The organism is Streptomyces tatrensis (assembly GCF_049310065.1).
GTDB lineage: Bacteria > Actinomycetota > Actinomycetes > Streptomycetales > Streptomycetaceae > Streptomyces.
This window is the reverse complement of record NZ_JBMDLB010000011.1, coordinates 4,693,457-4,806,061: the sequence shown is the minus strand read 5'-3', so window position 1 is coordinate 4,806,061 and position 112,605 is coordinate 4,693,457. Positions and strand designations below refer to the sequence as shown.

General features: G+C 71.3%; 104 protein-coding genes, 4 tRNA genes and 3 pseudogenes (2 of these 111 only partly in view). 54 read left to right on the top strand and 57 right to left on the bottom strand.

The window, feature by feature from the left end:
- The 3 genes in view from ACODT5_RS37720 to ACODT5_RS37710 are tightly spaced (at most 53 nt apart) and all read right to left on the bottom strand, a layout consistent with a single transcriptional unit that may run on beyond the window.
- On the bottom strand, positions 1-185 hold the 5' end (the start) of the coding sequence (locus ACODT5_RS37720; protein ID WP_422523525.1) for a winged helix DNA-binding domain-containing protein. It extends 991 nt beyond the left edge of the window; only the first 185 of its 1,176 coding nucleotides appear in the window; it begins with the start codon at positions 183-185; its stop codon lies beyond the left edge, outside the window.
- Positions 186-238: 53 nt separating this feature from the next.
- A complete protein-coding gene (locus tag ACODT5_RS37715; protein WP_422523524.1) occupies positions 239-703 on the bottom strand; it encodes a GNAT family N-acetyltransferase in 465 nt (154 codons plus the stop codon).
- Between the two features lie 17 nt (positions 704-720).
- Positions 721-1,608 carry a GNAT family N-acetyltransferase gene (locus ACODT5_RS37710; protein ID WP_422523523.1) on the bottom strand — a complete coding sequence of 296 codons (888 nt, stop codon included), beginning with the start codon at positions 1,606-1,608 and terminating at the stop codon, positions 721-723.
- 135 nt (positions 1,609-1,743) lie between these two features.
- Between ACODT5_RS37710 and ACODT5_RS37705 the strand changes: the two genes are divergently transcribed.
- Both ACODT5_RS37705 and ACODT5_RS37700 read left to right on the top strand, forming a co-directional pair.
- Positions 1,744-2,394: an HAD family hydrolase gene (locus tag ACODT5_RS37705; RefSeq protein ID WP_422523522.1), complete on the top strand. Its 651-nt coding sequence runs from the start codon at positions 1,744-1,746 to the stop codon at positions 2,392-2,394.
- A gap of 58 nt (positions 2,395-2,452) precedes the next feature.
- On the top strand, positions 2,453-3,751 hold the full coding sequence (locus ACODT5_RS37700) for a globin domain-containing protein (RefSeq protein WP_422525155.1): 1,299 nt from the start codon (positions 2,453-2,455) through the stop codon (positions 3,749-3,751).
- A gap of 29 nt (positions 3,752-3,780) precedes the next feature.
- Here the strand turns inward: ACODT5_RS37700 and ACODT5_RS37695 are convergent, their stop codons facing one another.
- The 4 genes from ACODT5_RS37695 to ACODT5_RS37680 all read right to left on the bottom strand — a co-directional run bounded on the left by ACODT5_RS37695 (position 3,781) and on the right by ACODT5_RS37680 (position 6,425).
- Complete coding sequence (locus tag ACODT5_RS37695; protein ID WP_385368599.1) at positions 3,781-4,260, bottom strand: NUDIX domain-containing protein; 480 nt, start codon at positions 4,258-4,260, stop codon at positions 3,781-3,783.
- Positions 4,261-4,378: 118 nt separating this feature from the next.
- A complete protein-coding gene (locus tag ACODT5_RS37690) occupies positions 4,379-5,542 on the bottom strand; it encodes a cystathionine gamma-lyase (protein WP_422523521.1) in 1,164 nt (387 codons plus the stop codon).
- Entirely contained in the window at positions 5,539-6,030 is a 492-nt protein-coding gene (locus ACODT5_RS37685; RefSeq protein WP_422523520.1) for a low molecular weight protein-tyrosine-phosphatase, read from the bottom strand. Before ACODT5_RS37685 ends, ACODT5_RS37690 begins: the two co-directional genes overlap by 4 nt.
- Positions 6,031-6,041: 11 nt before the next feature.
- Positions 6,042-6,425 carry a phage holin family protein gene (locus ACODT5_RS37680; protein WP_422523519.1) on the bottom strand — a complete coding sequence of 128 codons (384 nt, stop codon included), beginning with the start codon at positions 6,423-6,425 and terminating at the stop codon, positions 6,042-6,044.
- Positions 6,426-6,515: 90 nt separating this feature from the next.
- Here ACODT5_RS37680 and ACODT5_RS37675 point away from each other — a divergent pair, with 90 nt between their 5' ends.
- From ACODT5_RS37675 to ACODT5_RS37660, 4 genes are all read left to right on the top strand, one after another.
- A complete protein-coding gene (locus ACODT5_RS37675) occupies positions 6,516-6,833 on the top strand; it encodes a cupin domain-containing protein (RefSeq protein ID WP_422523518.1) in 318 nt (105 codons plus the stop codon).
- Positions 6,834-6,997: 164 nt separating this feature from the next.
- Positions 6,998-7,216, top strand: a complete 219-nt coding sequence (locus ACODT5_RS37670) for a DUF5326 family protein (protein WP_243331368.1) — start codon at positions 6,998-7,000, stop codon at positions 7,214-7,216.
- A gap of 291 nt (positions 7,217-7,507) precedes the next feature.
- On the top strand, positions 7,508-8,245 hold the full coding sequence (locus ACODT5_RS37665) for an IclR family transcriptional regulator (protein ID WP_385368743.1): 738 nt from the start codon (positions 7,508-7,510) through the stop codon (positions 8,243-8,245).
- Between the two features lie 97 nt (positions 8,246-8,342).
- Entirely contained in the window at positions 8,343-8,792 is a 450-nt protein-coding gene (locus ACODT5_RS37660) for an SsgA family sporulation/cell division regulator (protein ID WP_243331178.1), read from the top strand.
- 187 nt (positions 8,793-8,979) lie between these two features.
- Here ACODT5_RS37660 and ACODT5_RS37655 read toward each other — a convergent pair whose 3' ends face one another.
- On the bottom strand, positions 8,980-10,386 hold the full coding sequence (locus ACODT5_RS37655) for a YibE/F family protein (protein ID WP_422523517.1): 1,407 nt from the start codon (positions 10,384-10,386) through the stop codon (positions 8,980-8,982).
- A 211-nt stretch (positions 10,387-10,597) separates the two neighbouring features.
- Between ACODT5_RS37655 and thiC the strand changes: the two genes are divergently transcribed.
- Positions 10,598-12,385 carry a phosphomethylpyrimidine synthase ThiC gene (gene thiC / locus ACODT5_RS37650; RefSeq protein WP_422523516.1) on the top strand — a complete coding sequence of 596 codons (1,788 nt, stop codon included), beginning with the start codon at positions 10,598-10,600 and terminating at the stop codon, positions 12,383-12,385.
- Between the two features lie 119 nt (positions 12,386-12,504).
- Here the strand turns inward: thiC and ACODT5_RS37645 are convergent, their stop codons facing one another.
- The gene (locus ACODT5_RS37645) at positions 12,505-13,617 is read right to left on the bottom strand and encodes a tetratricopeptide repeat-containing glycosyltransferase (RefSeq protein WP_422523515.1); all 1,113 of its coding nucleotides are present in this window, start codon (positions 13,615-13,617) and stop codon (positions 12,505-12,507) included.
- 1,325 nt (positions 13,618-14,942) lie between these two features.
- On the opposite strand from ACODT5_RS37645, the gene ACODT5_RS37640 reads away from it, so the two are divergent.
- The 3 genes from ACODT5_RS37640 to ACODT5_RS37630 all read left to right on the top strand — a co-directional run bounded on the left by ACODT5_RS37640 (position 14,943) and on the right by ACODT5_RS37630 (position 17,766).
- Positions 14,943-15,422 carry a hypothetical protein gene (locus tag ACODT5_RS37640; protein ID WP_422523514.1) on the top strand — a complete coding sequence of 160 codons (480 nt, stop codon included), beginning with the start codon at positions 14,943-14,945 and terminating at the stop codon, positions 15,420-15,422.
- A gap of 177 nt (positions 15,423-15,599) precedes the next feature.
- Positions 15,600-16,649 carry an aldo/keto reductase gene (locus ACODT5_RS37635; RefSeq protein WP_422525154.1) on the top strand — a complete coding sequence of 350 codons (1,050 nt, stop codon included), beginning with the start codon at positions 15,600-15,602 and terminating at the stop codon, positions 16,647-16,649.
- A gap of 250 nt (positions 16,650-16,899) precedes the next feature.
- On the top strand, positions 16,900-17,766 hold the full coding sequence (locus ACODT5_RS37630) for a collagen-like domain-containing protein (protein WP_422523513.1): 867 nt from the start codon (positions 16,900-16,902) through the stop codon (positions 17,764-17,766).
- A 3-nt stretch (positions 17,767-17,769) separates the two neighbouring features.
- Here the strand turns inward: ACODT5_RS37630 and ACODT5_RS37625 are convergent, their stop codons facing one another.
- The 3 genes from ACODT5_RS37625 to ACODT5_RS37615 form a co-directional block, all read right to left on the bottom strand.
- Positions 17,770-18,582 carry a hypothetical protein gene (locus ACODT5_RS37625; RefSeq protein ID WP_422523512.1) on the bottom strand — a complete coding sequence of 271 codons (813 nt, stop codon included), beginning with the start codon at positions 18,580-18,582 and terminating at the stop codon, positions 17,770-17,772.
- Positions 18,583-18,730: 148 nt separating this feature from the next.
- Positions 18,731-19,987 carry a metallophosphoesterase gene (locus ACODT5_RS37620; protein ID WP_422525153.1) on the bottom strand — a complete coding sequence of 419 codons (1,257 nt, stop codon included), beginning with the start codon at positions 19,985-19,987 and terminating at the stop codon, positions 18,731-18,733.
- A 215-nt stretch (positions 19,988-20,202) separates the two neighbouring features.
- The gene (locus ACODT5_RS37615) at positions 20,203-21,318 is read right to left on the bottom strand and encodes a LacI family DNA-binding transcriptional regulator (RefSeq protein WP_243331194.1); all 1,116 of its coding nucleotides are present in this window, start codon (positions 21,316-21,318) and stop codon (positions 20,203-20,205) included.
- Between the two features lie 362 nt (positions 21,319-21,680).
- Here ACODT5_RS37615 and hisC point away from each other — a divergent pair, with 362 nt between their 5' ends.
- The gene (hisC, locus tag ACODT5_RS37610) at positions 21,681-22,763 is read left to right on the top strand and encodes a histidinol-phosphate transaminase (protein WP_422523511.1); all 1,083 of its coding nucleotides are present in this window, start codon (positions 21,681-21,683) and stop codon (positions 22,761-22,763) included.
- A 91-nt stretch (positions 22,764-22,854) separates the two neighbouring features.
- On the opposite strand, the gene ACODT5_RS37605 is transcribed toward hisC, so the two are convergent.
- Positions 22,855-23,223 (bottom strand): cyclophilin-like fold protein, encoded by a 369-nt coding sequence (locus tag ACODT5_RS37605; RefSeq protein WP_422523510.1) that lies wholly within the window; start codon positions 23,221-23,223, stop codon positions 22,855-22,857.
- A gap of 189 nt (positions 23,224-23,412) precedes the next feature.
- Between ACODT5_RS37605 and ACODT5_RS37600 the strand changes: the two genes are divergently transcribed.
- The 4 genes from ACODT5_RS37600 to ACODT5_RS37585 all read left to right on the top strand — a co-directional run bounded on the left by ACODT5_RS37600 (position 23,413) and on the right by ACODT5_RS37585 (position 31,339).
- The gene (locus ACODT5_RS37600) at positions 23,413-24,918 is read left to right on the top strand and encodes a cytochrome ubiquinol oxidase subunit I (RefSeq protein ID WP_422523509.1); all 1,506 of its coding nucleotides are present in this window, start codon (positions 23,413-23,415) and stop codon (positions 24,916-24,918) included.
- A gap of 18 nt (positions 24,919-24,936) precedes the next feature.
- Positions 24,937-25,938: a cytochrome d ubiquinol oxidase subunit II gene (gene cydB / locus ACODT5_RS37595; RefSeq protein WP_422523508.1), complete on the top strand. Its 1,002-nt coding sequence runs from the start codon at positions 24,937-24,939 to the stop codon at positions 25,936-25,938.
- A gap of 60 nt (positions 25,939-25,998) precedes the next feature.
- Positions 25,999-29,580, top strand: coding sequence for a thiol reductant ABC exporter subunit CydD (gene cydD / locus ACODT5_RS37590; protein WP_422523507.1), 3,582 nt, complete (start codon positions 25,999-26,001; stop codon positions 29,578-29,580).
- A 79-nt stretch (positions 29,581-29,659) separates the two neighbouring features.
- On the top strand, positions 29,660-31,339 hold the full coding sequence (locus ACODT5_RS37585) for a sensor histidine kinase (protein WP_422525152.1): 1,680 nt from the start codon (positions 29,660-29,662) through the stop codon (positions 31,337-31,339).
- 64 nt (positions 31,340-31,403) lie between these two features.
- On the opposite strand, the gene ACODT5_RS37580 is transcribed toward ACODT5_RS37585, so the two are convergent.
- Positions 31,404-32,324, bottom strand: coding sequence for an HAD-IIB family hydrolase (locus ACODT5_RS37580; RefSeq protein WP_422523506.1), 921 nt, complete (start codon positions 32,322-32,324; stop codon positions 31,404-31,406).
- A gap of 174 nt (positions 32,325-32,498) precedes the next feature.
- On the opposite strand from ACODT5_RS37580, the gene ACODT5_RS37575 reads away from it, so the two are divergent.
- Positions 32,499-32,765, top strand: coding sequence for a hypothetical protein (locus ACODT5_RS37575; protein ID WP_422523505.1), 267 nt, complete (start codon positions 32,499-32,501; stop codon positions 32,763-32,765).
- A 100-nt stretch (positions 32,766-32,865) separates the two neighbouring features.
- Positions 32,866-33,090 (top strand): annotated as a pseudogene (locus tag ACODT5_RS37570) (LLM class flavin-dependent oxidoreductase); the annotation flags it as partial.
- A 404-nt stretch (positions 33,091-33,494) separates the two neighbouring features.
- On the opposite strand, the gene ACODT5_RS37565 reads toward ACODT5_RS37570, so the two are convergent.
- The 4 genes from ACODT5_RS37565 to ACODT5_RS37550 all read right to left on the bottom strand — a co-directional run bounded on the left by ACODT5_RS37565 (position 33,495) and on the right by ACODT5_RS37550 (position 35,997).
- The gene (locus ACODT5_RS37565; protein WP_422523504.1) at positions 33,495-33,887 is read right to left on the bottom strand and encodes a PIN domain-containing protein; all 393 of its coding nucleotides are present in this window, start codon (positions 33,885-33,887) and stop codon (positions 33,495-33,497) included.
- Positions 33,884-34,165 carry a hypothetical protein gene (locus tag ACODT5_RS37560; protein ID WP_422523503.1) on the bottom strand — a complete coding sequence of 94 codons (282 nt, stop codon included), beginning with the start codon at positions 34,163-34,165 and terminating at the stop codon, positions 33,884-33,886. Before ACODT5_RS37560 ends, ACODT5_RS37565 begins: the two co-directional genes overlap by 4 nt.
- Before the next feature lie 265 nt (positions 34,166-34,430).
- Positions 34,431-35,633 (bottom strand): hypothetical protein, encoded by a 1,203-nt coding sequence (locus ACODT5_RS37555; protein ID WP_422523502.1) that lies wholly within the window; start codon positions 35,631-35,633, stop codon positions 34,431-34,433.
- A 52-nt stretch (positions 35,634-35,685) separates the two neighbouring features.
- Positions 35,686-35,997, bottom strand: coding sequence for a hypothetical protein (locus tag ACODT5_RS37550; RefSeq protein WP_422523501.1), 312 nt, complete (start codon positions 35,995-35,997; stop codon positions 35,686-35,688).
- A gap of 101 nt (positions 35,998-36,098) precedes the next feature.
- Here ACODT5_RS37550 and ACODT5_RS37545 point away from each other — a divergent pair, with 101 nt between their 5' ends.
- Entirely contained in the window at positions 36,099-36,995 is an 897-nt protein-coding gene (locus tag ACODT5_RS37545; protein WP_422523500.1) for an LLM class flavin-dependent oxidoreductase, read from the top strand.
- 76 nt (positions 36,996-37,071) lie between these two features.
- Here the strand turns inward: ACODT5_RS37545 and ACODT5_RS37540 are convergent, their stop codons facing one another.
- The 3 genes from ACODT5_RS37540 to ACODT5_RS37530 all read right to left on the bottom strand — a co-directional run bounded on the left by ACODT5_RS37540 (position 37,072) and on the right by ACODT5_RS37530 (position 42,684).
- Entirely contained in the window at positions 37,072-40,110 is a 3,039-nt protein-coding gene (locus ACODT5_RS37540) for an ATP-binding protein (protein WP_422523499.1), read from the bottom strand.
- Complete coding sequence (locus ACODT5_RS37535; protein ID WP_422523498.1) at positions 40,107-41,993, bottom strand: HSP90 family protein; 1,887 nt, start codon at positions 41,991-41,993, stop codon at positions 40,107-40,109. Before ACODT5_RS37535 ends, ACODT5_RS37540 begins: the two co-directional genes overlap by 4 nt.
- Positions 41,994-42,144: 151 nt before the next feature.
- Positions 42,145-42,684 carry an RNA 2'-phosphotransferase gene (locus ACODT5_RS37530; protein ID WP_422523497.1) on the bottom strand — a complete coding sequence of 180 codons (540 nt, stop codon included), beginning with the start codon at positions 42,682-42,684 and terminating at the stop codon, positions 42,145-42,147.
- Positions 42,685-42,819: 135 nt separating this feature from the next.
- On the opposite strand from ACODT5_RS37530, the gene ACODT5_RS37525 reads away from it, so the two are divergent.
- Positions 42,820-43,620, top strand: coding sequence for an aquaporin (locus ACODT5_RS37525; RefSeq protein WP_422523496.1), 801 nt, complete (start codon positions 42,820-42,822; stop codon positions 43,618-43,620).
- A 105-nt stretch (positions 43,621-43,725) separates the two neighbouring features.
- Here ACODT5_RS37525 and ACODT5_RS37520 read toward each other — a convergent pair whose 3' ends face one another.
- The 4 genes from ACODT5_RS37520 to ACODT5_RS37505 are packed head-to-tail and all read right to left on the bottom strand — an operon-like array spanning position 43,726 to position 48,218.
- Positions 43,726-44,640: a MerR family transcriptional regulator gene (locus tag ACODT5_RS37520; protein WP_422523495.1), complete on the bottom strand. Its 915-nt coding sequence runs from the start codon at positions 44,638-44,640 to the stop codon at positions 43,726-43,728.
- Between the two features lie 10 nt (positions 44,641-44,650).
- Positions 44,651-45,574, bottom strand: a complete 924-nt coding sequence (locus ACODT5_RS37515) for a metal-dependent hydrolase (RefSeq protein ID WP_422523494.1) — start codon at positions 45,572-45,574, stop codon at positions 44,651-44,653.
- Positions 45,571-47,343 carry an SDR family oxidoreductase gene (locus ACODT5_RS37510; RefSeq protein WP_422525151.1) on the bottom strand — a complete coding sequence of 591 codons (1,773 nt, stop codon included), beginning with the start codon at positions 47,341-47,343 and terminating at the stop codon, positions 45,571-45,573. Before ACODT5_RS37510 ends, ACODT5_RS37515 begins: the two co-directional genes overlap by 4 nt.
- 5 nt (positions 47,344-47,348) lie before the next feature.
- Positions 47,349-48,218: a M24 family metallopeptidase gene (locus ACODT5_RS37505; protein WP_422523493.1), complete on the bottom strand. Its 870-nt coding sequence runs from the start codon at positions 48,216-48,218 to the stop codon at positions 47,349-47,351.
- A 227-nt stretch (positions 48,219-48,445) separates the two neighbouring features.
- Between ACODT5_RS37505 and ACODT5_RS37500 the strand changes: the two genes are divergently transcribed.
- The 5 genes from ACODT5_RS37500 to ACODT5_RS37480 all read left to right on the top strand — a co-directional run bounded on the left by ACODT5_RS37500 (position 48,446) and on the right by ACODT5_RS37480 (position 52,786).
- Positions 48,446-49,501, top strand: coding sequence for an ABC transporter ATP-binding protein (locus ACODT5_RS37500; protein WP_422523492.1), 1,056 nt, complete (start codon positions 48,446-48,448; stop codon positions 49,499-49,501).
- Positions 49,491-50,378, top strand: coding sequence for an ABC transporter permease subunit (locus ACODT5_RS37495; RefSeq protein WP_422523491.1), 888 nt, complete (start codon positions 49,491-49,493; stop codon positions 50,376-50,378). Before ACODT5_RS37500 ends, ACODT5_RS37495 begins: the two co-directional genes overlap by 11 nt.
- Entirely contained in the window at positions 50,375-51,286 is a 912-nt protein-coding gene (locus ACODT5_RS37490; protein ID WP_422523490.1) for an ABC transporter ATP-binding protein, read from the top strand. The genes ACODT5_RS37495 and ACODT5_RS37490 overlap by 4 nt, the downstream gene beginning before the upstream one ends.
- Positions 51,287-51,300: 14 nt before the next feature.
- Positions 51,301-52,020 (top strand): ABC transporter permease, encoded by a 720-nt coding sequence (locus tag ACODT5_RS37485; protein ID WP_422523489.1) that lies wholly within the window; start codon positions 51,301-51,303, stop codon positions 52,018-52,020.
- Positions 52,021-52,144: 124 nt separating this feature from the next.
- Positions 52,145-52,786 carry a rhomboid-like protein gene (locus ACODT5_RS37480; protein ID WP_422523488.1) on the top strand — a complete coding sequence of 214 codons (642 nt, stop codon included), beginning with the start codon at positions 52,145-52,147 and terminating at the stop codon, positions 52,784-52,786.
- A 141-nt stretch (positions 52,787-52,927) separates the two neighbouring features.
- Here the strand turns inward: ACODT5_RS37480 and ACODT5_RS37475 are convergent, their stop codons facing one another.
- From ACODT5_RS37475 to ACODT5_RS37435, 9 genes are all read right to left on the bottom strand, one after another.
- Entirely contained in the window at positions 52,928-53,740 is an 813-nt protein-coding gene (locus ACODT5_RS37475; RefSeq protein ID WP_422523487.1) for an HAD family hydrolase, read from the bottom strand.
- Positions 53,737-55,014, bottom strand: coding sequence for a serine--tRNA ligase (gene serS / locus ACODT5_RS37470; protein WP_422523486.1), 1,278 nt, complete (start codon positions 55,012-55,014; stop codon positions 53,737-53,739). The genes ACODT5_RS37475 and serS overlap by 4 nt, the downstream gene beginning before the upstream one ends.
- A 526-nt stretch (positions 55,015-55,540) precedes the next feature.
- Positions 55,541-56,476 carry a prephenate dehydratase gene (gene pheA, locus ACODT5_RS37465; RefSeq protein ID WP_422523485.1) on the bottom strand — a complete coding sequence of 312 codons (936 nt, stop codon included), beginning with the start codon at positions 56,474-56,476 and terminating at the stop codon, positions 55,541-55,543.
- Positions 56,477-56,518: 42 nt separating this feature from the next.
- Positions 56,519-57,760 (bottom strand): iron uptake transporter deferrochelatase/peroxidase subunit, encoded by a 1,242-nt coding sequence (gene efeB / locus ACODT5_RS37460; protein ID WP_422525150.1) that lies wholly within the window; start codon positions 57,758-57,760, stop codon positions 56,519-56,521.
- Between the two features lie 62 nt (positions 57,761-57,822).
- Positions 57,823-59,910 carry a copper resistance CopC/CopD family protein gene (locus tag ACODT5_RS37455; protein ID WP_422523484.1) on the bottom strand — a complete coding sequence of 696 codons (2,088 nt, stop codon included), beginning with the start codon at positions 59,908-59,910 and terminating at the stop codon, positions 57,823-57,825.
- Positions 59,911-59,932: 22 nt separating this feature from the next.
- The gene (locus ACODT5_RS37450) at positions 59,933-60,424 is read right to left on the bottom strand and encodes a copper chaperone PCu(A)C (RefSeq protein ID WP_422523483.1); all 492 of its coding nucleotides are present in this window, start codon (positions 60,422-60,424) and stop codon (positions 59,933-59,935) included.
- Positions 60,421-61,074, bottom strand: coding sequence for an SCO family protein (locus ACODT5_RS37445; RefSeq protein WP_422523482.1), 654 nt, complete (start codon positions 61,072-61,074; stop codon positions 60,421-60,423). The genes ACODT5_RS37450 and ACODT5_RS37445 overlap by 4 nt, the downstream gene beginning before the upstream one ends.
- A 131-nt stretch (positions 61,075-61,205) precedes the next feature.
- Complete coding sequence (locus tag ACODT5_RS37440) at positions 61,206-61,934, bottom strand: YcnI family copper-binding membrane protein (protein WP_422523481.1); 729 nt, start codon at positions 61,932-61,934, stop codon at positions 61,206-61,208.
- 110 nt (positions 61,935-62,044) lie between these two features.
- The gene (locus ACODT5_RS37435; protein ID WP_422523480.1) at positions 62,045-62,860 is read right to left on the bottom strand and encodes a hypothetical protein; all 816 of its coding nucleotides are present in this window, start codon (positions 62,858-62,860) and stop codon (positions 62,045-62,047) included.
- 275 nt (positions 62,861-63,135) lie between these two features.
- Here ACODT5_RS37435 and ACODT5_RS37430 point away from each other — a divergent pair, with 275 nt between their 5' ends.
- Positions 63,136-63,660 carry an ATP-binding protein gene (locus ACODT5_RS37430; protein WP_422523479.1) on the top strand — a complete coding sequence of 175 codons (525 nt, stop codon included), beginning with the start codon at positions 63,136-63,138 and terminating at the stop codon, positions 63,658-63,660.
- Positions 63,661-63,720: 60 nt separating this feature from the next.
- On the opposite strand, the gene ACODT5_RS37425 is transcribed toward ACODT5_RS37430, so the two are convergent.
- Positions 63,721-65,187, bottom strand: coding sequence for an aminopeptidase P family protein (locus ACODT5_RS37425; protein ID WP_422523478.1), 1,467 nt, complete (start codon positions 65,185-65,187; stop codon positions 63,721-63,723).
- Between the two features lie 164 nt (positions 65,188-65,351).
- On the bottom strand, positions 65,352-66,968 hold the full coding sequence (locus ACODT5_RS37420) for a PP2C family protein-serine/threonine phosphatase (RefSeq protein ID WP_422523477.1): 1,617 nt from the start codon (positions 66,966-66,968) through the stop codon (positions 65,352-65,354).
- 407 nt (positions 66,969-67,375) lie between these two features.
- Between ACODT5_RS37420 and ACODT5_RS37415 the strand changes: the two genes are divergently transcribed.
- Positions 67,376-68,074, top strand: coding sequence for a bifunctional DNA primase/polymerase (locus ACODT5_RS37415; RefSeq protein WP_422523476.1), 699 nt, complete (start codon positions 67,376-67,378; stop codon positions 68,072-68,074).
- A 153-nt stretch (positions 68,075-68,227) separates the two neighbouring features.
- Positions 68,228-68,878, top strand: a complete 651-nt coding sequence (locus ACODT5_RS37410) for a hypothetical protein (protein ID WP_422523475.1) — start codon at positions 68,228-68,230, stop codon at positions 68,876-68,878.
- Positions 68,879-69,142: 264 nt separating this feature from the next.
- Here ACODT5_RS37410 and ACODT5_RS37405 read toward each other — a convergent pair whose 3' ends face one another.
- The 3 genes from ACODT5_RS37405 to ACODT5_RS37395 form a co-directional block, all read right to left on the bottom strand.
- Positions 69,143-70,117 (bottom strand): DUF5926 family protein, encoded by a 975-nt coding sequence (locus tag ACODT5_RS37405; protein WP_422523474.1) that lies wholly within the window; start codon positions 70,115-70,117, stop codon positions 69,143-69,145.
- 192 nt (positions 70,118-70,309) lie between these two features.
- On the bottom strand, positions 70,310-70,816 hold the full coding sequence (locus tag ACODT5_RS37400; protein ID WP_422525149.1) for an ATP-binding protein: 507 nt from the start codon (positions 70,814-70,816) through the stop codon (positions 70,310-70,312).
- A 180-nt stretch (positions 70,817-70,996) separates the two neighbouring features.
- A complete protein-coding gene (locus ACODT5_RS37395) occupies positions 70,997-71,797 on the bottom strand; it encodes a glycerophosphodiester phosphodiesterase (protein ID WP_422523473.1) in 801 nt (266 codons plus the stop codon).
- Between the two features lie 236 nt (positions 71,798-72,033).
- Here ACODT5_RS37395 and ACODT5_RS37390 point away from each other — a divergent pair, with 236 nt between their 5' ends.
- The 6 genes from ACODT5_RS37390 to ACODT5_RS37365 all read left to right on the top strand — a co-directional run bounded on the left by ACODT5_RS37390 (position 72,034) and on the right by ACODT5_RS37365 (position 77,581).
- Positions 72,034-73,611 (top strand): S1C family serine protease, encoded by a 1,578-nt coding sequence (locus ACODT5_RS37390; RefSeq protein WP_422523472.1) that lies wholly within the window; start codon positions 72,034-72,036, stop codon positions 73,609-73,611.
- Between the two features lie 118 nt (positions 73,612-73,729).
- The gene (locus tag ACODT5_RS37385) at positions 73,730-74,635 is read left to right on the top strand and encodes a LysR family transcriptional regulator (RefSeq protein ID WP_266907002.1); all 906 of its coding nucleotides are present in this window, start codon (positions 73,730-73,732) and stop codon (positions 74,633-74,635) included.
- 109 nt (positions 74,636-74,744) lie between these two features.
- On the top strand, positions 74,745-75,299 hold the full coding sequence (locus ACODT5_RS37380; RefSeq protein WP_422523471.1) for a cysteine dioxygenase family protein: 555 nt from the start codon (positions 74,745-74,747) through the stop codon (positions 75,297-75,299).
- Positions 75,299-76,357 carry a YeiH family protein gene (locus tag ACODT5_RS37375; RefSeq protein WP_422523470.1) on the top strand — a complete coding sequence of 353 codons (1,059 nt, stop codon included), beginning with the start codon at positions 75,299-75,301 and terminating at the stop codon, positions 76,355-76,357. Before ACODT5_RS37380 ends, ACODT5_RS37375 begins: the two co-directional genes overlap by 1 nt.
- Before the next feature lie 134 nt (positions 76,358-76,491).
- Positions 76,492-77,439, top strand: coding sequence for a trypsin-like serine peptidase (locus ACODT5_RS37370; RefSeq protein ID WP_422523469.1), 948 nt, complete (start codon positions 76,492-76,494; stop codon positions 77,437-77,439).
- A gap of 57 nt (positions 77,440-77,496) precedes the next feature.
- Positions 77,497-77,581 (top strand) — tRNA-Ser (locus tag ACODT5_RS37365).
- Positions 77,582-77,681: 100 nt separating this feature from the next.
- Here ACODT5_RS37365 and ACODT5_RS37360 read toward each other — a convergent pair.
- The 3 genes from ACODT5_RS37360 to ACODT5_RS37350 form a co-directional block, all read right to left on the bottom strand.
- A complete protein-coding gene (locus ACODT5_RS37360; protein ID WP_422523468.1) occupies positions 77,682-78,302 on the bottom strand; it encodes a hypothetical protein in 621 nt (206 codons plus the stop codon).
- A 102-nt stretch (positions 78,303-78,404) separates the two neighbouring features.
- The gene (locus tag ACODT5_RS37355) at positions 78,405-79,364 is read right to left on the bottom strand and encodes an FAD-dependent monooxygenase (protein ID WP_422523467.1); all 960 of its coding nucleotides are present in this window, start codon (positions 79,362-79,364) and stop codon (positions 78,405-78,407) included.
- Positions 79,365-79,397: 33 nt separating this feature from the next.
- Positions 79,398-79,613 (bottom strand): NAD(P)-binding protein, encoded by a 216-nt coding sequence (locus tag ACODT5_RS37350; RefSeq protein WP_422523466.1) that lies wholly within the window; start codon positions 79,611-79,613, stop codon positions 79,398-79,400.
- 295 nt (positions 79,614-79,908) lie between these two features.
- Between ACODT5_RS37350 and ACODT5_RS37345 the strand changes: the two genes are divergently transcribed.
- The 9 genes from ACODT5_RS37345 (at position 79,909) to ACODT5_RS37305 (ending at position 88,936) form a co-directional block, all read left to right on the top strand.
- On the top strand, positions 79,909-80,331 hold the full coding sequence (locus ACODT5_RS37345) for a DUF6344 domain-containing protein (RefSeq protein ID WP_422523465.1): 423 nt from the start codon (positions 79,909-79,911) through the stop codon (positions 80,329-80,331).
- A gap of 816 nt (positions 80,332-81,147) precedes the next feature.
- Entirely contained in the window at positions 81,148-81,459 is a 312-nt protein-coding gene (locus ACODT5_RS37340; protein ID WP_243331303.1) for a hypothetical protein, read from the top strand.
- 204 nt (positions 81,460-81,663) lie between these two features.
- Entirely contained in the window at positions 81,664-82,821 is a 1,158-nt protein-coding gene (locus ACODT5_RS37335; RefSeq protein WP_422523464.1) for an acyl-CoA dehydrogenase family protein, read from the top strand.
- On the top strand, positions 82,818-83,783 hold the full coding sequence (locus ACODT5_RS37330; RefSeq protein ID WP_422523463.1) for a bifunctional MaoC family dehydratase N-terminal/OB-fold nucleic acid binding domain-containing protein: 966 nt from the start codon (positions 82,818-82,820) through the stop codon (positions 83,781-83,783). Before ACODT5_RS37335 ends, ACODT5_RS37330 begins: the two co-directional genes overlap by 4 nt.
- Complete coding sequence (locus tag ACODT5_RS37325; protein ID WP_422523462.1) at positions 83,783-84,829, top strand: acyl-CoA dehydrogenase family protein; 1,047 nt, start codon at positions 83,783-83,785, stop codon at positions 84,827-84,829. The genes ACODT5_RS37330 and ACODT5_RS37325 overlap by 1 nt, the downstream gene beginning before the upstream one ends.
- The gene (locus ACODT5_RS37320) at positions 84,826-85,245 is read left to right on the top strand and encodes a MaoC family dehydratase (protein ID WP_422523461.1); all 420 of its coding nucleotides are present in this window, start codon (positions 84,826-84,828) and stop codon (positions 85,243-85,245) included. The genes ACODT5_RS37325 and ACODT5_RS37320 overlap by 4 nt, the downstream gene beginning before the upstream one ends.
- Positions 85,242-86,408 carry a lipid-transfer protein gene (locus tag ACODT5_RS37315; protein WP_250738542.1) on the top strand — a complete coding sequence of 389 codons (1,167 nt, stop codon included), beginning with the start codon at positions 85,242-85,244 and terminating at the stop codon, positions 86,406-86,408. The genes ACODT5_RS37320 and ACODT5_RS37315 overlap by 4 nt, the downstream gene beginning before the upstream one ends.
- Positions 86,409-86,600: 192 nt before the next feature.
- Positions 86,601-87,134 carry a SigE family RNA polymerase sigma factor gene (locus ACODT5_RS37310; RefSeq protein ID WP_385368712.1) on the top strand — a complete coding sequence of 178 codons (534 nt, stop codon included), beginning with the start codon at positions 86,601-86,603 and terminating at the stop codon, positions 87,132-87,134.
- Positions 87,135-87,286: 152 nt separating this feature from the next.
- Positions 87,287-88,936, top strand: coding sequence for a long-chain fatty acid--CoA ligase (locus tag ACODT5_RS37305; RefSeq protein ID WP_422523460.1), 1,650 nt, complete (start codon positions 87,287-87,289; stop codon positions 88,934-88,936).
- Positions 88,937-88,964: 28 nt separating this feature from the next.
- Here the strand turns inward: ACODT5_RS37305 and ACODT5_RS37300 are convergent, their stop codons facing one another.
- From ACODT5_RS37300 to ACODT5_RS37290, 3 genes are all read right to left on the bottom strand, one after another.
- A complete protein-coding gene (locus tag ACODT5_RS37300; protein ID WP_422523459.1) occupies positions 88,965-89,543 on the bottom strand; it encodes an antibiotic biosynthesis monooxygenase in 579 nt (192 codons plus the stop codon).
- Positions 89,544-89,556: 13 nt separating this feature from the next.
- A complete protein-coding gene (locus tag ACODT5_RS37295) occupies positions 89,557-92,982 on the bottom strand; it encodes a response regulator (protein ID WP_422523458.1) in 3,426 nt (1,141 codons plus the stop codon).
- 119 nt (positions 92,983-93,101) lie between these two features.
- Entirely contained in the window at positions 93,102-93,542 is a 441-nt protein-coding gene (locus tag ACODT5_RS37290) for an SSI family serine proteinase inhibitor (protein WP_422523457.1), read from the bottom strand.
- A gap of 186 nt (positions 93,543-93,728) precedes the next feature.
- Here ACODT5_RS37290 and ACODT5_RS37285 point away from each other — a divergent pair.
- From ACODT5_RS37285 to ACODT5_RS37235, 11 genes and pseudogenes are all read left to right on the top strand, one after another.
- Positions 93,729-93,819 (top strand) — tRNA-Ser (locus ACODT5_RS37285).
- Positions 93,820-94,069: 250 nt separating this feature from the next.
- Positions 94,070-94,142: transfer RNA gene (locus ACODT5_RS37280), tRNA-Arg, on the top strand.
- Positions 94,143-94,349: 207 nt separating this feature from the next.
- Entirely contained in the window at positions 94,350-94,715 is a 366-nt protein-coding gene (locus ACODT5_RS37275; protein ID WP_422523456.1) for a PH domain-containing protein, read from the top strand.
- Positions 94,716-94,940: 225 nt separating this feature from the next.
- A complete protein-coding gene (locus ACODT5_RS37270) occupies positions 94,941-95,834 on the top strand; it encodes a DUF2797 domain-containing protein (protein ID WP_422523455.1) in 894 nt (297 codons plus the stop codon).
- 105 nt (positions 95,835-95,939) lie between these two features.
- The gene (locus tag ACODT5_RS37265; RefSeq protein WP_385368724.1) at positions 95,940-96,281 is read left to right on the top strand and encodes an antibiotic biosynthesis monooxygenase family protein; all 342 of its coding nucleotides are present in this window, start codon (positions 95,940-95,942) and stop codon (positions 96,279-96,281) included.
- The gene (locus tag ACODT5_RS37260) at positions 96,262-97,143 is read left to right on the top strand and encodes an amidohydrolase family protein (RefSeq protein WP_422523454.1); all 882 of its coding nucleotides are present in this window, start codon (positions 96,262-96,264) and stop codon (positions 97,141-97,143) included. The genes ACODT5_RS37265 and ACODT5_RS37260 overlap by 20 nt, the downstream gene beginning before the upstream one ends.
- A 76-nt stretch (positions 97,144-97,219) precedes the next feature.
- Positions 97,220-97,987 carry a response regulator transcription factor gene (locus ACODT5_RS37255; RefSeq protein WP_422523453.1) on the top strand — a complete coding sequence of 256 codons (768 nt, stop codon included), beginning with the start codon at positions 97,220-97,222 and terminating at the stop codon, positions 97,985-97,987.
- A 191-nt stretch (positions 97,988-98,178) separates the two neighbouring features.
- On the top strand, positions 98,179-99,732 hold the full coding sequence (locus ACODT5_RS37250) for a sensor histidine kinase (RefSeq protein ID WP_422523452.1): 1,554 nt from the start codon (positions 98,179-98,181) through the stop codon (positions 99,730-99,732).
- 25 nt (positions 99,733-99,757) lie between these two features.
- Positions 99,758-101,023 carry a bifunctional glycosyltransferase family 2/GtrA family protein gene (locus ACODT5_RS37245; RefSeq protein ID WP_422523451.1) on the top strand — a complete coding sequence of 422 codons (1,266 nt, stop codon included), beginning with the start codon at positions 99,758-99,760 and terminating at the stop codon, positions 101,021-101,023.
- Positions 101,023-103,239, top strand: a complete 2,217-nt coding sequence (locus ACODT5_RS37240; RefSeq protein WP_422523450.1) for an ArnT family glycosyltransferase — start codon at positions 101,023-101,025, stop codon at positions 103,237-103,239. Before ACODT5_RS37245 ends, ACODT5_RS37240 begins: the two co-directional genes overlap by 1 nt.
- Positions 103,240-103,336: 97 nt before the next feature.
- Positions 103,337-103,576, top strand: a pseudogene (locus ACODT5_RS37235) (TetR/AcrR family transcriptional regulator); the annotation flags it as partial.
- Here ACODT5_RS37235 and ACODT5_RS37230 read toward each other — a convergent pair.
- Together ACODT5_RS37230 and ACODT5_RS37225 are read right to left on the bottom strand one after the other, a co-directional pair.
- Positions 103,519-105,200 (bottom strand): annotated as a pseudogene (locus ACODT5_RS37230) (MDR family MFS transporter); the annotation flags it as partial. The pseudogenes ACODT5_RS37235 and ACODT5_RS37230 sit on opposite strands and share 58 nt — an antisense overlap.
- 83 nt (positions 105,201-105,283) lie before the next feature.
- Positions 105,284-105,769 (bottom strand): MarR family winged helix-turn-helix transcriptional regulator, encoded by a 486-nt coding sequence (locus ACODT5_RS37225; RefSeq protein WP_422523448.1) that lies wholly within the window; start codon positions 105,767-105,769, stop codon positions 105,284-105,286.
- A gap of 80 nt (positions 105,770-105,849) precedes the next feature.
- On the opposite strand from ACODT5_RS37225, the gene ACODT5_RS37220 reads away from it, so the two are divergent.
- Complete coding sequence (locus ACODT5_RS37220; RefSeq protein WP_385380886.1) at positions 105,850-106,089, top strand: hypothetical protein; 240 nt, start codon at positions 105,850-105,852, stop codon at positions 106,087-106,089.
- A gap of 28 nt (positions 106,090-106,117) precedes the next feature.
- Here ACODT5_RS37220 and ACODT5_RS37215 read toward each other — a convergent pair whose 3' ends face one another.
- From ACODT5_RS37215 to ACODT5_RS37170, 10 genes are all read right to left on the bottom strand, one after another.
- Positions 106,118-106,930 (bottom strand): hypothetical protein, encoded by an 813-nt coding sequence (locus ACODT5_RS37215; RefSeq protein ID WP_422523447.1) that lies wholly within the window; start codon positions 106,928-106,930, stop codon positions 106,118-106,120.
- A gap of 93 nt (positions 106,931-107,023) precedes the next feature.
- Positions 107,024-107,878, bottom strand: coding sequence for an RNA polymerase sigma factor SigF (locus tag ACODT5_RS37210; RefSeq protein WP_243341827.1), 855 nt, complete (start codon positions 107,876-107,878; stop codon positions 107,024-107,026).
- Positions 107,879-108,124: 246 nt separating this feature from the next.
- On the bottom strand, positions 108,125-109,177 hold the full coding sequence (locus ACODT5_RS37205; protein ID WP_422523446.1) for an RNA polymerase sigma factor SigF: 1,053 nt from the start codon (positions 109,175-109,177) through the stop codon (positions 108,125-108,127).
- A 211-nt stretch (positions 109,178-109,388) separates the two neighbouring features.
- The gene (locus tag ACODT5_RS37200) at positions 109,389-109,550 is read right to left on the bottom strand and encodes a hypothetical protein (RefSeq protein WP_422523445.1); all 162 of its coding nucleotides are present in this window, start codon (positions 109,548-109,550) and stop codon (positions 109,389-109,391) included.
- Positions 109,551-109,955: 405 nt separating this feature from the next.
- Positions 109,956-110,276, bottom strand: coding sequence for a hypothetical protein (locus tag ACODT5_RS37195; protein WP_250738522.1), 321 nt, complete (start codon positions 110,274-110,276; stop codon positions 109,956-109,958).
- A 104-nt stretch (positions 110,277-110,380) separates the two neighbouring features.
- Positions 110,381-110,467 (bottom strand) — tRNA-Ser (locus ACODT5_RS37190).
- Between the two features lie 56 nt (positions 110,468-110,523).
- Positions 110,524-110,952 (bottom strand): tRNA adenosine(34) deaminase TadA, encoded by a 429-nt coding sequence (tadA, locus tag ACODT5_RS37185; RefSeq protein WP_422525148.1) that lies wholly within the window; start codon positions 110,950-110,952, stop codon positions 110,524-110,526.
- 77 nt (positions 110,953-111,029) lie between these two features.
- Positions 111,030-111,635, bottom strand: coding sequence for a tRNA adenosine deaminase-associated protein (locus ACODT5_RS37180; protein WP_422523444.1), 606 nt, complete (start codon positions 111,633-111,635; stop codon positions 111,030-111,032).
- Positions 111,636-111,944: 309 nt separating this feature from the next.
- On the bottom strand, positions 111,945-112,118 hold the full coding sequence (locus tag ACODT5_RS37175; RefSeq protein ID WP_243341832.1) for a hypothetical protein: 174 nt from the start codon (positions 112,116-112,118) through the stop codon (positions 111,945-111,947).
- A 104-nt stretch (positions 112,119-112,222) separates the two neighbouring features.
- Positions 112,223-112,605 carry the end of a universal stress protein gene (locus tag ACODT5_RS37170; protein WP_422523443.1) on the bottom strand. It continues 577 nt past the right edge of the window, so 383 of the gene's 960 nt are visible here — the last part of the coding sequence; its start codon lies beyond the right edge, outside the window; the stop codon is at positions 112,223-112,225.

The window sequence follows — 112,605 nt, the reverse complement described above, 5'->3', positions numbered from 1 at the left end:
GGTGCGCCTTCGCTCAGCCTGGCGCGGGCGGACAGGAAGACGGTCGCGGCATCGGTGGCGTGCAGGGCGACGACGCAGTCCGCGGCCTCGGACACGGTGGCGGCGTGTGCCGACGGGGCCAGGCGGTGCCTGCGGCCGAGGCGCCTGCGGCGGTCCGCGGTGGTGATGAGGGGAAGGCTGCTCATCCTCCCGATCGTAGGCCGGGCGCCCGACAGCGGCCCGGCCCACGCACGGGGCCTCAGAGCTGGAGCTTGAATCCGACGTGGGAAGCGGTGAAGCCGAGCCGCTCGTAGAAGCGGTGGGCGTCGGTGCGGGTCACGTCCGAGGTGAGCTGGACGAGTTGGCAGTTCTCGGCACGGGACTGTTCGATCGCCCATTCGATGAACCGGGTGCCCAGCCCGCTGCCGCGCTCGTCGGCGTGGACCCGTACGCCCTCGATGATGGAACGGGTGCTCCCCTTGCGGGAAAGTCCGGGGACGATCGTCAGCTGGAGGGTACCGACGACGCGGCCCGCGCGGACGGCGACGACCACGTGTTGGTGGGGGTCGTCCGTCAGCCGCTTGAGGGCCGTCGCGTAGGGGGCGAGGTCTTCCGGGGACTCCCGGGTGGCGCCGAGCGGATCGTCCGCGAGCATCGCGACGATCTCGGGCAGGTCCTCCTCGGTGGCGGAACGGATGAGCAGGCCGGAGTCGCTGTCGGTCATGGTCTGGTGCTCCTCGCTCAGCCGGCTGCCACGGTGAGCGGCGCCCACCGGCGGGTCCAGTCGCCGGGCAGCCCGGAGGTGTCCCGGGTCATGACGGTGTTGAAGGCCACGGAGCCGAGGCCGCGGTCCTTGAGCCAGCCGAGCAGCTCTTCGTGACGGACGTCGACATCGGTACGCAGGGGCCGGTCCGTGGACGCCGCGAGGGCGGTCACGAGGGCCTGGGCCGCGCCGGTGTCACGGGCCACCAGGGGCCCGATCACATGGGTCTCCATGTTCGGCCAGATCGCTCCGTAGCCGATCAGCTCGCCGGACGGGTCCTCGGCGACGAGCAGCCGGTCCGTGAAGGCCGGCAGCCGGGTGACCAGGTGGGTCCGGTCGGCACCGAAGACCTCGGCGTCCAGCCGGAGGATCCGCGAGATGTCCTCGGCGCCTGCGGGCCTGACGCGGACGGTGTCCTGCGCGGGACCGGTGGCGTCCGGGCTGAAGGAGCCCCGGAGCATCTCGGCGCGGCCGGTGGTCTCGAAGCCGAGCTCCTCGTAGAGGGGCCGGCCGTACGGGGTGGAGTGCAGGGTGAGCGGAACGCCCTTGAGGACCTCGTCGCAGACGTACGTCATCAGGCGCCGGCCCAGACCCTGGCGGGCGTAGCGCTCGGCGACCAGGACCATGCCGATGGCGGCGAGTTCGGGATCGGCCAGCGGAGGTCCGTACCGGGTGACCACGCAGGCCGTGGCCAGTCCCCTACCGTCGGGGGCGTCGACGCCGTAGCCGTGTCCGGCGGCGAGCAGCAGACCCCACTTGTGGTCCTCGCGGGGCCAGCCGCGGTCTTCGGAGAGATCGGCGCAGTGGCGGAGGTCGTCCACGGTCAGTGCGCGGATCGGGAGGGAGGTGAGGTGTGGTGGTGTCACGGGCCCAGCCTGGTTCATCGAAGGCGACCCGGTCCAGAGGATTTGGGATGGATGTTTCACGTGAAACATCCACACGAGGTCCCGTGGGAGGCAACCACTGTTTCACGTGAAACGAAGGCACTAGCCTCGACGGTTATGACCCTCCTTCACCTGTTCGACCTCGACGGGACGCTGATGTACGGCTCGGCCTCGCCGGTCGAGATCTCGCGGCAGCTCGGGCTGTCCGACGAGATCGCCGAGTTGGAGCGGGCCTTCGCCGCACGGGAGCTCCAGCCGCACCAGTTCGCGCTGGCGGCGCAGACGCTCTGGGCGGAACTGACTCCGGCGCACGTCCGGGCCGCGTTCGACGGGGCTCCGTGGCTGTCGGGGATCCGGGAGGTCTGGCAGGAGATCCGGGGGCGCGGGGACTACTGCGCGGTCATCTCACTGTCGCCGTCGTTCTTCGTGGAGCTGCTGCTGGAGTGGGGCGCGCACGCCGCGCACGGCTCGGTCTTCCCGGAAGTGCCCTTCACCCGCCCGGTGGACGTGGCCGGGATCCTGACGCCGGAGGGGAAGGTGACGGTCGCCGACCGGCTGTGCGAGCGGTTCGGCGTGACCCGGGCCGACTGTGTCGCGTACGGGGACTCCAGCACCGACGTGGCGCTCTTCGCAGCGGTCCCGCTCTCGGTCGCGGTGAACGCCCGGCCCTACCTGGTGGAGCGTGCGACGCACGTGTACGAGGGCCGGGACCTGCGCGAGGCATACCAGCTGACAGGGGTGGCGCGCACGGGAGTTGAGGCATCTTAAGGGGAAAGTGGGTTCGAAACGCGGATTTCCCGTATTTCCCCGCAGGCTCTGGGGCGGACTGGCACGCTGTGAAACCCGGAACCACGGATTCGAAGGCCGTGGCGCGTGCAGACCTACCGAGATGCTCGAAGCGAGGCACCGCATGGACGCTCCGCCCACCAGATCGGCAAGACGGGGGTCATCCCGGATACCGTCCGGGGACGGGGCGACCGAGCCCTCCCCCGAACCTTCTCCCGAGCCCTCTCCCGATGCGGTGCTCATCCGCCGGACCCTCGCGGAGATCGCGCCCGTCGCCGACAAGGTGACCTCTTACTTCTACGCCGTGGTCTTCACGGGATACCCGGACCTGCGGGGGCTGTTCCCCGCCGCGATGGACGTGCAGCGCGACCGGCTGCTGAAGGCGCTGCTGACGGCCGCCGAGCACATCGACAACCCTGAGGTGCTCACCGCCTACCTGCGCCGGCTGGGCACGGGGCACCGCAAGTACGGAACCCTGCCCGAGCACTATCCGCCGGTGGGAGAGGCCCTGATCGGGGCGCTGTCCAAGTACGCGGAGGCCACCTGGGGGCCGGAGACCGAAGCCGCCTGGGTGCGGGCGTACACCGCGATCTCCCAGATCATGATCGACGCGGCGGCCGAGGACGAGCCCAAGGCGCCGCCGTGGTGGCACGCGGAGGTGGTCTCGCACGATCTGCGCACCTCCGACATCGCGGTGCTCACCGTCCGCCCCGACCAGCCCTACCCCTTCCTCGCGGGCCAGTACACGACCCTGGAGACCCCGTGGTGGCCGCGGATCTGGCGGCACTATTCCTTCGCCTCGGCGCCGCGCGCGGACGGACTGCTGTCCTTCCACATCAAGGCCGTTCCGGCGGGATGGGTCTCCAACGCGCTCGTCCGGCACGCCCGCCCCGGCGACGTGCTGCGGCTCGGGCCCCCGGCGGGATCGATGGTGGTGGACCACAGCACCGACAACGGGATGCTGTGCCTGGGCGGCGGGACGGGCATCGCCCCGATCAAAGCGCTGATCGAGGACGTGGCCGAGCACGGAGAGCGGCGCCCGGTGGAAGTGTTCTTCGGGGCGCGCAGCGACGACGACCTGTACGACAAGGACACGCTGCTGGGACTGCAGCGCTCGCACCCCTGGCTGTCGGTGCGCCCGGTGGTCTGCGACGAGGGCCTGGCCGGACAACTGCCCCAGGCCGTCGGCACCCACGGGCCCTGGAGCTCGTACGACGCGTTCGTCTCGGGGCCGGCCGCGATGATCCGCAGTGGGGTGGACGCGCTGAAGAGGATCGGGATCCCCAGGGAGCGGATCCGGCACGACGAGGTGGAGGAACTGGCGGGCGTCGCCGGCTGATTCCGGCGGCGGCGCCCGCGTGCGGTGGGTCAGCCCAGGTCGGGGGCGTGCATCGCGCGCACGCCCTCGATGTTGCCGTCGAGGTAGTGGCGCAGGGACAGCGGGACGAGATGTACCGCGGCGATGCCGACGCGGCTGAAGGGCACGCGGACGATCTCGTACTCGCCCTCCGGCTCGTCGATCTCGGGGCCGTGCCGCTGGCTGGGGTCCATGGATTCGAGATGGCAGACGAAGAAGTGCTGCACCTTGACGCCGGTCACTCCCCCGTCGGCGATGTGCTCGACGGTGTCGACGAAGCAGGGCACGACATCGGTGATCTTCGCGCCGAGTTCCTCGTGGAGTTCTCGGTGGAGGGCGTCGACGACGGTCAGGTCCGAGGGCTCCACGCCCCCGCCGGGAGTGAGCCAGTACGGGTCGACGCCGGGTTTGGTCCGCTTGATGAGGATCAGGTCGCCACCGTCGAGCAGGATCGCGCGGGCGGTGCGTTTGACCACTGGACGTTCGGTCATGGGAGAAGAGTGGCCCAGACTTCCGCTTCTGAAACGCGTGCCGGTGAAACCCGCCGGGCGGGGATCCGGGCGGTCCGAGCCGCAGAGCAGCGTTCTCGGACCGCCTTCGGACAGGCGGTCAGCTCTTCGCGGCCGCCAGGTCGAGTGCCCGCAGGACGTCCGTGACCAGGTCCTCGGTGTCTTCGGCCCCGGCGGAGAAGCGGATGAAGCCCTCCGGAACGTTGTCGCCGCCCCACCGCCGGCGGCGCTCCGCGGTGGACCTCACCCCACCGAAACTGGTGGCGTCCTCGACGAGCCGCAGGGCGGCCATGAACCGTTCCGCGTGCGCCCGGTCGGGCAGGGTGAAGGAGACCACGGAGCCGAAGCCCCGCATCTGCCGCGCGGCTGTCTTGTGGGACGGGTCCGACGGCAGTCCCGGGTAGCGCAGCCCGGTGACGTCGCCGCGGTCGGCGAGGGCCTCGGCCACGGCGAGGGCGTTGGCCCACTGGCGCTGGGCGCGCAGCTGGATCGTGGACAGGGACCGGTGGGCGAGCCAGGCCTCCATGGGGCCGGGGATCGCGCCGACCACCTTGCGCCAGCGGCGGATGCCCGCGGCGAGCTCGGCGTCGCGGCAGACGACGTACCCGAGGAGCAGGTCGCCGTGGCCGGTCAGGCCCTTGGTGCCGCTGGCCACCGAGAAGTCGGCGCCCAGTTCGAGGGGGCGCTGTCCGAGCGGGGTCGCGAGGGTGTTGTCGACGGCGACGAGGGTTCCGCCGGCGTGCGCCGCGTCCACGAGGCGCCGTACGTCGCAGACGTCGAGCCCCGGGTTGGACGGGGTCTCCAGCCATAGCAGCCGGGCCCCGTCGAGGACCGCGAGCTGGGCGTCCTCACCGGTGGGGGCGGTGCGCACGTGGACCCCGTAGGCCTCCAGCTGTTCCCGTACGAGGGGCAGCGCCTGGTAGCCGTCGTCGGGCAGGACGACGGTGTCGCCGGCGCGTGCCTGGGAGAGCAGGACGGCGGATACGGCGGCCATGCCGGAGGCGAAGACGACCGTGTCCACCCCGTCCAGGCCGGGCGCCTCCAGCTCCCCGATGGCCCGCTCGAGCAGCGTCCAGGTGGGGTTGGTGTCGCGGCCGTAGGCGTAGGGGCCCTCGACGTCGCCGGGGAGGTGGAAGTGGGCGGCGAAGACGGGGCCGGGCAGCGGCGGCTCGTTCTTGACGGGCTCCGGCAGACCGGCGCGGACGGCGACGGTGCCGTCGCCGAGCCGCTCGGACGCTGGTGGCACGGGGGCGGGGGCGTTCATCGGGTGTGCTCCTTCACGGCTTGGCTTACGGCGGCCAGCAGGCCGGGGCTCGCCGCCTCGACCAGGTGCAGGCACTCCTCGAATCCTTCGAGGGGGCCGTAGTAGGGGTCCGGTACGTCGGCCTGCGCGGACGGGGCCGCCGGATCGTAGGACCGCAGCAGCCGGACCTTGGCGGCGTCCTCCGGGGTGGGGGCGAGCGCTCTGAGGTCGCGCAGGTGACCGGTGTCGAGCGCGATGACGAGGTCTAGGCCGGCGAACCAGGAGGCCCGGAACTGCCGGGCCCGGTGGCCCGGCTCGTATCCGGCGGCCTCCAGGACGGCTGCGGTGCGCGGGTCGGCCCCGTCCCCCTCGTGCCAGCCGCCGGTGCCGGCGCTGTCGACCTCGACCACGTCCGAGAGCCCGGCGTCGGCCACGTGGGAGCGGAAGACCGACTCGGCCATGGGCGAGCGGCAGATGTTGCCGGTGCAGACGAAGCACACGCGGTACATGGGCCCCGGCTTCAGTTCTTGTCGGGCAGGACCATGTTGAGGGCCCAGGAGACGATGGAGATGATCAGGGCGCCGACGATCGCCGACCAGAAGAAGTCGTTCACGTGGAAGCTGAGGTCGAACTGCTCGGCCAGCCATGAGGTCAGCAGCAGCATCGCCGCGTTCACCACGATGGTGAAGAGTCCGAGGGTGAGGACGAACAGGGGCAGCGAGAGCAGCTTCACCACGGGCTTGACGATGAGGTTGACCAGGCCGAAGATCAGCGCGACCAGGATCAGGGAGAGCGCTTGGTGGGCCGTGCTGCTGTCGTCGGCCAGCGTGATGCCCGAGACGAGCCAGATGGCGACGCCCAGGGCTGCCGCGTTGGCGAGGGTCTTGACTACGAAATTCGTCATGTGTCTGATCGTTGCAGAGAAGGTCCCGGTGGAACATCAGCTGATCTGCGGATGCTTGCCGGACGAGAGAGCACAAGGGGTACAAAGACGATGAAGGCCTTCCGGCTGGACGAGCTCGAGGCCGAGCGGGCCGCGAACGAGGGTGCCTACCTGCAGTTCCTGCGCGAGCGGAACATGTCGGTCGGGCTGTACGCGCTGGACGCCGGGCAGAACGATCCTCAGCAGCCGCACGGCCAGGACGAGGTGTACTTCGTCGTCAGCGGCCGGGCCTCGATCACCGTCGGGGAGGAGACGACGACGGTCGCCAACGGGAGCGTGGTCTACGTGCCGGCCGGGGTGCCGCACAAGTTCCACCACATCACCGAGAACCTGAAAGTAATGGTCGTCTTCTCTCCGCCGGAAGGGTGAACGGACCCCTGGGCTGAGGGTTCGGGACCCCGTTCCCCTAGGGGTCGGATCAGGGGACTACGAGGGCTCGCGGGCCCCCGCCCGGGGCCGTGGCCTCCTAGCATCGAGAGCAGGAGTTCACCGGCTAGACGGACTAGGAAGAAGAGGTCGAGGACATGGAAGGCATCCGAGGGATATTCGAGGGCATGCCCTGGTGGGTCAAGTGGGTCGCCGTCCCGCTGCTGGTGCTGTTCGTCTTCGGTGGTGTGATCACCAGCATCATCGGTGCGCTGATCGGCTTCCTCTTCAAGGCGCTGCTCCTCGTGGCCCTCGTCGGAGGCCTGATCTTCGTCGTCAGGAAGTTCAAGGGCACCGAGTCGAAGTCCTCCGCCGGAGAGTGGTAGAACTGGCGCAAGCAGGGTCACAGTGGGATTAACCCAGCTGAGGGAACGTGAAGCGCTAAACCGCTCACAGCCCGGGAATCGGCGGATAGAGTGGCAATCTGTGCCGTTCCCTGGGCACCGAACGCCGGTACTGCCGCTCTGACCTGCGGTTCTTTGTTACAGCCACCGAGCACGACCCCCAGGAGTCACGGCACACGCGGGGGCGGCCCCCGCAGGGCGGGCCCCCCCAAGGCCCGCCGCCACGCCTGGGGGTGAGCTTTGTCTTCGGTTCACAATGCCGGTGTGCCGACTCTGATCGGTTCGGTGCAGCGGGCACTGAGGCTGCTCGAAGCGGTGGGTTCCCATAGCGAGGGAGCCCCGGCGAAACAACTGGCGCGCGAGGCCGGGCTCCCGCTTCCCACCGCGTACCACCTGCTGCGCACCCTGACGCACGAGGGCTATCTGCGACGGGAGAGCGGGGTCTTCGTCCTGGGGGACGCCGCGGGCCGTCTGGCCGGTGGCGGGCTTCAGCAGAAACGTCGCAGCATGATCCTCGACTCACTCGCGCACTTCCGCGACGCGGTCGGTGCCCCCGTCTACTTCGCGGTCTACCGCGAGGGTGAAATCGAGGTCGTGGGTGTCTCGGACACCCCGGCGAACCCGGCCTGTGAAGAGTGGGCCGACTTCCGCGAGACCGGCCACGCGCACGCCATCGGGCAGTGCCTGCTCGGCCAGCTCGACGAGAAGGCGCGCAAGGACTACTACGACCGTCACCCGGTCGAGGCCATCACCCCTTACACCGTGCGGGATTTGAGGGCTCTGGAGCTGCGGATCGGCTCCATGGAGCGGATGCAGCCGGTGACCGAGCGCCAGGAATACGCCCTGGGCACGGTGTGCGCGGCCATCCCCATCACGGCCGGCGACACCGCCGCGACCATGGCGATTTCTCTCCCTCTGCACCAAGAAAATCGATTGCTGTATGCGGTCGATCGGCTACGGAGTGAAGTAGGCGCGCTGTTGAGCACCCTCTCGTTCTCTATCAGTATCTGAAAACTCACTCCTTGTGATCTGCAAGCGCTTACACCACTCTTGTCAAGAGGGCCTTGGGGGATCATTCCTGGCCACTTCCACTACAGCGGGGTAGGCAATGCGCGAGTCGGTACAGGCAGAGGTCATGATGAGTTTCCTCGTTTCCGAGGAGCTCTCGTTCCGGATCCCGGTGGAGCTCCGGTACGACGCTCGTGACCCCTACGCAGTTCGCCTGACCTTCCACCTTCCCGGAGACGCGCCCGTGACCTGGGCGTTCGGCCGGGAGCTCCTTCTGGACGGCATCAACAAGCCGTGCGGTGACGGCGATGTCCACATCGCCCCGACCGATCCGGAGGAACTGTCCGATGTCCACATCCGGCTGCAAGTAGGCGCAGACCGGGCACTCTTCCGCGCGAGCGCGGCGCCACTCGTGGCGTTCCTCGACCGCACCGACCGGATCGTTCCGCTCGGCCAGGAGCGCAACCTCGGCGACTTCGAGGAGAACCTCGACGAGGCGCTCGACAAGATCCTCGCGGAGTCGCAGCAGAACGAGCAGAACGCGGGCTGAGCGAAGCCCGGCCGGACGTCCGCTGACCAGGGCGTGCCGGCACCCATCACCGCACGATCTGCACCACCTGCATCACCGGATCCATGCACCACGGCTCAGCGTGCCGACGCGCTGAGCGCTCCACCTTGCCGTTCCTCACGACCGGCCGTGTGCGCGAACTGACCGGTCGCGCCCGCCGGTCCGCCTTTCAGCGCTTGCGTCGCCGACCCCGGCCGCCGCGGAGCGGCCCCGCGGCCGCTGTGGCCGCCGGGGATTCCGCGCGGTCGGCGGACACCACCAGCGCGGCCAGCGCCGTCGTCACGGGTACCGAGGCGACCAGTCCGATCGAGCCCACGAGAGTTCGTACGATCTCTTCCGCGACCAGCTCGCTGTTGGCCACCGAACCCATGCTGCTGTTCGCGATCGAGAACAAGAGGAGCAGCGGCAACGCCGCTCCCGCGTAGGCCAGTACGAGGGTGTTCACCACTGAGGCGATGTGGTCGCGGCCGATGCGGATGCCCGCCCGGTAGAGCCCGCGCGGGCCCATCGACGGGTCTGCCTGGTGGAGTTCCCAGACCGCCGAGGTCTGAGTGACGGTCACGTCGTCAAGTACGCCGAGCGATCCGATGATGACACCCGCAAGCAGCAAACCGCTCATGTCGATGTTCGGGTACAGCCCGTGGATCAGACCGGTGTTGTCGTCGGTGTTGCCGCTGAGGAAGGCCCAGTCGATGAACAGCGAGCCCAGCAGGCCGATCAGCAGCAGCGAGATGATGGTGCCGAGGACCGCGACCGAGGTGCGGGCCGTCAGCCCGTGGCACATGTAGAGCGCGATCAGCATGATCGCGCTGGCTCCGACCACGGCCACGACCAGCGGATTCGACCCCTGCAGGATCGCGGGGAGGATGAAGAGGGTCAGCACCGCGAAGCTGACGGCAAGGGCGATGAGCGCGAACAGTCCGCGCATCCGCCCGACGAGGACCACCGCGAGGGCGAAGATGCCCGCGAGCAGGGCCATCGGCAGCTTGCGGTTCACGTCGATCACCGAGTACTGGAGGTCCTGGGGCGCGTCCGGCGCGTAGGCGACCACCACGTCCTGGCCGTCCGCCAACTGTCTGGGCGCGCCCGGCTGGACGATCTCGACGAACTCGCGGCCCTTGTCCGGGCCGCTGCCGACCCTGACGGTGGCCTTCTTGCACTCGCCGGTCTGCGCGGCGAGGGCCTCGCGCCCCTCGGGGGTGGAGGTGTCGCCGGTGGCCGGCACCTGCGCGGCGTTCACGGATTTGCAGTCGACGTTTTGCAGCGCGACGACCGTGGCCTGCTGGGTCTGCCGGTCGAAGCCGACCCCGGTGCGTTCGTGGCCCGGCGCGCCACCGGGCCAGAGCACCGCCATGCCGATCACGACGGCGGCCGCGAAGGGGATCAGAACGGCCGCGATCACCTTGCGCAGGTGCTTCGAGACGGGAGCCGCCGGGCCATGGCTGTGCGCATGGCCGTGGGAGTGTCCGGGAGACCGGTCCGGCGAGTGACCGGGGTCCGCGTGCGCGTGGCCCGCGTGGTCGGCGTGACCAGCGGGATCCGTGGGTTCGGTGGGGGGCTGCGGCGAGGACGTCACTGACTGATCATCGCAACAGATGAGGGGGCCCACTGTTCAGCACGCCACACATGACGCTAGCGTGGGGGCTACTTTGCACAACGCGGGAGCTCGGAGCACCGGGCTGAGAGGGCGCTGATCACCGTTCGCATTCGAATATGCGTACGGGAGGAGGCTGCGTCGACCGCCGAACCTGTTACCGGGTAATGCCGGCGTAGGGAGATTAGGTCTCATGACCATTCAGGACGCACGCACGCCTGCCGTCAGCCAGGACGCCGACGGCCAGACCGAGCGCCAGCCCGGCTGGCACAAGGGATACGTGGCGGGCTCCCGCCCCGACATCCGGGTGCCGGTTCGCCAGGTCCACCTCACCAACGGCAAGGACGTCACGCTCTACGACACGTCCGGTCCGTACACCGACCCGCAGGTCGAGACCGACGTCCGCCGCGGCCTGCCGCCGCTGCGCGAGAACTGGATCATCAGCCGCGGTGACACCGAGGAGTACGCGGGCCGCCCCGTGCGCCCCGAGGACGACGGCATCAAGCACACCTCGCCGCGCGGTGGCCTCAAGAACCTCGACGCGGTCTTCCCGGGCCGTCCGCGCCAGCCCCGCCGCGGCCGTGGCGGCGTCGCGGTCACGCAGCTCGCGTACGCCCGCCGGGGCGAGATCACCCCGGAGATGGAGTACGTCGCGATCCGCGAGAACGTCTCCCCCGAGGTCGTCCGCGAGGAGATCGCCGCAGGTCGCGCGGTCATGCCGGTCAACGTGAACCACCCCGAGATCGAGCCGATGATCATCGGCAAGCGGTTCCTGGTGAAGGTCAACGCCAACATCGGCAACTCCGCCGTCACCTCCTCGATCGAGGAGGAGGTGGACAAGATGACCTGGGCGACCAAGTGGGGCGCCGACACGGTCATGGACCTCTCGACCGGCCGCAACATCCACACCACCCGCGAGTGGGTGCTGCGCAACTCTCCCGTGCCGATCGGCACCGTGCCGCTGTACCAGGCGCTGGAGAAGGTCGACGGCCGCGCCGAGGACCTGACCTGGGAGATCTACAAGGACACGGTCATCGAGCAGGCCGAGCAGGGCGTCGACTACATGACGGTCCACGCCGGCGTGCTGCTGTCGTACGTGCCGCTGACCGCGCGCCGCAAGACCGGCATCGTCTCGCGCGGCGGTTCGATCATGGCCGCCTGGTGCCTGGCGCACCACAAGGAGAACTTCCTCTACACGAACTTCGAGGAGCTCTGCGAGATCCTCGCGGCGTACGACGTCACGTACTCCCTGGGTGACGGTCTGCGCCCCGGTTCCATCGCGGACGCCAACGACGCGGCGCAGTTCGCGGAGCTGAAGACGCTGGGCGAGCTGAACACGATCGCCAAGCGCCACAACGTGCAGACGATGATCGAGGGCCCCGGGCACGTCCCGATGCACAAGATCAAGGAGAACATCGACCTCCAGCAGGAGATCTGCGAGGAGGCGCCGTTCTACACGCTCGGCCCGCTGACCACGGACGTCGCGCCCGCGTACGACCACATCACCTCGGGCATCGGCGCCGCGATGATCGCCTGGTGGGGTACCGCGATGCTCTGCTACGTCACGCCCAAGGAGCACCTGGGCCTGCCGAACCGCGACGACGTGAAGACCGGTGTCATCACGTACAAGATCGCGGCCCACGCGGCGGACCTGGCCAAGGGCCACCCGGGCGCCCAGGAATGGGACGACGCCCTGTCGGACGCGCGGTTCGAGTTCCGCTGGGAGGACCAGTTCAACCTGGCCCTCGACCCGGACACGGCCCGTGAGTTCCACGACGAGACCCTCCCGGCCGAGCCGGCCAAGACCGCGCACTTCTGCTCCATGTGCGGTCCGAAGTTCTGCTCGATGAAGATCTCCCAGGACATCCGCCGCCAGCACGGTGGCGACCTGGGCGCCGAGGAGATCGAGGCGGGCATGGCGGAGAAGTCCGCCGAGTTCGCGGCCGCGGGCAACCGCGTGTACCTGCCGCTGGCCGACTGACCCCGGCCCAGGCACACACACGGACGGCCCGCGACACCTAGGGGGGAGTCGCGGGCCGCCGTTGCGTACGTCGTGTCGGACCGGGCGGGGGTGGGCAGGTACCGGTCCGGGGCGCAAGGTCAGGCGAACGCCCGGGAGCCCACGCCCAGCTTGCGCCGCGCGAACTCGAGGTTCGCGAGGATCCGGTCCTGCTGGTCGTCCGGCAGCTTGCCGTCCTGGAGCAGGCGTTCGCAGCAGTCCGATGACTCCTGGTACTCCCCGGTCCAGTAGGCGGCCACCGCGAGTTCGTCGAGAGCTCGCCAGTCGTGCCATGCGAACTCGACGAAGAGGATGTCGTCCGGATACGGCACCCGTACCGCCTGCCGGGCGAACATGTAGGCGAGGGGCCAGCGGCTTTCGAGGCGGCAGAGGCGGGCGAGGTCGCCGAGTGCCTCGGCGCGTGAGGGACGGCTCTCGTGTGCGCGGAGGTAGCGGTCCATCACCTCGGCCGGCGGCCTTTCGAGGGTGACCGCGAGCCGTGCGGCGTAGAGCTGCGCGCAGTAGGTCTCCTCGGCCCAGCCGCCCATGGCCACGCGGTGGTCGTAGGCGGCGAGGGACTTCTCCGGCTCGCCCGCGTCGCGCCAGCTCTGGGCCAGGTAGAACGCGTAGCGGGTGTTGTCGGGTTCCTTCGCGAGACCTTCGGTGAGGACTTCCGCATCGCGCAGGTACTTCGCCCGCTGGCCTTCTTCCCGGAGGCGGCCTCCACCGCCGACGGAGAGGATGTTGAAGCCCTCGATCACGTCGCGGTCGTGCTCGGTGCCACATTCGATGTACTCGTGGAGCACGCCCACGTACCGCCAGGGCAGCCGGGTGGAGACCAGCGCCGGCCGCCAGTGGACGATCGGGCCGTCGTGCAGCGCGACCTGGTACGCGTCGTGCGTCAGCTCCGGCAGGCGGAACCCGGGCTGGATCTGCATCTCGTCGTCGCCGTCGATGAACAGCAGGTAGTCGGCGCTGGCGCGGGCGAGTTCGATCGCCTCGGTGCGGCTGCCGTCGAATCCCTTCCACGGCCGCTCGTGGAGCGCGCCGGGCAGGTCACGGAAGCAGTCCCGGATGACGTCCTGGGTGCCGTCCGTGGAGCCCGTGTCCACGATCACCCAGGTGTCGATCAGGGGGCGCACCGACTCCAGGCACTTCCTGATCGTCGGCGCCTCGTTCTTGACGATCATGTTCAGACAGATGGTCGGCCTCACCGCAGCACCCTCTCGTCGGACGGATCGCGGGCGACGTTAGGGAGTGCAGCTGCCGATGGGTCGGCGGCACGCCGGTGGCGCTGCCACCCGGTGGGCGGCGGCGCATCCGTTCGGGGGTGTCTGATAAGCCGTTCTGCTGATTAAGGTCCCGGGCATCTCAAGATCCCGACGGCTCCGTCCGTAAGTCCCAAGGACGTTCGAACTCGCAGCCGGGGCGCCAACCGTTCCGGCTCGCATTCCGTTCCGAAGGAGCGCTGCAGATGAGTCGTGAGCACCAGACCAAGCTCCGCCTTGGTCCTGTCCCCCGCAACCGTGCCTGGATCGCGGGAGGTGCCCTGGCCTCGCTTTCTCTCGTACTCGTGGGCATGGCCACCCCCGTCATCGCGGCGGTCAATCCGACGGTCACGGCCGTGAGAGCCACTGCCCCGTCGGGCGGCGGCGGCGGAGGCGAGGACTGCGAGCCGCACGGCGGGCCGCCGGAGGACAGGTACCGGGGCGGCGGGGACGACGACGGGCACGGCGGCTGGGGGGACCACGACGGGAACGGCGGCTGGGGGGACCACGACGGGCGCGACCACCACGACGGGCACGACCACGGGTGCCCGCCCGTCGGCCCGACGGGCCCGACGGGGCCGACCGGTCCCGCCGGCGCTACGGGCGCTACGGGTGAGACCGGTCCGGCGGGTGCGACGGGCGCTACGGGTGAGACCGGTCAGGCCGGTGCTACGGGTCCGACGGGTCCGACGGGTCCGACTGGTCCGACGGGTGTCGATGGTGCGACCGGTGCGACCGGTGCGACCGGCGCTACGGGTGAGACGGGTCCGACGGGTCCGACGGGTCCGACGGGTCCGACTGGTCCGACGGGTGTCGATGGTGCGACCGGCGCTACGGGTGAGACCGGTCCGACGGGTCCGACTGGTCCGACGGGTGTCGATGGTGCGACCGGTGCGACCGGCGCTACGGGTGAGACCGGTCCGACGGGTCCGACTGGACCGACGGGTGTCGATGGTGCGACCGGTGCGACCGGCGCTACGGGTGAGACCGGTCCGACGGGTCCGACTGGACCGACGGGTGTCGATGGTGCGACCGGTGCCACGGGTGAGACGGGTCCGACTGGTCCGACGGGTGTCGATGGTGCGACCGGTGCGACCGGCGCTACGGGTGAGACCGGTCCGACGGGTCCGACTGGACCGACGGGTGTCGATGGTGCGACTGGTGCGACCGGTGCGACGGGTGAGACCGGTCCGACTGGTCCGACGGGTGTCGACGGTGCGACCGGTGCCACGGGTGCGACTGGTGCGACTGGTGCGACCGGCGCGACGGGCGTGACGGGCGCGACCGGCGGGTGCACGGGCGTCTCCGTGTACAAGCCCAACGCCAACGACGAGGTCAAGGGGGTCATCGTAGACGGCCAGGCGTGGGCCGGAATCCGCACACTGACCCCGAACCCGACCCCCTTCGAGTGGAACGACCTGTCCGACAACACCGGCTATCCCGCCGGGGCGTGCGGCATCGCGGTCAGCAACCACAACAATCAGACCCACGTCGAGATCGTGGCTCCCGACCCGATGACGGGCCTCACGACGGTCTGGGAGACCGACTGCACCGTGGTCCAGGGCAATCCGGCGTCTCTCACGTGCACCGCTGCCTGGACCTCAGTGAACCCGCTGGTCGACAACCCGCCGCTGCAGCGCCAGTCCGCGCTCAAGATGCCGCCGGTCAAGAAGCCGGCCGCCAAGCACTCGGCTGCCAAGAAGCCGGCTGTCAAGCACGTGGCGGACAAGGGCAACAAGTTCCGCCCCTGACACCCCGACGGGTAACCCCGGCGAAAGCAACAGCATGACCCAGCAGTGAACCCAAGCGGCCCGGAGTGCCGTCGGACATCAGTCCGGCTGGTGCTCCGGGCCGTTCCACGTCGTGCCCCGTCGACTCGGGAGCTTGTGTTCGAGTGCGCTCCAGCTTTTACAGTGCGGCCCATGAGCATGCGATACCGAATTCTGGGCGGGACCGGCATCGAGGTCAGCGCGCACTGCCTCGGCACGATGATGTTCGGCGCGGTGGGCAATCCGGATCACGAGGAGTGCGTGCGGATCATCCACGCCGCGCTCGATCACGGGATCAACTTCGTGGACACCGCGGACATGTACTCCGCAGGGGAGTCCGAGACGATCGTGGGCAAGGCCCTCAAGGGCCGGCGGGACGACGTCGTGCTCGCGACCAAAGTGCACTTCCAGATGGGCGAGGGCCGCAACCGCAGCGGCAACTCCCGGCGCTGGATCGTGCGTGCCGTCGAGGACAGCCTGCGCCGACTCGACACGGACTGGATCGACCTCTACCAGGTGCACCGCCCGGATCACGGCACGGACGTCGAGGAGACCCTGTCCGTCCTCGGCGATCTGGGCCGGGCCGGCAAGATACGGGCCTTCGGCTGCTCCACCTTCCCGGCCGAGGACATCGTCGAGGCGCACCACGTCGCCGAACGCCGGGCTCTGCCGAGGTTCCGGACCGAGCAGCCGCCGTACTCGATCCTCGCGCGCGGGATCGAGAGCAGTGTGCTCCCGGTCGCCCGGAGATACGGGATGGGCGTCCTGACCTGGAGCCCGCTCGCGTCGGGATTCCTGAGCGGGAAGTACCGGCTCGGCAGCGCGATCGACATGACCTCGGGGCGTGCGGCTCTGACTCCGGCCCGCTTCGACCCCGCGCTTCCGGGCAACGTCGCGAAACTGGAGGCGGTGGAGCAGCTGGTGGAGCTCGCCGACTCCATCGGCTGCACGCTGCCCGAGCTGGCCGTGGCCTTCCCTCTGGCGCATCCCGCCGTCACCTCGGTGATCATTGGGCCGCGGACCATGGAGCAGCTGGAAGCCCTGGTGAAGGGCGCGGCACTGGTCCTCGATGACGCAACCCTCGACCGGATCGACGAGATCGTGGAGCCGGGCCGGAATCTGTACCACCCGGACGGCGCTTGGCGCTCCCCGGCGCTGGCGGACGTCACGCAGCGCAGGCGGCTTCCGGGAGACCGGTCCGCCGGCTGATCGGGCAGACGCTCCGATGTTTCACGTGAAACAGCGACGGGTGTTTCACGTGAAACAGGGCGCATGCGACGCGGCCCCGTGTGGCCGTGCGGCAGACCGCCAAGTGGCGGTGTGCGCTGCGCCGTTCCGCTGACGGATGGGCGCGCCGGTCGGACTCGCGGCGTCGGGGTCCTCATGATGGCCCGCGGAGACCGGTCGTACGTCCGGGCTTCGCAGGTCGATTCGATCCGGTGTGTGCGAGGAGCGGTACATGAGTTCTGAGAACAAGGCCCGTGTCTACCTGGGGCCGCTGCCCCGACGAGCCGGCTGGCTGACGGGAGGCACGCTCGCCACGGTGGCGCTCGTGCTGGCCGGTCTGGCGACCCCGGCGGTCGCGCTGGCCGAGGCGCCTGGGAGTCCGGACCACTGCAAGTCCCAGCACAAGAGAGCGGGTGCGCCGGCGGCGGCTCACGGCGACGACTGCAAGGTGGGCCCGCGGGGCCCGCGCGGACCCAAGGGGCCCAAGGGTGCGACGGGCCCGACCGGGCCGCGAGGCTATCCCGGTGCGACGGGCGCCACCGGTCCCACGGGCGCCACCGGTTCCACCGGTGCGACGGGCCCGACCGGGCCGCGAGGCTACCCCGGTGCGACGGGCGCCACCGGCCCCACCGGTTCGACGGGTGCGACCGGGCCTACCGGTCCCACCGGTGCGACGGGTGCCACCGGTCTGACGGGCGCTACCGGGCCGTGCAGTGACATCGACAGCTACTCGCCCTCGAACACCGAGGACTTCCACGCGGCCCTCACGGGCGGGGTCGCGTATGCGGGACGGGCGTCCGTGCCGGGCGGCGTGCCGGTCTGGCAGAACATCAGCGACGCCGACGACAACCCGGGCTTCCCCGTTGGACTTGCCTGCGGCATCTCCATCGCGGCTCAGGGCAATGACGCGTACATCAAGGTGCTGACCACGACCGGCCAGGTGTTCCAGACGCACGGTGACACCATGGGCGGCACCTTCGTCTGGGACGAGGCCTGGACCCAGCTCCTGCCGGCTCCGAACCCGGCGCTCGGACTTCGCAGCAAGGGCATTGAGTGGAAGGGCGACCTGGCCTACTCGGGCTCGCCGAACGGCCAGTAGCCGTCACTCCGGGTCGGTCTCCGGGCCGCCGAAGTCCGGGCTGGTGAAGTCCGGAGACGAGTAGCCGGGACGGGGCCCCTCCGCAGGGGCCCCCGGACTGGTGAAATCGGGCCGGGTGTATCCCAGGTTGGGGATGCGCCCGGCTCCTGGCTTTCGGGGGGCCGGCAAGCCGGCCCCCGCGCTGGGATCGGCCAGCGCGTCCCGGAGGAACGGCACGATGCCCCGCTCCAGCAGGGCGTTGCGCCAGGCCTCCCGGGCCCGCGCCACCTCGTCGGGTACCGCCTCGGTCTCGTCCGCCACCACCTCGGTGGAACTGTTGCGGACGGCCGTCACGAGCAGCCCGATCACGGCGAAGAGCAGTGCGGCGGCGGTGAGCCCGCCGAAGAGCCAGCCCGCCGTCAGCATCGTGTCGGCGAAGGCCGGTTCGGGTTCGATCATCTTCAGGATGTAGCCCACCAGCAGGAAGATCAGCATGGCGGTGCCGGCCAGGACCGGTGCGAGGACCGCGACCACGGCGCTGACGCCCGCGCCACCGCCCTGCCCGTCGTCTTCCTCCCCCGTCGTCCCCGGGGTGGACAGGATCTCGTCCTGCCGTTCTTTGCGGACCTTCACGTAATGGTCGTACTCGGCTGCGGCCGCGGCCGTCAGCAGCGAGGTGGCCCCCATGGCCATGGTGCGCAGCTGTTCGGCGTTCAGCCGCTCGCCGAGGGCGGCGAGCTCGGGCCGGGCGTTCGCCGTGCGCAGCGCCTCGTCGAGGAGCCGATCGAACTCCGGTCGGTCTTCGGTGAGCAGGTGCGGAGCGCTGGTCATGTGCATCCCCCGATGCTCCGTAAGGACCGGTATCCCCGCGTAGAACGGGGCGCCGGCACAAACGGAGGAGAGCCTGCTACGGATAGAGCGATGGTAGAGCGCCCACACCGTGCGTCGACAGGGGCTTTCCGGAAATACCCAGCTCCGGGAAGCCTCAGTCGTTCAGCGGGAGTTGCACGACGAGCAGTTTGCCCGCCATCGTCACGCCACCGTCCATGGCGATGGCCAGGCCTTCCGCGTAGACGTGGGGGCCGACGACGGCCTCGGGACCGTGCGCTCCGTCGCCGTCCTCGGTGCCCACCTCGCCCAGCAGGTACGGGATGGGGCTGTGGCCGTGCACGACGCGACTGCCGCCGTAGGTGCCGATGAGCTCGCGTACGGCCTGGGGGCCGGTCTCCTCGTCGCGGAAGGCGAAGCGCTTGGTGAACTTGCGGAACAGGTCCCAGGTGATGTCGGCGTCGTTGCGGTTGAGCAGCTCGTGAATGGTGTCGTTGACGTCCTCGACCGAGTCGCCGTAGTCGAGGTAGGCGGTGGTGTCGGAGTGGAGGAGCAGGTGGTCCTCCACGAGGACCGCCGCGTCCAGCCGGGACATCCACTGGAGGTGGACGTCCTGCAGCCGGTCCATGTCGGTGCGCTGGCCGCCGTTGAGGAGCCAGGCGGCCTGGAAGGTGGCGGTGCCGGCGCCGGAGACGATGGGGGTGTCCCCGAACCGCTTGGCGCCGATGAGCAGGAGCTCGTGGTTGCCCATGAGGGCTTTGCAGTAGCCGCCCGCGGCGGCGGCTTCGGCGGAGAGCCGCATGACGAGGTCGATGACCCCGATGCCGTCGGGGCCGCGGTCGGTGAAGTCGCCGAGGAACCAGAGCCGGGCGTTGCCGGCGGACCAGTTGCGGTCGGCGTCGATGAGCCCCTGGAGCTGCAGTTCGGCGACGAGTTCGTCGATGTAGCCGTGGACGTCGCCGACGACGTAGAGCGGGCCGGGGCCCTCGCCGGGGGTCTCCTGGGGGACGTACTGGATCTGGACGGTGTCGCCGGGGCCGCCGAGGGCACCGCGTCCGATGACGGGGAGGTCGCGCTGCGTCGGGGTGTACCCCTCGGGGTCGTCGTCCTCGGTGGCGTGGCCCATCGGGCGGCCGGGCTCGCCGAGGGCGTGGGCGGCGCCGTACGGGGCTTCGTGGCCGTACCCGTGCTGCGCGGGGACGGGAGCCGGGCCGGCGTCGTAGTACGCGGGGTACTCGCCGTAGACGGGGGCGTCCGCCCCGAGCCCCGCGGGTCCGCCCGATCCGGCGGCTACGGCCCCCTGGGGGACGGTATGCGAGGCGGGTTCGGCGACCGGCAACCGGAAGTCCCGCTCGGTGTCCGTCCGCACCGCGGGTCCCTGACCGGCCCCCTGAGTCATCGACCCCTCCACCACCGTCGCGCTGCCGTACACCTGCGGACCCTTCCGCCTCTGGGGCGGAGGGTCCGTGATGTCGTGCGCCCATCATAGGAATGCAGCTCGCGCTCTGTGACGCACCAGGGGTGGTGAATCCTGAGCGGAGCCGGTCCTTCCTGCCGTTTTCTCCCGATATCGGTGTTGCTGAAATCCTCGGCGGGGCCGGAAGCCCCGCCGTTGGGCCGACGTGGTGGTCAGTCCTGTGCCGGGGATCGGGGCGGGCTGACGGTCGTACGGGGCTGCCTGCGCTGGGACGAGGTACGGATGATCAGCTCGGTCGGGATGACCTGTTCGACGGGTCCGCCCGTGTCGACGCCCTCGATGGCGTCGATGAGCAGCTGGACGACGGCGGTGCCGATGCGGCGGGGTTTGAGGGACAGGGTGGTGATGGGCGGTTCGGTGTTGGCGTACACGGTGGATTCGCTGCAACACACGAGCAGCAGATCCTCGGGAACGCGCAGGCCGTAGCGGCGGGCGGCGGCGAGCAGGTCGGTGCCGTTGGGGTCGAACAGACCGTAGACGGCGTCGGGCCGGTCGGGCCGGGCGAGCAGTCGGTCGGCGGCTACGGCGCCGGCGCACGGATCGTGGGCGGGGTAGGACTCGTAGACGGGGTCCTGGCCCACGCGCTCGCACCAGCGCAGGTAGGCCGTGGTGGAGAGCCGGGTGTAGGTGTCGGTGGTGGTGCCGGTCAGCAGCCCGATGCGACGGGCTCCGGCGGCGGCGAGGTGGTCGAGGAGGCCCAGTACGGCGGCCTCGTGGTCGTTGTCGACCCAGGCGGTGACGGGGAGTGAGCCGGCGGGGCGTCCGTCGGAGACGACGGGCAGACCCTGGCGGACCAGTTCGGTGACGACGGGATCGTGGTCGGAGGGGTCGATGACGACGGTGCCGTCGAGGGCCACGTTGGACCAGACGTCATGTCGGGAGGTGGCGGGGAGGATGACGAGGGCGTAGCCGCGAGCGAGCGCGGCGGAGGTGGCGGCCCTGGCCATTTCGGCGAAGTACGCGAATTCGGTGAAGGTGAAAGGTTCATCCCCGTACGTCGTCACGGTCAGGCCGATGAGGCCCGACTTGCCGGTACGGAGGGTGCGGGCCGCCGCGGAAGGGCGGTAGCCCAGCCGGTCTGCGACCTCGCGAACGTGGCGGCGGGTGGCGTCCGGCAGCCGTCCCTTCCCGTTGAGGGCGTCGGAGACGGTCGTGATCGAGACGCCCGCCGCGGCGGCCACGTCCCTGATGCCGGCCCGGCTTTGTCGGCCGGCGGCCCGCCGGGTGGTCTCGGTCCGGCTCACCTGATGCTTCCCTGCTGCTGTCATGGCGAGCCGATAGTAGGGCTCGGTGGGCAGGGCGGTCCGGATGCATATGCACGCGTTGACAGGCACGATTCTGCACGGTTCGCCACCCCCAATGACCTTGGAAACGAAGGTGTTTGGTCCCGAAGTGTGTCTGGTGCCCTTGTCGACGGGACCGTGCATGCCAAAACGGTGCGCCTTCGGGCTCTGCTCAACTCACCTGTACGAGGGACGCGCGCCACGGCGCAGGCCACCGGCGCACGCATATATGCGTGCGCTCTCCCGCATTCCAGGCGCCTGCCGTTCTCGGATGGACGGAATCCTCATAAGGTGAGGAGTATTGAGTCGACGGCGACGTCGTACGGGATGGTCGAGGAGGACCTGCGGTGAGCGAGAAGAGCCCGAAGCTGCGCGCCGAGCTGGACGGCATCCCCACCTACAAGCCCGGAAAGCCCGCGGCAGCGGGCGGCCCGGTCGCTTTCAAGCTGTCCTCGAACGAGAACCCGTACCCGCCCCTGCCTGGGGTGCTGGAGAGTGTGGTCGCAGCGGCCGGCCACTTCAACCGGTACCCGGACATGGCGTGCACGGGGCTGGTGAACGAGCTCGCGGAGCGGTTCGGGGTCCCGGTCGAGCACATCGCCACCGGCACCGGTTCGGTCGGTGTCGCCCAGTCGCTGATCCAGTCGACGGCGGGGCCGGGCGACGAGGTCATCTACGCCTGGCGGTCTTTCGAGGCTTATCCGATCATCGTTCAGATCTCGGGTGCGACCTCGGTCAAGGTCCCGCTCGGCGAGGGGGACGTGCACGACCTGGACGCGATGTTCGAGGCGATCACCGAGCGGACCCGCCTGATCTTCGTCTGCAACCCCAACAACCCCACCGGCACCGCGGTGCGCCGTGCGGAGCTGGAGCGGTTCCTGGACCGGGTGCCCTCCGACATCCTCATCGTCCTCGACGAGGCGTACAAGGAGTTCGTGCGCGACGTCGAGGTCCCGGACGGCATCGAGCTCTACCGCAGCCGCCCCAACGTCGCCGTGCTGCGTACGTTCTCCAAGGCGTACGGGCTCGCCGGCCTGCGCGTCGGCTTCGCAGTGGCACACGAGCCGGTGGCCGCGGCGCTGCGCAAGACCGCGGTGCCCTTCGGCGTCAGCCAGCTCGCCCAGGACGCGGCGGTCGCCTCGCTGCGCGCCGAGGACGAGCTGATGGGCCGCGTCGGCTCGCTGGTGAGTGAGCGCACCCGGGTCTACGGGACGCTGCTGGCCCAGGGCTGGACCGTGGTGCCCGAGACGCAGGCCAACTTCGTGTGGATGCGGCTCGGGGAGCGGACCGCCGACTTCGCGGCGGCCTGCGAGAAGGCCGGTGTGGTGGTCCGGCCCTTCGCGGGCGAGGGCCTGCGGGTCACGATCGGAGAGCCCGAGGCGAACGACCTCTTCCTGCACACGGCGGAGGCTTTCTTCAAGGAGCTCTAGAGCTCCCGGGAGCCGGCCGGGCCGGGGCTGGTCGGGCCGACACTGGTCGGGCCGGTTCCTGTCGGGCCGGCTCCGGTCAGGCCAGTTCCGGTCAGGCCAGTTCCACGCGGATGGGGTCGCCGTCGCGGACGGTGGCCAGCAGGCGGGGGTCGCCGTCGAACGAGCCGAGGACGTTGCACGGGCTCGCCAGGCGGCTCTCGCCGCCGCGCGAGATCGGGGTGGGGCCGTAGGGCAGCGCGAGTGCGTCGCCCTCGGTCCAGAACGCGACCGTGCCGGGCTCGACGACCTGCTGGGCGTCGTGCTCCAGCGCCACGGAGACGCCGGTGTCGAAGTAGACCTCCTCGCCCCAGGTGTTGGCGGCGGCGGAAATGGGGAGCGCGTCGGCGAGCGCCTTGGCGGTGGGGGTCTCGTCGAGCGTTGCGATGAGCTGGCCGGCGGGCCAGAGGAATCGAATCTTCATGGGTCGCATTCAACAATCTGTTGAATCTATTCGCTAGGGGGGACCCCCCTGAAAGATGCCGACAGCAGTACGACATAATGCTTGTGAATGTGAACGCGTTCACAAGCGTGTCCTGCTTCCTCCCGGATTGAGTGGGATACAAGAGGCAAACTGCGGCTGTGACCACGGCGAAACGAAGGAGACGACGACGTGGACCTAGCTTTGGCGCCAGAGACCCTGGCGCGATGGCAGTTCGGTATTACCACCGTCTATCACTTCCTCTTCGTTCCCTTGACGATCTCGCTGGCTGCGCTCGTCGCGATCTTGCAGACCGCCTGGGTGCGTTCGGAAAAGGAGAAGTACCTCAAGGCCACCAAGTTCTGGGGCAAGCTCTTCCTGATCAACATCGCGATGGGCGTCGTCACGGGCATCGTCCAGGAGTTCCAGTTCGGCATGAACTGGTCCGACTACTCGCGGTTCGTCGGTGACATCTTCGGAGCTCCGCTGGCCTTCGAGGCGCTCATCGCCTTCTTCTTCGAATCCACCTTCATCGGCCTGTGGATCTTCGGCTGGGACAAGCTGCCGAAGAAGATCCACCTGGCCTGCATCTGGATGGTCTCGATCGGCACCATCCTGTCCGCGTACTTCATCCTCGCGGCGAACTCCTGGATGCAGCACCCGGTCGGCTACCGGATGAATCCCGAGCGCGGCCGGGCCGAGCTCACCGACTTCTGGCTGGTGCTCACGCAGAACACCGCGCTGACCCAGTTCTTCCACACCATGACGGCAGCCTTCCTGGTCGGCGGCGCGTTCATGGTCGGCATCGCGGCCTTCCACCTCGCCCGCAAGCGGCACATCCCCGTCATGCGGACCTCGCTGCGACTCGGCCTGGTCGTCATGATCATCGCCGGTCTGGGAACCGCCATCAGCGGAGACCTGCTCGGCAAGGTCATGTTCAAGCAGCAGCCGATGAAGATGGCCGCCGCCGAGGCGCTCTGGGACGGCGAGGCGCCGGCGCCCTTCTCCCTCTTCGCCTACGGCGACGTGGAAAAGGGCCACAACACGGTGGCCATAGAGATCCCGGGCCTGCTGTCCTTCCTGGCCAACGACGACTTCACCTCGTTCGTCCCGGGCATCAACGACGTCAACAAGGCCGAGCAGGAGAAGTTCGGGCCCGGTGACTACCGGCCCAACATCCCCGTCGCCTACTGGGGCTTCCGCTGGATGATCGGCTTCGGCATGGCCTCGCTCGGCGTCGGCATGCTGGGGCTCTGGCTGACCCGCAAGAAGTTCATGCTGCCGCCGGGGCTGCGCACCGGTGAGGAAGAGGTCCCGCACCTGGTCCTCTTCAAGAAGGCGCTGAGCCCCAAGTTCACGAACTGGTACTGGATCATCGCGCTCTGGACCATGGGCTTCCCGCTGATCGCCAACTCCTGGGGCTGGATCTTCACTGAGATGGGCCGCCAGCCCTGGGTGGTCTACGGGGTCCTGCGCACCAGGGACGCGGTCTCGCCGAACGTCTCCCAGGGTGAGGTGCTCACCTCGATGATCGGCTTCACGCTGCTCTACGCCGTGCTCGCCGTGATCGAGGTCAAGCTCCTCGTGAAGTACGTGAAGGCCGGCCCGCCCGAGCTCACCGAGGCCGACCTCAACCCGCCGACCAAGATCGGCGGGGACGACAAGAACCCCGACCGGCCGATGGCCTTCTCGTACTGAGGCTGAGGAGACCACACCATGCAACTCCACGACGTCTGGTTCGTGCTCATCGCCGTTCTGTGGATCGGCTACTTCTTCCTGGAGGGCTTCGACTTCGGAGTCGGCGTCCTGACCAAGCTGCTGGCCCGCAACCGCACGGAGAAGCGGGTCCTGATCAACACGATCGGACCCGTGTGGGACGGCAACGAGGTCTGGCTGCTCACGGCCGGCGGCGCGACCTTCGCCGCCTTCCCGGAGTGGTACGCCACCCTCTTCTCCGGCTTCTACCTGCCGCTCCTGATCATCCTGGTCTGCCTCATCATCCGCGGGGTCGCCTTCGAGTACCGGCACAAGCGGCCCGAGGACAGGTGGCAGACCAACTGGGAACACGCGATCTTCTGGACCTCGCTGATCCCCGCGTTCCTGTGGGGCGTGGCCTTCGCCAACATCGTGCGCGGAGTGAAGATCGACCAGGACATGGAGTACGTCGGAACCTTCTTCGACCTGCTCAGCGTCTACTCGATCCTCGGCGGCCTGGTCACCCTGACCCTGTTCACCTTCCACGGCGCGGTGTTCACCTCGCTCAAGACGGTCGGTGACATCCGGGACCGCTCGCGCAAGCTGGCCATGCAGCTCGGGGTGGTGACCGCCGTCCTGGCGCTCGCCTTCCTGATCTGGACCCAGGTCTCGCGCGGTGACGGCTGGAGCCTGATCGCCATGATCGTGGCGGTACTGGCCCTGGTCGGAGCCCTCGGCTTCAACTTCGCGGGCCGGGAGGGATGGGCCTTCGGCCTGTCGGGGGTCACCATCGCGGCGGCCGTCGCGATGCTCTTCCTGACGCTGTTCCCGAACGTCATGCCGTCCTCGCTGAACGACGCCTGGAACCTCACGGTCACCAACGCCTCGTCCAGCCCGTACACCCTGAAGATCATGACCTGGTGCGCGGCGGTGGCGACCCCGGTCGTCCTGCTCTACCAGGCGTGGACGTACTGGGTGTTCCGCAAGCGCATCGGCACGCAGCACATCGTCGACGTGCACTGAGTCGGCCCCGCCCACTTCGCCTGCTCCGCTCCGCCTGCTCCTGCCTGGGGGATGTTTCACGTGAAACCGATCGACCCGCGCCTGCTTCGGTACGCCCGGTCCACCCGCCTCTTCCTGGGAGCGGTCGTGGCCCTCGGGCTCGCCGGGGCGGGGCTGGTCGTCGGCCAGGCCATGCTGATCGCCGAGATCGTGGTCGGCGCCTTCGAGGACGGACTGGACGGCGGAGCCCTGCGGACGCCCCTGCTGCTGCTCGCGGCGGTGGCGCTCGGCCGGGGTCTGGTCGCCTGGCTCACCGAACTGGCCGCGCACCGGGCGAGCGCGGCGGTCAAGTCGGAACTGCGCGGCCGGCTGCTGGAGCGGGCGGCGGACCTCGGACCCGGCTGGCTGAGCGGACAGCGGACGGGCTCCCTGGTGGCCCTGGCCACCCGGGGAGTGGACGCACTCGACGACTACTTCTCGCGGTACCTGCCCCAGCTGGGGCTCGCGATCGTCGTCCCCGTGGCGGTGCTCGCGAGGATCGTCACCGAGGACTGGGTGTCGGCGGCGATCATCGTGGTCACGCTCCCGCTGATCCCCCTGTTCATGATCCTGATCGGCATGGCCACCCAGTCCCGGATGGACCGCCAGTGGCGGCTGCTGTCCCGGCTCTCGGGGCACTTCCTGGACGTGGTGGAGGGACTGCCGACCCTGAAGGTCTTCGGCCGCGCGAAGGCGCAGGCGGAGTCCATCCGCAAGATCACCGATGACTACCGGCAGGCCACGATGCGCACCCTGCGCATCGCGTTCCTGTCCTCGTTCGCGCTCGAACTGCTGGCGACCCTGTCGGTGGCGCTGGTCGCCGTGACGATCGGCATGCGGCTCGTCCACGGAGAGCTCGACCTCTACACCGGGCTGGTCATCCTGGTCCTGGCGCCCGAGGCGTACCTGCCGCTGCGTCAGGTCGGCGCGCAGTACCACGCGGCGGCGGAGGGGCTGGCCGCGGCGGAAGAGATCTTCGAGGTGCTGGAGACCCCGGTCGCCGCTTCGCGGGGAACCGGCGCCGTTCCGGTCTCGGGACTGCGGATCGAGCTCGACGGGGTGGCCGTCCGGTACGAGGGGCGTGGCGAGGACTCCCCCGGACCCGTCTCGCTGACCGTGGAACCGGGCGAATGCGTGGCCCTCACCGGGCCGAGCGGCGCGGGCAAGTCCACACTGCTGCAGGTGCTGCTGGGCTTCGTGACGCCGAGTGCGGGCCGGGTCCGGGTCGGGGACGCGGACCTGGCCGGACTGGCGCCCGAGCAGTGGCGGGAGCGGATCGCGTGGGTACCTCAGCGGCCGCACCTGTTCGCCGGGACGATCGCGGAGAACGTACGGCTGGCGCGGCCCGGCGCCGCCGATGCCGAGGTCACCGCCGCCCTCGTGGACGCCGGGGCGTGGGAGTTCGTACGGGCCCTGCCGCGCGGGGCGGACACGCTCCTCGGCGAGGGCGGGGTCGGTCTGTCCGCCGGGCAGCGCCAGCGTCTCGCGCTGGCGCGGGCGTTCCTGGCGGACCGGCCGGTGCTCCTGCTCGACGAGCCGACGGCGGCGCTGGACGGCGAGACCGAGGCGGCCGTGGTGGAGGCGGTACGCCGCCTCGCGGTCGGGCGGACCGTCCTGCTGGTGGTGCACCGGCCGGCGCTGCTGGCACTGGCCGACCGGGTGGTGCGGGTCGGTGCCGGCCCTGCCGGAGCCTCCCCCGCCGCTCCCCTGCCCGCCGTGCGGGCGGCACGGACGGGGGCGGGACCGGCGCCGCGCGATCCCGGCGAATGGATCCTTGGGGACGCTCCGGAGCGGTCGGGCGGTACGGGCGGCGGCGACGCCGGCGCCAGCGATACCGGCGGGGGCGATCCGCTCAGGCGGGTGCGGGGGGTGGCCAAGGCCTGGCAGGGACGGTTCAGGCTCGGGCTGTTCCTCGGGGCGCTGGCCGTCGGGTGCAGCGTCGGGCTGATGGCCGTCTCCGGATGGCTGATCTCGCGCGCCTCCGAACAGCCCCCCGTGCTGTACCTGATGGTGGCCGTCACCGCGACCCGGGCCTTCGGCATGGGCCGGGCCGTCTTCCGCTACGCGGAGCGGCTCGTGTCCCACGACGCGGTCCTGCGGATGCTCGCCGACCTGCGCGTTTCGGTGTTCCAGCGGCTGGAGCGCATCGCGCCCGCCGGGCTGCGCACCCAGCGGCGCGGGGATCTGCTGACCCGGCTGGTGGCCGACGCCGACGCCCTGCAGGACTACTGGCTGCGCTGGCTGCTGCCCGTCGGCACCGCGGTGCTCGTGGGCACCGGCTCGGTGGCGTTCACCGCCTGGCTGCTGCCCGGGGCCGGGGCGGTGCTCGCCGTCGGGCTGCTGGCCGCCGGTGTCGGGGTACCGCTCGTCAGCGCGGTCTGCGCACGCCGGACGGAGCGCCGGCTCGCGCCCGCCCGGGGCGAGCTCGCCACCCGTGTGGCGGATCTGCTCACCGGAACCGCGGAGCTCACCGTCGCCGGAGCACTCGGCGGGCGCAAGGCCGCCGCGAAGGACAGCGACCGCACACTGACCGGGATCGCGGCCCGCGCGGCCGCCGTCACCGGGCTCGGGAGCGGGCTGTCCGCCTTGGTGAGCGGGCTGACCGTGGTGTGCTCGGCCGCCGTCGGGGCGAACGCCGTCGCCGGGGGCCGGCTGTCCGGGGTGGCCATGGCGGTGGTCGTCCTGACCCCGCTGGCCGCCTTCGAGGCCGTCAGCGGGCTTCCCCAGGCCGTTCAGTACCGCCAGCGGGTCCGGCGCAGCGCCGAGCGGGTCTACGAAGTCATCGATACGCCCGCCCCGGTCACCGAGCCGGAGCGGCCCGAAGCCCTGCCCGCCTCGCCCTTCCCGCTGCGGCTGACGGGGCTCGCCGCCCGCCACCCCGGGCAGGAGAAGGATGCGCTGAGCGGGCTCGACCTGACGCTGGAGGCGGGCCGCCGGATCGCGGTCGTCGGGCCCTCGGGAGCCGGCAAGACCACGCTGGCGCAGGTCCTGCTGCGCTTCCTGGACCAGCACGAAGGCTCGTACACCCTGGGCGGGACCGATGCGCGCGCCCTCGACGGGGACGACGTGCGCCGGGTCGTGGGCCTGTGTGCCCAGGACGCGCACATCTTCGACAGCTCGGTGCGCGAGAACCTGCGCCTGGCCGACCCGGGGGCGAGCGAGGGTCGGCTGCGGGAGGCCCTTGCCGCGGCCCGGCTGCTGGAGTGGGCCGAGGGGCTCCCGGACGGGCTGGACACCCTGGTCGGCGAACACGGTGAGCGGATCTCCGGTGGTCAGCGCCAGCGTCTCGCCCTGGCAAGGGCGTTGCTCGCGGACTTCCCGGTCCTCGTCCTGGACGAGCCGGCCGAGCACCTGGACCTGGCCACCGCCGACGCGCTGACCGCGGACCTGCTGGCCGCGACCGAGGGCCGCACCACCGTGCTGATCACGCACCGGCTGGCCGGCCTGGAAGAGGTCGACGAGGTGCTCGTCCTGGACGGCGGCGCCGTGGTCCAGCGTGGTGCGTACGCGGAGCTGGCGGCGGCTCCCGGCCCGCTGCGCGGGCTGCTGGAACGGGAGCGGGAAGCGGACCTGACGTGCGGCTCCGGGCAGGCTCGACTTTCCTCGCTAAAGGGGACTAACTAGGCTCAAGGGCATGTCAGCGCAGGAGTCGCAGGAATCGCCCGAGTACCCGCCGGAGCCCTCGCCGGAATCGCCCGACCCGATGGAGGCCGCGACCGCCGCCACCCGGAGTCTCCAGGGCCTGTCCACCGAGCTCACGGCCCGGGTGCCGCAGCTGCTGGAGGCCATGCGGTCGGTCGGTACCGGCCTCGAGCTCCACTCCACGCTGGACCGGATCTGCGAAACGGCCGCCGAGCTCGCGGACGCCCGCTACGCGGCCATCGGCGTGGTCGACACCGAGGGTCCGGGGCTCTCGGACTTCGTCACCTTCGGCATCAGCGACGCGCTGGCGAAGAAGATCGGGCACCGCCCGGACGGGAAGCGCGGCCTGCTCGGCGCGTTGATCTCGAACCCCGACCCGGTCCGCCTCGCCGACCTGAGCAAGGACCGGCGCTCGGCGGGCTTCCCCGCCCATCACCCGCCGATGAAGACCTTCCTCGGCGTTCCGATCCGCGTCCAGGGAGAGATCTTCGGGAACCTCTACCTGGCGGAGAAGAACGGGGGCGGCGAGTTCAACGACTACGACGTCCACATGGTCCGGGTCCTGGCGACCGAGGCGGGCATCGCCATCGGCAACGCCCGGCTCTACGAGGCCGCCACCCAGCGCGAGCGCTGGATCGACGGCTCGGTCGCCGTCACCACGGCCCTGCTGTCGGGCGGGGACGCGGACGACGCGCTCGCGGTCGTCGCCGAACAGGCCCGCAGGCTCGCCGATTCGGCCGCCGGGATCGTGATGCTGCCGGCCGAGGAGGGCGGGATGGAGATCGTCGCCGTCTCCGCGGAGAACCCGGCGACCTCCCTCGGCGTCGTCATCCCGGCCGAGAGCCCCGTGGTGGCCCGGCTGCTGGAGGGCGAGCCGGTCTTCGTGGACGACGCCGCCTCGGACCCGCGCATGATCAGCCGCCTGACCAGCCAGTACGGGGCCTGCATGATGCTTCCGCTGCAGAGCGGGGGTCGGGTGCTGGGGGCCCTCGTCACGCCGCGGGCGCGCGGGAAGCGCCCGTTCACCGAGGCTGAGCGGACCCTGGCCACGCAGTTCGCCTCACAGGCGGCCCTGGCGCTGATGATGGCGGAGGCACAGCGGGACCGGGAGCGCCTCGCGGTGTTCGAGGACCGTGACCGCATCGCCCGCGACCTGCACGACCTGGTCATCCAGCGGCTCTTCGCCACCGGGATGATGCTGGAGGGCGCCCAGCGCCGCTCCATCGTCCCGGAGGTCCGCGAAGGCGTCGGCAAGGCCGTGGACGAGCTGGACGTGACGATCCAGGAGATCCGCACCGCGATCTTCGCGCTGCAGCAGGGGCCGGCGGAGGCCCCCTCGGGGCTGCGCACCCGGGTGCTGCGGGAGATCAACATGGCTGCCGTGCCGCTGGGCTTCAAGCCCGCGCACCGCTTCCTCGGACCGATCGACGCGGTCGTCGGCGAGCTCGTCGGGAAGAACCTGATCGCGGCCCTGCGCGAGGCGTTGTCGAACGCCTTCCGGCACTCGGAGGCGTCCCGGATCGAGGTGGTGCTGGACTCCACGGTCAGCCTGGCCGACGGGCGTCCCGGGGTCCGGCTGGAGGTGGCCGACGACGGGGTGGGCATCCCGGAGGGCGGGCGGCGGAGCGGGCTGCGGAACCTGCGCCGACGGGCCGAATCGCTCGGCGGATCCAGCTCGTACGGCCCCGGTCTCGGCGAGGAGGGCGGCGGGACCACCCTGGTGTGGGAGGCCCCGCTCTAACCGCGCTCCGATGTGGATGCGTCGCGATGTGGCTGCGCCGCGCTGTAGGTGCGCCCCGCCGTGGCTAAGCCTGGGTCCGGGCGCTCCGCTCGGCCAGGATGCGCTCGATGACCAGGGCGACGCCGTCCTCGTTGTTGGCGACCGTACGGCCCGACGCGGCCGCGATCACATCCGGATGGGCATTGCCCATCGCGTACGAGGTGCCGGCCCAGCCGAGCATCTCCACGTCGTTCGGCATGTCGCCGAAGGCGACCACCTCGGCCGGGGAGATGCCGCGCTCCTCGCAGCACAGTGCCAGGGTGCTCGCCTTGGAGACCCCCGGGCCGCTGATCTCCAGTAGGGAGGTCGGGCTGGAGCGGGTGATCGAGGCGAACGCGCCGGCGACGGAGCGGGCCAGAGCCAGGAACTCGTCCGGAGCCAGCTCTGAGTGGTGCGCGAGCACCTTGAGCACGGGTGCCGAATCGTCGTCCGTGGCCTCGTGGAGCAGCTCCTCGGCGGTGGCGACATTGGCGCCAGGGTCCTGGAAGAACGGCGGGTACTGCGGCTCGTAGTTGATGCCGGTGGTCAGCTCGACGGCGAAGGAGGTACCGGGGGCGGCGCCTCGCAGGGCCTCCACCACCTTGAGTGCCGTGATCCGGGGCAGCGGCCTGACCTGGACGAACTCCCGGCCCGTGGGCGGCTGGTCGGTGGTGTGCCGGTCGATGGCATGCAGGTCGACGACGGCGGCGCCGTTCGCGCAGATGGCCAGGCCGTGGCCCTGGACGTGGTCGCTGACCACACCCATCCAGCGGGCCGGGCGTCCGGTCACGAAGAACACCGCGATGCCGGCCTCCTCGGCGGCGGCGAGGGCGGCGACGGTGCGCTCCGAGACGGATTTGTCGTCGCGCAGCAGGGTGCCGTCGAGGTCGGTGGCGATGAGCCGGGTCGCGGGGGTTGGCCCGTCCGGGCGCTGGGGAGCCGAGGTCACGGCTCCATCTTCGCCCATGCCAAGGGCCGGCGATGTTTCACGTGAAACATCGCGACCGTGGCCCGGGCGATGTTTCACGTGAAACATCGCGACATGGTTGTCAGTGGGCGGTGGAAGGATCCCCTCGCCGGTTCCGCTGCTGTTCGCGCTGCCGGCTCGGTGCCGGTTCCGACGACGTCACACGGGGGCGACGTGCTCATCCCTTCAGTCCGCGCGGTGGATTGCGACGCCTGCGGCGGCCCGCGTGCCAGGTGGGTCGCGAGCCTGGCCATGGCCCTGTGCACGGCGTGCGAACGGGCGGACACCTACCACCCGGAGCGCGAACCGGTGCTCGTGGGCGAGGTCCTGGCAGACGCGGCCGACGCCCTGGCCCACGCCGGCAGCATCGCGGCTCCGGCCCGCCCCTACTCTGCCGTCCTGCTGGCCCTATGGCGGAGCAAGGCCCAGAGCGGGACGTGACGGTGTCCGGTCCTCCGGCGAGCCGTGCGGTGTCGGATCGATCCGGCCGTGTCGCCGGGGATGCCGACACCCCGCTGCTGGGCGGACGTAGGCTCGGGGCATGAGTCTGCGCCTGAGCACCGTGATCCTGCCCGTCGACCGTTGGCACGAGGGAGGTCGCGCCAAGTGGCAGCGGGCCGAGGAACTGGGGTTCCACGCGGCCTACACCTACGACCACCTGTCCTGGCGGACCTTCCGGAACGGGCCGTGGTTCGGCGCTCTGCCGACACTCACGGCCGCCGCGACGGCCACGGAGCGGCTGCGCCTCGGCACGCTCGTCACCTCAGTCAAGCCTCGTTCGTGCATCATGGCCTGACCTGCGACAACCTGGCGAGGATCCGAGGAGGGAGTGCCGAAGGGTGCCAGATCGGCTTGGGTCATCGTGCTGCAGTGATGCAGCTGGCGTGGGTATCGCTGTCACGACGGCGACGTTGCCACGCTCCGGATGGCGGTTGTCGAGGTGGCGGGTTCTGCCGCAATGCTCCTGGAGCAACGCCACCGGCTCCCCGCGGGACCACCTGAGCTATATCCCGCATCAGTCCGAAGAATCCAGGTAGTCCGGTCGGTGCGCGGGCCATCCGGGAGGCCGAGGCCTTGGCGATCCGCCTGGGCGGGCTTCCGCTGGCGCTCCGTCTGGCCCGCTGGCCTGCGGAAACGCGGCAAGGGTGCAGCAAGGGCCGACGTGGGCGCTCAGATCGGCTCGACGGCGATGCGAGGGTGGCACAGTCGGCGCAGGTCATCGGTGTCGCTCGTGATGACAGTGACGGCGCCGTGCTCCAAGTGAGCCGTAGCCGCGAGCATCGCATCGATGGCGTACTTGTGGCCGTGCAGGCTTTCGGCGGCGAGCAGTCTGCTGGCCGCACGTGCGATCTCCTCCGTGACGGGGCGCACCTTGGTCAGGGAAACGGCATGGTCGAACGCCGCCTGCGGCACCTTCGGGTCGCGTGCCTCCACCAGCGTGGCCGCGCTCGTCACGACGAGCAGGTCCAGGCTGCGGGCGACGTCCAGCCACACGGTCATGTCGCGGTGCCGGCGGGAGAGCTTGGAGAGGGCCTCGCTGTCGAGAACGAGAGTCCCGCTCATGCAGCGTCCGCTGGAGCGGAGTCGTCGCGCTGGGCAGCGTGGTGGGCGCGGATGCGCTCGGCCTTGGCCGACACCTCGGCCGGGTCGACAGGGCCGTGCTCCGCTTCGGCGGCGGTGATGTACTCGTCGATGGCTTCGCGCTGGAGCTGCCGCTGTACGGCCTCCTCGATATAAGAGGAGACGCCCTGTTTGCCGGCGCGTGCGCGAATTGCCTCCAAGGTCTCGGCGTGCAGGGAGACGCTGGTGACTCGGGTCTTGCCAGGGCGGGGCGTGTTCATACCAGAAGTGTAGTACATTGCCTATTAACTCGCTGCCGCTCCGAGTGCGGGCGCCTGGTCGCTGGCTTGAGAGCCGCCCCGAGGGTGGGGTCGAGCTTGGCCCTGGCTGCTTCGAGGACCGCGGCAGCCCGCGATGGCCGCGATCGGACCGCAAGTGAGTGGGTCGGCCCTTCAACTGCCCCGCGAGCCACCTCTCCGGGCCCGTTGGTTCATCCAACGGGTGGTCGGGCTTGCGTGGCAGCCGCCGAGCCCCCGTGAACGGTGGCTACCGGCGGGCGGCGGCGAGCCCACTGAGGCGGTCGCCGATCACGGAGACGCCCGGACGGGGCTCGCTCTCGTAGTACCAGGGCTTGCGTCGGCGCAGCAGCGCCTCGCCGTGCTCGCTCCAGCTGAATCCGGGCTTCCGCAGGAGCTTCCGGAACACCGCGTCGGCTGTCTCCGGGTGAGCGGCGGCCAGTCGGCGGATCGGCAGTGGTGCGATCGACTCCTCGCGCAGGTACGTGCGCAGTAGGTCCTGGTGCTGCTTGCGGCCCGCTAGGGCGGGGTCCGCGAAGAGGTCCCGCAGCATCCCGTAGTCCGCGTAGAAGTTGAGCCCGTCTACTTGGTCGTAGATGACACCGATGGTGTCCGAGTTCGCCAATTCCCGCGGCAGTTCGAAGAAGGGCAGGTCCAGGCCGGGGAGCCGCCTGCCCCGGGCACAGTCGGGCTGTCCGGCGACGGCGGCCTCTTGGCGGTGGCGGTAGTAGGCGTTGAGGCGGTCCTCGGCTTCGGCAGGCGGAAGGACCAGTTCGTCGCCGCCGCAGAATTCGACGAACGCGGCTCGGTCCTCCCGCATCCGCTGCCATCCTTGCTCGATCTTCTCGGGGTTGCGGAAGACGAGTTCTGGTTGGTTGGTGGCCAGTTCGAGCGCCGCCTGGGCGATCTCGGTAGCGCTGGACTTGGGGTAGTACGACATCGCCCCGGATACCAGCCACGCCCCGCCGGCCGAGTGAACAGATACCAGACAGGTGTGGAGGAATCCTCCCCTGGACACTCCACCGAACGCCGCCCGCCCGACATTCGAGTACGTGCGGTACTCCAGGTCATCGACCAGGTTCAGCAGGACGACGGCATCCCCTTCCTTACGTTGGATCTCGAAGATGCCCTCGACCGGGTCACGCCAGCCGAGCAGCATCTCCCGGTCGACCGCGGTCAAGTCCTTCCGTCCGGCGACGAAGCGGTCCACCACGGTCGAACCGTCCGGCAGGCGGTACCTCAGGATGAAGCGGTCGGTGATCCGGATCGCGTCGCCCTCGTCCAGCTGCCGTGCGGGCCCAGCGGCCTCCAGCAGGAGGGGGGTCAACCACCGGTCGAAGCGTGCGCTCTGAGCGAAGGCGACCAGTTTCCCTTTCAACTCGGCACTGCGCTCGATGAGATCGGTCAGCGAAGGTTCACCGCGCTGATGTGCGCCCTGTACGGCGTTAGCCACGTTCAACCCTTCCATGCAAGCCGGTTCCGCGTGAAGTGGGAGGTGTCCGGCCTCAACCGGCCCAGTGGCGGTACGCCTCGATCCACTCCGCGCCCTCGGGCGCCGGGCTGGGCAATGGCAGCTCCAGGATTCCGATCGACTGCCGGACGCGGCCGCGAGAGCACAGCGCGACGATCCTGCCGTCCGGCGTGAGGTCGATGCCCCGCACCCTTACTTCGATGCCGAGAACCGTGGTCGTGAAAGGCACGTTGACGTGCTCCTCAAGCATGGTGAACAGGCCGGTCAGCTGTTCGTCCTCGCCGTACGCGTCGACCGTCGCCTCATCGACCATGGCCGCGAGTTCAGCCTTACTCCACGTGCTCATGAGGCCACGGTAGCGGCCCCCATCGCGACGTCGGCGTGGCTTCCCGAATCTGCTCCGTCGGCGTATCCGTGGCAGCGGGAAGCCCGCGTATCGTCGGAGTCATGCGTCTGAGCACAGTGATCCTTCCCATCCACCTGTGGGGCGAAGGACAGAAGATCTGGCGGCGGGCCGAAGAACTCGGGTTCCACGCCGCATACACGTACGACCACCTCTCCTGGCGGACCTTCCGGGACGGGCCGTGGTTCGGTGCCATTCCCACGCTCACGGCCGCAGCGGTGGTGACGCAAAGTATTCGCTTGGGTACCCTCGTCACCTCGCCGAACTTCCGCCACCCGGTGACGCTCGCCAAGGAACTGATCTCCCTCGACGACGTCTCCGGCGGACGGATCACGCTCGGCATCGGCGCCGGCGGCAACGGCTTCGACGCCACGGTGCTCGGCCAGGAGCAGCCGTGGACCCCCAAGGAGCGCGCCGACCGGTTCGGGGAGTTCCTGCCGCTGCTCGACCGGCTGCTCACCGAGGATTCCGTCTCGCAGCGGGGCACGTTCTACTCGGCGGAGGAGGCCTTCAACATCCCCGGGTGCGTCCAGCGGCCCCGGCTGCCCTTCGCCGTCGCCGCGACCGGCCCGCGCGGCCTGAAGCTCGCCGCGCGGTACGGGCAGGCATGGGTGACCACCGGTGACCCGAAGATCTTCGACGAGGGCACCCCGGAGCAGTCGGTGCAGGCTCTGCGCGGACAGGTCGAGAAGCTCGGCAAGGCGTGTGCGGAGACCGGCCGGGAGCCGGCAGAGCTGGACAAGATCCTGCTCACGGGCTTCACCCCGGACCGGGGACGGCCGCTGGAGTCCGTGGCGGCCTTCGTCGACTTCGTCGGTCGCCACCAGGAGCTCGGCTTCACCGAGCTCGTGATCCACTGGCCGATCCCCGATTCCGACTTCGCCGCCGACCAGGGAGTCTTCGAGCGGATCGCCACCGAGGGGCTCGCCCAGCTGGGCTGAGGCGGGTTGAGCTGAACCGCTGCCGCTGCCGCTGCTGCCGTCGCCCCGGGGTTCGGGGCGACGGCAGCGCGCACCCTCAGGACGAGGTGCGCAGCAGGTGCTCCGTGGTCCGCTCGGCGCTCTCCAGGAGCCACTCCGGGGCCACGCCGTCGGGCAGTGCGCGCACCTCGGCGGCCAGCGCCGAGACCCGGGCGGCGCCGGCTTCGGGCCGGCCCAGCTCGTGCTCGGTCCAGGCGGCGTTGTTCACGCACTGGAACCGGGCCTGCAGATGGTCCGGGCCGAGCTCCGCGTGGAGGGCGGCGGCCCGCTCCCACAGCAGGATCTCCTCCAGCCGCAGCGCCTCGAGCTCCGCCGCGCCCAGCGGTCGGGCGGGCCCTGAACCCGGGCCTTCTTCTCCTTGACCGCCCCCCTCGTGGGCCTCCTCCTGGGCCTCCTCGTCCGCGCGGACCCGGCGGTCGAGTACCTGGGCGAGCTGGTTCCAGGTCTCGGCCAGTTCGGCCCGTGCGTCGCGGTCCCCGGGGGCCTGTGCCAGCGCGGCGGTCAGGACCTCGGCCGCCTCGTCCATCCGGGCCCGGGCCTCCGCCACCCCGGCGTCGGTGACCTCTTCGCGCAGCCCCAGCCAGGCCAGCGACCGCAGGATCCGTACCTCGGCGACCGGTGCGTCCTTCGAGCGCCGGCGCAGTTCGAGGGCCCGCTCGTACGCGGCGACCGCCTCCGGCACCAGCTGCGCCTCGGAGAGCTGATCGGCGGCGGCCTGGGCGAAGCCGGCCTGCGGCCGCGCGTCCTCCCAGTCCTCGGCAAGCCCCGCCGCCAGCAGGTACTGCTCGGCCGCGCCCCGGGGATCGTGCAGCTCGCGCAGCAGGTCGCCCAGGAACTCCCGTACGGAAACGGCCTGGCCCTCACCGTGCTCCAGCAGGTCCGGCAGCGTCGACTGCAACACCTCGACCGCCTCGGCGGTGTTGCCCTCACGGGCGTGGCACCGGGCGAGCAGCAGCCGGGCCTGGGCCCCGCCGTCGGCGGTGAGCCCGGCCTGGTCGAACCAGTACGCCGCTTCCAGAGCGTGCCGCGCGGCCTCCGCGTCGGCCTCGCCGCGCCCCATCAGGATGTCGGCGAGGGTGAGCCGTACGACGCCCTGCGCCTCGGCGTCGGTCACCTCCGCGGCATGTGTCAGCCCGGCCCGGGCCGACTCCTCGGCCTCTGCCGCCCGGTCCAGCGACATCAGCACGCCTGCCCTCAGTACGAGCGGGTCCACGGCGAGCCACGGCCGGCCCGCCGCCACCGAACGGTCGGCGGATCCGGCGAGCAGTGTCACGGCACGCTCCGGGTCGCCCTGGGAGAGGGCGAGGCGGCCCAGCATCTCCTCGGCCTCCGCCACCACATCGGGCACGGCCGCGGCGTAGGCATCGGCGAAGGCGGCGAGTTCGGCGACCAGCTCGCCGTGGCCGTGCTCCCCGTCGTGGCCGGAGCCCTGCCCGTGGCCGTGGCCGTGCTCAGGGTCCGCAGTCGCCTCGACCGAGCGCAGGTACGACTCCACCCGGATCCCCGTCAGTTCCGCGAGCGCGATCCGCCGGGTCCGCAGCGGCTCGTCCGCGTCCAGCGCCTCGGCGGCACGCAGGGCGACGGCCAGCAGCGCGCGCAGCTCCCCCGCCTCCGTGCCCGACTGCGCGGCCACCGTCGCCAGCCGCAGCTCGGCCAGGGCGGCGCGCTCCGCGAGGCCCAGCTCCCGGTAGCGCTCGCGTACGCCGGCCAGCAGTTCCGCGGCGTCGCCGGCGCCGGCCCGAGCGGCCGCCAGGGCCCGGTGGTCCGCCACATCGGCAGCGGCCAGCGGATCGGACCCGGCAGCCGCCTCGGGGCGCAGGGCCACCTGCTCCCAGAGGGCGTCGGCGCCGGGGTGCCCGAGTTCGCGTGCCTCCCGGGCCCGTGCCACGAGTTCCGCGAAGCCCTCGGCCGGGGCCGCCGCCCTGAGTACCGGGGCGGGGCCCGGCTGTGGGAGCGCCGCGAGCCCGGAGCTTCGTACGCCCAGCGGCAGGGCCTCGGCCAGCGGGGCTGCTCCGATGCGCGCGAGGAACCGCTCCGAGACCCGGCTGGAGCCGTTGCGCGCGTCGAACCGCCGGGCGATGTCGAGCGAGCCCGCGCGCAGTACCTCGTACAGCTCGGACACGGTGCGGGGACTGCCCTCGTAGGGGACGGCGGGGCTCTGGCCGTGGCCCAGCTCCGTCAGCCGGCGCAGCAGGACGAGGACTCCCCCGTGGAAGGCCAGCTGGTCGGAGAGGTTGGCGAGCGGGGCCACGTGCGCCGCGTGCTCGGCGAGGATCTCCAGACCGCGGGACTCGTTTCCGGTGAGCGCGCAGAACTCGATGTGCCGCCCCACCGAAGGCAGGAGGCTCTCCTTGCCCCGGGCCAGCCGGTATCCGCGCAGGTGGGCCGAGCGTGCCTCGTCGAGGCGGCCGAGGCGCACCAGCGGCAGCAGCGAGGCGGCCAGGACCCGGTGGGGTTCCTCGGCGCAGGTCTGCTCGCCTGACAGCACCGGCTGCCAGAGCGCCAGGGCCTCGGTGTCGTCACCGCGCAGCACGGCGTACTGGCCCTGGCTATTGAGTTCGCAGGCGTGGCAGTCGCTCATGTCGTCGCGGTCGGCGGCCAGCCAGCGCTTGTACGCGCGTCCGGCCCGCTCGTCGTCACCGGTCGCGTCGGCGAGCCACAGCTCGGCCTCGCGCACGGGACGCTCGCTGTAGCCGGCGATCCGGTAGCGGCGCTCCATCTCGTCCAGCCAGCCGGCGGCCGACTCCAGCGGGATCTCCGGGGAGTTGCCGATGGCGCTGGCGATCCACTTGAACTGCCAGAACAGCGAGTGGGCGTCCCACTCGTCGAAGGCGCCCTGGTCCTTGTCGTACTCCTGGAGCAGCCGGGCGAAGGGGACGAGCATCTTCGGCGACTCGGAGCTGTACAGGTAGGCGTTGATCAGGTTGTCCAGTGCCGCTCGGAACAGCGGGCGGTCCCCGGTCGCTTCGGCGGCGGCGGACAGCGCCTCGGCGTGCGCATTGCGGGCGGACCCGCCCGGGGCCTGGCGGTTCTCGGCCAGTCCGCGCTCGATCTCCTCGCGGGTCAGCGTGCTCATTTCTGCTCCTCCTGGGGGTCTGTGCCGGCCGTGCCGTCTGTGCCGTCCGTGGTGCCGATGGGGTGCGTCGCCCATTCCAGGAGCCCGAGGAAGGCCCGGTTGAGCAGCGTGGTGTCGGCCGCGCGCAGCGGCCGCTGCGACCTCAGCAGGGCCTGGCCGTACAGCGATTCGACGGCGGTGGCGGTCAGGGCCTCGTCGGGGAGGGCGGCGATCCGGCGGATGAGCGGGTTGTTGTGGTTGAGCACGAGGCGGGCGCGCGGAGCGGAGCCGCGCAGCGAACCGAGGATGCCGCTCCACAGCGAGTCGGCGCTCTCCAGAGCGGCGGAGCGGTCGCGCTCCTGACGGGCCTGGCGGTCGTCGAGGTAGAGCGCGGGGACGGCGGCGGGCTGGAAGGCGCGCAGGACCACGTCGCAGCTCTGGGGTTCCAGGCGGGTGCGGGCGGTGGCCAGGAAGGGGGCCAGGGCCAGTTCGGCGGAGGTCGGGACCGGATCGAGCCGCTCGGTGACGGCTCCCGCGTCGAGCTCGCTGACCTTGAGTTCAGGGCGTACGGAGGGCAGCAGGGCCAGCAGGTCGGCGTCGTAGGTGTAGCCGGCGTTGATGACTCCGAGGCCGTGGGCCGCGGCGATCGGTGCGATCTGGCGGAACTCCTCCACGGTGCGGGTGAAGTGGATCTCGGTGTGCGCGGCGGCGAATTCCTCCAGGCTCATCGAGCCGTCGCTGGTCTCGAACGGCAGCCAGGGCAGCATCAGGCCGAGCAGCTCGGCGTCGTGCCGGGCCAGCGATTTCACCCCGAGGTGGTGGACGCTCAGGAAGGCGGCCAGCCGCTCGGGTTCGCTGGTGGCGAGCTCGGCGAGCCAGGCGCGGACGCGGGCGCCGAGGGCCTCGCGCACGGCGGCCAGGGTCTCGTCGTCGTACAGGTTCTCGCGGGAGGCGGTGGGCCGCAGGGTGTCGGTGTCCAGGACGGCGCGGACGAAGAACGCCCAGTCGGGCAGCAGGTTGTCGGCCTTGTCGGTGAGCAGCATGCCCTTGAGGTGGACGCGGTGTCCGGACCGGTGGGCGGGGCTGGTCGGCTCGGGCAGGACGTACGCGACTCCGCGCACTCCCGCCACGGGCAGGTCGAGGTCGATGCTGTCGAGCGGGGTGAAGCCGAAGAGCTGCGTGCAGTGCGCGGCGAGCGCGACGCGGCGGGCCGCGGGGGTGGGGAAGGGCCGGTCCCAGACGGCGGGCCGGTCGGTGACCGGGCGGGGTCCGGCGGCGGAGCCGTCGTCGAAGGTGATGTCGTAGGGCAGCAGGGAGCCGTAGTCGCGGGCCAGTTGCTCGACCTTGGCCGGGACGGTCCACTCCTCGGCGCCGGGGCGGGCCTCCAGGACGACGGTGGTGCCGGGCTCCGGGCGGGCGTCGGAGGGCAGTTCGCGGACGGTGTACGAGCCGTCGTCCATGGCCAGCCATTCGACGGGCGCGGCCAGCGGGTCGCGGGCGGAGCGGGTGACCACGCGGATCTGGCGGGCCACGACGAAACAGGCGAGCAGGCCGATGCCGAACTGGCCGAGGAACTCCTGGCGGGTGGTCTCCAGGCCGTGCGGGCCCCCGCGCTTGGAGCTGCGTCCGATGGTGGCGAGGAGGGAGTGGGCCTCGTCGGCGGTCAGGCCGATGCCGCTGTCCTCGATGGTCACGCGGTTGCCGGTCGCCGACAGGCGGATGGCGATCTCGGCTTCGGGGTCCAGGGCGTGGCGGGCGGTGACGGCGTCGACGGCGTTCTGGAGGAGCTCGCGGACATACACGCGGGGGCTGGAGTAGAGGTGGTGGGAGAGCAGGTCGACCAGGCCGCGCAGGTCGACCTGGAAGGTGTTCGGATGGGCTTCTCGGGTTTCTTCGGACGTCATGGGGCGTCACCTCGCGTGCTGGTACGGGTTGTTCGGCGACCGCGAGGTACCCCCCTCACAGATCCCGGAGTGAGGAACAGCGTAGGGGGATGATCTGACAATCCTTCGGTGAATTCCGGGGCCTGTGGGGCTTCTCCCTGGCATCTCCTGGTTATTGGAACCGCAGGAATTGCGGCGGAACGGAGTCCGCCAGCCACACCCCATTGGCGCTGATCCGAAAGACGTGCCCCGCGGCGCGCATCGCCCCCGCGTCCACGGCGAGGACGACCGGCCGGCCGCGGCGTGCGCCGACGCGGGTCGCGGTCTCCCGGTCCGGGGAGAGGTGGACGTGGTGGCGGGCCATCGGGCGCAGTCCCTCGGCGCGGATCGCGTCCAGGGCGGCCGCGACGGTGCCGTGGTAGAGGTACGCGGGCGGTTCGGCCTCCGGCAGGCCCAGGTCCACGGGGACGGTGTGCCCCTGGCTGGCGCGGATCCGGCTGCCGTCGACGGCGAACCGCTGCTTGTCGTTGGCGGCGACCACGTGGTCGAGCTCGGCACGGCTGATGGGGAAGCCGTGGGCGGCCGTGGCGCTCAGAAGATCGTCGATCTCCACCCAGCCTTGCGGGTCGAGCACCAGTCCGATGCGTTCCGGCTGATGGCGGAGGTGTTTCGAGACGTATTTGGACACCTTGACGGTGCGCTTGTCATCCATTCGCCCAGCGTGACGGCTCGGCCGGGTCCGGCGCAGCGATTTTTCGCCGTTCTCTCGAACCTGGACTCCCCCTATCGCGTTTCCAAGATACGGAATACATTTTCCGCTGAACTGCCACTCAAGGGGAAGAAAAGTATGACAAACAGTGCGTCTCTGTCGCGGCGTGCGACCGCCGAGCTCGTCGGCACCGCCGCCCTCCTCGTGGTCGTCATCGGATCGGGAATCCAGGCCGCCTCGCTCACCTCGGACACGGGCGTGGCCCTGGTCGCCAACTCGCTCGCCTCGGCCATCGGGCTCGGGCTGATCATCACCCTCTTCGGGCCGCTCTCGGGCGCCCACCTCAACCCGGTGGTCACCCTCACGGCCTGGTGGGGGCGTCGCACCGGCGGCGAAGGACTCGAAGGCCGGGAGGCCTTGGTCTACGTGGCGGCGCAGACCGCCGGGGCCATAGGCGGGGCCGTCCTCGCGGAAACGATGTTCGGGCGCGTCCCCGGAGCCTTCTCCACCCAGGTCCGCGACGGCGGACACCTGCTCGTCGGGGAGGTCGTGGCCACCGCCGGACTGGTCCTGGTGATCCAGGGCCTCGGCCGCATCGGCCGGCCGAAGCTGATCCCGGCCGCGGTCGCCGCCTACATCGCCGCCGCGATCTGGTTCACCTCCTCCGGGTCCTTCGCGAACCCGGCCGGCACCATCGGGCGCAGCTTCAGCGACTCCTTCACCGGCATCGCCCCGCAGTCGCTGCCGGGGTTCGTCGCCGCCCAGCTCGTCGGCGGGATCCTCGGCCTGGTCCTCGCGGGCCTGCTCTACGGGAGCACCCGCCGGGCAGCCGCCTCCCCCGCCGCCGGGGCCTCCACCACCGACACCGCGGGTACCGCCACTGTCGTTCCGGTGGCCGAAACCAACGTGCCCGGACCGGCGTTCCAGGCCGTCGTCTGACCCTCCGGGGACGGTTCCCCACAGGTCGGTCGGACTTGTCCACAGCCCTTTGCGCCGGTTTCGGCGACAAAAGCGTGATCCGGCCTGTGGACTACTGAGCGAGCACTACCGGCCGCCGCGACTGGCCAGATCGTTCATCGTCCGGGCCTGCAACTCCCGCTCCGTGGCGGCCCGGACGAACTCCGCCACATGGTCGGGCCCCACCAGTTCCTGCACCGCCCGCACGGTCTCCGCGGGCAGCGCCACCGGGGCCGGCCCGGAGGGCTGGGGGGTCCCGACGGCCCCGAGGTGCCGCTGGAGGTGCCGGGTCGCGAAGAGGCGCATCGCCCGCGCCAGTTCCGCGTCCACCGTCTGCTGGGCCAGTGGCCGCAGTCTCCGTACCATCGTCGCCGCCTCGGCCGCGTCCGAGTCCGTCGGGGGGACGGCTCCCAGGTACCGGGCGAAGACGTGCTCCGTGGTGAACTCCAGGAAGCGCGAGGCGATGAGCTCCACCTGGCCGCGCAGTTCCCGCAGATGACCGGTGATCGCGGGCAGCGGGACCCCGGCGGCGTACAGCTCGGCCGCCACGGACAGCTCCTGCGGGGACGGTACGAGGAAGTGGTCCGGGCGCCCCGGGATCCGCTCCAGCACGCCCAGCTCGCACGCCTCGCCGACCGCTTCGTCGTCGGGCTTGCCGCCGAACCGCTCGTTCAGCTCGTCCCGGCTTATCCGGGCCGCTTCCTCGTCCGTCCACGGCCCGTGCACCTCGGCCACCAGCCCCAGGACGCCGCCGAGACCACGGCCCGCGTCCCAGGCCTCCAGCAGTTCCTTGATGGAGGCCAGGGTGTAGCCGCGGTCCAGCAGGTCGGCGATCTGGCGCAGCCGCGCCAGATGCGTGTCCCGGTAGACATTGGAACGGCCCCGCCGCTCCGGCTTCGGCAGCAGACCGCGGTCCTGGTACGCCCGGATCGTGCGGACGGTCGCACCGCTGTGGTGCGCCAGATCCTCGATCCGGTACTCGGCTACTGCCTGCTCGGACAATCCCGGCTCCCTACGACATGGCGGCTCGGCCGACCGCGCCCGCAGCGGACCGGGCGGCAGGTGAGGCCGCGAGGTACTCGACCGCCCTGCGCAGCGAGCCCTCCTGCGAGGGATGGTACGACCGCCGCAGGTAGCGGGGTATGGCCATGCCGAGCTCTCTCCAAGTGGGCAGCAGCCCCTTGGCCACGGACCGGTTGTGCTCGCGCAGCGAATAGCGGGTCCGTCCGCGCAGCTCCGGGTCGTTGCGCAGGAGGTACGAGGCCCCCGTGAGCCACAGCCAGCCCATGACGGGCGCGACCACGGCCATGCCCTCGATGCGCCGGGCGTAGCGCGGCAGGCCCGAGCCGCCGCAGTGCTGGTACATGTCGAAGGCGACGGAGCGGTGCTCCACCTCCTCCGCGCCGTGCCAGCGCAGCAGATCGATCATGACCTCGTCCGCACCGGCCGCGTCCAGCCCCTCGGCGCCGAGCACCCAGTCCCCGAGGACCGCCGTGAACTGCTCGATCGCGGCGACCAGCGAGAGCCGGAAGCGCAGCCACTCCTGCGCCGTGATCGGGGCACCGAACGGCGGGGTCTCCCCGAGCAGCTTCTCGAAGAGGAAGTCCACGTACTTCGTGTACGCCTCGGTGGGCAGCCGCTGTTCGGCGAGGTGGTCCAGGACGTAGGAGTGCTGCACGCTGTGCGTGGCCTCCTGGCCCATGAAACCCTTCACCTCGCTGCGCAGCTTCGGGTCTGTGACCAGGGGCAGGCCCTCTTTGAAGACCTTCACGAACCACCGCTCACCGGCCGGCAGCAGCAGGTGCAGCACGTTGATGACGTGGGTGGCGGTGGGCTCGCCCGGTATCCAGTGCAGCGGGGTGGCCTTCCAGTCGAAGGCCACCCGGCGCGGTGCGATCGCGTACGGGGCAGCCCTGCCCCGGGCCGCCCCGCTCACAGCTTGGGCTCCAGTTTCGCGAACCGCCGCAGGGTCCCCGGCGCGAACCGGGACATCCACAGGGCGCCCTTGGACTCGGGGGTCACCGGGACCACGGCCTGGTTCTTCACGACCGCGAGCAGGATCGCGTCCGCGACCTTCTCCGGCGGGAAGTTGCGCAGCCCGTAGAGCCGGGAGGACTTCTGCTGGCGCCGCTTCTCCTCGGCCTCGTCCACTCCCGCGAACCGGGAGGTGGCGGTGATGTTGGTGTTGACGATGCCGGGGCAGATGGCCGACACCCCGATCGACTTCGAGGCCAGCTCGGCCCGCAGGCACTCGCTGAGCATCAGCACCGCCGCCTTGGACGTGCTGTACGCGGGCAGGGTCTTGGACGGCAGGTAGGCGGCGGCGGAAGCGGTGTTGACGATGTGCCCGCCCTGGCCGCGCTCGGCCATCTGCTTGCCGAAGAGCCGGCAGCCGTGGATGACGCCCCACAGATTGACGTCGAGGACCTTCTTCCAGTCCTCGGTGCTCGTGTCCAGGAACGGCCCCGACAGGCCGATCCCGGCGTTGTTGACCAGGACGTCCACGATCCCGTACTCGGAGGCGACCTTCGCGGCGAGCTTCTCCATGGCCTGCTCGTCGCTGACGTCGACGCACTCGCCCCAGGCCTGCGGCGAGCCGACCAGGCGCGCCATGTCGGCGGTGCGGGCGGCGCCGTCGGCGTCCCGGTCCACGCACACCACCCGGGCGCCGGCCTCGGCGAACGCGAAGGCGGTCGCCCGGCCGATGCCGCTGGCGGCTCCGGTCACCAGGACCAGCTGGCCGCCGAAGCGGTCCGCGTACCGGCCCGGGGCCCTCTGCTCCGGCGCCCGCGTGGCGGGCTCCTCCCGCGAGGTGACGAACTCGGTGATCCACGCGGCCAGCTGGTCGGGCCGGGTCCGCGGCACCCAGTGCTTGGCCGGCAGGGTGCGCCGCACCAGGTCCGGTGCCCACAGCTCCAGCTCGTCGTAGAGCCGCTCGGAGAGGAAGGCGTCCCCGGTGGGGGTGATCAGCTGCACCGGTACGTGGGCGTACGCGTCGGCGCGCGGCCGGCGCAGCCGGGCCCGGACGTTGTCCCGGTAGAGCCAGGCGCCGTGCGCGGCGTCGGAAGGCAGCGAGGCCGTCGGGTAGTCCCCGGCCGGGACCTTCTCCATCCGCTGGAGGAGCTTGGGCCACTGCTTTCCGAGCGGACCGCGCCAGGCGAGCTCCGGCAGCACGGGGGTGTGCAGCATGTACACGTACCAGGACTTGGCGCCCTGGTTCAGCAGCTGGGCCGCCCGGCGGGGAGTGGGCCGGGCCATCCGCTTCTTGATCCAGTGTCCGAAGTGGTCGAGGGAGGGCCCCGACATCGAGGTGAAGGACGCGATCCGGCCCTCGGTACGGGCGACCGTCGCGAACTCCCAGCCCTGTACGGAGCCCCAGTCGTGGCCGACCAGGTGCACCGGGCGGTCCGGGCTGACCGCGTCCACGACCGCGAGGAAGTCGTCCGTCAGCTTCTCCAGGGTGAACCCCCCGCGCAGCGGCTGCGGGGCGGTGGAGCGCCCGTGGCCCCGCACGTCGTAGAGCACGACGTGGAACCGGGAGGCCAGCCGCTCGGCGACCTGCGACCAGACCTCCTTGCTGTCCGGGTACCCGTGCACCAGCACCACGGTCGGCCGGTCCGCGTCGCCGAGTTCGACGACGCACAGCTCGACCCCGCCGGTGCTCACCCAGCGCTCGCGCGCGCCCGCCAGGCCCGCGTCCGTCATTGCGCTCATGCCGTCTTCTCCTCAGCCCAGCGCCGCACGTGCGGCAGATCGTCGTCCAGCCAGTACGCGCTCTCCTCGGGGTCCCGGGAGTCGGTGACGACCAGGATCTCCTCGAACTTCGCGCCGGTGCCCCGGAAACCCAGGTGCGGCTCCACCGCCCACAGGCCGGGCTGGGGCGGGTGGTCGGAGAAGCGGTACGGGCTCCACAGCGGGGACCAGCCCTCGCGGTGTCCGCGCAGGGCATCGGAGGCCAGCCCCTTCAGGGCCTGGGTGCCGAACCCGAACGCGGTCGGTGCCCAGCTCCGCTCCTTGACCCGGTCTATCTTGTGCGCGATGACGCCGAAGGGGTAGGCCCGGTGACGGTTCGTGTACCCCTGGTGGATCATGAGCCGCTCCACCTCCTCGTAGATGTCGCGCAGGGAGCGGCGCTCGCGCACCTGGTCGAGGATCAGCGTGCGGTGCGCCTGCAGATCGGACATGAGCCGGTCCTGCACCGGATTGAGGCCGAGGCTGCCCGAGTACCCGATGTCCGCGGTGTGGCCCTTGTAGACCGGGGCCATGTCGAGGATGAACGGCATCCCCGGCTCCAGGGCCCGGTTCGTCGGGAAGAACTGCAGGGGGATCTTGAAGCCGGTGAAGGCGGTCCGGTCCCCGAACCACGCGAACGGCATGTGGAACCAGTCCCGCACACCGCGCTCGCGCAGCCAGTCGCGCTGCATCCGCGCGGCCTCGCGCTCGGTCACGCCGGGGCGCAGCTGCGCCGCGACGGCCTCGGCGCACTCGTAGGAGAGGCGCTGCACCTCCTTGAACCCGCGCAGCTCGGCGGAGAGTTCCGTGGTGCGTCGCTTCGTGCGTTGCCTGGTGTCCCCAGCCATGCCAGCCGTCCGTCCATGTAGCCGTACGCGCCCGTAACTTGACACTGATGAATGTGACAATGACCGGAGATCACGTCAAGGCCCGTGCACGGACCTGTGGACAAAGTTGTCCGGTACGCATCAGCCCTACGTCAGCCTTATGTCGGGGTCCGTAGTCCTGAAGGCGGAGAAAGGATCGAGCTCCAGGTCTGACGATCCGGGCTCCGGACGCCACTAACGTCGTTCACGTGACTGTCATCGCGACCGAAAGCCTGAGCAAGCGGTACCCCCGAGTGACCGCCCTCGACCGGCTCTCCTTGGACATCGGGCCCGGAGTTACCGGGCTCGTTGGCGCCAACGGAGCCGGCAAGTCCACGCTGATCAAGATTCTGCTGGGACTCTCCCCCGCCACCGAGGGCACCGCCGCCGTGCTCGGACTCGACGTAGCCACCCATGGCAGCGCGATCCGCGAGCGCGTCGGCTACATGCCCGAACACGACTGCCTGCCCCCCGACGTCTCGGCCACCGAGTTCGTCGTGCACATGGCGCGCATGTCCGGGCTCCCGCCGACCGCCGCCCGTGAGCGCACCGCGGACACCCTGCGCCACGTGGGGCTGTACGAGGAGCGCTACCGCCCCATCGGCGGCTACTCCACGGGCATGAAGCAGCGCGTCAAGCTCGCCCAGGCGCTGGTCCACGACCCGCAGCTGGTGCTCCTCGACGAGCCCACCAACGGCCTCGACCCGGTCGGCCGCGACGAGATGCTGGGCCTGATCCGCCGCGTCTACACCGACTTCGGCATCTCGGTCCTGGTCACCTCGCACCTGCTCGGCGAGCTGGAGCGGACCTGCGACCACGTCGTGGTCGTCGACGGCGGCAAACTGCTGCGCTCCAGCTCCACCAGCGACTTCACCCAGACCACCACGACCCTCGCGGTCGAGGTCACCGACTCCGACGCCCACCCGGACGGCACCGCCGCCCTGCGCAAGGCGCTCACCGAGGCGGGAGTGACGCTGCACGCGGGAGAGGAAGAGGGCCTGCCCGGAGCCGGCCACATCCTCCTCGTCGAGGCCACCGGCGAGGCCACGTACGACGTCGTCCGCGACACGGTCGCCGATCTCGGCATCGGCCTGGTCCGGATGGAACAGCGCCGCCACCACATCGCGGAGGTCTTCCGCGACAGCGACGCGGCGGCCGTCCGTGCCGAGCAGTTCGCAGCCCAGTCCGCCCAGTCCGCCCAGTCCGCCCAGTCCGCCGCCTGGGCCGCCACCCAGCAGAAGGGAGCCGGTTCCGATGGCGCCTGACACCTCGACCCAGATCCACAACATCGGCTACCGGTCCTACGACGGCCCCCGGCTCGGCCGCTCCTACGCCCGCAAGTCGCTGTTCGCACAGTCCCTGCGCGGCGCCTACGGACTCGGCCGCTCGGCCAAGTCCAAGGTGCTGCCGATGCTGCTCTTCGCGGTGATGTGCGTCCCCGCGCTGATCCTCGTCGCGGTCGCGATCACCGTGCCCGGCTCCACCGCGCTGCCGATCAAGTACACGACGTACGCGATGACCACCCAGGTGATCGTCTACCTCTACCTGGCCTCCCAGGCACCGCAGTCCGTCTCGCGGGACCTGCGCTTCAAGACGGTGCCGCTCTACTTCTCGCGGCCGATCGAACGCGTCGACTACGTCGTGGCCAAGTTCGCGGCCATGGCCTCGGCCCTGTTCATCCTCACCGCCACCCCGCTGCTGATCATGTGGATCGGCGCGCTGCTGGCGAAGTTCGACTTCGGTGACCAGACCAAGGGATTCGGACAGGCACTGGTGTCGGTACTGCTGCTGTCGCTGCTCTTCTCCGGCCTCGGCCTGGTCATGGCCGCCCTCACCCCGCGCCGCGGCTTCGGCGTCGCCGCCATCATCGCCGTGCTCCTGATCCCCTACGGCGCCGTGTCGGCCGTCCAGGCCATCGCCCACGAGACGGGCTCGGCCGGAGGCATCGAGTGGCTCGGCCTGTTCTCCCCGATGAGCCTCATCGACGGCCTGCAGACCGCCTTCCTCGGGGCCGACTCCGGCTTCCCCGGCAGCGCGGGCCCCTCGGGCGCCGTCGGCTTCGTCTACCTGCTCGTCATCCTCGGCCTCATCGCCGGCTCCTACGCCGCCCTGATGGCCCGCTACCGGAAGGCCGGGCTGTGAGCATCATCGACATCGACCACACCTCCCGCTGGTTCGGGAACGTCGTCGCCGTCAACGACGTGACCATGCGCATCGGTCCCGGAGTCACCGGCCTGCTCGGCCCCAACGGTGCCGGCAAGTCGACCCTGATCAACATGATGGGCGGCTTCCTCGCGCCCTCCACGGGCACCGTCACCCTCGACGGCACCCCGATCTGGCAGAACGAGCAGGTCTACAAGCAGATCGGCGTCGTGCCCGAGCGCGAGGCCATGTACGACTTCCTCACCGGCAAGGAGTTCGTCGTCGCCAACGCCGAACTGCACGGTCTCGACGAGGCGGCCGCCCAGCGGGCCCTGGCCACGGTCGAGATGGAGTACGCCCAGGACCGCAAGATCTCCACGTACTCCAAGGGCATGCGCCAGCGCGTGAAGATGGCCTCCGCCCTGGTGCACGACCCGTCGGCGCTCCTGCTCGACGAGCCGTTCAACGGCATGGACCCGCGCCAGCGCATGCAGCTCATGGAACTGCTGCGGCGGATGGGCGACGACGGCCGCACGGTGCTCTTCTCCTCGCACATCCTGGAGGAGGTCGAACAGCTCGCCTCCCACATCGAGGTGGTCGTCGCCGGCCGGCACGCGGCCTCCGGAGACTTCCGCAAGATCCGCCGCCTGATGACGGACCGACCGCACCGCTACCTCGTCCGCTCCTCCGACGACCGGGCCCTCGCCGCGGCCCTGATCGCCGACCCGTCCACCGCCGGGATCGAGGTCGACCTCAAGGAAGGCGCCCTGCGCATCCAGGCCGTCGACTTCGGGCGCTTCACCGAGCTGCTGCCGCGGGTCGCCCGCGAGCACGGCATCCGGCTGCTGACGGTCTCGCCTTCCGACGAGTCCCTCGAGTCGGTCTTCTCCTACCTCGTCGCGGCCTGAAGGAGCTGGCATCCATGTACAACCCCACCGTTGCCCGGCTCACCTACCGGGCCCTGCTCGGCCGCCGGCGCGCACTGATCCTCTGTGCGCTGCCCGTCCTGCTGATCGCCATCTCCATCGCGGTCCGTGCCTTCACCGGCCTCGACGACAAGGTCGCCGCCGACCTCCTCGGCGGCTTCGCCCTGGCCACGATGGTCCCGCTGATCGGCGTCATCGCCGGCACCGGTGCCATCGGCCCGGAGATCGACGACGGCTCGATCGTCTACCTGCTCTCGAAGCCGGTGAAGCGCCCGACGATCATCATGACGAAGCTGACCGTCGCGATCGCCGTCACCATGGTCTTCTCCGCGATCCCCACCCTGATCGCCGGCTTCATCCTCAACGGCAACGGCCAGCAGATCGCCGTCGCCTACACCGTCGCCGCCCTCGTCGCCTCGGTCGCCTACAGCGCCCTGTTCCTACTGCTGGGCACCGTCAGCCGGCACGCGGTCGTCTTCGGCCTGGTCTACGCCCTGATCTGGGAATCGCTCTTCGGCAGCCTCGTCGACGGAGCCAAGACCCTCAGCGTCCAGCAGTGGTCGCTGGCCCTCGCGCAGAAGGTCGCGGGCGAGGGGTACGTGGACGCCACCGTCGGGCTGCCCACCGCGGTGATCCTGCTCGTCGCGGTCACCGTCGGCGCCACCTTCTACGCCGGACAGAAGCTCCGCAGCCTGAAGCTGGCGGGCGAGGAGTAGGACCTCGCCGCAGGCGTCCGCAGCCGCGTCCCACCGGCGTCCATGCCGGATGTTTCACGTGAAACAGTGCCCCGCCCGGCCCACCGGCCAGGCGGGGCACAGCTTTGCGCGAGATCATCGAGCCATGATCGAGTACACCGAGCCCGAGCCGTCCAGGCCGGTACGGTCCTGGATACGCTCCGCGCCCGGCACTCACATCTGGCTGCTGATCATCGTGGTCACCAGCATCGTGGTCGTGATCGTGCCCGACCATCTCGAACACGTCCTGCTCCACCGCAACAGCAGCAACATCCACGAGCTCGCCCGGCACCCGATACGGGCGCTGCTCAGCAGCGCGTTCTGGATCGAGGATCCGGCCTCGCTCCCGCTCTACTTCGTCCTCTTCGAGATCTTCCAGGCCAACGTCGAGCGCTGGCTCGGCACCCTGCGCTGGCTCTTCATCATCGCGACCGGCCACATCACGGCCACGCTGATCAGCCAGAAGCTGGTCCTGATGGCCATCCAGGACAACCGCGCCGCACACAGCATGGTCCACGTCGTCGACATCGGCGTCAGCTACGGACTCGCGAGCGCCGTCGGGGTGCTGACGTACCGCCTGCCCGGCCCCTGGCGCTGGCTCTACCTCGCCGGCTCCGTGGCCTTCTTCGGACTCCCGCTCGTCTCCGGCGGCACCTTCACCGACTTCGGCCACGCCATCGCACTGGCCGTCGGCCTCCTCGCCTGGCCGCTGACCCGGCACCCGAACCCGAGCCGGATCCACGGCTGACGCACGGAAATTCACTGGTACGGGGCGTGCGGCGGGGGCAGAGTGAGCCGTGCGGGGAGAAACAAGAAGGTCCGGAACAGCCACTTCGAGCGCGCCTGTCGGCGCGGGCCGTTCCGGACCTTCCGTTCGTCTTCCGCTCTGTTACGCGGCGCCCAGCAGACGCTCCAGGACCACGGCGATGCCGTCCTCCTCGTTGGCGGTGGTGACCTCGTCCGCCACTGCCTTGAGCTCCGGGTGCGCGTTGGCCATGGCCACTCCGTGCGCGGCCCAGCCGAACATCGGGATGTCGTTGGGCATGTCGCCGAAGGCGATCGTGTCGGCCGCCTTCACCCCCAGCCGGCGCGCGGCCAGCGAGAGGCCGGTGGCCTTGCTCAGTCCCAGCGGCAGTATCTCCACGACACCCGGACCGGCCATGACGATGCCGACCAGGCTGCCCACGGTCTCCCGGGCCACTCGGACGAGGGCGTCCTCGTCCAGCCCGGGGTGCTGGATGTACAGCTTGTTCAGCGGAGCCGACCAGACCTCGGAGGTGTCCTCCAGGTAGAGCGCGGGAAGGCCCTCCTGGACCTGGTAGCCGGGGCCGAAGAGCACCTCGCCCTCGACTCCGTCCCGGCTGGCCGCGATCGCCAGCGGACCCACCTCGGCCTCGAGCTTCTCCAGTGCCAGCGCGGCCAGCTTCCGGTCGAGCGTCACCGAGGTCAGCAGCCGGTGCGCACCCGCGTCGTAGACCTGCGCGCCCTGCCCGCAGACCGCGATGCCCTTGTAGCCGAGGTCGTCGAGGACGTGCCGGGTCCACGGCACGGCGCGGCCGGTGACGATGATGTGCGCTGCGCCCGCCGCGGTGGCCGCGAGGAGCGCCTCACGGGTGCGTTCCGAGACGGTGTCGTCGCCGCGCAGCAGCGTCCCGTCGAGGTCGGTCGCGACGAGCTTGTACGGGAAAGGGGCCGTGCTCACTTGGAGATCGGCTCCAGGATTTCCCGACCGCCCAGGTAGGGCCGGAGCACCGGGGGAACCCGGACCGTGCCGTCGGCCTGCTGGTGGTTCTCCAGGATCGCGACGATCGTGCGCGGGACCGCGCACAGCGTTCCGTTCAGGGTGGACAGCGGAGCGGTCTTCTTGCCGTCGCGGTAGCGGATCGACAGGCGGCGGGCCTGGAAGCCGTCACAGTTCGAGGCGGAGGTCAGCTCGCGGTACTTGCCCTGGGTGGGGATCCACGCCTCGCAGTCGAACTTGCGGGAGGCGGAGGCGCCCAGGTCGCCGGTGGCGACGTCGATCACCTGGAACGGCAGCTCCAGGCTGGTCAGCCACTGCTTCTCCCAGTCCAGAAGACGCTGGTGCTCGGCCTCGGCCTCCTCCGGCGCGACGTACGAGAACATCTCGACCTTGTCGAACTGGTGGACGCGGAAGATGCCGCGGGTGTCCTTGCCGTACGTGCCGGCCTCGCGGCGGAAGCACGGGGAGAAACCGGCGTAGCGCAGCGGCAGCTTGTCCGCGTCGATGATCTCGTCCATGTGGTACGCGGCGAGCGGGACCTCGGAGGTGCCGACCAGGTAGAGGTCGTCGTTCTCCAGGTGGTACACGTTCTCCGCGGCCTGGCCGAGGAAGCCGGTGCCCTCCATGGCGCGCGGGCGGACCAGCGCCGGGGTGAGCATCGGGGTGAAGCCGGCCTCGGTGGCCTGTGCGATGGCCGCGTTGACGAGGGCGAGCTCCAGCAGGGCGCCGATGCCGGTGAGGTAGTAGAAGCGCGAGCCGGACACCTTGGCGCCGCGCTCGACGTCGATGGCGCCCAGGGACTCGCCGAGCTCGAGGTGGTCCTTGGGCTCGAAGCCCTCGGCGCCGAAGTCGCGGATGGTGCCGTGCGTCTCGAGGACGACGAAGTCCTCCTCGCCGCCGACGGGCACGTCCGTGTGGACGACGTTGCCGAGCCGCAGGAGCAGCTGCTTGGCGGCTTCGTCCGCCTCGTTCTGCTCGGCTTCGGCGGCCTTGACGTCCTGCTTGAGCTGATCGGCCTTCTTCAGCAGCTCGGCCCGCTCCTCCGGAGAGGCCTTGGGGATGAGCTTGCCGAGCGACTTCTGCTCGTTGCGGAGTTCGTCGAATCGCATGCCGGAGGACCTGCGGCGCTCGTCTGCGGAGAGCAGTGCGTCGACGAGGGCGACGTCCTCTCCACGGGCGCGCTGCGAGGCGCGGACACGGTCAGGGTCTTCACGGAGCAGCCGGAGGTCAATCACCCCTCCAGGCTACCGGGCCGGGCTTCCGGGGAGCGCACCGATATCACGCTGCGTGTCACTTTGTCCCAATTGCCGCGAATGGAAAACTTCCGACGGTAGGCTGGAAGCCCCCCTTCCGCGGGGGCCGATAAACCGGCCCCATTCCCCGAAATGGGGCGCAAGGGTAGCGATCGGGCAGCCCCTGAGCAGGAGGGAAGGGGCTTCCTTGTCCACAGGAATTCCCCAGGCGACCGGCTTATCCACAGGCTGTGTGCCGCATCTGTGGACACAGGAATAGATCAATCTCGACTGTGGAGTGCGCGGGCCCAATCAGGGTTCAAACCACCCTCACACACTCATTCGGGTGGGAATGACTCGCCCCAAAGAGTTGATCGGTGATACGGGGGTGACACCGTTCACCTCCCGCTCGTCAGCGCGAAACCTGTGCCACCCGACTGATTTGTCGACCTTGTCATGCCGCTCTGTCGACTTGTCCCCAGGTCTGCACGGGCTCCTGTGGATAACTCTGTGGACAGTGGACAGAGCGTTAGGGGCGCCCGTCGAGGCAGCGCGTCAGCCAGTCCGAGGCCGCCGTGAAGTCGCTGTCCGAGGTGCCGGCCCGGGAGGCCTGGACGTCACCCTGAGCGACACCGGCGCGCGGGTAGGAGCCGAGGAACCGGATCTGGGGGCAGGTGCGCTTGAGGCCCATGAGAGCCTCGCCGACCCGGCGGTCGGAGATGTGCCCTTCGGCGTCGACGGCGAAGCAGTAGTTGCCGATCCCCGCACCCGTGGGCCGGGACTGGATCAGCATCAGGTTCACCCCGCGGACGGCGAACTCCTGGAGCAGCTCCAGCAGCGCACCCGGGCGGTCGTCGCCCATCCACAGCACGACGGACGTCTTGTCGGCGCCGGTCGGCGCGGCCGGTCGGGCGGGCCGCCCGACCAGTACGAAGCGGGTCTCCGCGTTCTGCGCGTCGTGGATCTCGGTGACCAGCGGGACCAGCCCGTAGGTGGCGGCCGCGAACTCCCCCGCGAAGGCGGCGTCGAAGCGGCCCTCCTGGACCAGCCGGGCGCCGTCGGCGTTGGACGCCGCCGACTCCCACAGGGCGTCGGGCAGGTTCGACCGCAGCCAGTTGCGCACCTGAGGCTGGGCGACCGGGTGCCCGGTGACGGTCTTGACGTCCGACAGCTCGGTTCCGGGCCGCACCAGCAGCGCGAACGCGATGGGGAGCAGCACCTCGCGGTAGATCATCAGCGGTGCACCGGCAGCCAACTCGTCCAGGGTCGAGGTGACCCCGCCCTCCACCGAGTTCTCGATCGGGACCAGGGCCGCCGCGGCCTCGCCGTTGCGCACGGCGTCCAGAGCGGCCGGGACCGAAACCATCGGGACGAGCTCCCGGGTCGCGGCTTCGGGGAGGGTGCGAAGGGCGGCTTCGGTGAACGTGCCTTCGGGACCGAGATAGGTGAAGCGGGTGGCCGACATGCGATCAGCCTAATGCCGGGGCCCGGACGCCACCTGGGCTGTTCACCCTTCGAGCAGCCGCTGACCCACGTACTCCCCGGCGCGCGCGCCGGGCGGCACCGCGTACAGGCCGCTCGACTCGTGCCGGATGAATGCCGACAGGGCGTCGCCACGGTCGAGCTTGCGCTGGACGGGGACGAAACCGCGGGACGGGTCGGCCTGCCAGCAGATGAAGAGCAGCCCCGCGTCGGGGGTTCCGTCGGCGGCGATCCCGTCGTGGAAGGAGAAGGGACGTCGGAGCATGGCCGCCCCGCCGTTCTGCGCGGGTGCGGAGATACGGGCGTGCGCGTTGGAGGGGATGACCGGCCTGCCGTCGGCGCCGATCTTGTCGAGGGCCATCGCGGTGGTCTCGCCGCCTCCGGTCAGCGGGGCGCCGGTGGCCTTCGTACGGCCGATGACCTGCTCCTGCTGGGCGAGTGACTGCTGGTCCCAGGAGTCGAGCAGCATCCGGATGCGGCGTACGACGGCGTACGAGCCCCCGACCATCCAGGCGTGCTCGGGCGGCACCGTGCCCCGGACGAAGATCCGCTGGTCGAAATCGGCTTCGGTGGGCTTCGGATTGTTGGTGCCGTCGACCTGACCCATGAGGTTGCGGGCCGTCATGGGGGAGGCGGTGGCGCCGGGAGAGCGGTTGAAGCCGTTCATCTGCCAGCGCGGCCGGGCCGCCTCTCCGGCGTCCTTCTGCAGGGCGCGCAGCGCGTGGAAGGCGACCAGCGCGTCGTCGGATCCGATCTGTACCCAAAGATCGCCGTTGCTGCGCTGGGCATCGAGCCGGTCGCCGGAGAAGTCCGGCAGCGGGTCGAGGGCGGCGGGGCGGCGCGCGGTGAGACCGGTGCGCTCGAAGAAGGAGTGGCCGAAGCCGAAGGTCACCGTGAGGGAGGAGGGGCCGGAGCCGAGGGCGATGCCGGTGTCGGCGACCGCTGCGGTCTCGCCCGCCGTCAGCCTCCGCGCGGTATCGGACCAGCGCCGCATCAGGGCGGCGGCCTCGCTGCGCCCGGCACCCGGCGCCAGGTCGAAGGCGAGGACGTGCCCCTTGGCCTGGAGGGGCGTGGTGATGCCGGCCTGGTGGTCCCCGTGGAAGGCGACCCGGGTGGCCCCGAGGCTGCCGGGAGCGCCGCCGGGGCCGGCCGTCCCGGGCCCGGACACCTCGGACGATACGAGGGCCCCGCCGACGGCGCCGAGCGCGAGCCCGGCGGCGCCCGCGGCGCCGACCGTGCCCAGCAGGCGGCGCCGGGAGATCTCGATCCCGGGGAGTTCCGTGGCGCGCTCGGTGCTCTCGGTGGGTTCGCTGTTCTGGGGCACGCTGGTCAGCCGATCTTCACGTTCTTCTGGACGGTCGTCTGGTCGATGTCGGAGGTGCGGACGGTCACGTCGATCCGCCAGTCGCCGGTCAGCGGAAGCTGGACGCCCGAAGCGGTCCAGTGCCCGGGAGCGGCGCGCTCGGGGAGAACCGGAAGCGGGCCGATCTCCTTGGCCTCCAAGGTGAACGACACCTTGAGCTCGGGCAGGTCGAGCGGCTTGCCGTCGGGGGTCTCCGCCCACACGTGGAGCGTGTTCGCACCGATGCGGCCCGGGTCCAGCTGGAGCCGGACCGAGCCCTTGCCGTTCTGACCGCCGGTGTCGAAGGGCAGCGTCACCTTGACCGCGCGGTCGGGAACGGCGGTGGCGGTGGAGCCGCGACCCGCCTCCAGCTCCGCGGCACGGCCGGGCTCGGTGCTGGTGAGGATGGTGGTGACGGCCAGCAGGACCACGGCGACGCCCGCCTCGGCCAGGACGGACCTCCGCAGACCTGCGCGGTCCGGGTCGGCGTCGCGCGCCTGCTTCTCCCGCGCGGTGCGCCGGGCGGCGCTCTGGCGGGCGAGCTGCTCGGCACGCCGGGGGTCGGAGGCGACCGGGTCGGAGGCGACGGTGCCGGACGCGCCGGCGTCGGACGTGTCGGCGGTGGTGGTGGCGGCGGTGGTGGTGGCGGGGCCGACGGTCACGGGCGATGTTTCACGTGAAACATCGGAGGCGCGTTCCCCCTCTCCCTCCTCCTCGGCCCTGCCCTCGGCATCGGCCTCGCTCCGGCCCCCGGCCAGCCGCGAGGTCCACTTCCGGGAGGTGTAGGCGATGGCGACGACGACGGCGACGAGGCCGATCTTGACGAGCAGCAGCCGCCCGTAATCGGTCCCGGTCAGCGCGGACCAACTGCCCACCTGACGCCAGGACTGGTAGGCGCCGGTGCAGGCCAGGACGAGAACGCTGGTGAAGGCGACGGTGGAGAAGCGGCGGATCGCCGTGCGCTCGATCCCGGGGACCTTGTGGAGCGCGACGAGCAGTGCGGTGAGTCCGCCGAGCCACGTGGCGACGGCCAGCAGGTGCAGGATGTCGACGGGCATGGCGAGGGCGGGCTGGATGCCGGTGGAGGCGTGCTCGGACAGCGCCCAGGTGGCGGCGATACCGCCGGCGACGACGGTCCCGCCTATGCCGAGCCCGAAGACGAGGTCGCTCTCCCCCTTGGCGTCCTCTTCGGAGACCTCGGAGGTGTCGGGGCCTTCCGCGCCGGTCGAGCCTTCCGAGCCGTTCGCCGCGTGGCGCCGGGCATAGGAGCCGAACAGGACGGTGATGAACAGTGCGGCGGCGCCGAGGAGAAGCAGCCGCGAGACGAGCGAGGCCCCGGACTTGGTCTCCAGGACGGCCTTCAGCCCAGCGAGGTCGAAGGCGTCGGAGAAGTTCCCCGACCCGGTGTACGGGTTGCGGAGCAGCAGCATCACCAGGGTGGCCACGGTGAGCGCGACCCAGGCCCGTACGACCAGCTTCTGCATCGGTCGCTGCGCGGCGCCCCGGCGCCAGCACAGGAGGATGAAGGCGGCGGCGCCGACGAGTACGGCGAACCCGGCGTAGGCCACGTAGCGCGCGATGCCGTAGGCGACGGCGACGGGCCCGTCGCCCGCCGTCCGCGAGGGCAGGGAGACGGCGGTCTCGGAGGGCGCTCCGATGGAGAAGGTGAAGGCGCCGGAGATCGGGTGGCTGTCCGCGGATATGGCCTGCCAGGCGACGGTGTAGGTGCCGTCAGGCTGCCCCGGGCGCAGGGCGGTGCCGTAGCGGATGATGCTCCCGCTGCAGAGGTCGCGCAGTTCACCGGTGTCGACGCGCTTGCCCCGGGGATCCAGGACGCGGATGGAGTCGCCGTTCATGGCGACCCCCTCCGAGAAGGAGAGGGTGATCTGGGCGGGCGCCGTGGCGACCACCGCCACGTCCGTGGGGTCGCTCGCGGTCAGCGCGGCGTGTGCCGAGGCCGGCGCGGCAGCGGCGAAGAAGGCTGCCAGCAGAGCGGCGAGGACCAGCGTGAGCCGCGGCAGGAGTGCCGTGGCCCGGACGCGGGCCGTGGATGGGGTCGGGGCGGTGGCCGTCATGGCGTGTCAGTCCCTCGGTCCGTCAGTGGGCGGTGCCGTCGGTGGATGCCGGAGCCTTGTACGTCCGCTCCTTGACGTCCAGCTCGACCTTGACCGGGCCGGACTTCTCGAAGCGCAGTTCGATGGTGACCTTGTCACCGACCTTGGGGGTGTTCTTGAGCCCCATGAACATGACGTGGTTGCCGCCGCGCGCGAGCTTCAGCTCGCCGTTCGCGGGCACGTCCATGGACTGCACCTGCTGCATCTTCTGATCCTTGGTCTCGTGGACCTGCAGATCGTCGGAGAGCGGGCTCGTGGCGCCGGTCAGCTTGTCGGCCGTCTTGGAGTCGTTCTTGATGACCATGAACGCGCCGGCCATCTTGTCGTTCACGGGCTCCGGCATGTAGCCGCCGCTGACCGTCAGCTTCGGCGCGCCGGCGGAAGCGGACTCGGAGTCCGAGGAGCAGCCGGATATGGCGAGCGCGGCCGTCAGGGAGAGGGCGGCGGCGAGGGTGCGGGTGGTGCGGGCGTTCACGGGTTCTCTCCCTTGACGATCTTCGGCAGGTCCTTGGTGTAGTCCTCGACGGTGGTGCTTTCGCCGTAGAGGAGGTACCCCTCGTCGGTCTTGGGCGAGAAGACGATGACCTGGGCGCCGTGCATGGAGACCACGTTGCCGTTGGCATCCTTCGTAGGGGCCTCGATACCGATGCCGAGCGTGCGTGCGGCGGCCTGGATGGTGGCGAAGTCCCCGGTCAGCCCGGTGAACGCCGGGTCCTGGCCCTTGAGCCACGCGCCGAGGGACTCGGGAGTGTCCCGTTCCGGGTCGGTGGTGATGAAGACGACCTGGAGCTTGTCCTGGTCGGCCTTGGGAAGTGCCTTCTTGGCGACGGCGATGTTGCTCATCGTCAGGGGGCACACGTCGGGGCAGTTGGTGTAGCCGAAGTAGATGAGCGTCGGCTTGCCCTTGGTCTGCTCGCGCAGGTTCCACGACGTGCCAGTGGTGTCCGTGAGGACGACGTCCGGCTTGTCGAAGGGGCGGTCGAGCACGGTGGCGGACCCGGCTTTCGCCTGGTTCTCGCTGATCTGGGTGACCTGGCCGTTCTTGGCCGGTTCACCACCGCAGGCGGTGAGGGCGAGGGCGGCCGCCGCCACGAGGGCGGCGAGCGTCACACGTGTGGTGCGCATGGGAAAGTCCCTGGGATCGGGGGTGGTACGGGTGGATCCGCGAGCCCGGCCGGCCCGGATGACCGGCCGGCTGCGCGGGATCTTCACATCAGCAGGAGCTCAGGAGCTCAGGAGCTCAGGAGCTCAGGAGCTCAGGAGGTGCGGCGGCGCGAGGTGACGCCGAAGGCCACGCCGCCGAGTCCGATGACGATGCCGGCGATGCCGAGGGCCCGCGCGGTCGTGTCGGAGCCGCTCTTGGCGGCGGCCGAGTCGTGACTGTCCTTGTGGTCGGCGTCGGCGTTCTTCGCCTCGTCCGCCGGCTTCTTGGCGGCGTCGCCGTGGTGGTCGGCGCCGGCGGCGGTCAGCTTCAGGACGGGCGCCGGGGTCTGCGGTTCAGCGGCGCCCTCCTTGGGCTCTTCGATCCAGCGGACGACCTCGCCGTTGTCGTAGGTCTGGATCGCCTTGAAGACCATCTGGTCGGCGTTCTCGGGCAGCTTGCCGACGGAGACCGGGAACTGCTGGAACTTGCCGGCCTCGATCTTGCCGCCGGACCAGGTCACCTTGGTGACGACCTCGTTGACCTGCTTGCCGTGCACGGTGAGCGGCTTGTCGAGCTTGGTCTTCTCGACGGTGGACGTCCAGCCGGGGATGTCCTGCGGCATGACGGACGTGAGCGGCTGGTCGACGGGGAAGTTGACCTCGAGCTGCGTGGTCGAGGCGTTGTCGCGCTCGTTGGGGACCTTGAAGTTGAGGGTCGCGTAGCCGCCCTTGGCGGCCTCCCCGACGGGCTGCACGCCGACGTGGGCGAAGGCGGTGCCGGAGAGCAGGAGGACGGACCCGGCGGCGAGGGCGGCGGCGAAGGAGACGCGAGAGGTCTTCATGGCAGAAACACTCCACGGAAGCTGTGGTGACGGTGGCTCCGCGCGCGGCGCGCACGGAGTTCGCGGCACCGGTGCTCCCGTCGTGAGTCCCGGGGAGGAGGGGTGCCGCTTCAGGCTGCGAGGGCGAACGCCGTGGGCGGCCCGCGCCTGATCACCGTGTGCTGGAGTGCGTCCCGCCCCGTGGAGGGCCCGGAACCGGTCTCGTGGCCCGCTGCCCGCGGTGTACGGGCAGGCCGGCCCGGAAGGCCCGCGCCGAGGGCCCGTACGTAGGCCAGTGCGGCACGCAGCGGGCGCACCGGTCCGGCCGCGGCGGAGAGCCTGGACAGTTCGAGGAGGCGGAACAGTGCGGCGTCGCCGCGCCCGAGCAGCCAGCCGGCGGCGAGTGCGGCCAGCAGGTGCCCGATCAGCATGGCCGGGCTGAGCAGCCCCACCAGTCCGGTGGCAGGCTCCACGAGGCCCTGCCCCATGTGGGCGTGGGCCATGTGCCCCTGCGCCTCGGCCTGCGCGGCCACGGCGTCCGGGTCCAGCCCGGCGCTCTCCAGGATCCGCCGGGCATCGGCCGGGTGGATCGGGACGGAGTTGCCCCCGCACACCAGTTGGGCGGCCAGCGCCGCGAGCGAGGTCTCCGAGGAGGAGCCGCCGCCCGCCGAGGCGTTGTGCTGGCCGAGGCCGAACACCGTGTGCAGTGCGAGCTGTCCGCCCGCCAGCGCGCCGGCGATGCCGGGCAGCGAGCGGCGGCGTCCCGCGAGGGGAGCCGCCACCGCGAAGACGGCGAGGAAGCCGGCGCAGAGGGACCACCAGGGCACCGTCGCGCAGGAGGCCAGTGCGTGCCCGGCCGCGGACAGCACGACACAGACCGCGGTGAACACCGCGGCCCGGATCAGCCTGAGGCCGGGTCCGGCCTGCGTCGCGTGGGGGGCAGTCATGGCCGGGCCATCATCGCACTGGCCTTAGGCGCCGCATGCGGCAGGTGCGACAGCAGGTTTGCATTCCCGCGCACGGATGCCAGGAGCGCCTCGGTGCACGCGCCCCCGAGTGCTGCCCCTATTGCTCCCCGATTGCTCCCCTTCCCGGGGCCCCCCGAGCCCTCCCCCACCCGGCCCCGCATACACCGCCGCCCGGGAGCGCCGCATCGGCCGAACGAGGGCTCTGTCGGCCTTCGGGGGCTTAGCCCCGGCCCCGGGCGGCAATAGGTAACCGTATGAGCATCTGGTGGTCTCTCCACTTGAGGCGCGAAGCAGCGAGTGTGCCCCTCGCGAGGCGACTGCTGCTGGGGACGATGGAGACCGCGGGGGTGGACCCGGACATCTCCTTCGACCTGTCGGTGGCGCTGAGCGAGGCGTGTGCGAACGCGGTGGAGCACGGCGGCCGCGAACCCGTCCCGCGCTCCGGGCACACGGACGACGCGCCGTACGCGGACAACGCGCCGTACCTGGACGACGCGGCCTCGGGCAGCGGATCCCCCGACGGGACCGGGGCGTACCACGTCACGGCCTATCTGGACGGGGACCGCTGCCGCATCGAGGTGAGCGACTCGGGCCCCGGGTTCCCGCCCGCGACGGTGGCCCGCCGCAGACCGTCCCTGGCCGAGCACGGCCGGGGACTGCACCTGATCGAGGAGCTCGCCGACCACGTCCGCTTCCGCAACCGGCCGGGCCGGGGCGCCGTGGTCAGCTTCGACAAGATGCTGAAGTGGCGGGACGACTCCCTGCTGAAGGTGTCGTAGACGCGCCGATGGGCGGAACCCGTGGAGGGTCCCGCCCATCGGCGCGTACGAGCGGTGGCGTCAGCCCTTGAGCCGCGCCATCCAGGCCTCGACCTCGTCCGAGGTGCGGGGCAGACCGGCCGACAGGTTCCGGTTGCCGTCCTCGGTGACGAGGATGTCGTCCTCGATCCGGACCCCGATGCCGCGGTACTCCTCCGGCACGGTCAGGTCGTCGGCCTGGAAGTACAGACCGGGCTCGACGGTCAGGCACACGCCCGGCTCCAGCGTGCCGTCGACGTACGCCTCGGTGCGCGCGGCGGCGCAGTCGTGGACGTCCATGCCGAGCATGTGGCCGGTGCCGTGCAGGGTCCAGCGGCGCTGCAGGCCGAGCTCCAGGACGCGCTCGACCGGCCCCTCGAGGAGGCCCCACTCGACGAGCTTCTCGGCGAGCACGTGCTGGGAGGCGTCGTGGAAGTCGCGGAACTTCGCGCCCGGCTTGACGGCGGCGATGCCGGCTTCCTGGGACTCGTAGACCGCGTCGTAGATCTTGCGCTGGATGTCGGTGTACGTGCCGCTGATCGGCAGCGTGCGCGTGACGTCGGCGGTGTAGAGGGAGTGGGTCTCCACACCGGCGTCGAGCAGCAGCAGGTCTCCGGAGCGGACGTCGCCGTCGTTGCGGACCCAGTGCAGGGTGCAGGCGTGCGGGCCGGCGGCGCAGATGGAGCCGTAGCCGACGTCGTTGCCCTCGACGCGGGCGCGCAGGAAGAAGGTGCCCTCGATGTAGCGCTCGGAGGTGGCCTCGGCCTTGTCGAGCACCTTCACGACGTCCTCGAAGCCGCGGACGGTGGAGTCGACGGCCTTCTGCAGCTCGCCGATCTCGAACGCGTCCTTCACGGCGCGCGCCTCGGAGAGGTAGACGCGCAGCTCCTCGTCGCGCTCCTTGGTGACCTTGTCGGTCAGGGCGGTCTCGATGACGGAGTCGTGTCCGCGGACGCTGCGGACGGGGCCCTCGACCTCGGCCAGCTCCTCGGGGAGCTTGCGCACGTCCTTGGCCGGGATGCCCAGGAGCTGCTCGGCCTCCGTGAGGGAGTGGCGGCGGCCGACCCACAGCTCACCGCTGCCGGAGAGCCAGAACTCGCCGTTCTCGCGGTCGGAGCGGGGCAGCAGGTAGACGGTGGCCCGGTGGCCGGTCTCCCCCACGGGCTCCAGGACCAGGACGCCGTTCTCGGTCTGGTCGCCGGTGAGGTACGCGTACTCGGTCGAGGCGCGGAAGGGGTACTCGGTGTCGTTCGAGCGGGTCTTCAGCCGTCCGGCGGGGACGACGAGCCGCTCGCCGGGGAAGCGCCGGGACAGTGCGGAGCGGCGGGCGGCGGTGTGCGCGGCCTGGGCGATCGGCTCCAGTCCGCGCAGCTCGGTGTCTGCCCAGCCCGTGCGCATGCTCGCGGCGAGCTCCTCGCTGACACCCGGGTACAGCCCGTTCTTGCGCTGCTTGTGCTTCTTCTTGGGCTGCTCTTCTTCCGGGGTCTCCGGGGTGAGCTCGTCAGCCACGTCTTCTCCTCAGTACGACGGACACGGACCGGGTATGGACCTCATCCATCGTATGTGTGAGCGGACGCCCGCCGACGGGTCGTGTGACAAATCCGCCAAACCAGGTCACACGACCCGCCTCTCACTTCCCCGTCACTCGAATCCCCTCGTCACGAACCGTCTCGTCACTCGAACCGCGCCGCAAGCAGCACGATGTCCTCGGAGGCGTCTGCCGGGGAAGCGGGCCCGTCCCCTTCGCCGTCCGGCAGCACGGTCCGCAGGATGTGGTCGCAGATGGCGGCCGGGTCCTCGCGGGCGCTACGGGGGATCCCCGCGGCAGCGGCGTGCAGCCGCGCGTACGCACGGTCCATCGGGTCCCCGGTGCGCCGGAGCAGCCCGTCCGTGTACAGCAGCACCGTTTCTCCGGGCTCGGGCTCGATCTCCACGCTCGGAGCCTCCCAGCAGGACAGCATTCCGAGCGGTGCGGAGAGAGTGGTCTCCACGTACTCGGTGCGCCGCTCGCCGATCAGCAGCGGCGGCGTGTGCCCGGCTCCGGCCAGGATGAGCTTGCGCCCCCGGCTGCCCGCCGGGCCGCCCGGCTGGCCCCCGGCGGGCTCGCAGTAGGCGAAGAGCGCGGTCGCCGAGCGCGCGGGCTCGGTCAGGCGCAGCAACAGCTCCAGGTCGGAGAGGACGGCGACGGGGTCCTCGCCCTCCATGACGGCGTACGCCCGCAGCGAGGCGCGCAGCCGCCCCATCGCGGCGACGGCGCTCGGTCCCGAGCCGGTGACGGAGCCGACGGCCAGCCCGAGGGCGCCCTCCGGCAGCGGCAGCGCGTCGTACCAGTCGCCTCCGCCGTGCGGGCCGGTGTAGTGCCGGGCGGCGAGCTGGACCCCGGGGATCCGGGGGAGCCGGCTGGGCAGCAGTTCCTCGGCGACGGTGGCCAGGCCGGCGCGGGCGCGCTCCACCTCCAGCATCCGGGCCAGGTGCTCGGCGGCGTGCCGGACGTACAGCCCGGCCAGGTCGCGCTGGCGGTCGCTGGGCTCGGCCTGTTCGTCGTAGAGCCAGACGGCGGCGCCGAGCCGGCCGGTGGCGTCGGCGGTCAGCGGCAGCGCGTAGCTGGCGGCGTAGCCCAGGCGGGCGGCGACCTCGCGGTGGCGGGGGTCGACGGGGGTGGCGTAACCGTCGCCGCCGGGGCCGGCGGTCGTGCCGGGCTCGGGCAGGACCTCCGAGCCGCCGTTGGCGTCGGGCAGACCGTCGAGGATGCGGCCGTACGAGGTGGCGCTGCGCGGCACCGTCTCGATGTGGCCGAGGTCGGCGTGGCCGAGGCCGAGGCCGATCGTGGTGGTGGGGCCGAGTCCGTCGGAGGGCTCCAGGACGATCAGGCCGCGACGGGCGCCGACGAGGGCCGCACCCGCCCGCAGGAACTCATGGAGGGAGGCGGTGAGGTCACTGGCGCGGGCGAGCCGCTCGGTGAGCTCGTGGAGGGTGGTGAGGTCGGAGACCATGCCCGCGAGACGGTCCTGAATGACCGAGCTCGCCGCAGGGCCCTGCGCCGGCGGGTGGACCGCTCGAGGGCTCGTCGATGTGGACACGGCCGTGGGCGCCGGTGTGGGCGCCACAGTGTGCGGGGACGCTGTGACAGCTGGATCGATTCCAGCCACTTTCGGCAGATGCGGGGCGCTCATGGCGTCCGCCTTTCCAGCTGGTGCGATTCGCCATATAGCATCGCAAACCCCCAGATCATGCTGCGCCGCTATCAATGAATCCACATCTACACGCACACGAGGAGCGATGTCCAGCATTGCCCAGGTGGGAATCCTGGTGTCCGTGGGACGGCAACTCACTGTCCGGTCAGGGCTAGAACTTGGCCGGAAAAAGCGGGAAGCGGATGGTTTTTGCGGTCGACTGGGCGAGTCAGTCGGCCGGTCCGGGTACGTAATCCGTTGCACCCGGGGAGAGTTGGCGCAGCCCGGTGCTCGCCGGGAACCGTCGGGCACGGCCCGTCGTCCCCATCGACGACAGCCGTCCCCCGCGCGGTCCCGGGTCGCGTACCGCCCCCGACGGACGTTTCATGGACCCGTAAGAAAACTGCACGAACCGTGTGAACCTGCTTCAGGCGGACAGTGACGCGAAACGTGTACGTGTGGTGAACCACCGCTTACATGGTGTGATGTGGCCCTCGGCGTTCAACGGAAAGGAACGAGCGCTCATGCGCGAGATCCTCGGAAGGCGTCTCCAGCGGCTCCGCAATCGCTTGCAATCCCTGCGCCCCGCCCCGCCGCAGGGTGATGCGCCGGCTCTCGTCGAAGCGGCGCTGACCTGCGCCGCCACCTGGCACTGGCCCGTGCTGCCGGGCGTCGGACGCTCCGGCACCGACAGCTCGCGGTGCGCCTGCCCCGACCCCGACTGCGCCGTACCCGGCGCGCACCCCTTCGACCCCGGCCTGCTCGCGGCCACCACCGACCCCCGGATGGTGTCCTGGTGGTGGGCCAACCGGGCCGGTGCCCCGATCCTGCTGGCCACCGGCGGGAGCGCGCCCTGCGCGGTGAGCCTGCCCGCCGCGGCGGCCGCGCGTGCCGTCGTACGGCTGGACGCCGACGGGATGCGGCTCGGGCCGATCGTGGCGACGCCCACGCGGTGGTCGCTGCTCGTGGCGCCGTACTCGCTGGAGCGGCTCGGCGAGATCCTCTACGCCAAGGACCACGTGCCCTCCTCGCTGCGTTTCCACGGCGAGGGCGGCTACTTGCTGCTGCCGCCCTCCTCCGCGATCGGCGGCGGCCAGGTGCGGTGGGAGCGCGAGCCCGCGGGTGCCGGGAAGGTCTGGCTGCCGGAGGTGGAGGCGGTCGTGGACGCGCTGGTGGAGGCGAGCAGCGGGGCCCCGGGCGGCGGGAGCCGGCTCGCGTACTGACCGTGCGCTCTCGCGTACTGACGCCCGTGCGCTCTCGCGTACTGACGTCCGTGCACTGACGGATCACTCGTACGGGTGCCAGCGAGACGAGTTTCCAAGGGAATTGGGCGCGGGGATCTCCGCGCCCCATTCCCGCATCGCTATCTTCGGCGAATGAATCTCCGCCTGATCGGTATCGGCGCCGGTGTGTTGATCATCTTGTCGCTCCCGTTGGCGGGAGCGATCGCCGGGCCGGATTTCGCCGGTCAGAGCGACGGAAAGGGCGGCGGGCTGCTCTCGACCTTCGGCCTGGGCCACCCGCCCAAGGACGACCCGGGGTCATCGGACTCCGCGGCCGACGAGAAGTCCGGGGGTTCGGCCGGTTCGGGCGGCTCGGGAGCGAGTTCGGCTTCCGGCCGGTCCCGTACGCAGCCTCCCGCCGCGGCGCCGGCCCGCCCGGGCCCGGCCGAGCAACCGCAGACGGACGCCCGCTGCGGCCCCGAACTGTCCTCCCCCCAGGGGGTGGAGGCGCAGACGTGCGTCCTGTCGGGCGAGGGTCGGACGTGGGGGCGCAGCTACTACCGGAACGCCAGCGGCCGCGCGCTCGACGCGGTGCTCACGGTGATGGGTCCGGCGGGGCGCACGGTGCAGATCCGCTGCGCGGTCGGCGCGGGCGACGAACCGGGGCTGTGCGAAACGCCGAGGGAGTCGTCGGCGGGGGACCCGGAGGACTACTCGGCCGTAGCGGAATTTGCAGTTCCGGATGATGAAGGAGCCCTGCTCCTGCGGTCCGGGAGCAACTCACCGGTACCGGGTGACGGTTGAGCGTCACCGGAAAATCAAGGGCCCGGTCGCTGGCGACGGGGGATGCACCAGCGACCGGGCTACAAGAACGGTAACAAGAGATCGCCTGTTCGCAAATTCGATCTCTGATATTCGGACACCGATTTGCAGGCGATTAGCGGGAGTTGTGACTCCGGTCACCGGTGAGCGGTCACCGGGGACCCTCCCGGGGGCCCTCCCGCGCACTCTCGCGCGCCCTCTCCCGCGGACCCTCGTGGCCGGCCCGCGAACGGGCCGGCCATCCGGTCAGCTGAGCGTGACCTGGCGGTTGGTGAGGCCGCCGCGTGCACGGCGCTCCTCCGTGGTCAGCGGCGCGTCCGTCGCGAGGGCCGCGGCGAGCCGCTCCGCGAGCTCGGCCGCGGGCTTCTCCACGTCCTCGGCCGAGACTCCGGTCGGCAGGTCCCAGACGGGGACCATCAGGCCGTGGGCGCGGAAGGAGCCGACCAGCTTGGTGCCCTCACCGAGCGAGGACGTACCCGCGGCGGACAGCCGCGCGAGTGCGTCGAGCAGCTTCTCCTCGGCGTGCGGCATGACCCAGCGCAGGTGGTTCTTGTCCGGGGTCTCGCACCAGTAGGCGGCGTCCACGCCGGTCAGCTTGACGGTCGGGATGGCGGCGGCGTTGGCGCGCTCCAGGGAGGCGGCGATCTCCGGGGAGGCGTTCTGGGCGCTCTCCGCTTCCGGAAGCCAGAATTCGAACCCGCTGTGGACAACCGGCTCGAAACCGTCGTCCACGGACAGGAGATCCTGAAGTCGCGGACCCTCGGCCGGAACCCGGCGGGCCGCGACGACGGTGCCGGGCTCGGCAACGAGCGCGCGCTCCAGGGTGTCGGCCATGTCCCGGGCGAGGTCGCCGCTGGTCGAGTCGTTCTGCAGGCCGAGCAGGACGGAGCCGTCCTCGCGGCGCAGTGCCGGCGAGGCCAGCGGGAGTACGGTCACCAGCGTGACGGAGGGGACGCCCTCGGGCAGTCCGCCCTTGAGGGTGAGCGGCACGGTGGCGGCGGGGACGAGCTCGCGCAGCGCCACCCAGTCGCACTCGCCGGGCAGGCCCTCGAACGGCCGGGCCACGTGCTCGGTGACGGCGTGCGCGGCGGCCGCGCCGTGGCAGGCCTTGTAGCGGCGCCCGGATCCGCAGGGGCAGGGCTCGCGAGCGCCCACTACCGGGATCTCCCCGCTGTTGAGCTGCGGCTTTGCGGACTTCGCGGCGGGGCGCTTCTTGGCCATCGTGGGTGTCTCCCGGTTGCGGCGGTACGGCGTCGGTCTGGGCGCGAGCCTAGCCGTTCGTACCGCCACAACCGGTGGGGTGCGGCCGGGAGCACGGTCGGCGTGCGCTCCCGGACGGCCGCCATCCGTCCACCCGCGGTCGAGGACCGGTCGGATCGGGGATCCGGGACGGTCGGTCAAGTACCGGTCGGATCAGGGATCCAGATCGTCGAAGGCCGTACTGAAATCGATCGCCGGGGGCGCAACGCGCGTAGCGAAATCCTCGTGCCGGGCCCCACAGGCAACGGTCGCCCAGACGGTGACCTCACCCGCCGCTCCGTCCCGGACACCCCAGTCCTGGGCCAGGGCGCTGATGATGTTCAGCCCCCGCCCGCCCCGCGCGGTGACCGAGGGCTTGGCCGGGATGGGGCGGGTGGGCCCGCCGCCGTCCGTGACCTCGACCGTCAGCCGCCCCGCCTTGTCGACGCGCCACGACGCTTGTATCCCGCCGTCCCCGATGTCCCGCGCTCCCAGCGGTCTGCCGTGTCGGCAGGCATTGCTGAGCAGTTCGGAAAGGATCAGAACGGCGTCATCCACGATCGATTCGGACACTCCGCTGATGCGCAATTGCTCGCGCATCCGGTGCCTCGCCTCGCCCACGCCCGCAGGACCATGGGACACGTCCATGCACGACGACGTGGGCACTTCCTGTGCCACCATCAACGCCACCCCCGGAACCTCCTTAGCCCCACGCATGGTCTGGATGCCCCAATGGCCTGGACCGGAAACCGCCGGACCGGCGCCCTCTGACGCATTCACGGAGACCGAACGCGGAGTGGATGCGCCGGTGCACACCCCGTAACGGGTGGTGCGCCTGTGGCGAGTGCGCAAAGCGGGACGTCAGCGCCCCAGCTGTGACAAAACTTGTCGCGGCCTGTTCGTGATGATCGCTTCCACACCCAGATCAGCGCAGAGCTGAACATCTTCCGGATCGTTCACGGTCCACACGTGAACGGAATGGCCGGCGGCCTGAAGTTTTCGGATGAAGGCCGGGTGGTTGCGCACGATCCGCATCCCCGGCCCGGCGATCCGCACTCCGGCCGGCAGCCGCCCGTCCCGCATCCGGGGTGAGATGAACTGCATCAGGTAGACGGTCGGTACCGTCGGCGCGGCCGCCCGCATCCGGTGCAGGGAGCGCGCGGAGAAGCTCATCACCCGGACCGGGTGCGGCCCCTCGGCGGGCGGGGCGTCCAGTGCGAAGCGCTTGAGGAGGAAGAGCAGGCGCTCCTCCACCTGTCCGGCCCAGCGGGTCGGGTGCTTCGTCTCGATCGCCAGCTGTACCGGGCGCCCGGCGTCCGTGACCAGCTCCAGCAGCCGCTCCAGGGTGAGCACGGAGGTCCGCTCGGGGTCGGCGTCCCAGTCGGGGGACTCCTCCCGGTCCTTCCACGAGCCGAAGTCGAGGGCGGCGAGATCGGCCAGCTCCAGGGCGGAGACGGCGCCGCGGCCGTTGGAGGTGCGGTTCACCCGCCGGTCGTGGACCAGGACCAGATGGCCGTCGGCCGTGAGCCGGACATCGCATTCGAGGGCGTCGGCCCCGTCCTCGATCGCCTTGCGGTAGGCGGCCAGCGTGTGTTCGGGGGCATCCTCCGAGGCGCCGCGGTGGGCGACGACCTGGATGGGGCGCGGCGTTGCGTGATTCACCGGCCCATGGTGCCACCGGGAAGGGCCCGGATGTCGGGGAGAGCCCTGCGGGCGCTTCTGGGGATGCGCCTGAAATGTCGGAGATAAAGGATGGGGGAGACTCACAGGTCCGGCTTACAGTGCTCTGACGGGGCATGGGAAAGGCTTTGCCCAGGAACTTGTACGGCACGTCGAACGTTCGGTCGGACCGATATCGCCCGTATTTCTGAAGCCGTGTGTGACGAGGAGAGAGCGCTGTGAGCACCGAGAACGAGGGCACCGCGGCCCCGACACCCCCCGCGGCTCCGCCCGTACCCCCGGTGGCCGCGCCCGTCGACGCAGCGCCGTCCGCGCCCGCCGCGCCGGCGCCCGTGGAGCCGGTGACGCAGCAGCTGCCGCCGGCGCCCGCGCCCGGCACGGAGCCGACCCAGCAGCTCCCCCAGACCCCGGCGGCTCAGCCCCCGGCAGTGCAGACCCCGGTGGCCCAGCCCGCCGCGGCCGTCCAGCCTCCGGCTCCCGCCTATGCCGAGAGCCCGGTCCCGCCGGTGCACCCGGCGTACGAAGAGGCCCCCGCTCAGGCCCCCGCGCCGCAGGCGATGGGAGCCGAGGGCTGGCCTCCCCCGCCGCCCGCGGCCCCGGCGTACGGGGCCGGTGACGGCCAGGGCGGTGGCGGCTGGGGCGTGCCCCTGGCCACCGACGGCGCACCGCAGCCCAAGCGGAAGGGCAAGGGCGGCATGATCGCGGGCGTCCTCGCGGCGGCGCTCCTCGCGGGAGGCGTCGGCGGCGGCGTCGGCTACTGGGCCGCCGACCGGAGTGCCAACGGCTCCGGCTCCACCACGGTCAGCGCCGGGAACACGCCCAAGGACCTCAAGCGCGATCCGGGCTCCGTCGCGGGCCTGGCCGCCGGCGCGCTGCCCAGCGTCGTCACCATCGAGGCCTCGGCCGGAGACGGCGAGGGCGGCACCGGAACCGGGTTCGTCTACGACCAGCAGGGCCACATCCTCACCAACAACCACGTGGTCGCCTCCGCGGCCAACGGCGGCAAGCTCAGCGCGACCTTCTCCGACGGCAAGAAGTACGAGGCCGAGGTCGTCGGCCAGGCCCAGGGGTACGACGTCGCCGTCATCAAGCTGAAGAACCCGCCGTCCGGGCTCAAGCCGCTGCCCCTCGGCGACTCGGACAAGGTCGCCGTCGGCGACTCGACCATCGCGATCGGTGCTCCGTTCGGCCTGTCCAACACGGTCACCACCGGCATCGTCAGCGCCAAGAACCGCCCGGTCGCCTCGGGTGACGGCTCCAGCGGCAAGAACTCGTACATGAGCGCCCTCCAGACGGACGCCTCGATCAACCCGGGCAACTCCGGCGGTCCGCTGCTCGACAGCCGGGGCGCGGTCATCGGCATCAACTCGGCGATCCAGTCGGCCGGCAACGGCGGCTTCGGCGGCGGCCAGGCCGGCTCCATCGGCCTCGGGTTCGCCATCCCGGTGAACCAGGCGAAGAACGTCGCCGAATCGCTGATCAAGACGGGCAAGCCGGTCTACCCGGTGATCTCGGTCTCCGTGGACCTCGCGGCCAAGACCAACGGCGCGAAGATCTCCGAGACGGGCGCCTCGGCCAACGAGCTGGTCGACCCGAACGGCCCGGCGGGCAAGGCGGGGCTGAAGCCCGGCGACATCATCACCGAGCTCGGCGGCAAGCCGATCGACAGCGGCCCGACCCTGATCAGCGAGATCTGGACGTACAAGCCGGGTGACACGGTGAAGCTGACCTACCTGCGCGGCGGCAAGCCGACCACGGTGGACATCACGCTCGGCTCGCGGGTCGGCGACAAGTAGCCGACGGCCGCCGCACACGAAGCAGTCCGGCGGCGGCAGGACCAACTGGCTTGATGGTGAGGGGCCGTAGGCGCGATTGTGCCTGCGGCCCCTCCCAACGTCCGCTTATGCTTCGACCGTGTTCGATTCGCGGCACATACGGACGTTCCACGAGGTGGTCGCCTCGGGGTCCTACTCGGCCGCCGCCCGGGTCCTCGGGTACACCCAGCCCGCGATCACCCAGCAGATGAAGGCGCTCGAACGCGCCGTCGGCACCCCGCTGTTCACCCGCGTGGGACGCCGCATGCAGCTCACCGAGGCCGGGGAGTCGATGGCCCGGCACGCCGAGGCCATCCTCGGCAGTCTCTCCGCCGCCGAGGCCCAGCTGAAGGCGTACGCCCGGCTGCGGACCGGCCGCGTCCGGCTGTGCGGCTTCCCCAGCGCCAACGTCACCCTGGTCCCGGAAGCCCTGAGCAGCCTGGCCAAGGAACACCCGGGCATCCAGGTCGAGCTGCTGGAGGGGGAGCCCCCGGACTCCTTGCGCAGGCTGGAGCGGGGCGAGTGCGACATCACCCTGGCCTTCACCTATCCCGGGCTGCACGAGGAGGTCCCGGAAGAGGTCGCCGAGGTCAGGCTCATGGAGGACCAGCTGACGGTGCTGCTGCCGACCGGGCACCCGCTGGCCCGGCGGCGGGCCGTGCACCTCGCGGACCTCTCCGAGGAGCGGTGGATCGCAGGCTGCCCGCGCTGCCGGGCGAACCTGCTGCACGAATGCGCGGGGCTCGGCTTCGTGCCCGACATCCGGTTCGCCACCGACGACAACCTGGTGGTCCAGAGCCTGGTCGCACAGGGCCTGGGCGTGGCCATGATGCCCGCCCTGGTGCTGCCCTCGCTCTCGCTGAGCAAGGTGTGCGGGCGGGCCCTGCTGCCGGCCGCGCGCCGTCACATCGCCGCGCACGTGTACCGCGACCATCTGCGGGTCCCGGCGACCGCGGTGGTGCTGGAGGCTCTGAGGCAGGCGGCCTCGAACCGCGTCGGCTGCTGAACCGGCCCGCCGGAGGATCCCGCTCCACCCTCAACCCATAAGCCAAGCTTGGGATTTCATCTCATAACTGTCGTTGGACGTGATGGGTGGGCTCCTCGACGCTCCCCTTATGACCACCACCACGCCGGCCCGCACGACCGCGAGGATGGCCGCCCTCATCAGTGAGATCCGCACGGTCGTGGACCGGGGGCTGGCCCCCGACCTGACCGCCTACCTGGTCGGCGAACGCCTCGCCCCGCACCTGGGGGCGCCCGGTCTGCTCACCGCCGAGCAGTGCGAGGGGCACCCCGACCGCTACCGGCAGCACGTCCTGCACGCGGAGCCGGACGGCAGCTTCTCCGTGGTGGCCCTGGTGTGGCTGCCGGGCCAGGAGACCGCCATCCACGACCACGTCTCGTGGTGCGTGGCCGGGGTGCACGAGGGTGAGGAGAGCGAGCTCCGCTACCGTCTCGTCCCCGCCACGGCCACCACCGGCGCCCGGCTGGTGACGACCGAGCACGTGGTCAACGGCCCCGGTGAGGTCTGCGGGTTCGCCCCGCCCGGCGACATCCACAAAGTCCGCAACTCCTGTCGTACGAAGGCGATATCCCTGCACGTCTACGGCGCCGACGTCGTACGCCTGGGCAGCAGTGTCCGCCGCGTCTACACGCTGCCGACCGACTGATGGCCCTGCTGAACCGCCCGGTGCGCGGGGCGGGATCATCGAGTCCGGTCGATGTTTCACGTGAAACATCGTCATCGTGGCCCGGGTTGGGCCTCGCGGCGGCCGGCGTCCTGGTGGCCTGGTCGGTGCACCGGCTGGCGCCCTGGGCGCCGATGCTGACGGTGTCGGTGGTGCTCGGCATCGCAGCGGCGCACCTCCCCCGTCTACGGACCTTCGTACGGGGCCCCGCGCGCCCGGGTCTCTCCCTGGCCGGGCGGCGCCTGATGAGGATCGGCATCGTCCTGCTGGGCCTGGCGCTGGGACTGGACGAGGTGCTCCGGCTGGGCTGGGCCACCGTGGCGATGGTGGCCGCGGTGGTGGCGGCGACCTTCCTGGGCACCCTCTGGCTCGGCCGTCGGCTCGGACTCCCGGGGGACCAGCCGTTGTTGATAGCCACCGGGTACTCGATCTGCGGAGCCTCGGCCATCGGAGCCGTCAGCCAGGTATCGGGCAGCGACGAGGAGGACGTGGCCTCCTCGGTGGCCCTGGTCACCCTGTGCGGCACCCTCGCCATAGCCGTCCTCCCGCTCCTCCAGTCTCCACTCGGACTCTCCGACCCGGACTTCGGCCGGTGGGTGGGCGCGAGCGTCCACGACGTCGGCCAGGTGGTGGCGACCGCCCAGACGGCAGGACCCGGCGCTCTCGGTGAAGCGGTGCTGGTCAAGCTGATGCGGGTGGCGATGCTGGCCCCGCTGGTCGCGGCGGTGGCCTTCTCGGTACGGGCCCGCAGGCGCGGAGTGCGCACTCCCACGGGCCGCCGGCCGGCTCCGGTGCCGCTGTTCGTGGCCGGGTTCCTCGCGGCGGCCGCGCTGCGCGCCACCGGGACACTGCCCGACGTAGCGCTGGAGTGGGCGCACACCGCCCAGGAGCTACTGCTGGCCGCAGCCCTGTTCGGCCTGGGCAGCGCGGTCCACCTGCCCACCCTGTCCCGTACCGGCGGCCGTGCGGCCCTCCTCGGCCTCGCGGCCTGGGTAGTGGTGGCCGGAGCCTCGTACGCGGGTGTCCTCCTCACCACCTAACCGGAGTTGGCCATTTCCTGGCCGGAACCGACCGAACGTTCCGACTGGTGCCTGACATCTCGTTCACGGCGTGCCACTCTGCCCCCGATCCGCACCGACAACTCTTCATCCGGGCACGGCAGAAGGAGTCATGCGTGAATCGCCATCGGACAGCCATATCGGTCTTACTCGCGACGGGAGCCCTGCTCGCGGGCGCGTTGACGGCGGCCTCCCCCTCGGCCGCCGAGCAGCGCCCCGCCCCGGGCTCCTGGTCGGCCGAGCGGATGCGGGCCGCCACCCCGCTGGACATCACGGCCGCCCCGGGCATTGCCGCCCCGGGCACGGCCGCGCGTACGGCAGCCACCACCGCGGAGCGCCCCACGACGATCGCCCCGACCCCCGCCGACGCCTCCCCCACGGCCTTCCCCCAGCCGGGCGGAGCCTGGACCTCCGGTGGCGCGGTGGTCAGAACCTCGGGCCGGGTCTTCTTCACCTTCAACGGGAAGAGCGCCTCCTGCTCGGGCGACTCGATCGCCAGCGCCAACGGCAGCACGGTGATCACCGCCGGCCACTGCGTGAAGTACCAGGGAGCCTGGCACACCGACTGGATCTTCGTCCCGGGATACGACAACGGGAACGCGCCCTACGGGCAGTGGACGGCCACCAAGACCTTCGCGACCGACCAGTGGGTGGCGAGCGAGGACATGAACATGGACGTCGGCCTGGCCGTCGTCGCCCCGCTGAACGGACGGACGCTCAGCCAGGCCGTCGGAGCCCAGGGCATCGTCTTCAACGGGGGCTACAACAAGAAGATGTACGCCTTCGGCTTCCCGGCGGCGGCCCCGTACGACGGGACCAAGCTCGTCTACTGCAGCGGCAACAGCGGCAAGGACTTCCTGCTGACCAAGGACCACAGCCTGCCGTGCAACATGACCGGCGGCTCCAGCGGCGGCCCCTGGTTCCAGGACTTCAACGAGGCGACCGGCCTGGGCACCCAGGTCTCGGTGAACAGCTTCGGCTACACCTTCCTGCCGAACCGGATGTTCGGCCCGTACTTCGGCAACGAGGCGAAGGCGGCCTACGACAAGGCCCAGACCGCCTGACCCCCTGCGAATCCCCAGCGCCACCCACCCCCACCGCCCGGTACTCTGTACCCGCCAGGTGGGTTGCCCGAGCGGCCTAAGGGAACGGTCTTGAAAACCGTCGTGGCGCGAGTCACCGTGGGTTCAAATCCCACACCCACCGCACCAGGCAGGGCCGAGGCCCAGCCCGAAGGGGTGCCACCGATCAGGTGGCACCCCTTCTGCGTTCGCCCCGGCTCACGCAGGCGTCTTGGCAGTGCGGGTCAGCCGAACCAGACGACCAGGCGGACGCCCTCGTCCCCGTGCAGGCCCGCGAGGGTCCGCATGACGGACCAGACGGCGCCCCAGTCGCTCTCGGGCACGGTGTCCCGGCGTCGGAGGCGGCCGATGCGGAAGAGACGGTCGCCGTCGGGCCACTCCGTGCCCTCGGGGTGGGCGCGGCCTGCACGGTAGATGGCTCGGGGATCGGTGATGCCGGAGAGCTCGGCAAAGCGGGTGAGGCCGGTGTTCCGGCCATACAGCTCCCAGGTTCCGTCGGCGCCGCGGCGGTACTCCTGGACGCAGTCGTCGACCTCGTTCGAGAGTTCGTCCCAGTCCGCGGCCTCCAGCTCCGCCCAGGTGATCCAGGACGAGCCCCTCGAATCCCTGCCCCACGACTCGACGGCCGTGCGGCTCTCCTGAGATGCGTCCGTGGGCAGGCCGCGGTAGTCGGCGAGCGGACGGAACGCGGTGGTCTCGCGCCCGCCGAACAGTGACCCGAAGGCGGCGTAGGAGCGGCCGTTGTAGAGGTCCGCGATGTCGGCGGCCTTGCCCCAGCTGCGGTCGTCCTCGTCCAGCCAGCGATCCCAGCGGCACTCGATGAAGCCGTAGATGTCTGTCCCCATGCCGGGAATCGTCCTCCGCGGGGCGGAGGCGGGGCCAGGGATTTTCGGTGCGCCCGCCGGGCCAGTGGTAGGCGCCCCGGCGCCCGCCCGCCGCCGGCGCGGTCAGTAGTCCTTGAGGGTGATGGAGTTCGCAGCCTTCTGGATCGGCTGCATGACCTTGGCCATCATCCGCTCCTTGCCCGGCAGGCGGCCGAGGAGGGAGAGGACGGTCAGCTGGATCGAGATCTGGCGCTTGGTCCGCATGACCATGTGCTTGATGTTCGAGGGGCCGAGCTTCTGGTTCTCCTCGGCGAAGGCGCGCATCTCGCGTTCGTAGGCCGCGAAGCCGATCGCGTGGTCGCCGCCGGCCGCCGCGAGCTCGCCCGCCAGGACGTAGGCGCCGACCAGGGCAAGGCTCGTGCCCTGTCCGGAGGCGGGCGAGGCGCAGTACGCGGAGTCGCCGACCAGGGCCGTGCGGCCTTTGGACCAGCGGTCCAGGTGGGCCTGGCTGAGGGAGTCGAAGTAGAAGTCCGGGGCCTCCTCCAGCGCCGCGAGGAGCCGGGGCACCTCCCAGGCCTCGCCCGCGTACGCCTGCGCCAGCTTCTTCTTCTGCCGGGAGACGTCGTGGCGGTCGTACTCCAGCGGCTCCGAGGCGAAGAGGAACATCGCCTTGGCCCCGGTGTCCTTGGCCGTGCTGTAGGTGAGGGCCGTGCGCAGGGGAGAGACGTAGGTCAGCTCCCAGCGGTCGAGGTCGAGGTGGTTGGGGACGCTGTAGATGGAGACGTAGTAGCCCAGGTCCCGGATGAAGCGCTCCTCGGGGCCGAAGACCAGTCCCCGGGTGTTGGAGTGCAGCCCGTCGGCGCCGACGACCAGGTCGAAGACGCGCCGCGCACCGCTGTCGAACCCCACCTCGATGCCGTCCGCCGTCTCCGTGGCGGAGGCGATGGAGTCGCCGAAGAGGTACTCGACGCCGTCGGCTCCCTCGACTCCGAGGTCGTAGAGGATCCGGTTGAGGTCACCGCGCAGGATCTCCGCGTCGTGGCCCGCGCGGCCGCCGAAGGTGTCGCCGTCCAGCGTCGCCACCCGCTTGCCGGCCGCGTTGACGATGGAGCCGCCCTAGACGTCGGTCCGCTGTTCGCGGATCGCGTCGAGGACCCCGGCGCGGGAGACCACGTCGAGCGCGGCACCCCGGATGTCGATCTTGTAGCCGCCTTCACGGAGGGCGGAGGCGCGCTCGACCACGGTCGGCCGGAAGCCGTGGTGGCGCAGCCAGTAGGCCAAGGCGGTGCCCGCGATGCCGGCGCCCGATATCAGTACGTTTCGGTTCTGCATGGAAACCTGGTCCCCCGACCATGAGAAGAAGATCCGCCGCGCCGTGGATGGAGCATGCTGGGCGGGCTGAGTGGATGTCAACATCCGTCCAGAGATGGGGAGATGGCGATCTTCTGGCGGGGTTCCGGCCTGGTGTCGCGTACGGATCCAGAGGCCTGGAATTGTGCGATTAGCCCCTTTGGGTGGTGTTTGTCGGAAGATCGGCGCGGGGCGTGGAGGCGTTCCGGTTGCGCCCGCATCATGACGAATGTATTCAGATCCACCCGTCGGAACATCGCGAAAAGAGGGACCCGTCATGGCTCACCGCAGCACCATCGCGTCGATCTGGACCACCGTCCTCGCGGCCCTCGTGGCCCTCCTCACCACCCTCGGCTTCGGCGGCAAGGTCGCTCAGGCCGCCGCGACCCCGCTCTCCTCCTCCCCCGCCGCCGCCCCCGCGGCCACCGCGGCGAACCGGCCGGCCTTCATGGCCCGGCGGACCTGGAGGGCGATGATGCGCGGTGGTTCGCTCCCGCCCACCATCAAGCAGCGCATCCGCGCCGAGGCCCACGGCAAGACCCCGTCCGTCCGCCGCTCCACCACCGCCCTGGCCGCCGGCTCCGGAGCCGAGTCCGAGTCCGAGTCCGAGTTCGGAGTGGACGCCGGCGTCCGTAGCGCCGTGCTCGCCGCAGCGGTCCGCGTCGGAGCCGCTCGCCGGGAGATGGCGCTCGCCGCGTAACGCGCGGCACGGAGCGACGAGTGACGGAGTACTCGTACCGCGGCAGACGCGGGACCCGTTGACCCCAGGGCTCGTTGATCGCAGGACGCAGGACGCAGGACGCAGGACGCAGGACGCAGGACGCAGGACGCAGGACGCAGGACGCAGGACGCAGTGCGCGCAGGTGCAAGGTGTAGGCCCAGTGCGCGGCGCCCAGTGTGCAGGACACGGCAGCACCCAGTGCTCGTACCAGTACCAAGTACCAGTACCAAGTACCAGTAGCGCCCAGCACCCCCAGTAGGCCGCAGCACGCAGGAGCAACGCAGGAGCAAGGCAGCAGAACGCGAGAGAGACGCAACGCAACGCAGCGCAGGCGCTGGAACCCGGTCGGTCGGTGTGAGTAGGCCGCGACCGCGGATCGCGCCGTGATGGTGCCCCGGAGCGGGGCACAGTGGGAAGGCCCCGGCGGGCGCCGGGGGCGTGCAGGGGGCGTGAAGCTTGGCAGCGCAGGGCCGCAGGCCCGGGAGACGGTGGGGTTCCCGGACGGCGCGGCCCTTTTCGGCATGTCCGGGGCCGGCCGGTTTGGTGGAACGGTTCAGCCCTTGTCGGGCAGGGGTTTCAGCGGGTCTCAGGGTGCTGACCTGGGGCGCCGGGGGCGTGAAGGTGGTTTATCCGATGTTGGTCATGCTTGCGGGGGAATCGAGGGCTCCGGGGTGGTTCGCCGGGGATTCGGTGGGCAACTCTGGTCTCGAGACGTCGTCACCACACGGAACGACCGAGGCGGTCGGCCAACTGCCTTGGAGTACACCCCACTTCGGTTTTCTGGAGGATAAAGACATGGCAAGCATCCGTACCGCCCGCGTCATCGCCGCCGTCGCCGCTCTCCCCCTCGCCGTCGCCCTCTTCGGCGGGGTGGCATCGGCCGACAACGGCTCCTTCGCGAACGACGGATCGAATGCGAGCGTCGCCAGCATCATCGGCAGCGGCGTGGGTGGCAACAACCACGGCAACTCCTCCACCTCGCAGCAGGTGGCCACCGGGTCCGGCGCGTCCAACCAGAACAACACCGCGCAGGTCAACGGCTCGGCCTTCACCGCGATCGAACAGCACAACTCCAACGTCGCGGTGAACTTCTACCCCTGGTGGTAGCCGCGGCCTGAGCCGCATCGACTGCCCAGGGCGCCTGCGCGACCGGACCGGCTGGGGTCCGGTAGTGCGGGCGCCTTCGGGCGTTCCCGCGCGCCGCGTCACAGCACCCGGGTCCGCCCCCGGCCCACCTCGGCCTTGACATCCACCTGGAATCTGACGGACAGTCAGCTCCACTTGATGATGTGATGCCGGGAGGCCAGCGCCGTGCACCTCGCCCCGACCGAAGGCCAGTTGCGGCTCCGCGCCGAGCTGCGGGAGTACTTCGGAAACCTGCTGCCGGACGGGGTGCCCGAGGACCCCGCCGAGCAGCGCGCCCTACTGCGCCGGATAGGCGCCGACGGACTCCTCGGCCTCGGCTGGCCCGTCGAGTACGGAGGCCAGGGCCGCGGCCCCGACGAGCAGTTCGTGTTCTTCGACGAGGCCTACCGGGCCGGCGCCCCCGTCTCCATGGTCACCCTCAACACCGTCGGCCCGACCCTGATGAAGTACGGGACGCAGGAGCAGAAGGACTACTTCCTGCCCCGGATCCTCAAGGGCGAACTCGTCTTCGCCATCGGCTACTCCGAGCCCGAGGCGGGCACCGACCTCGCCTCCCTGCGCACCAGGGCCGTCCGGGACGACGAGGGCTGGCTGATCGACGGCCAGAAGATCTTCACCTCCAACGCCCAGAACGCCGACTGGATCTGGCTCGCCTGCCGCACCGACCCGGAGGCCCCCAAGCACAAGGGCATCTCCATCATCCTGGTGCCCACCGACGACCCCGGCTTCTCCTGGACCCCGATCGCCACCGTCGGCGGGCTGACCACGACCGCCACGTACTACGACTCCATCCGCGTGCCCGCCGGGAACCTCGTCGGCCCCGAGCACGGCGGCTGGGGCCTGATCACCAACCAGCTCAACCACGAACGCGTCGCCCTCGCCGCCATCGGCATGCAGGCCGAGGACTTCTACCAGGGCGCGCTCGACCACGCCCGCACCCCCGACCCGGTCACCGGGGACCGCCCCGCGGACCGCCCCTGGATCCAGTCCCGGCTCGCCGAGGCCCACGCGCGCCTGGCCGCCGTACGCCTCCTCAACTGGCGCCTCGTCCAGGACGTCGGCGCCGGCACCCTGGCCCCGGGCGACGCCAGCGGCGTGAAGTTCCTGGGCACCGAGTCCACCGTCGAGGTGTACCGGATCTGCCAGGAGGTGGTGGGGGAGGAGGCGCTCATCCGGGGATCCGGCCCCGCGGTCTTCGCGGGCGGCGAGCTGGAGCGGATGAACAGGGCCGCCCAGATCAACACCTTCGGGGGCGGCGTCAGCGAGGTCCAACGGGAGATCGTCGCCATGATGCGGCTCGGTATGAAGGGAAGGAAGCGATGACCGCCACTGAAGCATCGGAAGCGGAGTCGGAAGCCGCGCGCTTCCACACCCTGCTCACGTCCTTCGAAGGGCAGCCCGCAGCCACCGCCGGCCAGGGCAAGGACGCGGTCAACGAGCCGATGATCCGCCACTGGTGCGAGGCGATGGGCGATGCCAACCCCGCCTACACCGGGCCCGACGCCATCGCCCCGCCCACCATGCTCCAGGCCTGGACGATGGGCGGGCTCTCCGGCCACGCCGACCGCTCCTCGGCCTACGACGAGCTCCTCACGCTGCTCGACGGCGCGGGCTGCACCTCCGTCGTCGCCACCGACTGCGAGCAGGAGTACCTGAGGCCGCTGCGCCCCGGCGACGCGATCACCTTCGACGCCGTGATCGAGTCGGTGTCCCCGCGCAAGACGACCAAGCTGGGCACCGGCCACTTCGTGACCACCCGCATGGACGTCCGCGCGAACGGCGAACCGGCCGGGACCCACCGCTTCCGGATCCTCAAGTACGTCCCGGCGGCGAAGAAGCCCACCGAGCCGAGCAAGGCCGCCGAGCCGAAGAAGCCCGCCAAGCCCGCCCAGCGCCCCCGCCCCGTGATCAACCGCGACAACCAGGGCTTCTGGGACGGCGTCCGCGCGCACAAGCTCCTGATCCAGCGCTGCACCGCCTGCGCGACGCTCCGCTTCCCCTGGCTCCCCGGCTGCAACACGTGCGGGAGCCCGGACTGGGACACGGTCGAGGCGTCCGGCGCCGGCACGGTGTTCTCGTACGTGGTCATGCACCACCCGCCCTTCCCCGCCTTCGACCCGCCCTACGCGGTGGCTCTCGTCGAACTCGCCGAAGGGGTCCGCATGGTCAGCAACATCACCGGAGTCCCGTACGACAAGGTCCGCATCGGGCTGCCCGTGCGCCTGGAGTTCCTGCGCGTGGACGAGGAACTGGAACTGCCCGTCTTCCGGGGGAGCGAAGCCTGATGGACTTCCACCCCACCGAGGAGCAGGCCGCCGCGGCCGGACTCGCCGCCCAGATCTTCGGCGACCTCGCCACCCACGACCGCCTCGGCGCCGCCGGCACCGGCAGTGACGCCGAGCTGTGGAAGGCCCTCACCGCTGCCGGGCTGACCGCCGCCGTCGAGGACGTCGGGCTGCTCGGCCTGGTGCTCCTGCTGGAGGAACAGGGCCGCACGACCGCGCAGGTCCCGTACGCCGCCACCTGCGTGTACGGGATCCTCGCCCTGACCCGGCACGGCACCGACGAGCAGCGTGCCCGGCTGCTCCCCGCGCTCGGCTCCGGCGACGCGGTGGCCACCGGGGCCTTCCCGAACCGGGGCCGGATCACCGCTTCGCCGGGCGGCCGGCTCACCGGCAGCGCCCCCGCCGTGCCCTGGCTGCGCGAGGCCACGCACGTCCTGGTCCCGGACACGGCGGGAGCCCTGTGGCTCGTACGGACGGACGCGCCCGGGGTGCGTACGGAGCCGGTGGAGACCACCGCTCCCTGGTCGGCCGGAGTCCTGACGCTGACCGCCGCCGAGGCGGAACGGGTCGGCGGGGAGGGCGCCTGCGCGGACGTACTGGCCGTCGCCCGGACCGCCTTCGCCGGCCTCCAGGCGGGGGTCTGCGCGGGCTCGCTGGCCCGCGCCGTGGAGTACACCTCCACCCGCGAGCAGTTCGGCCGGCCGCTCTCCACCAACCAGGGGGTCATGCTGCGCGCGGCCGACGCCTACATGGACACCGAGGCGATACGGGTCACCGCGTACGAGGCGGCCTGGCGGGTGGACGAGGGGCTCCCGGCGGGCGAGCACGCGCTGACGGCAGCCTGGTGGGCCTCGGAAGCGGGCAAACGGGTCGTCCACGCGGGCCAGCACCTGCACGGCGGCATGGGAGCCGACCTCGACCACCCGGTCCACCGGCACTTCCTGTGGGGACGCCAGCTCGACGCGTACCTGGGCTGCGGCAGCGAACTGCTGGCCGAGCTCGGCGCGGTCCTGTCCGAAGACACGTCCGAGGGGGACGAGGCATGAACATCGGCGACACGCTGCCGCCGCTGGAGATACCGGTCAGCCGCACCCTGATCGTCGCGGGCGCGATCGCCTCCCGCGACTACCAGGACGTGCACCACGACGCGGTGCTCGCGCGGGAGAAGGGCTCCCCGGACGTCTTCATGAACATCCTGACGACCAACGGCCTGGTCGGCCGGTACATCACCGACCACCTCGGCCCGCGTGCGGTCCTGCGCAAGGTCGCGATCCGCCTCGGTGCCCCGAACTACCCCGGCGACACCATGACGCTGACCGGCACCGTCACCGCCCTCGACGGGGACACCGCCGAGATCCGCGTGGTCGGCGCCAACGGCATCGGCCACCACGTCACGGGCACCGTCACCGTCACGCTGGACACCACGCCGGACGGCTCCGGCACCCCGGAGGGCACGGCATGAGCGTCCGCACCCGTGACCAGCTCGGCGGCCGCGCCGCCATCGCCGGCATCGGCGCGACCGAGTTCTCCAAGGACTCCGGCCGCAGTGAGCTCAAGCTGGCCGTCGAAGCCGTGCACGCGGCCCTCGACGACGCCGGGCTCACCCCCGCCGACGTGGACGGCATGGTCACCTTCACGATGGACACGAGCCCCGAGATCACCGTCGCCCAGGCGGCCGGCATCGGGGACCTCTCCTTCTTCTCCCGCATCCACTACGGCGGCGGCGCCGCCTGCGCCACCGTCCAGCAGGCCGCCCTCGCCGTCGCCACCGGGGTCGCGGAGGTGGTGGTCTGCTACCGCGCCTTCAACGAACGCTCCGGCCGCCGCTTCGGATCCGGGGTCCAGCAGCGCGAACCCTCGGCGGAGGGCGCGGCGCTCGGCTGGTCGCTGCCCTGGGGGCTGCTCACCCCGGCCTCCTGGGTGGCCATGACGGCCCAGCGCTACCTGCACGCCTACAACCTGACCCCGGAGGCCTTCGGCCACGTCGCGGTCACCGACCGCAGGCACGCCGCGAACAACCCGGCCGCCTACTTCTACGGCAAGCCCATCACCCTCGCCGACCACGCCGCCTCGCGCTGGATCGTCGAGCCGCTGCGGCTGCTCGACTGCTGCCAGGAGACGGACGGCGGCCAGGCCATCGTCGTCACCACCGCCGAACGAGCCCGTGACCTGCGGCAGAAGCCCGCCGTGATCACGGCGGCGGCGCAGGGTGCGGGCCGCCGCCAGGAGGCCATGTCCTCCTTCTACCGGGACGGCCTCACCGGGCTGCCGGAGATGGACGTGGTCGCCCGGCAGCTGTGGCGGACCAGTGGACTGCGGCCCTCGGACATCGACGTCGGCATCCTCTACGACCACTTCACGCCCTTCGTGCTGATGCAGCTGGAGGAGTTCGGCTTCTGCGCGCCGGGGGAGGCGGCCGATTTCGTGGCTGCGGACGCGCTGCCGCTCAACACCCACGGAGGCCAGCTCGGGGAGGCGTACCTGCACGGCATGAACGGCATCGCCGAGGCGGTCCGCCAGCTCCGCGGAACCTCCGTCAACCAGGTCTCCGGCGCCGCCCACGCCCTGGTCACAGCCGGTACCGGGGTCCCGACCTCCGGCCTGATCCTGGGCGCGGACGGCTGACCACGCCCGTCGCGGACGGCCGCCCGCCCGGCTGCGGACGGCTGACCCCGCCCGCCGTTCCCCTCCGGGTGGAAGCCCCGCCTCCTCCACCTTCAGGAGGTGGGGCAGGCCTCACCCCTACAACCTGAGGGGGATCCCGCTTCGGCACCTACGGCCGATCCGGTGGGGCCGCGCCGCTTCTAGCGTGGGGGCATGACCACGCCTGTGTGCACGTTCGCCTCGAATCCGACGCCGTACCCGTCGTTCTCGGCGTACGTCCGGACCCGCGGCACGGTCCTGATGCGCACCGCGCGCTCGCTCACCGCCAATCCCTGCGACGCCGAGGACCTGCTCCAGACGGCCCTGGCCAAGACCTACGTCGCCTGGGACCGCATCGAGGACCACCGCGCCCTGGACGGCTACGTCCGCCGGGCCTTGGTCAACACCCGCACCAGCCAGTGGCGCAAGCGCAAGGTCGACGAGTTCATCTGCGACGAGCTGCCCGAGGCCGACGAACCGCCGGCCGCCGACCCCGCCGAGGCGCAGGCGCTGCGCGACGCGATGTGGCGCGCGGTGACCCGGCTGCCCGACCGGCAGCGGGCGATGGTCGTCCTGCGCTACTACGAGGACCTGAGCGAGGCCCAGACCGCCGAGCTGCTCGGAGTCTCCGTCGGCACCGTCAAGAGCGCCGTCTCCCGGGCGCTGGTCAAGCTCCGTGAGGACCCGGAACTGACACCCGTCCGCTGAGCCCGGCCCCGGACCGTCTCCTCCCGGCCGATGTTTCACGTGAAACATCGCGCGCGTTTCTACTCTTGGGTAGTGACAGACCGACCGGTACGTGCGCAGAATCGCAGCATCCGTAGCCGCCGCAGCGCCGCAGCGCCCACCGGGAGGACGCTTTGCTGAGCACCATGCAGGACGTACCACTCCTCGTCACCCGCATACTGCAGCACGGGATGACGATCCACGGGAAGTCCCAGGTCACGACCTGGACCGGAGAGGCCGAGCCGCACCGCCGCAGCTTCGCCGAGATCGGGACCCGTGCCACGCGCCTGGCCAACGCCCTGCGCGACGAGCTGGGCGTCCAGCAGGACGACCGCGTCGCGACCTTGATGTGGAACAACGCCGAGCACGTCGAGGCGTACTTCGCGATCCCCTCCATGGGGGCCGTCCTGCACACGCTGAACCTGCGGCTCCCTCCCGAGCAGCTGGTCTTCATCGTCAACCACGCGGTCGACAAGGTCGTCCTGGTCAACGGCACCCTGCTGCCGTTGCTCGTCCCGCTCCTGCCGCATCTGCCGACCATCGAGCACGTCGTGGTCGCGGGCATCGGCGACCGCTCCGCGCTGGAGGGCCTCGGCGTGCGCGTGCACGAGTACGAGGAGCTCCTGGCGGGCCGCCCGGACACCTACGACTGGCCCGAGCTGGACGAGCGCCAGGCCGCGGCCATGTGCTACACCTCCGGCACCACGGGCGACCCCAAGGGCGTCATCTACTCCCACCGCTCGATCTACCTGCACTCGATGCAGGTCAACATGGCCGAGTCGATGGGCCTGACCGACAAGGACACCTCCCTCGTCGTCGTCCCGCAGTTCCACGTCAACGCCTGGGGCCTGCCGCACGCCACCTTCATGACCGGCATCAGCATGCTGATGCCGGACCGCTTCCTGCAGCCCGCCCCGCTCGCCGACATGATCGAGCGCGAGAAGCCCACGCACGCCGCGGCCGTCCCCACCCTCTGGCAGGGGCTGCTCGCCGAGGTCACCGCCAACCCGCGCGACCTGACCTCGATGAAGCAGGTCACCATCGGCGGCGCGGCCTGTCCGCCGGCCCTGATGGAGGCCTACGACAAGCTCGGCGTGCGCCTCAACCACGCCTGGGGGATGACCGAGACCTCCCCGCTGGGCACCATGGCCCACCCGCCGGCCGGTCTGACCCCCGAGGAGGAGTGGCCGTACCGCATCACCCAGGGCCGCTTCCCGGCGGGCGTCGAGGCCCGGCTGGTCGGCCCCGGTGGCGACGTCCTGCCCTGGGACGGCGAGTCGGCGGGCGAGCTGGAGGTCCGCGGCAGCTGGATCGCGGGCGCCTACTACGGCGGCGCCTCCGGCGAACCGATCCGGCCCGAGGACAAGTTCAGCGCGGACGGCTGGCTCAAGACCGGAGACGTCGGCGTGATCAGCCCCGACGGCTACCTCAGCCTCACCGACCGCGCCAAGGACGTCATCAAGTCCGGCGGGGAGTGGATCTCCAGCGTGGAGCTGGAGAACGCGCTGATGGCCCACCCGGAGGTCGCCGAGGCGGCTGTCGTCGCCGTCCCCGACGAGAAGTGGGACGAGCGGCCGCTGGCCACCGTGGTCCTCAAGGAGGGGGCCACCGTGGACTACGCGGGACTGCGTGCCTTCCTCGGCCAGACGATCCCCAAGTGGCAGCTGCCGGAGCGCTGGGCGATCGTGGAGGCCGTGCCGAAGACGAGCGTCGGCAAGTTCGACAAGAAGGTGATCCGCAGGCAGTACGCGGACGGCGTCCTCGACGTCACCAAGCTCGACTGAGCACCGCCGGGGGGACTGCCCACCGGGGCTACTGGCCGCGCGTGAGCCAGGGCCGCAGCAGCTTGCTGATCGCGGGCATGGCCACGTAGGTCATCAGGGTGCTGAAGACGACGGCGAAGGCGGCCGTCCGGAGCACGAAGTTCAGATTCACCAGGTACGGCCCGAGCAGCGCGTTGCCCGCGAGCGAGATCGGGAAGATGGCCAGCCCCGAGCTGATCGCCATCTTCCACCGCGGCGGCGCGGGCCGGGCCGTACCCGGTTTGGCGAACCAGGTCTCCATGCCGTGCAGTTCGCGCCGGGCTATCTCGGTGTGGTGGTGGCCGAGGCAGTTCGAGAACCAGGCGGCCCGCTCGGCCGAGTCCTGCCACCGCTGGAAGGCCGCCTGGTTGCGGAACCGGTGCACCAGGAACCAGGGCCCGCCCTCGACGGCCGGGCGGAACAGCCCGTACCCCAGGTGGTCGGGGAAGGCCGAGGCCGTCTCCAGGATCCCGTGGGCCCACGCCTCGAAGTTCTCCTCGTGGCCCGGATCAACCTGTCGCGCTATGAGCAGGCTGACCTCCCCGTTGTCGGCGGGGACGGTCTGCTCGCTCGTGTCGATGATGGCCATGCGGCCAGAATGGCTAGTTGGTGCCGATCTTGGCCAGCAGGTCCACGATGCGGCCCTGCACGTCGGCCGAGGTGGACCGCTCGGCGAGGAACAGCACGCTCTCGCCCGAGGCCAGCCGCGGCAGTTCGGCCGGATCGATCCCGGTGGCCGTGTAGACGACCAGCGGGGTGTGGTTCAACTGCCCGTTGGCGCGCAGCCAGTCCACGATCCCGGCCCGGCGGCGGCGCACCTGCATCAGGTCCATCACCACCAGGTTCGGCCGCATCCGGGTCGCCAGCTCCACGGCGTCCGTGTCCGCGTCGGCCCGCGCGACCTGCATGCCGCGCCGCTCCAGGGCGGCGGTCAGCGCGGTCGCGATCTCGTCGTGCTCCTCGATCAGCAGCACCCGGGAGGGATGCTGGTCGCTGTCGCGCGGCGCGAGCGCCTTCAGGAGCACCGCCGGATCGGCGCCGTACGCGGCCTCGCGCGTGGCGTGCCCCAGCCCGGCCGTCACCAGTACGGGCACCTCGGCGGCCACCGCGGCCTGGCGCAGCGACTGCAGGGCGGTCCGGGTGATCGGTCCGGTCAGCGGGTCCACGAACAGCGCGGCGGGGAACGCGGCGATCTGCGCGTCCACCTCCTCACGGGAGTGCACGATCACCGGGCGGTAGCCGCGGTCGCTGAGCGCGGCCTGCGTCTGCGCGTCCGGAGCCGGCCACACCAGGAGCCGGCGCGGGTTGTCCAGCGGCTCGGGCGGCAGCTCGTCGTCCACGGGACGGGGCACGGTCCGGTTGACCACCTCGACGGCGCCACCGGGCCCGTCCAGCGGCTCGGGGCCCTCGGCGGAGCCCGCCTCGGGGGCTCCTATGGCGAAGGCCCGGCCCTCGGGCGCGGGCTCCGCGAGCCGGCGCCGCCGGCCGGAGCCGTTGGTGTCGGTGGAGGAGCCGCCCTGGCCGAGGCTGCCCAGCGCGCGGACGCTGATCGGCGCCCCGGCGGCCTCCGCGGGGGTGTCCTGCGGCTGCCGGGCTCCGGGTACGGCGATCTGCCCGCTGCCGTCCGAGTCCTCGGGGGCGGTACGGGCCGCCGGAACCGGCCAGGCCGGGGTGGCGGGCAGCGCACGCCGCCGCCCGGTGGGATGCGTCTCGGAGGCTACGGGGCCCTGCGCGCCGGTGTCCGCCTGCCCGGCGGCGGCTTCGGCGCCCTCGGAGTCGGTACCGGGCGCGCCCAGCACCCGGCGCCCGCGCCGCCCGCCCGCGGCATCGGCGTCGGCCTCTGCGGGGGCCTGCGGCGGCTGCGGAGCCGGCGTGGGCCCGGCAGGCAGCGCGAAGCCGCCCTCGGGGGCGATGGGCCGTACGGGAGCGGGAGCGGGGGAGGGCGGAGGCACGGGCATCGCAGTGGCCGTCGGAGCAGGAGTCGGTCCGAGCCCGGTCGCCGGCACCGGGCCGCCCTGCTGCGCCGGTCCCGCCGCGCCCAGGGCACGCCGCCGCCCGGCGGGGTGCTCCGTCAGCGGAACGGGGAGTCCCGGGAACGGCGGCACCGGCACGGGAGCCACCGGCACGGGCGGGAGCGCGGGCATGGCGGTCCCCTGCGGGGGCACGGGCCGCCCGGGGCCGCCCGGGCGGCCGTTGCCGCCACCGGAGTCGCCGCCGCTGCCGTCACTGCCGTCGCCGTTCTGGCCGCGGCGCCGCCCCGTGCCGCTGCCACCCAGGCCCGCCGGGTTCACGGGGGACTGGGCGAGCTCCGCGGGAGCGCCGTCGCCGGGCCGGGCGACCGCCGCCGCCTCACCGCCCCGGCGCCTGCCGGACGGCAGCGCGAGCGCGCTCCCGCCGTCGGAGTCCCGGCCCGCTTTCGCCACGCCGCTGTCGGCTCCCGTGTCGGCAGCGGCGTCGTCGAGGAACGCGTCCACGCCGCGCCGGGCCCGCCGGCCGCCGGAGACCTGCCCCGGGCCGCCCTCGGTCCCGGGCGCGGCCGGCGGAGGCTCCACCGGCTCGGGCAGGGTGACCGTCCCGGCTCCCGCACCCAGCGGCAGCTCCAGTACGTACGCCCCGCCGGGAGCGCCCGGCACCTCCACCGTCTGCAGCACACCGCCGTGCGCCTCCACGATGCCCCGCACGATCGGCTCGTGCACCGGGTTGCCGCCCTCGTACGGGCCGCGCACCTCGATCCGTACGACCTCGCCGCGCTGCGCGGCGGCCACCACGATCGTCGAGTCCATGTACCCGCTGCCCTGGCGGGTCTTGCCGGTGGCGTCCACCCCGGCGACGTCCGCGACCAGGTGCGCGAGGGCGGTCGCGATCCGCTCCGCGTCCACCTCGGCCTCGATGGTCGGGGCGTGCACGGCGAACTGCGCGCGCCCGGGGCCGATGAGCTCGACCGCGCCGTCGACACCGGCCGCGACGACCCCGTCGATCAGCACCTTCTTCTTGTCGAGCTTCTCTCCGCCCGCGTCGAGGCGCTGGAAGGAGAGCACGTTGTCGACCAGAGTGGTCATCCGGGAGTAGCCGGCGGCCAGGTGGTGCAGCAGCTGGTTGGCCTCGGGCCACAGCTGTCCCGCGTCGTCGGCGGCCAGCGTGGCCAGCTCCCCGCGCAGCTCCTCCAGCGGCCCGCGCAGGGAGTCGCCGAGGACGGACAGCAGCTGGGCGTGGCGGGCGGCCAGCGCGTCGTAGGAGCGCCGGTCGGTGAAGGTCATGACGGCGCCGACGAGCTGCTCCCCGTCCCGTACGGGTGAGGTGGTCAGGTCCACGGCGACGGGCTGCCCGGCCTTGTTCCACAGCACCTGGCCGCGGACCCGGTGCTTGCGTCCGCTGCGCAGGGTGTCGGCGAGCGGGGACTCCTCGAAGGGGAACGGCGAACCGTCGGCGCGCGAGTGCTGAATCAGCCCGTGCAGTTCGCGGTTGCCCAGGTCGGTGGCGCGGTAGCCGAGGATCTGGGCGGCGGCCGGATTGACCAGCACGACCCTGCCGTCGGTGTCCGTGCCCACGACGCCCTCGGCCGCGGCGCGCAGGATCATCTCGGTCTGGCGCTGGGAGCGGGCCAGCTCGGCCTCGGTGTCCACCGTCTGCGAGAGGTCCCGTACGACGAGCATCAGCAGCTCGTCGCCGGTGTACGAGGGCTGCGGCTCACGGTAGGCGTCACGGCCGTCGAGATGGGCGGCGGTGACCTCGACGGGGAACTCGCTGCCGTCGGTGCGGCGCGCCACCATCCGTTTCGGGCGGGCGCGGCCGCCCTCGTCCTCGCCGGGCCGGCGCATGGAGCCGGGGATCAGCTTGGAGTCGAACTCGGGCAGGAGGTCGAGCACGCCCCGGCCGACGAGCCCGGTACCGGGGCTCTCCATGACCTCGAGGGCGATCGAATTCGCGTTGACGACCGTGCCGTTGGCGTTGACGAGCAACAGCGCGTCCGGAAGAGCGTCGAGTATTGCTGCGAGGCGAGCAGCGCCTCGGGATGGCCTGCTGCTCACGACGAGCTTCCTCCCTGACCACAACTACCGGCATGTCACGGGAGGAGTCTAAGGGCACGGGCTCCCGATGAGGGGGCGGATGCCCGGCGCATATCGCCCGACCGGTGCATCCTCCCAGGTCAGGAACGCCCACGTGGAAGCACGGGTTCCAAGTCGTTCCACCTGCGGATCTCGCATCCGTTGGTCCGGCGGAACCGGGAGTCCACCCTTTGGCCGTGCCAGGTTCCGGTGATCCGGGCGGTGGCGCGGCCGCCGTCCTGCATGGTGCACAGCTGATTCTTGGGCTCCGGGCCGAAGGGATCCTTCCCCTCGCGCGCGAGGGCTTCGAGGCGGGCGCAGGCGTCCTCGGCCCGGGGGTGGTTCCCGCCGGGCGGGTCGCACTCCAGCCGGTACTCGCCGTCGGCCAGCGGGTTGCCCGTGTCGGCCACGGCGATGGTGAGCCGGTCGGGGGCCGGGGCGGGGGCGGACAGCAGCCGGCCGAGCGGCGGCAGCGGGGGCAGCGGGCCCGCCGCCCCTGCGGCCAGAGCGGAGGCGACGGCGAAAGCGGCGAGACGCAGCATGGGGAACTCCAGGTCGTCCGTACGTCGTACGACAGACCAACGACGAGCCGGCGCCGACGTTCCGCACGCGGAGGTGCTTAAGGCTTTGCTCTGCGGGCCGCCCTCCTTGTACCGTGGGAGCGGATTGGTGACCGGCCCCTGGCCTGTGTCATCATCTGCACGCACCTTCGTACGCGAGGGTGTGCTGGAGGCGTCGCCTAGTCCGGTCTATGGCGCCGCACTGCTAATGCGGTTTGGGGTTTACGCCCCATCGAGGGTTCAAATCCCTCCGCCTCCGCACTTCACGAAGCCCCGGTCCTTGCGGACCGGGGCTTCGGTGCGTTCGGGGTCCGGGAGGTTGCGGGATCTGCTCGGGATCTGCCCGCGCGGAGGCGCGCCGGGGGCGCCCGGGCACCCAACCGGATGATCTTCTTCCGAGCTGTTTCCGCAGGTCAGCACGGGTGGAGCTAATGGATTTCGCGTCCCGGCGAGGTCCATGTATTGTTGTTCTCGCAAGGCCAACGGGGCGCAAAACCCCGGCCAGCCAAGCACTCGTAGCTTAACGGATAGAGCATCTGACTACGGATCAGAAGGTTGCAGGTTCGAATCCTGCCGAGTGCACAGCCCAAGAGGCCCCCCGGTTCACCGGGGGGCCTCTTGCGTTGCCCCTCTCCCGTTCTCCCTCCTCCTCAGTGATGAGGCCTGGCTCCGGGGAGCCACGGGGTGAGATGGCTCTGGCGGGGGACGCGGGGTGACGGGCGGCCCGGATACGTTTTCTTGGAGATCGAATCACCGGGAAACACCGCCGGGAAAGCAGGGGGAGCTCACATGGGACTGTTCGGGAACGCGCACGCCGTGGATCCGGCGTCGGCACACCGCGAGTACGCGCGGCTGCTGGGTCAGGGGGAGCAGGTGCACGCCGCCTATCTGCTGATCCGCGACACGATCCTGTTCACCGACCGGCGGCTCGTGCTCATCGACAAGCAGGGGATCACAGGGAAGAAGGTGGAGTACCACTCGATTCCGTACCGGAGCATCACGCACTTCTCCGTGGAGACCGCCGGCCACTTCGACCTGGACGCGGAGCTGAAGATATGGCTCTCCGGGAGCTCGGTGCCGATAGCGAAGACCTTCACCAAGGGCGTCGACATCTATGAGGTCCAGGCGATCCTGACGCAGTTCGTCGCCCGCTAGCCGGGCAGGCGAGGAGAGGGAGGGGTCGAACCCCGTTCGGTCGCGGGGGGTGACTTCGGGATCGGGTAGCGTCTCGGCGAGGGTGTGCAGGGACGCGGGAGGAAGTGCGGTGGACGACATCGACCGGGCGCTGATCCAGCGCCGCCAGGAGGACACGGGCCGGCCGTACGCGGCGCCGGCGGCCTCCGCCGTCCTGGAGACCCTCTTCGAGCGACCGCTCCCCCTGTGACCTGGTGGTGCACCGGCCTCCGGTGGAACGACGGCCGGCCCGCCATGGGCTGGTACGGGCGGGGACCGGGACGGGGCGAGCGCACCAGCCTCCTCGCGTACGGGCAGCCCCTCGCCTTCGCCGCCCGGGGAGAGCGCCACTGCCTCGGCATCCGGCGGGCCGGACGGCGGACGCCGTGCCCGACCGGGCGGACCGTGCCCGGCCGGAGCGGGAACGCCCAGTGCCCCGAGTGCGCCGGCCTGGACCGTTCCTTCTCGGTGGCGGCCGACACCAACGCCGGTGATCCGCGTACCTACCGGGTGTACCTCGCCTGGTTCGGGGCCGGGCTGGTCAAGGTCGGCATCACCGCCGAGGAGCGCGGGTCCGTCCGGCTGCTGGAGCAAGGGGCGGTGGCCTGGGCCTGGCTGGGGCGCGGGCCGCTGATGGCCACCCGCCGGACCGAGGAACTGCTGCGGGCCGCCCTCGGAGTGCCCGACCGGATCGCCTATGCCCGCAAGCGGTCCGTGCGGGGAGAGGTGCCGCCGGGACCCGAGCGGGCGGCGGAGGTCGCCGCCCTGCACGCACGGGCCGCCGCGCTGGAGGGGTGGCCGGAGTCGCTGGAGAGGCTGGAGTGCGAGGTGACCGACCACGCCGGGGCCTTCGGGCTCGACGCCCTGCCCGCCCCTGCCCGGGTGATCACCGAGATGGTGCCCGGCGGAACCGTCGCCGGCCGGCTTCTCGGGGCCGCCGGGCCCGATCTGCACTTCGCCGACGGGCTGGTGGTGGACACCCGGCTGCTCGCGGGGTGGGAGCTGGTGGCGCCCCGGGAGGGCGATGTCACCGAGGTGCCCGTGGCGGGGATCCCGACCGCCGGGCGGGAGGCAGCCGGCGCGCAGGACGGGCTGTTCTGACCCGACCGGGCGAGTCGCGGTACAAGGTCAAAACTTGGATCCCTTTGGCCGTCCGGGCCGTTTTCCGGTGGACATGCCAGGCACCGGCCGCAGAGGGTGGTGGGCATGACCATCAAGCCCGTACAGGCCTTCGAACCGCCCTATGTCATCAGTGTGTTCACCAGCGTCCGGACCCCCGAGGACAGTGGATACCCCGAGACGCTCGACCGGATGACCGAGCTCGTCAGCGGCAACCCGGGTTTCCTCGGCTACGAGTCCGCGCGGACGCCCGGCGGGCTCGGCATCACCGTGGCCTACTTCCGTGACCACGAGTCCCTCGCGCTCTGGCGCCAGGAGATGGAGCACCAGGCGGCCATGAAGCAGGGCCGCGCCGACTGGTACGAGAGCTACACGCTGCACATCGCGACGGTCGAGCGGAGCCACGGCTTTGTCCGCGAAGACGGCTGAGGCCGTCCGGGCGTTCCGGGAACGGCTCGGGGTGCCCGGGCTGGTCGACGTACACACCCACTTCATGCCCGAGCGGGTGCTGGACAAGGTGTGGGACTACTTCGACGCGGTCGGCCCGCTGACCGGCGTCGAGTGGCCCATCACCTACCGGCACGAGGAGGAGCAGCGGGTCGCGCTGCTCCGGGAGTTCGGGGTCCGGGCCTTCACCGCCATGCTCTACCCCCACAAGCCGGCCATGGCGGCCTGGCTCAACTCCTGGTCCGCCGATTTCGCCGCCCGCACCCCCGACTGCCTGCACACCGCGACCTTCTTCCCGGAGGACGGGGTGCGGGAGTACGTCGGCCAGGCCGTCGCGGCGGGGGCCCGGGTCTTCAAGGCCCACCTCCAGGTCGGCGGGTACGACCCCACCGACGACCGGCTCGACCCGGTCTGGGGGCTCCTCGCCGAGGCCGGGATCCCGACGGTCGTGCACTGCGGTTCGGGGCCCGTCCCGGGCAAGCACACCGGACCCGAGCCGATCGCCCGGCTGCTGGCCCGCCACCCCCGGCTGCCGCTGATCGTCGCGCACATGGGGATGCCGGAGTACGCCGACTTCCTCGACCTGGCCGACCGGTACTCCGAGGTCCGCCTCGACACCACGATGGCCTTCACCGACTTCTCGGAGCAGTTCAGCGGCTTCCCGCCGCAGGACCGCGGCCGGCTCGCCGACCTCGGCGACCGGATCCTGCTGGGCACCGACTTCCCGAACATCCCCTATCCCTACGAGCACCAGCTCGACGCCCTCGAACGGCTCGGCCTCGGCGACGCCTGGCTGCGCGCCGTCTGCCACGACAACGGAGCCCGGCTCTTCCACCTGGCCTGAGGGGCGGGAGGGGTTTCTCAGGGAATTCACAGGTTCACGCAAGAGCGCTCTCAGGGGCGGCGGCCAGCGTGTACGCATGACTGCGACGACCACATCCCACGCGTCCACGTCCACCGGCAACCACACGGCCCTCGTGCGGCCCGACGGCAGCCCGTGCCGGGTCCTCGTCGTCGACGACGAGGCCGCCCTCTCCGAGCTGCTCTCGATGGCCCTGCGCTACGAGGGCTGCGAGGTCCGCAGCGCGGGTGACGGTGCGGGCGCGGTGCGCGCGGCACGGGAGTTCCGGCCCGACGTCGTCCTGCTCGACATCATGCTCCCCGACATGGACGGGCTGGCCGTCCTGGGCCGCCTGCGGCGGGAGCTCCCGCAGGTCCCGGTGCTGTTCCTGACGGCGAAGGACTCCGTCGAGGACCGCATCGCCGGTCTGACGGCGGGCGGCGACGACTACGTCACCAAGCCCTTCAGCCTGGAGGAGGTCGTCGCCCGGCTGCGTGGCCTGGTCCGGCGCTCCGGTGCCGCGCAGGCCGCGCGCGGCGGGTCGGTGCTGGAGGTCGGCGACCTGCGCCTCGACGAGGACAGCCACGAGGTGACCCGGGGCGGTCAGGACGTCCACCTGACCGCGACCGAGTTCGAGCTGCTGCGCTACCTGATGCGCAACCCGCGCCGGGTGCTGAGCAAGGCGCAGATCCTGGACCGCGTGTGGTCGTACGACTTCGGCGGTCAGGCCAACGTCGTCGAGCTGTACATCTCCTACCTGCGGCGCAAGCTCGAGAGCGGAACCGGCCTCCCGCCGATGATCCACACCCGCCGCGGCGCCGGCTACCTGATCAAGCCGGCCGACTAGTGGCAGCCGGCGAGCCCAGGCCGGCCGGCCGTGCGCGCGAGGCGGCCGAACCGGGAGCCGGGGACGTACGAGCACCCGCGCGCACCCGCCGTCCCCGCAGGCCCGGCCGCCCCGGGCGCCCCTCCGGCCCCCGCCGCCCCCGCCGGAGCCGGCGGCCCTGGTCACTGCGGACCCGGCTCGTCGTCTCGGCGGTGGCCCTCATCGCCGTCGTCGGCGCGGCCATCAGCACCGTCACCACCGTCGCGCTGCGCTCGTACCTGGTCGACAAGGTCGACGAACAGCTGCGCGTCTCCGTCGAGATGGCGAGCCGCCCCAGCCCGGGCAAGTTCCCCCGGGAGAACAGCCTCGGCGTCGTCATGGGCCCCGGATCTCCGCTCGGTGCCGTCGGGATCCGCCTCGACACCGCGGGGAAGACCGTCGAGAGCGTCCGCAGCGAACGCAGTGCGGCCGTCGGCGGATCCGGCTCCGGCTCCGGCGGCCGCCCGCCCCTCACCCCGGCCCAGGCCTCCGTCCTCGCCGAGGCCGCGCGCAAGGCCGCCGACGGGCGTCCCGGCGACCCGGTCGAACTGCAGCTGCCCGGCCTCGGCGGCTACCGGGTGCTGGCCGCGCCCGGCAGCAGCAGTAGCGACAGCAGCGGCGGCAGTGGCGGCGGCATCGTCATTGGATTCCCGCTCTCCGACGTCGACTCCACCGTGCACACCCTGATCGCCGTGGAGGTCTTCGTCACCCTCGCCGGGCTGATCGCGGCCTCCCTCGCCGGACAGGTCCTGGTCGGCGTCGCGCTGCGCCCGCTGCGCCGGGTCGCCGCCACCGCCACCCGGGTCTCCGAACTCACCCTGCACAGCGGCGAGCCCGCCCTCCACGAGCGGGTCCCCGACGCCGAGGCCGACCCGCGTACCGAGGTCGGGCAGGTCGGTGCCGCCCTCAACCGGATGCTGGGCCACGTCTCCTCGGCCCTGACCGCACGCCAGCAGAGCGAGACCCAGGTCCGCCAGTTCGTCGCCGACGCCAGCCACGAGCTGCGCACCCCGCTGGCCTCGATCCGCGGCTACGCCGAGCTGACCCGCCGGGGCCGCGAGGAGCCGGGCCCCGACACCCGGCACGCCCTGGGCCGCATCGAGTCCGAAGCCACCCGGATGACCGGTCTGGTGGAGGACCTGCTGTTGCTGGCCCGGCTCGACGCGGGCCGCCCGTTGTCCACCTGCGACACCGATCTGGCCCCGCTGGTCGTGGACGCCGTCAGTGACGCCCGGGCCGCGGGCCAGGGCCACCACTGGCGCCTGGAACTCCCCGAGGAGCCGGCGCCCGTCCACGCCGACCCGGCCCGGATCCAGCAGATCCTGGTGAACCTGCTGGCCAACGCCCGGACGCACACCCCGCCCGGCACCACCGTCACCGCGCATGTTTCACGTGAAACATCCGCCGTCCGGCTCCGGATCGAGGACGACGGCCCCGGCATCCCGCCCGAGCTGCTGCCCCACGTCTTCGAGCGCTTCGCCCGCGGCGACGCCTCCCGCTCCCGCTCGGCGGGCTCCACCGGCCTCGGCCTGGCCATCGTGGCCGCCGTGGTCTCGGCCCACGGCGGCCACGTCGGCGTCCGCAGCGTCCCCGGCCACACCTCCTTCGAGGTCCTGCTCCCCCTGGCCGACCCGCCGCCCGGCGGAGCCCCCGCCCCCGCCGCCGCCCTCGCCGCCCCCGCGCAGCCGGACTCACAGACAGGCCACAGGGTCAGCACACAGCGGTGACAGCCCGGCCCGCGAGGGTCGGGTCATGCCTACCGACACCTCTCCCGGAGCGCTCCCGGTACGGGCGCCCCTCGCGCCCGTACCGGGTGAGCCCGTCCTCGACGTGGTGATCCCGGTCTTCAACGAGGAGACGGACCTCGGCCCCTGCGTGCGCAGGCTGCACGAGCACCTCACCCGGACCTTCCCGTACCCCTTCCGCATCACCATCGCCGACAACGCGAGCACCGACCGCACCCCCGAGGTCGCGGCCGCCCTCGCCGCCTCCGTGGCCGGGGTACGCAGCACCCGGCTGGAGCAGAAGGGCCGCGGCCGGGCCCTGCGCACCGTGTGGGGGGAGTCGGAAGCGCCCGTCCTCGCGTACATGGACGTGGACCTCTCCACCGACCTCAACGCCCTGCTGCCGCTGGTCGCCCCGCTGATCTCCGGCCACTCCGACCTCGCCATCGGCACCCGCCTGGCCCGCTCCTCGCGGGTGGTCCGGGGAGCGAAGCGGGAGTTCATCTCCCGCGCCTACAACCTGCTCCTGCGCTCCTCGCTCTCCGCCCGCTTCAGCGACGCCCAGTGCGGCTTCAAGGCGATCCGCCGCGAGGTCGCGACCCGGCTGCTGCCGCTCGTCGAGGACTCCGGCTGGTTCTTTGACACCGAGCTGCTGGTCCTCGCCGAGCGAGCCGGGCTGCGGATCCACGAGGTCCCGGTGGACTGGGTCGACGACCCCGATTCCACCGTCCACATCGCCCGCACCGCCGCCGAGGACCTCAAGGGCGTCTGGCGGGTGGGCCGGGCGCTGGCCGTCGGCGCGCTCCCGCTGGACCGGCTCGCCCGCCCCTTCGGAGACGACCCGCGCGACCGCACCGCCCTGCCCGGGGTGCCGCGCGGGCTGGCCCGCCAGCTCCTGGGCTTCTGCGTGGTCGGAGCCCTGTCCACCCTCCTCTACCTGCTGCTCTACTCCGCGGCCCGGACCGCCGCCGGCCCCCAGCTCGCCAACGCCGCCGCGCTGCTGCTCTCCGCCGTCGCCAACACCGCCGCCAACCGCCGGCTCACCTTCGGCGTCCGCGGCCGGGCCCGCGCCGTGCGCCACCAGGCCCAGGGGCTCGTGGTGTTCGCGATCGGGCTGGCCCTGACGAGCGGTTCGCTCGCCGCCCTCGGGGCCGCCAGCGCCACGCCGGGGCACAGCACCGAGCTGGCCGTCCTGGTCACCGCCAACCTCGCCGCCACCGTGCTGCGGTTCCTGCTCTTCCGCGCCTGGGTCTTCCCCGAACGGCGCGCCACTCCCGCGAAGGACGACTCCTGATGACCACGGCAGCGCTACCGCTCCATCCGCCCTCCCCGGCCTCCCCGTCCCACAGGGCGACCCGGGCGCACGCCGCGCGGCCCGGCTGGGAACGCCCCGCCTTCCTCGGGCTGCTCCTCGCGACCGCCGTCCTGCTGCTCTGGGACCTGGGGGCCTCGGGCTACGCCAACTCCTTCTACTCCGCCGCCGTGCAGGCCGGCAGCGAGAGCTGGAAGGCCTTCTTCTTCGGCTCCTCCGACGCCGGGAACTCCATCACCGTCGACAAACCCCCGGCCGCGCTGTGGCCGATGATGCTGTCCGTCCGGCTCTTCGGGCTCGGTGCCTGGCAGATCCTGGTCCCGCAGGCCCTCATGGGCGTCGGCACGGCCGCCGTGCTCTACGCCGCCGTGCGCCGCCAGTTCGGCCCGGTGGCGGCCCTGATCAGCGGAGCCGTCTTCGCGCTCACGCCGGTGGCCGCGCTGATGTTCCGCTTCAACAACCCCGACGCACTGCTGACCCTGCTGATGACGGTCACCGTGTACTGCGTGCTCCGGGCCCTCGAAGGGGCGCACACCAAGTGGCTGGTCTGGGCCGGGGTCGCGGTCGGCTTCGCCTTCCTGACCAAGACCCTGCAGGCCTTCGTCATCCTGCCGCCCCTCGCCCTGCTGTACGCGCTCTGCGCGCCGACCGGGCTGCGCAGGCGCCTCGGGCAGCTGCTGCTCTCCACCCTCGCGATGGTCGTGGCCGGCGGCTGGTGGGTCGCGATCGTCGAACTGTGGCCCGCCTCCTCCCGCCCGTACATCGGGGGCTCGCAGACCAACTCCTTCCTTGAACTGACCCTCGGCTACAACGGTCTGGGCCGGATCAACGGCGAGGAGACCGGCAGCGTCGGCGGCGGAGCCCGCACGGCCGCCGAGGGCATGACCGGTGGCCCCGGCGGCGGTGGCGGCGGCGGGATGGGCTGGGGAGAGACCGGCATCGACCGGCTGTTCTCCTCGAACATCGGCGGTCAGATCGGCTGGCTGCTGCCCGCCGCGCTGATCCTGCTCGTCGCGGGCCTCGTGGTCACCTGGCGGGCCCGCCGGGCCACCGATTCCCTGGAGGGCATGGCCCGCGCGGCCTTCCTCGCCTGGGGCGGGGCGCTGCTGATCACCGCGGTGGTCTTCAGCTTCATGCAGGGCATCTTCCACGAGTACTACACCGTCGCCCTGGCCCCCTACATCGCCGCCCTGATCGGCATGGGCATCGCCGTCCTGTGGGAGGAGCGGGGCAGCCGGGCCGCCTCCCTCACGCTCTCGGTGACCCTCGCCCTCACGTCGTACTGGGCCTTCGTGTTGCTCGGCCGCTCCGCGGAGTACGTGCCGTGGTTGCGCTGGCCGGTCCTCGCTGTCGGACTCGGCACGGCCCTGCTGCTGCCGTTCACCGCGCGGCTGGGCCGCCGCACCGCACTCGGCGTGGCGGCAGTCGGCCTGGGCGTGGCCCTGGCCGGACCCCTCGCGTACTGCCTGACCACGGTGACCACCCCGCACACGGGCTCGATCGTCACGGCGGGCCCGGCGGTCGCGGGCGGCCGCGGCGGGGGCATGCGCTTCGAGATGCCGGCCGGCGGCGGGATGCCCGGAGGCGGAGCCGCACCGCAGGGCATGGCCCCGGGCGGAACCGCCCAGGGCGGCCAGGCTCCGGGCGGCCAGGCCCCCGGCGGCAACCAGCCCGCCGACGGCGGCCGGAACACCCGGACCGGCGGCGGCCCGGGCGGAGCCGGCGGAGGCATGGGCGGCGGAGGAGGAGGCGGCATGGGCGGCCTGCTCGGCGGGACGAAGACCAGCGCCGAGGCCACGGCCGCGCTGCGCGCCGACGCGGACCGGTACACGTGGGCGGCGGCCGCCATCGGCTCGCAGAACGCCGCGAGTTACCAGCTGGCTTCGCAGCAGCCGGTGATGGCCCTCGGCGGCTTCAACGGCAGCGACCCCTCGCCGACCCTGGAGCAGTTCAAGGCGTACGTGAGCGCCGGGAAGATCCACTACTTCATCGGCCAGGGCAGCACGGGAGCCGATGCCGGTGAAGCGGGCGCCGCTGCCGAGAACGGCACCGCGACCCGTGGCGGGGGCGGCCCCGGCGGGGGTGTGAGCAGCTCCATCGAGACCTGGGTCAAGGCCAACTTCAAGGCCTCCACCATCGGCGGAGCCACCTTCTACGACCTCACCGCACCCACGTCGCAGGCGTCCACCACCCCCTAGCATCAAGGGGCGGACCGGACATTGCGGGCTGGTCCCGTGCACGTGAGGAGGATGCCTCCATGGTCACCCCGGCCGATCCCGGCACGACCCGGACCAGCGGCTGCTGGACGCCGAGGGGCCGGCCCGGTTCTCCATGAGGCGGCTCGCCGCCGGGCTCGGGGTCACCGCGATGTCCCTGTACTGGTACGTGGACACCAAGCACGATCTGCTCGAACTCGCCCTGGACAACGCCCTGGACAACGCCCTGGGCGAGCTGGGCGAACAGCAGGAGCCGGCCGGGCCGCCCATGGAGGGCTGGCCCGGCCGGCTCCGTTCGCCGGCCCGGGCCCACACCGGGAGCCCGGCGGGGGCCGCCGCACCGGCCGCCCCCGCCGCGCCCGCAGGCGCGTAGGCCCGCCGCGCCCGCAGCCCCGTAGACCGCCCGGCTACTCCGCCGGGGCGGCGGTCGGCTCGTGGGCCGCCGGCTTCGACCTCAGGGCGACCTCCTTGATGAACACCACCAGCACCAGCGCGAGCAGCGCCGTGGGTGCGGCGTAGAGGAAGACGTCGCCGACGCCGTGCCCGTACGCGGACTCCACGACCGTGCGGAAGGGTTCGGGCAGCTTGTCGAGGTCGGGGATAGCGCCCCCGCCGGTGCCGCCGTGGCCCATGGCCGCCGCCTTCGGGCCGAGCGCGGCGAGACCGTCCTGGACGTAGTGGGTGACCCGGTTGGCCATGACCGCGCCGAGGGCGGAGACGCCCATCGCGCCGCCGAGCGAGCGGAAGAAGGTGACGACCGAGCTGGCGGCACCGAGGTCCTCGGGGGCCACCTGGTTCTGGGAGGCGAGGACCAGGTTCTGCATCATCATGCCGAGGCCGAGCCCGGTCAGCGCCATGAAGATCGCGATGTGCCAGTACGGGGTGTCGTACCGCAGGGTGCCCAGCAGGCCGAGTCCGGCCGTCAGGAGCACACCGCCGGAGACGAGCCAGGCCTTCCACTTACCGGTCTTGGTGATCACCTGACCGGAAACGGTGGAGGAGACGAAGAGCCCGCCGATCATGGGAATCGTGAGGATTCCGGACATCGTGGGGGACTCGCCACGGGCCAACTGGAAGAACTGGCTGAAAAACACGGTGCCCGAGAACATCGCGATGCCGACGAAGAGCGAGGCCGCCGAGGCGAGGCTGATGGTCTTGTTGCGGAACAGGCGCAGCGGAATGATCGGGTCGCTCGCCCTGGACTCGACGAGGACGAAGAGCAGGCCGAGGGCGAGCGCGCCGCCGGTCATCGTCCAGGTCTGCCAGGAGATCCAGTCGTACGAGCTGCCGGCCTGGGTCACCCAGATCAGCAGCAGCGATACGGAGCCGCTGATCAGGAAGGCGCCGAGCCAGTCGACCCTGACGTCGCGGCGGACGACGGGCAGGTGCAGGGTGCGCTGGAGCACGATCAGGGCGATGACGGCGAACGGGATGCCGACGTAGAAGCACCAGCGCCAGCCGAGCCAGCTCGTATCGGTGATGACCCCGCCGAGCAGCGGGCCGCCGACGGTGGCGACGGCGAAGACCGCGCCGAGGTAGCCGCTGTACCGGCCGCGCTCGCGCGGGGAGATCATCGCGGCCATGACGATCTGGGCGAGGGCGGAGAGCCCGCCGACGCCGATGCCCTGGACCACGCGGCAGGCGATGAGCATGCCGGTGTTCTGGGACATGCCCGCGACCATCGAGCCGAGGACGTAGATCACCAGGGATATCTGGACCAGCAGCTTCTTGCTGAAGAGGTCGGAGAGCTTGCCCCACAGCGGGGTCGACGCCGTCATCGAGAGCAGGGCCGCGGTGACCACCCAGGTGTACGAGGACTGGGTGCCGCCGAGGTCTCCGATGATCTGGGGCAGGGCGTTGGAGACGATCGTGGAGGACAGGATCGCCACGAACATGCCGAGCATCAGCCCGGAGAGCGCCTTCATGATCTGCGGGTGGGTCATGGGCGCGCTGTCGGACGTGCTCTGCGGCCGGCCGTCTCCCCGCACACCGGTGGGTGTGGTCGTAGCCATGTGTTTCCTTCGGTCTAGCTGTCTGGAAGCGTGAAGCTCGATCGGAGTCGGGCCAGCAGGACGTTGAGGTGGTCGACGTCCTCGTCGGACCAGTCGGCCAGGGCCGTCTCCAGCGCGCCGGTGTGGCGGGTGCCGAGCTCGGTGAGGAGCGCGAGGCCGGCCGGTGTCGGGCGCAGGATCCGGCAGCGGGCGTCGCCCGGGTCGGTGTCGCGGGTGATCCAGCCGCGGTCGGCGGTGTGCGCGACGTGCCGGCTGGTCACGGAGATGTCGATGGCCAGGTACTCGGAGAGGCGGCTGAGCCGCATCTCGCCGTGGCGGTCGAGCACCGTGAGCACGGCCGCCGAACCGGGAGGGCAGTCGGGGGGCAGGAGGCGGGCGAGGTCGCGCTTGACGGCGCCGATGCCGGTGAGCTGACGGGCCAGTTCCGCGTAGCGCGCGGCCGGCTGGTCGGCGAGTGCGGTCACGGGCCCCCCTCGAATGTCGTTGCTTCGGGCAACCATAGAAGCAGATGGTTGTTACAGGCAAATGAATCGGGGGGCTGGGCGGTAAAGGAATCGGAAAACCGGCTAGGGTCCTGCGCATGGCTGCGAATCACGACTCGAACCACAACTCACAGGCTCCCCAGGGCGACTACGACCCCGCGGGCAGCACTCAGATGTTCCGGGCGTTCGTCGAGGAGCCGGTACCGGCCCCCGCCGTCCCGGGCTCGCGCATGCAGAACCGTGCCGCGCGCAAGTCGGGCCCGGGCGCGGGCCTGTGGATCGGCGTCGCCGTCGCCGCGGTGGTCCTGATCGCCGTGGTGGCCTGGCTCGCGCTCTGAGGTACGCGCCGACGGCCCGGCCGCCCGCTCAGTTCCAGGTGGCCGTGACCTTCTGGGTCTCCACGCGCATGCCCAGGGGCACGCGCCAGGACTCGACGCAGATCCGGTAGGTCTTCGTCTTCGTCGTGCCGCCCGCGATCGGGGCGGGCAGCGGCTGGGTCGAGGTGATGGTGGCCCAGTCGACGCCCAGTGCGCCGATGATGTGCGTCGCGAAGCTGACCGTGCCCGAACGGGCCGCGGTGCCGCCGGTGTTGGTGAAGGCCACCGTGACCTGCTCGCACCAGCGTTCCGCCGTGGCGGTACGGGTGGGCGCGCCGATGCTCAGCTTCGCCGGCGTGGCCGGAGGCGGCGCGGGGGTGGACGGGGCCGGCTTCGGTGGCGGGCTCGACGGAGTGCCGCCCGGGGCGGTGGGAGGCCTGGTGCCGGGCGTGCTGCCGGGCGGGTTCCCGGTGCCGCCGGGGCCGGTGGGCGTGGATCCGCCCGGGGTGGGGCCGCCCGGGGGCTGGAGCCCCGGGGCGCTGGGCTGCGTACCGCCCGGGACCTCGCCGGGGCTTCCACCCGGAGTGGCGCCCGGGGCGCCGCTCGGGGGGATGTCCGCCGAGGTGCTGCCCGACGTACCGCCGGCGGCCGCGGAGGATCCGGGCGCCGCCTGCGGGAGCGACTGGAACTCGACCCGGGCCTTGGGCGCGACGTTCTCGCCGACGCCCCGCTCCGGGCCCGGAGCGGCCGCGCCGACGGCCACGTAGCCCTCGCGCGCCGGGCCGCCGCAGCCGGTCAGGGCGGCGGTTGCGGCCGTGGCGCACAGGACGAGCAGGGCGGCCGGCCGGGATACCTTTCGCATCCCGGCAGTTTTACTGACGCGTCGTCAATTGGGAAGCGGGTGCGGTGGATTGCCCGAGCGCACCCGCACCCGGTGACCGTAGGGCCGCGGCGGCTACTCGCCGATCAGGCCGACGCGCAGCTGCGCGAGCGTGCGCGTGAGCAGCCGGGAGACGTGCATCTGGGAGATGCCGACCTCTTCGCCGATCTGCGACTGGGTCATGTTGGCGAAGAACCGCAGCATGATGATCTGCCGTTCCCGGGGCGGGAGCTTGGCCAGCAGCGGCTTGAGCGACTCGCGGTACTCGACGCCCTCCAGCGCGGTGTCCTCGTACCCGAGCCGGTCCGCGAGCGAGCCCTCGCCGCCCTCGTCCTCGGGAGAGGGCGAGTCGAGCGAGGAGGCGGTGTACGCGTTGCCCACGGCGAGGCCGTCGACGACGTCCTCCTCCGAGACCCCGAGCACGGCCGCGAGCTCCGGCACGGTCGGCGAGCGGTCGAGCTTCTGGGCGAGCTCGTCGCTGGCCTTGGTGAGGGCGAGGCGCAGCTCCTGGAGCCGGCGCGGGACGCGCACGGACCAGGAGGTGTCCCGGAAGAACCGTTTGATCTCACCGACGACCGTCGGCATGGCGAAGGTCGGGAACTCCACCCCGCGTTCGCAGTCGAACCGGTCGATGGCCTTGATCAGCCCGATCGTGCCGACCTGGACGATGTCCTCCATCGGCTCGTTGCGGCTGCGGAAGCGGGCCGCCGCGTAGCGCACGAGGGGGAGGTTCAGCTCGATCAGGGTGTCGCGTACGTACGTCCGCTCGGGACTGTCCGCGTCAAGGCCGGCGAGCCTCTTGAAGAGGGAGCGGGAGAGGGTGCGGGTGTCGATCCGGGTGTCGATGGCTTCCGAGCGGTGGGACACTGCCGGCACTTCACGCTGCTTGACGAGCGTGAGCACCTGTGAGCTGCCCTGGTCTACGGACATGCCACCCCCTTGAGGTCGCGGACGGTCGCGCTTCATCTGCGCGCCCGTCGGAGGAACGCAGCCTCCACCTGAATACCGGAGGCGGGGCTGCGGCAAACGCGGTTCCAGCAGAATGTCACATGTCGGCAACACGCTGTAGCGCCATGTCGACAAGTATCTCCAGCGACAGAACACGATAGGCCTGCTCTAGGGCGGGAATCTACCGGTGTGTCAGGAAACGCGGAGAATGATCTCCACTCGATCCGGTTAGGCCTCGATCCTGTTTGCGGATCTCAGCCGGGCGAAGCTCCGGGCGAGGAGGCGGGAGACGTGCATCTGGGAGACGCCGAGCTCCGCGCTGATCTGCGACTGGGTCAGATTGTTGTAGTACCGCAGGAGGAGGATCCGCTGCTCGCGCTCGGGCAGTTGTACGAGGAGGTGGCGGACCAGGTCGCGGTGTTCCACGCCGGCCAGCTCGGGGTCCTCGTAGCCGAGGCGGTCGAGCAGGCCGGGGAGCCCGTCGCCCTCCTGGGCGGCCTCCAGGGAGGTCGCGTGGTAGCTGCGGCCGGCCTCGATGCAGGAGAGCACCTCGTCCTCGCCGATGCGCAGCCGCTCGGCGATCTCGGGGGTGGTCGGGGTGCGGCCGTGCAGGGTGGTGAGGTCCTCGGTGGCGGCGTTGACCTGGACCCACAGCTCGTGGAGGCGGCGCGGTACGTGGACGGTGCGGACGTTGTCGCGGAAGTACCGCTTGATCTCGCCCACGACGGTCGGCATCGCGAAGGTCGGGAACTGCACCCCGCGCTCGGGGTCGAACCGGTCGATCGCGTTGATCAGCCCGATCGTGCCGACCTGGATCACGTCCTCCATCGGCTCGTTGCGGCTGCGGAAGCGGGCCGCCGCGTACCGGACGAGCGGGATGTTGGCCTCGATGAGGGCGCCGCGGACCCGCGAGTGCTCGCTGGTGCCCGGCTGCAGGTCCTTCAGCTGCCCGAACAGGACCTGGGTGAGGGCCCGGGTGTCGGCCCCCCGGCTCTGCGGCCTGGGGGCGACCGGGGGCTCCTCGGGGGCCTCCTGCTGGGGCGGTACGTGGGACTCCTGCGGGGAGGCCTGCGGGGAGCCCTGGTGCGGAGCCTGCGGGGAGGTCTGATGCGGGGCCTGCGGGGAGGCCTGGTGCGGACCCTGATGCGGGCTCTGGTGCGGGGTCTGCGGGGAGCCCTGGTGCGGGGCCTGGGCGGAATCCCGGTGCGGTTCCTGTGGGTGCTCCTGTTGCGGGTCCTGCTGGGGCGGCACCTCGGGCGCAGTACTGGCCGGCACGGTCACGCCACCCCTTCACTTCACGTCATCAACTCATCCGTCAAAAGCGGTCATAGCATCACAAGACATGTGCACTGTGTGCAAGCACCGTATATCGCCGTGTTGAGGGCAAGTTGGGCATAACAGGGCATCTTGCCCCGTGTGCGGGAACGCAAAAAGCCCCCCACCCGTCGGAGTGGGGGGCCGGGAAGTCCGGAAACCGCTTCAGCGTACGGGTTCAGCGCACCAGTTCGGTCATGAACTCGCCGATAGCCGTTGCGGCATCCGAGATTCCTTGGAAGCCTATTTTCACCATATCGGCGGCTTTTTCGGGCTGAGTGATGATGACGAAGAAGACGAAGATGACGAGGGCGCCCGAGATCAGCTTCTTGGTTTCCACGTGCGCTGTCGGCCTCCCCAACCGGTCCTGCAAGGTCGGGAGAGTCTATCCGGTCAGGTTCGAACACTCACCCGGCCTTTAAGGACCAATGGCCCGGCGAAGCAGGCCCTTTGCCGGTGTGGCGGCGGTCCCGACAGGCGCAGTATTGAACACGAGCCCACCGGTTCTGGCAGGAAATCGGTGAGCGAGGGACAGGACCTCACTGCGGGGTCCGAGCCGCAAGCTTCCCCCCTGACTGCGGCTTGGACTGGCAGGTTCCGTCCTCATCGGGGGAAGTGGCTTGTCCCCCCGATGCCACTTCCCCCGTCCCAACCGTTGAAGGTCCCGACTCAGGTCGGGGCCTTCTTCGTGTTGTCCGCAGAACCGTGTCCGCCGAACCGTACGGGCTCCGGGTCCCGTCTCCGCCTACTCCAGCCCGCCGGCCAGGTCGGCGATCGGCTGGACCGGGGCGATCACGGGCGCGAGGTGGTTCGGCAGTTCCATCAGCTGGTTGAGCTGGTTCAGGCCGCCGCTGACCTGCCCGCCGATCTCCTGCACGGAGGACGGGCTCGCCCCGTCCGGCATGCCCTGCGGCGCCGGCAGGTCCGGGAGGGTGAGCGGGGAGATCGGGGCGGCGGAGGCGGCGGGAGCCGCGAGGCCCGCGGCGGCCCCCGCGAGGGCGATGGCGGCGAGGATGCGCTGGGTCTTGGTCATGCCGTGACAACGGCCCAGGGCGCGGGCGGTCACGCGGATGTCCCTCGGACGCCGGTAGCAAAGCAGACCGGTAGCAACGCACGCCGCGGGAAACGCCGAGAGCCCCGACCCTTGCGGGGCGGGGCTCTCGATCAGAGCGGTAGCGGTGGGATTTGAACCCACGGATAGCTTGCACCATCACACGCTTTCGAGGCGTGCTCCTTCGGCCGCTCGGACACGCTACCGAGAGAGAGCTTAGCCCAAGGAGACCCGTGCTCTGAAATCGATACGCGCGGAAGCTTCAGAGGTCGCGGAAGAAGTCCGTCAGCTGCCGCGCGCACTCCCCCGCGAGCACGCCCGCGATGACCTCTGGACGGTGGTTGAGCCGGCGGTCCCGTACGAGGTCCCACAGCGATCCGGCGGCGCCCGCCTTCTCGTCGGACGCCCCGTAGACGACCCGGGCCACCCGTGACTGCACGAGCGCGCCCGCGCACATCACGCACGGCTCCAGGGTCACCACGAGGGTGCACCCCGGGAGCCGCCATTCCCCGAGGGCGGCGGCCGCACGGCGCAGCGCCAGTACCTCGGCGTGGGCCGTCGGGTCTCCGGTCGCCTCCCGCTCGTTGTGCCCGGTGGCGAGGAGATCGCCGTTCGGGCCGAGCACCACGGCGCCGACCGGCACGTCGCCGGCCGGCACCGCCCGGGCGGCCTCCTGGAGCGCCAGGCGCATGGAGTCCTGCCACGGGTCCCGTACGGGATCGGGCGTGTACGGGGTGGGCTGCGGGGTGTGGTGGTGCGCGGGGATCACTAGCGGACGGCCTCCAGGACCTCGGTGGCGCCGAGCGAATCGGCGATCTCCGAGAGCGCGTCCCCGTCCAGGGTCATCAGTTGTTTGTGGCTGACCCCGAGGTCGTCGAGCAGCCTGGGGTCGCCGAGCGGACCGGCGGGTGCCGGTTCGGATCCGGCCCGTACCTCGTGACTGTCGTCCGCGTCCGTGTCGTCCGTGTCGTCTGCGTACTCGTGGTCTCCCCCGTCTCTGTCGGCGGATCCGCCGCCCGGATAGGAGGCGACGACCTCGTCCTCGCCGTCCTCGGTGCCGTCGAGGTCCAGCTCGTCGAGTTCGTCGTCCTCGTCGTCCTTGCCGAGCAGCTCGTCGGTCAGCATCGAGCCGTAGGAGCTGCGGGAGGCGGCGGAGGCGTTGGACACGTAGTAGCGCGGGTCCTCCTCGCCGTCCACCCGGACGACCCCGAACCAGGTGTCCTCCTGTTCGATGAGGGCTACCACCGTGTCGTCGTCGACAGAGGCGGAGCGGGCGAGATCGATCAGATCACTCAGAGACTCGACATCGTCGAGTTCCATGTCGCTCGCTTCCCACCCGTCTTCGGTGCGCGCGAGCAGTGCGGCGAAATACACCGTGACTCTCCCACTGGTCATAGGCGTGCCGGTTGGAGTTCCCCCCGGCCGGAGGTGGGTGGGGATGGAACGGCCCCCTGCTCGCCGTTTCGTACCCCGCCCAGTCGGCATCGTGGCAGAAACGGAGCCATTGCGAGAGGTCTTCCGCGCCGTGGCGCTGGCCGCGCGTGTTGTACGGGGCCTCGTGCCGGGGGCGGGGCGGCGGCCGGACGGGGGCCGGGCGACGGGCGCACGGGGGCTGCGGCGGGAGCTCGCCGGGGCCTTCAGCGGGGTTGCGGGCAGGGCTCCGGACAAGGCTCAGGGCAGGGCTCACCAGCGGAAGGTGCGCATGCGCATCTGCTGGCGCATGCGGGCGGCGCGGGCGCGTCTGGGCTGGACCCGGTCGCGCAGTTCCCGGGCCTCGTGCAGGTCACGGAGGAACTGCGCGCGCCGGGCTCTGCGCTGCGCCGTCGTCTCCAGTGGCTCGTGATCGTCGTCGGGCATGGGTCACCGCCCCTGGCTGGTCCGGTCCGGTCCGTCCCCCCGAACCCCCACCTTCCCTCGGACCGGCCGTTTGATGCCACCTTCTGCCATGACTCGGAAGGAATTCAGTCGGATTCCGACAATTCCGACGGCTCCGGCAGCGTCGGGACGATCGCCACCGGCCCGTGCGCGTGCTGCAGCACGGCGTTCGCGACCGAGCCGATCATCAGGGACCGGATGTGCCGGCGCGGGTGGTGGCGGCCCACGACGACCAGCGCCGCCGAGTTCGAGGTGGCGACGAGCCGCCCGGCGGCGTCCCCGGGCACCGCGGCCTGCTCGACGGGCACGGTCGGGTACTTCGCCCGGAACGGTGCGAGCCGCTCCGTCTGGGAGCGGAGCATCTCCCGCTCGGCCGGCACCGCGTCCTCGTCCTCCCCCACCAGCGCCTCCGGCGGGATCACCGCGAAGGGGCTGTCGATCACCATCGTCGGCGACGGCGGGATGCTGT

What these genes read in the sequence shown, in the direction of transcription:
- ACODT5_RS37715 (WP_422523524.1), bottom strand. Translation starts at nt 703, where the DNA reads ATGACCGACAGCGACTCCGGCCTGCTCATCCGTTCCGCCACCGAGGAG.
- ACODT5_RS37705 (WP_422523522.1), top strand. Translation starts at nt 1,744, where the DNA reads ATGACCCTCCTTCACCTGTTCGACCTCGACGGGACGCTGATGTACGGC.
- ACODT5_RS37695 (WP_385368599.1), bottom strand. Translation starts at nt 4,260, where the DNA reads ATGACCGAACGTCCAGTGGTCAAACGCACCGCCCGCGCGATCCTGCTC.
- ACODT5_RS37690 (WP_422523521.1), bottom strand. Translation starts at nt 5,542, where the DNA reads ATGAACGCCCCCGCCCCCGTGCCACCAGCGTCCGAGCGGCTCGGCGAC.
- ACODT5_RS37685 (WP_422523520.1), bottom strand. Translation starts at nt 6,030, where the DNA reads ATGTACCGCGTGTGCTTCGTCTGCACCGGCAACATCTGCCGCTCGCCC.
- ACODT5_RS37680 (WP_422523519.1), bottom strand. Translation starts at nt 6,425, where the DNA reads ATGACGAATTTCGTAGTCAAGACCCTCGCCAACGCGGCAGCCCTGGGC.
- ACODT5_RS37675 (WP_422523518.1), top strand. Translation starts at nt 6,516, where the DNA reads ATGAAGGCCTTCCGGCTGGACGAGCTCGAGGCCGAGCGGGCCGCGAAC.
- ACODT5_RS37660 (WP_243331178.1), top strand. Translation starts at nt 8,343, where the DNA reads ATGCGCGAGTCGGTACAGGCAGAGGTCATGATGAGTTTCCTCGTTTCC.
- thiC (WP_422523516.1), top strand. Translation starts at nt 10,598, where the DNA reads ATGACCATTCAGGACGCACGCACGCCTGCCGTCAGCCAGGACGCCGAC.
- ACODT5_RS37635 (WP_422525154.1), top strand. Translation starts at nt 15,600, where the DNA reads ATGCGATACCGAATTCTGGGCGGGACCGGCATCGAGGTCAGCGCGCAC.
- ACODT5_RS37630 (WP_422523513.1), top strand. Translation starts at nt 16,900, where the DNA reads ATGAGTTCTGAGAACAAGGCCCGTGTCTACCTGGGGCCGCTGCCCCGA.
- ACODT5_RS37625 (WP_422523512.1), bottom strand. Translation starts at nt 18,582, where the DNA reads ATGCACATGACCAGCGCTCCGCACCTGCTCACCGAAGACCGACCGGAG.
- ACODT5_RS37615 (WP_243331194.1), bottom strand. Translation starts at nt 21,318, where the DNA reads ATGACAGCAGCAGGGAAGCATCAGGTGAGCCGGACCGAGACCACCCGG.
- ACODT5_RS37605 (WP_422523510.1), bottom strand. Translation starts at nt 23,223, where the DNA reads ATGAAGATTCGATTCCTCTGGCCCGCCGGCCAGCTCATCGCAACGCTC.
- cydB (WP_422523508.1), top strand. Translation starts at nt 24,937, where the DNA reads ATGCAACTCCACGACGTCTGGTTCGTGCTCATCGCCGTTCTGTGGATC.
- ACODT5_RS37585 (WP_422525152.1), top strand. Translation starts at nt 29,660, where the DNA reads ATGGAGGCCGCGACCGCCGCCACCCGGAGTCTCCAGGGCCTGTCCACC.
- ACODT5_RS37580 (WP_422523506.1), bottom strand. Translation starts at nt 32,324, where the DNA reads ATGGGCGAAGATGGAGCCGTGACCTCGGCTCCCCAGCGCCCGGACGGG.
- ACODT5_RS37565 (WP_422523504.1), bottom strand. Translation starts at nt 33,887, where the DNA reads ATGAGCGGGACTCTCGTTCTCGACAGCGAGGCCCTCTCCAAGCTCTCC.
- ACODT5_RS37560 (WP_422523503.1), bottom strand. Translation starts at nt 34,165, where the DNA reads ATGAACACGCCCCGCCCTGGCAAGACCCGAGTCACCAGCGTCTCCCTG.
- ACODT5_RS37550 (WP_422523501.1), bottom strand. Translation starts at nt 35,997, where the DNA reads ATGAGCACGTGGAGTAAGGCTGAACTCGCGGCCATGGTCGATGAGGCG.
- ACODT5_RS37545 (WP_422523500.1), top strand. Translation starts at nt 36,099, where the DNA reads ATGCGTCTGAGCACAGTGATCCTTCCCATCCACCTGTGGGGCGAAGGA.
- ACODT5_RS37540 (WP_422523499.1), bottom strand. Translation starts at nt 40,110, where the DNA reads ATGAGCACGCTGACCCGCGAGGAGATCGAGCGCGGACTGGCCGAGAAC.
- ACODT5_RS37535 (WP_422523498.1), bottom strand. Translation starts at nt 41,993, where the DNA reads ATGACGTCCGAAGAAACCCGAGAAGCCCATCCGAACACCTTCCAGGTC.
- ACODT5_RS37530 (WP_422523497.1), bottom strand. Translation starts at nt 42,684, where the DNA reads ATGGATGACAAGCGCACCGTCAAGGTGTCCAAATACGTCTCGAAACAC.
- ACODT5_RS37525 (WP_422523496.1), top strand. Translation starts at nt 42,820, where the DNA reads ATGACAAACAGTGCGTCTCTGTCGCGGCGTGCGACCGCCGAGCTCGTC.
- ACODT5_RS37510 (WP_422525151.1), bottom strand. Translation starts at nt 47,343, where the DNA reads ATGACGGACGCGGGCCTGGCGGGCGCGCGCGAGCGCTGGGTGAGCACC.
- ACODT5_RS37505 (WP_422523493.1), bottom strand. Translation starts at nt 48,218, where the DNA reads ATGGCTGGGGACACCAGGCAACGCACGAAGCGACGCACCACGGAACTC.
- ACODT5_RS37495 (WP_422523491.1), top strand. Translation starts at nt 49,491, where the DNA reads ATGGCGCCTGACACCTCGACCCAGATCCACAACATCGGCTACCGGTCC.
- ACODT5_RS37485 (WP_422523489.1), top strand. Translation starts at nt 51,301, where the DNA reads ATGTACAACCCCACCGTTGCCCGGCTCACCTACCGGGCCCTGCTCGGC.
- ACODT5_RS37480 (WP_422523488.1), top strand. Translation starts at nt 52,145, where the DNA reads ATGATCGAGTACACCGAGCCCGAGCCGTCCAGGCCGGTACGGTCCTGG.
- pheA (WP_422523485.1), bottom strand. Translation starts at nt 56,476, where the DNA reads ATGTCGGCCACCCGCTTCACCTATCTCGGTCCCGAAGGCACGTTCACC.
- ACODT5_RS37455 (WP_422523484.1), bottom strand. Translation starts at nt 59,910, where the DNA reads ATGACGGCCACCGCCCCGACCCCATCCACGGCCCGCGTCCGGGCCACG.
- ACODT5_RS37445 (WP_422523482.1), bottom strand. Translation starts at nt 61,074, where the DNA reads ATGCGCACCACACGTGTGACGCTCGCCGCCCTCGTGGCGGCGGCCGCC.
- ACODT5_RS37440 (WP_422523481.1), bottom strand. Translation starts at nt 61,934, where the DNA reads ATGAAGACCTCTCGCGTCTCCTTCGCCGCCGCCCTCGCCGCCGGGTCC.
- ACODT5_RS37435 (WP_422523480.1), bottom strand. Translation starts at nt 62,860, where the DNA reads ATGACTGCCCCCCACGCGACGCAGGCCGGACCCGGCCTCAGGCTGATC.
- ACODT5_RS37430 (WP_422523479.1), top strand. Translation starts at nt 63,136, where the DNA reads ATGAGCATCTGGTGGTCTCTCCACTTGAGGCGCGAAGCAGCGAGTGTG.
- ACODT5_RS37420 (WP_422523477.1), bottom strand. Translation starts at nt 66,968, where the DNA reads ATGCTGGACATCGCTCCTCGTGTGCGTGTAGATGTGGATTCATTGATA.
- ACODT5_RS37415 (WP_422523476.1), top strand. Translation starts at nt 67,376, where the DNA reads ATGCGCGAGATCCTCGGAAGGCGTCTCCAGCGGCTCCGCAATCGCTTG.
- ACODT5_RS37410 (WP_422523475.1), top strand. Translation starts at nt 68,228, where the DNA reads ATGAATCTCCGCCTGATCGGTATCGGCGCCGGTGTGTTGATCATCTTG.
- ACODT5_RS37405 (WP_422523474.1), bottom strand. Translation starts at nt 70,117, where the DNA reads ATGGCCAAGAAGCGCCCCGCCGCGAAGTCCGCAAAGCCGCAGCTCAAC.
- ACODT5_RS37400 (WP_422525149.1), bottom strand. Translation starts at nt 70,816, where the DNA reads ATGGTGGCACAGGAAGTGCCCACGTCGTCGTGCATGGACGTGTCCCAT.
- ACODT5_RS37380 (WP_422523471.1), top strand. Translation starts at nt 74,745, where the DNA reads ATGACCACCACCACGCCGGCCCGCACGACCGCGAGGATGGCCGCCCTC.
- ACODT5_RS37375 (WP_422523470.1), top strand. Translation starts at nt 75,299, where the DNA reads ATGGCCCTGCTGAACCGCCCGGTGCGCGGGGCGGGATCATCGAGTCCG.
- ACODT5_RS37360 (WP_422523468.1), bottom strand. Translation starts at nt 78,302, where the DNA reads ATGGGGACAGACATCTACGGCTTCATCGAGTGCCGCTGGGATCGCTGG.
- ACODT5_RS37350 (WP_422523466.1), bottom strand. Translation starts at nt 79,613, where the DNA reads ATGCAGAACCGAAACGTACTGATATCGGGCGCCGGCATCGCGGGCACC.
- ACODT5_RS37345 (WP_422523465.1), top strand. Translation starts at nt 79,909, where the DNA reads ATGGCTCACCGCAGCACCATCGCGTCGATCTGGACCACCGTCCTCGCG.
- ACODT5_RS37340 (WP_243331303.1), top strand. Translation starts at nt 81,148, where the DNA reads ATGGCAAGCATCCGTACCGCCCGCGTCATCGCCGCCGTCGCCGCTCTC.
- ACODT5_RS37330 (WP_422523463.1), top strand. Translation starts at nt 82,818, where the DNA reads ATGACCGCCACTGAAGCATCGGAAGCGGAGTCGGAAGCCGCGCGCTTC.
- ACODT5_RS37325 (WP_422523462.1), top strand. Translation starts at nt 83,783, where the DNA reads ATGGACTTCCACCCCACCGAGGAGCAGGCCGCCGCGGCCGGACTCGCC.
- ACODT5_RS37320 (WP_422523461.1), top strand. Translation starts at nt 84,826, where the DNA reads ATGAACATCGGCGACACGCTGCCGCCGCTGGAGATACCGGTCAGCCGC.
- ACODT5_RS37315 (WP_250738542.1), top strand. Translation starts at nt 85,242, where the DNA reads ATGAGCGTCCGCACCCGTGACCAGCTCGGCGGCCGCGCCGCCATCGCC.
- ACODT5_RS37310 (WP_385368712.1), top strand. Translation starts at nt 86,601, where the DNA reads ATGACCACGCCTGTGTGCACGTTCGCCTCGAATCCGACGCCGTACCCG.
- ACODT5_RS37300 (WP_422523459.1), bottom strand. Translation starts at nt 89,543, where the DNA reads ATGGCCATCATCGACACGAGCGAGCAGACCGTCCCCGCCGACAACGGG.
- ACODT5_RS37290 (WP_422523457.1), bottom strand. Translation starts at nt 93,542, where the DNA reads ATGCTGCGTCTCGCCGCTTTCGCCGTCGCCTCCGCTCTGGCCGCAGGG.
- ACODT5_RS37275 (WP_422523456.1), top strand. Translation starts at nt 94,350, where the DNA reads ATGGGACTGTTCGGGAACGCGCACGCCGTGGATCCGGCGTCGGCACAC.
- ACODT5_RS37265 (WP_385368724.1), top strand. Translation starts at nt 95,940, where the DNA reads ATGACCATCAAGCCCGTACAGGCCTTCGAACCGCCCTATGTCATCAGT.
- ACODT5_RS37255 (WP_422523453.1), top strand. Translation starts at nt 97,220, where the DNA reads ATGACTGCGACGACCACATCCCACGCGTCCACGTCCACCGGCAACCAC.
- ACODT5_RS37245 (WP_422523451.1), top strand. Translation starts at nt 99,758, where the DNA reads ATGCCTACCGACACCTCTCCCGGAGCGCTCCCGGTACGGGCGCCCCTC.
- ACODT5_RS37240 (WP_422523450.1), top strand. Translation starts at nt 101,023, where the DNA reads ATGACCACGGCAGCGCTACCGCTCCATCCGCCCTCCCCGGCCTCCCCG.
- ACODT5_RS37225 (WP_422523448.1), bottom strand. Translation starts at nt 105,769, where the DNA reads ATGGTTGCCCGAAGCAACGACATTCGAGGGGGGCCCGTGACCGCACTC.
- ACODT5_RS37220 (WP_385380886.1), top strand. Translation starts at nt 105,850, where the DNA reads ATGGCTGCGAATCACGACTCGAACCACAACTCACAGGCTCCCCAGGGC.
- ACODT5_RS37215 (WP_422523447.1), bottom strand. Translation starts at nt 106,930, where the DNA reads ATGCGAAAGGTATCCCGGCCGGCCGCCCTGCTCGTCCTGTGCGCCACG.
- ACODT5_RS37210 (WP_243341827.1), bottom strand. Translation starts at nt 107,878, where the DNA reads ATGTCCGTAGACCAGGGCAGCTCACAGGTGCTCACGCTCGTCAAGCAG.
- tadA (WP_422525148.1), bottom strand. Translation starts at nt 110,952, where the DNA reads ATGCGCCTGGCGCTCCAGGAGGCCGCCCGGGCGGTGCCGGCCGGCGAC.
- ACODT5_RS37175 (WP_243341832.1), bottom strand. Translation starts at nt 112,118, where the DNA reads ATGCCCGACGACGATCACGAGCCACTGGAGACGACGGCGCAGCGCAGA.